Consider the following 115343-nt stretch of genomic DNA (forward strand, 5'->3'; position numbering starts at 1 on the left):
CCGGCGTGCATGCCCTGCAGGTCCTCCGCCTGAGTCACGGCGCGCTTGGTGAGGGCCCGATGAGGCGGGGGCTGCGCCCCCTGCGCCCCCGCTTCGGGGGCTCTGCCCCCGGACCCCCGGTCCTCAATCGCCGGACGGCTTGAATTTTTGGGCTCGCGTGACCTCGGACGTGGCGGGACACCGGACAGCTTGAATTTGGCTCGCGTTGGGCGGCTCAGAGTTCGTTGAGCTTGCCGTTCGCCACCTCGATGCGGCGCGTCGTGTGGACCGCGTCCAGCATTCTGCGGTCGTGGGTGACCAGGAGCAGTGTGCCCTCGTAGGAGGCCAACGCCGATTCCAGTTGTTCGATCGCCACCAGGTCCAGGTGGTTGGTCGGCTCGTCCAGGACCAGGAGGTTGACGCCTCTGCCCTGCAGGAGCGCCAGGGCCGCCCGGGTGCGTTCGCCGGGGGAGAGTGTCGTCGCCGGGCGCAGGACGTGCTCCGCCTTGAGGCCGAACTTGGCCAGCAGGGTGCGTACTTCGGCCGGCTCGGTGTCGGGGACCGCCGCGCAGAATGCCGCGAGGAGGGTTTCCGTACCGTAGAAGAGGCCTCGGGCCTGGTCCACCTCGCCCACCACCACGCCCGGGCCCAGCGCTGCGTTGCCCGTGTCCAGCGGGATGCGGCCCAGGAGTGCGCCGAGGAGCGTCGACTTGCCTGCTCCGTTGGCTCCGGTGATCGCCACCCGGTCCGCCCAGTCGATCTGGAGGTGGGCCGGGCCGAACGTGAAGTCGCCGCGCTGGACGGTCGCGTCGCGCAGGGTCGCCACGACCGCGCCCGAGCGGGGCGCCGCTGCGATCTCCATGCGCAGCTCCCACTCCTTGCGGGGTTCGTCGACCACGTCGAGGCGCTCGATCATGCGCTGTGTCTGGCGGGCCTTCGCCGCTTGCTTCTCGCTGGCCTCGCTGCGGAGTTTCCGGCCGATCTTGTCGTTGTCCGTCGCCTTGCGGCGGGCGTTGCGCACACCCTTGTCCATCCAGCCGCGCTGCATCTGGGCGCGGCCTTCCAGAGCGGACTTCTTGTCGGCGTACTCGTCGAACTCCTCGCGGGCGTGCCTGCGGGCCGTGTCGCGCTCTTCGAGGTAGGCCGCGTAGCCGCCTCCGTAGAGGGTGATCTGCTGCTGGGCGAGGTCGAGTTCGAGGACCTTCGTCACCGTGCGGGTGAGGAACTCGCGGTCGTGGCTGATGACCACCGTGCCGGCTCTCAGGCCCGTGACGAAGCTCTCCAGGCGCTCCAGGCCGTCCAGGTCCAGGTCGTTCGTCGGTTCGTCGAGGAGGAAGACGTCGTAACGGGAGAGCAGGAGGGAAGCCAGGCCCGCGCGGGCCGCCTGACCGCCGGAGAGTGCCGTCATCGGCTGGTCGAGACCCACGGTGAGGCCGAGTGTGGCCGCGACCTCGTCGGCGCGCTCGTCGAGGTCCGCGCCGCCCAGGTCGAGCCAGCGCTCCAGGGTGACGGAGTACTCGTCGTCGGCTCCGGGGGTGCCGTCGACCAGACCCTGGGTGGCTTCGTCCATGGCGGTCTGGGCCGCGGCGACGCCGGTGCGGCGGGCGAGGAAGGCGCGTACCGTCTCGCCCTCGCGGCGCTCCGGTTCCTGTGGGAGGTGGCCGACCGTGGCGGTGGGCGGGGAAAGCCTGAGCTCTCCCTCCTCGGGGGTGTCGAGGCCCGCGAGGAGGCGCAGCAGCGTGGACTTTCCGGCGCCGTTGACGCCGACGAGACCGATCACGTCCCCGGGTGCCACGACGAGGTCGAGTCCGGAGAAGAGCGAGCGGTCGCCGTGGCCTGCGGCGAGGTCTTTGGCGACGAGGGTTGCAGTCATCAGGGCACTGATCTTAATCGGGCCGGACTCAGAGAAGTCCCGCGAGCTTGTAGAGGGCCAGGGAGCCGGCGACGGCGACATTGAGGCTGGCTCCCGTTCCGATCATGGGGATCTCCACGCAGACGTCGAGGAGGTCCAGGGCTTCGGGAGGAATGCCCTGCTGTTCGTGGCCGAGGACCATGATCGTGCGTTCGCGGGCGGGCGGGAGGTCGGCCAGCCTGACCGCCTCGTCGGCGAGTTCCACGCCCACGATCCGGGCGCCTCGCTCACGCTGCTTCGCGAGCCAGGTGAGGGGATCGCCCGTCCAGTGGACGCAGAGCGGTTGGCGCAGGGTGTTGCCGCGGGCCAGGGCCTCGGGGACCCAGGGGAAGCGCGGCACGGTGAGGCAGGCGCCGACCGCGTCGCAGGTACGGGCGAGGGTGCCCAGGTTGGCGCCGTGCAGCGGCCACAGCGGGGCGGCGTAAAGGTGATCCCAGCAGGCGTGGGGCCGGGGGCGGCGGGATCGGCGGAGCTCCTCGCGGGTGCGGGCGCGGATGCCGGTCATCGGGGCGGGGAGGCGTACCTCGGGAGCACAGGAGCGGTCGGGCGGGTGGGACGCTTCATTGTCGGCGGCGATTCGCGGCTCGCCGGGGCCATCATCGGGTCGTGGCTGCCGTCAGGACGCTTCCTGTCGTGCGTGCCACCACGAAGGATTCACCCTTGACCGAGCGGGCGTCCAGTGGAATTCGGTGCGCGCCCGGGCCCAGTTCCGCGTCGTGGACCTCTTCGGTATGGACGCGGTTGAGCCGGTCGATGCGGTACGCCGTCAGCCGCAGCCGGCAGGTCGATGTCACCTCCACGCTCGCCTCGCCGGCCGCCACCAGCAGACCGGTCAGCCGGCGTTGCTCCAACGGGCTCCGGTCCAGGGCGTGTTCGATCTGGGCGACGAGGAGCGGGATGATCGGAGCCATTGTCTCGACGTAGGCGACGTCCGCTCCCGCCCGGCTGAAGGCCTCCTGAACGGCGATACGTTCCCGCTCCCCCACCCTCCGGCCGAAGGCCACCGCCCCATAGGTGCGCAGTTCCTCGGGCGGTACGTACGCCGTGTCCTCGGCGATCTCCGCGCCGATCCCGATCATGCGCAGGGCCGCCGCCAGTCTGGCGAGGACCGCCACCCGGGCGCCGATCAGGAGCACGCGGCGGCGCTCGGGCGGCCGCAGGCGTTCCAGCTGGGTGCGGTACTCCTGGGCGTCGAAGCGAAACGGGCCGATGCCGTGGTAGCCGTTGAGTTCGAGGTCTGCCGTCCCGGATGTCTGCCAGGCGAAGTCACGCCAGACGATGTCTCCTTCGTCCTCCTCGATGACCGCGGTCACCGCACCGCATTCGAGGCCTTCGCACTCGGGGCAGCCGTATATGACGTACCGGCCGTCGTCCAGCGGCGCTTCCGCTTCGAGGAGGAGGCGGCGTACGTGAGCGGTGAAGATGGCGGGCGGCACGTCGGAGGCCAGAGGCGACACCGCGTCCAGGTCGGACAGCCGGAAGAGCAGCGGTCTCCCGTCGACGATGAAGTCCAGGAAGTCGCGGTGCAGTTGGTAGGCGCCGTCGGCCAGGACTCCCCCGGACCGCATGGCCGGGGCCAGACCGAATGTCGCGTACTCGGCAGACATGGGGTGAGTATCCCCACCTGGAGGGCGATATGAGCGCGGGATGACACATTCGGCTACGGTCCGGTGGATGAGCGCTGAAGTGATCGTGGTGGGCGGCGGAGTCATAGGTCTGACGACGGGCATCGTGCTCGCGGAGAGCGGGCACCGGGTGCGGGTGTGGAGCCGCGATCCGGCGGGGGCCACGACCTCGGCGGTCGCGGGTGCCCTCTGGTGGCCGTACCGCATCGAGCCGGAGCGGCTGGTGGGCGAATGGGCGCTGGAATCCCTGCGTGTGTACGGGGAGTTGGCCGCCGATCCGGAAGCGACCGGGGTCCGGCTGGTGCGGGGGGTCCAGTACGGGGAACGGCTCGCCGGTCTGGGCGATTGGGCCGCGCACGTGGCGGGGCTGACGGAGGATGCGGAGGGTCTGTGGGCGCGTCTGCCGCTGATCGACATGCCGGTCCATCTCGGGTGGCTGCGGGCACGGTTCGAGGCGGCAGGCGGCACGGTCGAGGAGCGGACCGTGACCGATTTGGCCCAGGTGCCCGCCGACGTCGTGGTCAACTGCACCGGGCTCGGTGCGCGTGATCTCGTACCGGATCCCGAAGTGCGGCCCGTACGCGGGCAGTTGGTCGTGGTGGAGAACCCGGGCATCGAGGAGTGGTTCACCTCGGTCGATCACGAGGCGAGCGAGACCACCTATCTCTTTCCGCAGCCCGACCGGCTGATCCTGGGCGGCACCGCGCAGGAGGACGTATGGGATCTGACACCCGATCCGGCCGTGGCCGAGGCGATCGTGGCACGGTGTGCGCGGATCCGGCCCGAGGTCGCGGAGGCGAAGGTGCTCGATCACCGGGTGGGGCTGCGGCCCGTGCGGCCCAGCGTACGGATCGAAAGCGAGCCCATGGGGCGGTCGTTGCTGGTGCACAACTACGGGCACGGTGGTGCGGGTGTGACGGTGGCCTGGGGCAGCGCGGAGGCTGCGGCGCGCCTGGCCGCCGGACGGGATTGACGCATCCGTCCGGCGACCGGGGTCGCTTCCTCAGCTGCCGAACGGAGGCGTGGCGTTGTTGTCCGCGTCCTCGCACTGCTTGGCCTTGGCGCGGTACGCGGCGGCCAGCCTGCTCTGCTTCTTGGCCTCCTCCGTGAACCCTTCACGCTTCGCCACGGCCGCCTTGCGGTCGGCCTCCGCCGCCTGCTTGCGCAGTTGAGCGGGGTTGCAGGTGATGGGTCCGCTCGCCGCGGCGACCGACTGCGCACCGGTGGCGGTGGCCGCCTGGGCCGGCGCTCCGGCCAGCAGGAGGCCGCCGGCCAGCACGGCGGTGACGGCGAGTGTTGCCGTACGTCGCATCACAGATGTTCTCCAAATCCCGGTCCCGCAGGACCCGTCAGGGGGGTGGCTGATGATCAACCACCCACCCTAACGCGACAAGATCAACAGTCCGCGGCGACTTCCCCCTCCGTGAGGTGATACGCGGCACGTTCGTCGAGGAGGAGCGGGATCAGAGCGCGCTGCGACTGCCGCAGCGGTACGAGAATGCCGGCGCCCTGCGGCCTCGACGCGACGCCGTGCAGGGCGAGTTCATCGCCCACGTCGGCGTACTGGGCCGGGGTGAGCCGGTAGCCGCACGGCGGGTCGCGCAGGATCTGTTCGGCCTTCGCCGGGTCGTTGTCCGCGCCGCCGAGATAGACCGGGCCTCGATCCTTGAAACCGGCCGTGCGTGAGGCGTTCGTAGCGGCCTCTATGCTGCCGCGGCGGTCCCCGACGAAGCTGAACGCACCTTTGAGTGCGGCCAGTTGGGTGTTCACGCGACGCCGGTGGTTCAGCGAGGCATCGGCCTTCTCGGCCGCACTGAGCGCGTCGACCCGGGTCTCGACGAGCAGACCCGCCGCGTGCTTGATCCCGGCCATGTTGCGCAGGATGCGCTCCTGGCCGTCACCCGCGGTCTGTTTGATCGGGTCGCCGGTCACCGGGTCGGTCCAGATGCCGTAGATCCCGCTGCTGAAGCCCGCCTCGCCCGCCGTCGGCCTGACGTAACCCTCGGAGAGGGTGGCGGCCTCCGCGTGGACCCGGTCGGTGGTGTTGAGGTTGCGCGGCCACAGGGCCATCAGGTCCTTGTCGTAGTACGGCACGGTGGCGCCGTACTCGTGCAAGTCGTAGATGACATCGGGGTGTTGGTCGCGGATGACCGCGGCCATCGCCCGGCCCTCGGCCGTCTTCAGCGCGAGGTGGTCGCGGTTGATGTCCACCCCGTCGGAGTTGCCCCTGGTGTCGGCGGCGCGGCCGTCGGGGTTGGCGGTGGGCACGACTAGGACCGTGGTGCGCTCCAGGAAGCGCCGGGTCGCGGCGTCCTTGGCGTACGCGAGATCACGGATCGTCGTCAGACACGCCTCGCGGCCGGAGGGTTCGTCGCCGTGCTGCGAGCAGATGAGCAGCATGACATCGGCCGTGCGGTGTGCGCCGATCCGTACCAACTGGACCGGGCGGCCCTGCTTGGTGGTGCCGATGGTGCGGAGCGAGGTGCGCTCGCTCCCCCGGTCCACGGCGGTCAGGAACGTCTGTTCGTCGCTCTGGGTGGTCCAGTCGGCGCCGTTGCTTCTTTCGAAGCCGGTACGCGGCGGGGTGGACGTCGCCTGTGCGGGCGCTGTGATCAGGGGCATCGCCGCGGCTGCCGCGACGGCGCCGAGGGCGAGCGGACGGATGCGTGCGGGACGGGTCACCGGGCGGCCCCTCCCGGTACGGCGAACGGGCGGATCATGCCGGGGACGCCCACGCCGTCGAGGCGCGATGCGGCGGCCGGTCGGCCCGTACCGGACGTGGCCTGGGCGAAGGCCCTGGAGCCGCCGATGAGCGGGAGGTTCGCGGAGGTCCGGGCGAGGTCGACCTTGAGGGTCGGTGTGGTGCTCGGCGGGTCGATGAGGCCCGCGTCCGTACCCGCGACGATCAGTGCGAGGCGGTGTCCTGCCGGCACGATGTGGTCCGTGGCCGCCAGATCGATGGTGATCGTGTACGCCTTGCCCGGGGTGAGCGGGCGGCCCTTGAAGTCCGAGGCGTAATTGCCCAGGTCGGCCCAGCCGCGGCTGAAGACGGTGTAGTCGACGGCTGCGGTCTTCGCCTTGGTGTCCAGGAAGCAGGAGCTGTCGCCGGTGGTGCTCGCGCCCCAGCAGCTGCGGGTGGTGAGGTTGCTGACGCCTTCCTTGGCGTCGGCGTAGTCGCGGATGGTGTCGGGACCCAGGTCGACGAGGACGGCCGAGAGGTGGGCGGTGGCCGTGGTCGGGGTGGCCGTGACCGTCACCGTCGAGGAGCCGGAGAGGCGGAGGTCCTTGGTGAGCGGCTTGGTGGTGAATCCGGCTTTGGCGGGTGTCGACGTGTCGATCGCCGAGGCCCAGCCGGTCTCGTCCTGGGCGGGGTCGTCGGTGAAGGTCTCGGTCGCTCCGGGCTTGGCGGCCTTCAGGCCGAGGGCGCCCACGCCGGCCGAACTGCCCGACTGCGGACGGACCTTGGTGGTTTCGGTGGCGCGCGGCGGCCAGACCTTGTCCGTGGACCACTGGTCGGGGTGGCGCTCGATGTCGGCCATCGGCTCGTGGTCGATGCCGTTGTCGTAGCCGAGGAGGTAGTGGTCGAACCAGCGGTGCAGGGTGTCCACCCAGGCGCCGCGCCGGTAGTCGAAGGGGTCGACGTGGCCGGTCTGGGAGAACCAGATCTTGCGCTCGACACCGTTCTTGGCGAGGGCGTCCCACCACTGGCCGAGGTGCTTGGTGCGGACGTTGAGGTCCTGCATGCCGTGGACGGCGAAGACGCTGGCCTTGACCTTGTCGGCGTCGCGGACGTAGTCGCGCTCGCTCCAGAGGCTGGTCCAGTCACCGGTACGCGGGGCCTGGTCGACCAGCTTCTTCTGTACGGCGGCGCAGCGGGCCAGCTGCTCGGGGCTGTCGACGTACTCCGCGAGGGAGTCGGGGCCCGAGTCGTAGAGCGGTGCGCCCTGCTGGAAGTAGTAGTCGTACCAGGAGGAGATGCCGGCGATCGGGACGATCGTCTTGAGGCCCTCGACTCCGGTGGCCGCCACGCCGTTGGCGATGGTGGCGTCCCAGCTCTTGCCGATCATGCCGGTGTTGCCGGTGGTCCAGTCGGCCTTCGCCGCACGGCCGGATCCGGTACGGGTCGTATAGGCGCGGGCGCGGCCGTTGAGCCAGTCGACGGCGGCTTTGGCGGACTGGATGTCGGAGCGGCCGCCGATGTCGATGCAGCCGTCGGAGCGGTTGGTTCCGGCGAGGTCCACGGCGACGAAGGCGTAGCCGCGGGGCACGAAATAGTTGTCGTAGAAGAGCGGGAACTGGACGACGTTGCCGTTGGCGTCGTAAGTCTTCTTCTGGCTTTCGTTGCCGCGCCCGCAGCAGGAGTAGTACGGGCTGGCGTCCATGATCACGGGTATCTTCCGGCCCTGTTGGGCGGGTTCGCGCGGCCGGACGATGTCGACGGCGACCCGGTCGGTCTTCCCGTCCGCATCGCCGTCGAGTCCGGTGTCCACCCATACGGACTCGCGTATCGCGTTGTCGTACGAGTAGACGGGTCTGCTCTCGCGGGCCGGGGCGGCCTGTGCTCCTGACGGCGAGACGAGCACGGCCATCAGGGCGGCGACGGCCCCCACCACCAGTGTTCTGCGTATCAGCATGGCCCGGAAGGTACTCCGGTCAACTCCCGCGCAACAGAGGGCAGTAGACGCCTCAAAGCGGACCAAGGCGTTCAAGAGGCGACAGAGCGCATGGCGGCGGGATGGCAATTCTGTGACAGCAGCAACCATGTACATGACTGATGCACCGGTCACTGCATAGGCTCCAAGGGATCTTCTGTCCCTACCACTTGGAGCACTCGTGCACCGCAGACTGATCATCCCGAGCGCGCTCGCCGCCTCACTGCTGCTGGCGATCCCGGCATCCGCGGCAGACTTCACGCCCGGCGCACCCGGCATCGGCGACTCGTACTACCCCGCGTACGGCAATGGCGGATACGACGTCTCGCACTACGACCTCAGACTCAGGTACCAGCCGGACACCGACCGCCTGGACGGCACGGCGACGCTCCTCGCGAAGACCACCCAGAACCTGTCCCGCTTCAACCTGGACTTCCTCCTCGATGTGAGCGAGGTCCGGGTCAACGGCGCCAAGGCCTCCTTCGCCACCTCGGGCCAGCACGAGCTGGAGATCACCCCGGCCAAGCCCCTGCCGAAGGGCACCTCGGTGACGGTCGTCGTGCGCTACAGCGGCGTGCCGTCCACCAAGTCGGCGTACGGCTTCTCCACCTGGCACCGCACCCCCGACGGTGCGGTCGCGGCCGACGAGCCCGAGTCCGCCTGGTGGTGGTACCCGAGCAACGACCACCCCCTGGACAAGGCCACCTACGACGTGTCGGTCTCCGTGCCCGACGGCACCCAGGCGATCAGCAACGGCACGCTCCAGTCGCAGAGTTCGAAGCTCGGCAGGACCACCTTCAACTGGCGCTCGAACAAGCCTCAGGCCACCTACCTCACCACTCTGGCGGTCGGAAAGTTCGACATCACGACGGGAACGACCGACTCGGGCATCCCGATCGTCAACGCGTACAGCAAGGACCTGGGCGACAACGACGGCGCGGCGCGCGCGAGCGTCGAGCGGACCGGCGAGGTCGCGGACTGGCTGAGCGGGTACTTCGGCCCGTACCCCTTCAGTGCGCTCGGCGGCTACGTCCCGAACACGACGACCGGATACGCGCTGGAGACCCAGACCCGGCCCTTCTACAGCCAGAAGCAGTTCGCGAGCGGCTCGAACGTCTCGGTCGTCGTCCATGAGCTGGCCCACCAGTGGTACGGCGACGACGCCTCGCTCAAGGGCTGGAAGGACATCTGGATCAACGAGGGCTTCGCGCGGTACGCCCAGTGGCTCTGGTCGGACAGCGAGGGCGAGGGCACCACGCAAGAGCTCGCCGACTATGTGTACGCCTCGCACCCGGCCGACGACCCGTTCTGGACGATCGCTCCGGGCGACCCGGGCGCGGAGAACCAGTTCGAGCTCCCCGTCTACGACCGGGGTGCGCTCGCCATCCAGGCGCTGCGCAACGAGATCGGCGACGACGCCTTCTTCGCGATCCTCAAGGGCTGGCCGCAGGAGCACGCGTACGGCAACGCCTCGGTCGCGGACTTCGAGAAGTACGCCGAGAAGATCTCCGGCAAGCCGCTCGCCGAGTTCTTCGACACGTGGCTGTTCCAGCCGGTGAAGCCGGCGGCCGCGGCCAAGGCACAGGCGCGGATCGCGGCCGCCCCGGCCACGCCCGTGCAGCCGAAGTCCTGGAAGCAGATCGCCGCGACGAATACGGTCCACGACCACTGACGCGGAAGCAGCCACGTAACGGGCGGTGGATACGCTGCAGGTCCACCGCCCGTCACGTGCCGCCGAGGAGACCTTGTGCCCGACCGAATCCGGCCCACCCTTGAAGCCGTCGCGGCCCGCGCGGGGGTCTCCCGGGCGACGGCCTCGCGCGTCGTCAACGGCGGGGCGGGGGTGCGGGCACCACTGGTGGAGCGGGTGCGCGACGCGGTCGATGAGCTCGGTTACGTACCGAACCACGCGGCCAGGACCCTGGTGACCCGGCGCAACGGCGCGGTGGCCGTCATCATCGCCGAACCGGAGATACGGATCTTCTCCGACCCGTTCTTCTCCCTCCAACTGCGCGGGATAAGCCGCGAGTTGACGGCACACGACTCCCAGCTGGTGCTGCTCCTGGTGGAGGGCAGCGGGGACTACGACCGGATCGCCCGGTACCTCGCGGGCGGCCATGTCGACGGCGCGCTCGCCTTCTCCCTGCATACGCGGGACCAGCTCCCCGCCATCATCCACAAGGTCGGCATTCCGACCGTCTTCGGCGGGCGCCCCGTGCACAGCGGTGCCGGGGCGGAACTGGCCGTGCCGTACGTCGACTGCGACAACCGGGGAGGGGCGCGCGACGCCGTGCGGCACCTGGTCGGACTCGGCCGGCGGCACATCGCGCACATCGCGGGCCCGCAGGACCAGACGTCCGGCATCGACCGGTTCGACGGCTACCGGGACGTGCTGGCCGACGGCGACCCCGCGCTCGTCGCGCAGGGCGCGTTCACCGCGGACAGCGGGGCCCTGGCGATGGCCGAGCTCCTCGACCGGCGCCCGGACCTGGACGCCGTCTTCGCCGGGAACGACCTGATGGCCCAGGGAGCGATACGGGTGCTTCAGGAGCGGGGGCGGCGCATTCCGGCCGACGTCGCGGTGGTCGGCTTCGACGACATGGCCTCGGTCGCGGAGAGCACGGACCCGCCGCTCACCACGGTCCGCCAGGACATCGAGGAGATGGGGCGGCTGATGGTACGGCTGCTGGTCGGAGGCCTGGACCAGGGGGCCGAAGCCACCCCGGACTCGGTGATCATGGAGACGGAACTGGTGCGCCGGGCTTCCGCGTGAGGCCGTGGCGATGGCGATGGCGGGCGCGGGCTTCCCGGGCCAGTGGCAGATAGCGCAGCCGCTCGGGCAGTACGGGCACCACGGCGCGTACGACCCGGCCGAACCGGCGCAGCGCGCGCTCCTGGTCGTCCGTCCACTCCAGGCCGATGGCCTCGCGCGCCTCGGGCGGCATGAAGCCGATGGTGGCGAAGCGGCGGAAGCGGGCGATCGGGGGCAGCAGTACGGGCCACAGGGCGCGCAGCAGCAGGCGCAGCGGAAGGGGGCCCCGGTCGGGGGCGGCGACGGCCAGGTCGGTGGCGAGGAGCTCCTTGACGACCGGGGTCGCCTCGATCTCCTCCTCGAGCACCTTGTAGTAGTACGGCCAGAACTCCTCGATCGTCTGCGGCATGTCCCGGTCGTGGATGCCCAGGATCCGGCCGACCTGGAGCCACTCCGCGTAGAGCTGCCGCTCCTGGGCGTCGGTGTAGGGGCGTCCTATGTACTTCCGCGCGTGGTGGAAGACGGGGAAGCCGGTGGCGTGCACCCAGGCGTAGTGGGCCGGGGTGAGCGCGTGGTACCGGCGGCCCCGGGTATCGGTGCCCTGGATGGTCCGGTGCATGGCGCGCAGCCGCCGGCCCTCCTCGGCGGCTGCGTCCCCGCCGTACACCCAGAGCTGTACGGATCGCAGCGAGCGCTCACCCCGTCCCCAGGGGTCCGTCCGGAAGACGGAGTGCTCGTCGACCCCGGCACCGACGGCCGGGTGGGCGACCTGCATGATCAGGGCGGCGGGCAGGGTGAGCAGCATGCGGAGGTCGCCGGCCTCGCTCCACAGGACCCCGCCGGGTGGGGGTGGTGTGGGGTTCGGGGCACGGCGGTTCATCCATCCAGTATGCGTTTCGCCTGTTCGGAGCCGTGCCGGGGGTCCCGAGACGGGTCAGTCGACGCTGCGCTGCCGGACCGGCTCGCCCAGGATCCGCCCGGCCAGCTCCACCGCGAGCTCCTCCACGTGGGTGCGCAGCTCGGCCTCGGCGGCGGTCCGCTCGGCCTCGATCAGCACGGTCCCCTCGGCGACGATCCGCTCCCGCTCCCGTACGCCCTCGGCCCTGGCCTCGGCGATCGCGGCCGCCCCCTCCTCCTTGGCCTGCTGCCGGATGCGGGACGCGTCGTGCCGGGCACCGGCGAGCGCATCCTGGTACGCGGCGTGAACCTCCTCGGCCCGCGCGCGCAGCTCCTCGGCCCGCTCCTGCTGCCCGTGGATGGCATCGTCGCGGGCGGCGATCGTACGGGCGATGCGGGGCAGCAGGACTTTGGCCAGGACGAGATAGAGAAGGGCGAACAGCACAACGCCGAAGAGCAGCTCGTTGTTCTGCGGCTTGAGCGGTCCCAAATCCAGGGCGAGGTTCTCCATAGCTATCAACTATCAGCATTCCGCCCGCCGTTGACACCCATCGGACAACACCTTCTGCCGTGATGCGCACCTCATCCGTGGTCGTACACCGTGACCGGAATGCCGCGTGCCACCAGCCGCTCGGCTATGAGAGGTTCGACGCGCGACCATTTCCCGCCTGCCAACCCACAGCCGATGCGGGGCATATGGACGGAGGCCCCCAGTTCAGCAGCCCGGCCGGCCACCGCGCCAAGGGCGGTGCCGATCGCCTCGTACCGCACGGGCACACCTTTGCTGCCGGTGCGCATCCCGTGCTGGCCGACCATGTTCGCGACCCAGGTGTACGGACCCACCTCGACGTACTGCACGGCGCCCAGACCGAAGTCGTTGCCCGCGCGCTCGCGGTGCCAGCGCCGGTAGGCCGCCTCGGGCTCCGGCCAGCGGCGTGAGAGGGCAAGGACGAAGCCCTTCCCCCAGCCGCCCTGATCGTTGCAGACATGCGCGATCACCTTGATGCCCTTGCCAAGAGGCGCGGTGGCATCCCCCTGCGCGTACTCGATCCCCGTCATGCCCCCACCGTACGAGCCACCACTGACAATCCGGAGGGGAGCCGGGCAGGCGCTTTCGCAACTGTGGTGAGACAGCAATACTGTTCCACGGATCAACACCGTGCGGCAGGAAGCGAGGGCGCAGCCATGGCCACAGAGACCGGGCAGCCGACGCTCACGGTCGACGAACTGGCCGCGCACGCGGGGGTCACCGTGCGCACCATTCGCTTCTACAGCACCCGGGGGCTGCTGCCCCCGCCCGTCATCGGGCCCCGGCGCGTGGGGCATTACGGCTCCGAGCACCTCTCCCGGCTCGCGCTCGTCGAGGAACTGCAGCACCAGGGCATGACCCTGTCGGCCATCGAGCGGTACGTGGCACAGCTGCCGGCCGATCTCAGCGCCCACGATCTGGCCATCCACCGCGCCCTGGTCGCCTCCTGGGCGCCCGGCTCGGCCGAGAAGACGACCCGTGCCGAGCTTGAACGGCGGGCCGGGCAGGCGTTGTCCGAGAAGGACATCGAGCGGCTCGCCGCGATGAACGTGCTGGAGCGGGGCGACGCCCCGGACATCTTCCGGGTCGACCCCGGGCTGCTGCGGCTCGGCGTTCAGCTGCTGCAGGTGCCCATCTCCCTGGACACGCTGCTGGCCGCGCGCGACGTCGTACTGGAGCATTCGCGGCAGACCGCGAAGGAGCTGACGCGGCTCTTCCAGGACGAGGTGTGGGGACCGTACAGCGAGAGCGGGCACAGCCCGGAGGCCGTGGAGACGATGGTGTCGCTCTCCGCCCATATGCAGCCGATGGTGGTGCAGGCCCTGGTGACCGCTTTTCAGCGTTCCCTGAAGGAGGAGTTGCGCGCCCGGTACGCCAGCGAGTGAAGCGGCGTGCCGTGACCCGTCCGGCTCGGAATCCGCCCGGGGTATCGTCCTCATGATCGAGGAGGACCCCGAGGTCAGGGGCCGTGCGCGGGGAGGGCGTCATGAGCGGTACGGGATCAATAGGCACCACATGGAACCTGAGTGAAGAGGAGGGTGGAGTCCTCGCAGGACGCTGGTGGAAGTGGGCGATGTCCGCACCAAAGGACAAGAGTCCCGTCGAGGACACCACCGGGGAGTACGCGGCATGGAAACAGCCGGATGACCTCTGGTTCCTCGCCGGCACCTACGGGGGTCGGGTGGAGCGCCGCTGCACTGTCCCCGGGGACCGGCCGCTGTTCTTCCCTGTGATCAATATCCAGCACACCCGGTCCTACTCGAAGACCCCGCTGTCAATGGGCATCGCGGAAGCCTCGGCGTCGCTGAACGGGATCCCCCTGGAACTCCGTGAATTCGCCGGACAGTTCCGGGCGGGGCCGCGCCGCCGCTTCGCGTGGGGGATCTGGGGTGGCATCGCGCCGCTGGCCGCAGGCCAGTTCGTCCTGGAGATCAAGGGCGAGGCCACCAATGGGTTCTACGTCGACACCACGTATCACCTTGAAGTGAAGGAAACGCAGGTCTGACCCCGGCCGCTCGCCTGCCCGCCCGTCAGGCGGTGCTCCGGCCGGCGAGCGGCCGGGCGCACCGCCTTGGCGGGGCTCAGTTGAAGCGCTCGCCCTTCTCCGCCTTCTCCACCAGCAGTGCGGGCGGCGCGAAGCGCTCTCCGTAGCGCGCGGCCAGTTCGCGGGAGCGGGCCACGAAGCCGGGGAGGCCGCCCTCGTAGCCGTTGATGTACTGGATCACGCCGCCCGTCCAGCCGGGGAAGCCGATCCCGAAGATCGAGCCGATGTTCGCGTCGGGCACCGAGGTGAGCACGCCCTCCTCGAAGCAGCGGACCGTGTCGAGCGCCTCCGAGAAGAGCATCCGCTCCTGCATGTCGAGGAAGGGGATCGCTGTGCCCTCCGTCGCGAAGTGCTCGCGCAGGCCCGGCCAGAGGCCTGCGCGCTTGCCGTCCACGTAGTCGTAGAAGCCCGCCCCGCCGCTGCGCCCCGTGCGGCCGAACTCGTCGACCATCCGGTCGATCACCGCGTCCGAGGGGTGGCCGGCCCACGTGCCGCCCGCCTCCTCGACCGCGCGCCTGGCCTCGTTGCGGATCTTGCGCGGGAGAGTCAGCGTCAGTTCGTCCATCAGGGACAGGACCTTCGCCGGGTAGCCCGCCTGGGCCGCCGCCTGCTCGATGGACGCGGGGTCCGCACCCTCGCCGAGCATGGCGACGCCCTCGTTGATGAACTGGCCGATCACGCGTGAAGTGAAGAAGCCACGCGAGTCGTTGACGACGATCGGGGTCTTCTTGATCTGGCGTACGAGGTCGAAGGCGCGGGCCAGCGCCTCGTCGCCCGTCCGCTCACCCTTGATGATCTCGACCAGCGGCATCTTGTCGACGGGCGAGAAGAAGTGCAGGCCGATGAAGTCCGCGGGGCGCGAAACACCTTCCGAGAGGAGGGTGATGGGCAGCGTGGAGGTGTTGGAGCACAGGAGCGCGTCGGGGCCGACGACGTCCTGGATCTCCTCGAACACCTTGTGCTTGAGCGACACGTCCTCGAAGACCGCCTCGATCACCGCGTCGCAGCCCGCCAGGTCGGCGGCGTCGGCGGTCGGGGTGATGAGGGCGAGGAGCGCGTCCCGCTTGGCCTCGGTCGTGCGGCCCCGGGAGAGCGCCTTGGCGAGGATCTTCTCCGAGTACGCCTTGCCCTTGGCGGCAGCCTCCGCGGTGACGTCCTTGAGGACGACCTCGATGCCGGCCCGCGCGCAGGAGTACGCGATGCCCGCGCCCATCATCCCCGCGCCGAGCACGGCGACCTTGCGGACGGGGCGCGGCGCGATGCCCTGCGGGCGGCTCGCACCGGAGTTGACGGCCTGCAGGTCGAAGAAGAACGCCTGGATCATGTTCTTGGAGATCTGGCCGGTGACCAGCTCAGTGAAGTACCGCGCCTCGATGGTCTGCGCGGTCTCGAAGTCGACCTGCGAGCCCTCGACGGCCGCCGCGAGGATGTTGCGCGGCGCCGGGTAGGGCGCGCCGTTGATCTGCTTCTTCAGGTTGGCGGGGAAGGCGGGGAGGTTGGCGGCGAAGCGTGGGTTGGAGGGCGTGCCGCCGGGGATCTTGTAGCCCTTGATGTCCCAGGGCTGCTGCGAGGTGGGGTTGGCGTCGATGAAGGCGCGTGCCTTCGCGAGCATCTCCTCGGTGGAGGCCGCCACTTCGTGGACCAGGCCGTTGTCGAGGGCGCGCTGCGGGCTGTACTGCGTGCCCTGGAGGAGGACCTTCAGGAGGGCGTCGGCGATGCCCATCAGCCGTACCGTACGGGTCACGCCGCCGCCCGCGGGGAGCAGGCCGAGCGTGACCTCGGGGAGGCCGATCTTGGAGCCGGGTGCGTCAAGGGCGATGCGGTGGTGGCAGGCCAGGGCGATCTCGTAACCGCCGCCCAGCGCCGCCCCGTTGATCGCGGCGACGACCGGCTTGCCGAGGGTTTCGATACGGCGCAGGGCGCGCTTGATCGCCATGCCCGCGTCGAAGGCGTGCTGCGCCCGGTCCGGGCCGACCTGGATCATGTCCTTGAGGTCGCCGCCCGCGAAGAAGGTCTTCTTGGCGGAGGTGAAGACGATGCCCCGCACCGTGTCCTTCTCCGCTTCGAGACGGTCCGCGACGGCGGCGATCGAGTCCTTGAACGCCTGGTTCATGGTGTTGGCGGACTGGTTGGGGTCGTCCAGGACGAGGGTGACGACGCCGCTCTCGTCCTGTTCCCAGCGGATGGTGGTGTTCTCGCTCATGGTCTGGTGCTCCGGGAGGAAGGGAGGAATGAGGGCGGGGGTCAGAGACGCTCGATGACGGTGGCGACACCCATGCCGCCGCCGACGCAGAGCGTGACGAGCCCGTAGCGCAGGTCGCGGCGCTCCAGTTCGTCGATGAGCGTGCCGAGGATCATCGCGCCGGTGGCGCCCAGCGGGTGGCCGAGCGCGATGGCGCCGCCGTTGACGTTGATCTTCTCGATCGGTACGCCGACATCCTTGGCGAAGCGCAGCACGACACCCGCGAACGCCTCGTTCATCTCGAAGAGGTCGATGTCGTCGATGGTCAGGCCGGCCTTGGCAAGTGCCTTGAAGGTGGCGGGTGCGGGACCGGTGAGCATGATGGTCGGCTCGGATCCGGAGACCGCGGCCGAGACGATACGGGCGCGGGGCGCCATGCCGTACCGCTCGCCGACCTCGCGCGTACCGATCGCGACGAGGGACGCGCCGTCGACGATTCCCGAGGAGTTGCCCGCGTGGTGGACGTGGTCGATCTTCTCGACCCAGTGGTACTTCTGCAGCGCGACCGCGTCGAAGCCGCCCATCTCGCCGATCGCGGCGAAGGAGGGCTTGAGTCCGGCGAGGGACTCGGCGGTCGTGCCGGGGCGCATGTGCTCGTCGTGGTCGAGTACGACCAGGCCGTTGCGGTCCAGGACGGGGACGACGGAGCGCTGGAAGCGGCCGTCCTTCCAGGCCTCGGCGGCGCGCTCCTGGGAGAGCGCCGCGTAGGAGTCCACGTCATGGCGGGTGAAGCCCTCGATGGTGGCGATCAGGTCGGCGCCGACGCCCTGGGGCGCGAAGCCCGTGTCCCAGTTGGTCATCGGGTCCATGGCCCAGGCGCCGCCGTCGGAGGCCATGGGGACGCGGGACATCGACTCGACGCCGCCGGCCAGGACCAGGTCCTCCCAGCCCGAACGGACCTTGGCGGCGGCCAGGTTGACGGCCTCCAGGCCCGAGGCACAGAAGCGGTTCTCCTGCAGGCCCGCGACGGTGTCGGGCAGTCCTGCCGCGACGGCCGCGATACGGGCGATGTCGGAACCCTGGTCGCCGACCGGGCTGACGACGCCGAGCACGATGTCGTCGATCGCGGCCGGGTCGAGGTTCGGGAAGCGGCGCCGCATCTCGTGGATCAGGCCGACGACCAGGTCGATCGGCTTGGTGCCGTGCAGGGCGCCGTTGGCCTTGCCGCGCCCGCGCGGGGTGCGGATCGCGTCGTACACATACGCTTCGGTACTCAAGACAACTGCCTTTCAGGGGTGCGGGGTGGTGGGAGGGGTCAGCCGAGAAGGGAGCGGCCGATGATCTCCTTCATGATCTCGGTCGTACCGCCGTAGATCGTCTGGATGCGGCCGTCGGTGAAGGCTCTGGCGACCCGGTACTCACTCATGTAGCCGTATCCGCCGTGCAGTTGCAGGCACCGGTCGGCGACCCTCTTCTGGAGCTCGGTGGCCCACCATTTGGCCATCGAGGCGTGGACGGCGTCGAGCTCACCGTTCGAGTGATCGACGATGCACCGGTCGAGGAACGTACGGGTGACGGCGCACTCGGTGGCCATCTCCGCGATCTCGAAGCGGATGTGCTGGAGCTTGGAGAGCGGGCGCCCGAAGGCCTCGCGCTCCTTGACGTACGCCATGGTGATCTCGAGGAGATACTCGGCCGCGGCGATCCCGGCGACCGCGATGCCCATCCGCTCCTGCGCCAGATTGGTCATCAGGTGGATGAAGGCGCCGTCGAGCTCGCCGAGGAGGTTCTCCTTCGGGACGCGTACGTCGTGGAAGAACAACTCGGCCGTGTCCTGGGACTTCTGGCCGATCTTGTCGAGGTTGCGGCCGCGCTCGAATCCTTCCGCACCGCGCTCGACGACCAGCAGGGACAGGCCCTTCGCGCCTCCCTCGGGGGACGTCTTGGCGACGACGACGACCAGGTCAGCGAGGATCCCGTTGGAGATGAAGGTCTTGGAGCCGTTGAGGAGCCAGTGGTCGCCGCGGTCCTCGGCGGTCGTACGGATGCCCTGCAGGTCGCTGCCCGCGCCCGGTTCGGTCATCGCGATCGCGGTGATGGTCTCGCCGCTGCAGAAGCCGGGGAGCCAGCGCCGCTTCTGCTCATCGGTTCCGAGGCCGGTGAGGTACGGGCCGATGATGTCGTTGTGCAGGCCGAGCGCGAGCCCGGCGGCGCCGGCGCGGGTGAACTCCTCGGCCAGTACGGCGCTGTAGCGGAAGTCCGCGTTCCCGCCGCCGCCGTACTCCTCGGGGACGGCCAGGCCGAGCAGCCCCTGCTTACCGGCCGCCCGCCAGGCGTCGCGCGAGACGATGCCGTCCTTCTCCCACTGGTCGTAGTGCGGCAGGACCTCCTTGGCGAGGAAGGTGCGTACGATCTCGCGGAACGCCTCGTGCTCGGCGTCGAAAATCTGCCGCTTCAACGGTTCTCCTCCTTGGCGGGCTTGGCGAGGCCGGGCACGCCCCAGTCGGCGGCCACCTCGGCGGTGTCCGCGCCCGGCTGGGCCGGACCACGGTGTACGGATCCCGGCGTCGCCGAGAAGCGCGGCGCGGGGGCGGGCTGGGTGATGCCGCTGTGCTCCACGAACGTGGAGCGGGCCGCGAGATGCGGGTGGGAGGGGGCTTCGCGCAGGGAGAGCACGGGGGCGACGCAGGCGTCGGAGCCCTCGAAGACCTCGGTCCACTCCGCGCGGCTCTTCGCCTTGAAGCGGTCTGTGACGGCGGCGCGCAGTTCGTCCCAGCGGGCGAGATCCTTGCGCGCCGGAGCCTGGCCCTCCAGGCCGAGGAGCCGGATGAACTCGTCGTAGAACTGCTGCTCCAGGGGTCCCACGGCCATGTACGCGCCGTCGGCGGTCTCGTACGTGCCGTAGAAGGGGCAGCCGCCGTCGAGCAGATTCGCACCGCGCCGGTCCTGCCAGCCGCCCGCCGCCATCATCCCGTGGATCATCGTGGCGAGATGGGTGGCGCCGTCGACGATCGCGGCGTCGACGACCTGTCCGACGCCTTCCTCCGAGCGGGCGTGCTGGAGGGCTGCGAGCACGCCGACGACCAGATAGAGCGAGCCGCCCGCGTAGTCCCCGACCAGGTTGGCGGGGACGGTCGGCGGCTCGTCCGGCTTGCCGATCATGCCGAGCGTCCCGGTGATCGCGATGTACGCGATGTCGTGCCCGGCACGCTGGGCGAGGGGTCCTTCCTGGCCCCAGCCGGTCATCCGTCCGTACACCAGCCGCGGATTGCGGGCGAGACACACGTCGGGGCCCACGCCGAGCCGCTCGGCGACTCCGGGTCTGAACCCCTCGACGAGGATGTCGGCGCGCTCGACGAGGTCGAGGACGCGGTCCGGCCCTTCCGGCGCCTTGAGATCGACGAGCACCGAGCGTTTGTTGCGGTTGGTGAGGTCGTACGCCGGATTCACCGCGAGGCCGCCGCCGCCGGGCCGGTCGACCCGTACGACATCTGCCCCGAGGTCGGCGAGGAGCATCGCGGCGAACGGACCCGGCCCGATTCCTGCCAGTTCGACCACGCGTACCCCGGCGAGCGGGCCGGTCCCTGTCGCTGCCATCAAGCCCCCAGCTGTATGACACTTCTGATGTAACATCAGTGATGCTAAGAACGTGTTCCAGTCTGCACAAGCCCCTGAGCCAAGCAAGCGCTCACTTTATTGCCCCGGCGCAGAACTGATCTCCGCACTGTTCGGCGCGGCTCTTCGCACGCTAGCCTCGGCCACCGGCAACGACATGAAACGAACGGCGGAGGGCGCAGTGGAGGGCACAGTGGAGAGGCCGTACGACATCGTGCTCTTCGGGGCGACGGGCTTCGTGGGCACGCTGACCGCGGAGTATCTCGCCGCCCACGCCCCCGACACGTGCCGCTGGGCGCTCGCGGGACGCGACCTCGGCAAACTGGAGGCGCTGCGCGAACGCCTCGTCGCGATCGACCCCGAGTGCGCGACGCTTCCGCTGCTGCAGGCGGACTCCTCCGATCCCCACTCGCTGCGCGCGCTCGCCGAGTCCACGCGGGTGGTGGCGACCACGGTGGGCCCGTACATCTGGTACGGAGAAGGCCTGGTGGCCGCCTGCGCGGACGCGGGCACCGACTATCTGGATCTGACGGGCGAGCCGGAATTCGTCGACGCGATGTACGTGCGCCACGACGCGCGGGCCCGCGAGACCGGCGCGCGCCTGGTGCACGCGGCGGGCTTCGACTCCGTGCCGAACGACATCGGGGTGTACTTCACCGTGCAGCAGCTGCCGGAGGGGGTGCCGCTGCGGATCGACGGCTTCGTACGGACCAACGCGTCCTTCTCCGGTGGCACCTTCGCCTCCGCCCTCACCGCGATGAGCCGCGGCCCCCAGGTGATGCAGGCCGCGCAGGACCGCCGCAGGCACGAACCGCGGCTGGTGGGACGGCGGGCCCGCGGCCCCGTCGGGGCACCGCACTTCAGCCGGGAGACGGGGCTCTGGGCGCTGCCCCTGCCGCTCATCGACCCGCAGGTGGTGGCGCGTTCGGCGGCCGCTCTGCCCCGTTACGGGCCCGACTTCCGCTACCGGCACTTCGCCGGCGTCCAGCGCCTGCCGATCGCACTCGGCGCTCCGGTCGGGGCGGGAGCGGTGCTGGCGCTGGCCCAGATTCCGCCCGTACGGAACTGGTTGATGAGCCGGGTCGCTCCCGGCACCGGTCCGAGCGAGGAGCGCCGCAACCGGAGCTGGTTCGTGACGCGGTTCGTGGGCGAGGGCGGCGGGCGGCGCGTCTTCACCGAGGTGTCGGGCGGGGACCCCGGCTACGGCGAGACGGCGAAGATGTTCGCCGAGGGCGCGCTGAGTCTGGCCCTGGACGAACTCCCGCACACAGCCGGGCAGGTGACGACCGCGGTGGCGATGGGCGATGCGCTGCTGGCCCGGCTGCAGGCGGCCGGACTCAGGTTCCGGGTGGCGGACGCGCGCTGAACCCGCGCCTGCGACACGGTCAGGCCGAGCGGCTGGCCACGGCCACCACCAGCAGGACGGTGGCCGCCGCGCAGACGCCGTGGGCGACAACTCCCGTGACGGGGAAGTGCCGTTCAGGAGTCTTGTGGCCGCCCTGCGCGTGCCGCCCGGGGCTGGGCAGCCACCGGAAGAGCATCATCGCGCCGAACGAGGCGACGACCAGCACCACTCCGCAGGCCGCCCAGGCGGAAGCCCGCGCATGGGCGAACAGATAGAACGACCAGGCGAGGAGGCCCGCCACCGCAAGCCCCACATGGCCCATGATCAGCCATACCGGCAGGCGCGTGATTCCCGCGGACCGCTGCCGCAGACCACCGTGGCGCAGCCAGATGGTGAACAGGTACAGCCCCAGCGATGCTGTCAGCAGCCAGGCGCCCAGAACGACAAATGCCATGCCCCCGCCCCTCGTGAGGCCCCGTCCGGAGCCGCGCACTCATTACAGACCCGCCCCCGGCGCACGCCGGGACAAAGGTTCCGCGCGCTACCCGAAAGGATGAACGGGGGTGGCGATTAGGATCGATTGCATGACGCAGTCCGCTACCGCCCGCACCCTGACCACACTGGACGGGCTGCTCGCCCGCGGCGGGGAGCGACAGGGCGCGCTCTGGCGGCTGGCCGAGCCGGCACGCGGTCTCGACGCCAATGTCGTACGGCTGGGACCCGGGGCCGTCGTCGGCGAGCACAGCGACAACGTGCTCGATGTACTCCTGGTGGTACTGGACGGGGAGGGGCATCTCGTCACCCCCGAGGGCCGGCAGGAGCTCGTACGGCACGCCGTCGCCTGGCTGCCGCGAACCTCGCAACGGTCGCTGGAGGCCGGTGCTTCAGGTCTCGTCTATCTGACCGCCCATCGGCGCCGCCCCGGCATGACCATCGCGAGCGCGGCGGCCGATGCGGGCGGCGATGCGGCCTGTCTGCTCGACCGGGTCTGTCCGGAGTGCGGGCGCCTCTCGCCCGAGCGCGACGCGCGATTCTGCGGCCGCTGCGGGCAGGCCCTCAACCGCTGAGGACGAAGGACCCGACGGTCAGGACCATCAGGCCGACCCAGACCGCTGCCAGCAGCCCGGCGACGGCGAGCACGGCCAGCACGGTGCGCTCGGCGGTGGTGGTGCTGCTGTTCGTGCGCGTTCGCGATGTTGTCATGCCCTCACTCTGTCGATCTTGAGTTGGTGCCGGTATCCGCTCTCGTACTCAGATGTGGCCGCATTCCGAAACCCTCTATCGAAGCGCTTCGACATCGCGTAATTTGAATCGCGCATCCACCACTCAAGGAACCTCTATGAAGTTCACGAACGGCTTCTGGCTCATGCGCGAGGGCGTCCACGCCTCTTACGCGACGGAAGTACGAGACCTCCAGGTCGGCACAGGCCGGTTCACCGCATACACCTCCGTCGCCCGGGTCGCCTCCCGGGGCGACACCCTCAACTCGTCCCTGATCACCGTCGAATGCCACTCGCCCGCCGAAGGCGTCATCGGCGTACGGGCGACACATCACGCCGGAAAGTCCCGTCCCGGACCGGAGTTCGAGCTGCCGGGCGCCGACACGACGCCGGCCGCGGGTACCCGGCAGGAGGGCTCGGTCACCGAACTGGTCAGCGGACCTCTCACCTTGCGGCTCGACCGCGAGGGGCCGTGGGGGCTTCGCTTCCTCGACGAGGACGGCCGGCAGCTGACCGCCGTCGAGCCCAGGGGCACCGCCTTCGCCACCGCTCCCGACGGCAGCCACCACATGGTCGCGCAACTGGCGCTGGGCGTGGGCGAGTCGGTCTACGGACTCGGCGAGCGCTTCACCCCTTACGTCAAGAACGGCCAGACCGTCGACATCTGGCAGTCGGACGGCGGCACCAGCAGCGAGCAGGCGTACAAGAACATCCCCTTCTACATGTCCTCCCGGGGGTACGGCGTCTTCGTCAACCACCCCGGGAAGGTCTCCTTCGAGATCGGCTCGGAGTCGGTCGGCCAGGTGCAGTTCAGCGTCGAGGACCAGTCGCTGGAGTATTTCGTGGTGGCGGGTCCGACGCCCAAGGACGTGCTGCGGCGCTACACCGCGCTCACCGGCCGGCCCGCACTGCCGCCCGCTTGGTCGTTCGGGCTGTGGCTGACGACGTCCTTCTGTACGGAGTACGACGAGGAGACTGTCGCCTCCTTTGTCGACGGGATGGCCGAGCGGGACATTCCGCTGTCCGTCTTCCACTTCGACTGCTTCTGGATGCGCGAGTACCAGTGGTCGGACTTCGCCTGGGACCCGGAGGTCTTTCCGGACCCGGAGGGAATGCTGGCGCGGCTCAAGGCGCGCGGGCTGCGGATCAGCATGTGGATCAATCCGTACATCGCGCAGAAGTCCGCGCTCTTCGCGGAAGCCGCCGACCTGGGGCATCTCGTACGCCGGACCAATGGTGACATCTGGCAGTGGGATCTGTGGCAACCCGGCATGGCCCTGGTCGACTTCACCAGCCCGGCTGCCTGCGAGTGGTACGCGGGGAAGCTGCGGGTCCTGCTCGACCAGGGGGTCGACTGCTTCAAGACGGACTTCGGGGAGCGCATCCCGCTTGATGTGGTGTGGGCCGATGGATCCGATCCTGAGCGGATGCACAACTTCTATGCGCATCTGTACAACCGGACGGTTTTCGATCTGCTGGAGAAGGAACGCGGCCACGGTGAGGCGATCGTCTTCGCACGGTCGGCGACGGCGGGCGGCCAGCAGTTCCCCGTGCACTGGGGCGGCGACTGCTTCGCCTCCTTCAACGCCATGGCCGAGTCGCTGAGGGGCGGCCTGTCGCTTTCGCTGTCGGGCTTCGGATTCTGGAGCCATGACATCGGAGGCTTCGAGGGGACGCCCGACCCGGCGGTCTTCAAACGGTGGCTGGCTTTCGGGCTGTTGTCGTCGCACAGCAGGCTGCACGGCAATGTGTCGTACCGGGTGCCGTGGGAGTTCGGCGAGGAAGCGGTGGATGTGGCGCGGCAGTTCACGCTGCTCAAGCATCGGCTGATGCCGTATCTCTACGGGGTGGCGGAGGAGGCGCACCGCACGGGGGTGCCGATGATGCGGCCGATGCTGCTGGAGTTCCCGGGGGATCCGACTGCGCGCACGCTGGACCGGCAGTACATGCTCGGGCCCGATCTGCTGGTCGCGCCTGTTTTCGCGGCGGACGGCGAGGTCGAGTACTACGTACCCGAGGGTGTGTGGACGCATCTGTTGAGCGGGGAGACCGTGGTCGGGCCGGTGTGGCGCCGGGAGACGTACGGGTACGACAGCCTGCCGCTGTTCGTGCGGCCCGGGACTGTGCTGCCCTGGGGTGCCGATGACCAGCGGCCGGACGGGGACTGGCTGGAGGGGCTGAAGTTGCGGGTCTTCGAGCTGGGTGAGGGGGAGGACGAGGCGGTCGTGGTGACGGTGCCGGACCTTACGGGGGCTGTGGCGGCTACGTTCGCCGTGGTGCGGGAGGGGGAGCTCGTGCGGGTTTCCGGAGCGGGGGCGGAGGGGGTTGCGGTGCGGCTGGGGTGACCGGGGGGGCTCTCCCCTGACCCGCCCCTTCCCGAAACCGGGGCTGCGCCCCGGCGCCCCCTGTTTCGGGGGCTTCGCCCCCGGACCCCCAGTCCTCAATCGCCGGACGGCTTGATTTTGCCGGGCGTGGGCTTTGAATGTGCAGGTCCGAGCTTGATGCGTGCAGGGGCCCGGCACCGGTGGTACTCGGTGCCGGGCCCCTGTCGGCTTCTCCGGACCCTCAGCCGGAGAAGCCGATGTGCGCGAGCCTCACCGACCCGCGCAGTCTCAGGCGGAGTTCCTGGACTCCGGACGCCTCGAACTCGCTCTCCACCGTGGTGTAGTCGTACGGGCCTGCGGTCGGCGGGACGTCTGCGTGTGCTGTCGTCTCCGCCACCTCCGCCTCGACGCTTCCCTCGCCCGACACCGTGAACACGGCGCGCGTCACGCCCGCCCCGAAGTCGCAGGCGCGGAAGACCAGTTCGGCCTCGGCGCCCTCCGTCGCGGTCACCGCGTCGCCCGACACCTTCGTCAGGTCCACGATCTCCGTGCCGCGCTGGGTGTCGAAGTCAGCCGCCCTGACGCCCTGGGTGCGCGCAGGTCGCGGGCGCGCCTCGTCGGCGTCCACGGTCAGTGGCGCCGTGAGGCGGATGTCCGCGACGGAGGCGCCGGCCAGGAAGGTGTACGTACCCGACTCGACCGTCCAGCGGCCGTGTGCCACGTCCCAGTGGCCGAGGTCGGTGAGCGGGACGTCGAAGGTGAGGTGCTGCGACGCGCCGGCGGCCAGGTGCAGGCGCCGGTGGGCGAGCAGTGCGCGGGTGGGGCGCGGGACCGATGCGTCCTCGGCGCGCATGTAGAGCTGTGCCACCTCGTCGGCCGCGACCGCGCCGGTGTTGGTGACCGTGAACGTCACCCGGATCAGGTCGGCGTCGCGCTCGGCCGTCAGGCCCTCGTATGCGAAAGCGGAGTAGGAGAGACCGTGCCCGAAGGGGTAGAGCGGGGTGCCTTCGAAGTAGAGGTAGGTCTGGCGCGAGCCGATGATGTCGTAGTCCATCAGGCCGGGCAGGTCCGCGTCGGAGCCGTACCAGGTCTGCGGGAGGCGGCCGGCCGGTGAGACGTCGCCCGCAAGGACCCGGGCCAGTGCGGTGCCTGCCGCCTGGCCGCCGTGTGCCGTCCACAGCAGGGCGGGAAGTTCTTGCTGCGCTTCGGCCACCGCGTACGGATACGCCGAGGTCATCACCAGCGCCGTACGCGGGTTGGCGGCCTGCGCCGCACGCCAGAGCCGGTCCTGCTGGGGCGGCAGTTCCAGCGTCGTACGGTCCTCGGTCTCGCGACCGTTGATGTGCGGGTCGTTGCCCGCCACCACGATCACCACATCGGCGGTGGCCGCCGCCCGTGCCACCGCGTCTTCGCCGCGTTCGACCACCTCCACGGAAAAAACATCCCCGGAGTCGGCAACCTTTGCGCCTTCGGCGGCGACCGAGACGTAACGACCCGTCCCTGTGTGCCTGAGGAGGTGACCGCCGCCGTGCTCTTCCAGCGTGAACGTCTCCTGGACGATCCAGCCGCCGGGCTGGTCCGCGGAGGCGCGCACATGACCGTCATCGGCCACCGACAGATAGCGCCCGTCTGCCGCTCGCAGAGTCACCACCCCGCCGCCCCAGTCGATCAGGGCCAGTTCGGACGGGGTCTCACCGCACGTCAGCGGCGGCAGGTCGGTGCGGCCTGCGAGCAGCGCCGGGTCGAGCGCGCCCTCGGATGCGGGTGCTGCGCCCGCCGCGTCGGACTCCGGCACCTGGAGCCAGCCGGCCTCGGTGCGCAGCTTTACGCGGTCGGCGCCCTCGGTGAAGACGACCTTGTCCGCACCGAAGCGGGCGCGCAGGCCGTCGAGAGGGGTGGAGCGGTGCATGAGGGTGCCGCTGTACCAGTCGAGTTTGCACTCGTCCGCGAGCAGGCCGACCACCGCGATCCGCTGCCCCTCGGCGAGCGGCAGCAGTCCGTCGTTCTTCAGCAGGACGATCGCCTGTTCCGCCGCCTCCTGGGCGAGCGCACGGTGCGCGGGGGTGTCGAACTCCTCGGGGCCGGCGTAGGGGTCGCTTTCCGGGTCGAACTCGCCGAGGTCGAAGCGCACCGCCAGTTGTCTGCGTACCGCTGTGTCGACATCGTCCTCGGTGATCAGGCCCTGCTCCAGCGCCCCTCGGATCCGGCCGATCATGATCGTCGAGTCCGTGCCGTGGTCGGTGAAGCTGTCGACGCCGGCCTTGAGGGAGGCCGCGGTGGCCTCCTCGTGGGTGTCGAAGTAGTGCTCGGAATCGACCAGATTGGAGGGCGCGCCCGCATCCGAGCAGACCAGCAGCGGCTGGTCGGTCCAGGAGCGCAGGTGCTCTGCGAGGTACGGGGAGACGTGGTTGGGGCGGCCGTTGACCAGGTTGTACGCGGGCATCACCCCGGCCACGGCGCCCGCACGGACCGCGTCGCGGAACGCCCTCAGGTCGTACTCGTGCAGCACTCGCGGGCGCACGGAGGACGAGGAGGTGTCGCGCCTCGTCTCGTTGTTGTGCGCGAGCCAGTGCTTGAGCACGGGAGCCGTGCGCCAGAACCGCGGGTGGTCCCCGCGCAGGCCGCGGGTGTAGGCCACCGCGATGGCCGAGGTCAGGGCGGGGTCCTCGGAGTACCCCTCCTCGCCCCTCCCCCACAGCGGGTTTCTCAGCAGATTCACAGTCGGCGCCCATACGTTGAGGCCGACCCGGTCGTCCTGCGCGCGCATGGCGCGGACCTCGGTGCCCACCGCCTCGCCCACGCGGCGTACGAGGTCCTCGTTCCACGTGGCGCCGAGTCCCACGGCCTGCGGGAAGACCGTCGCCCTGCCCATCCAGGCCACTCCGTGCAGCGCCTCCTGGCCGGTACGGAACGCGGCGACGCCCAGCCTTTCGACGGCCGGCGCGAACTGGTGCAGCATCGCGATCCGTTCCTCGGCCGTGAGCCGCGCGAGGAGGTCATCGATGCGCTTGTCCTGCGCCAACTGCGGGTCGCGGAAGGGTGGTTGGAGGTTGGTCACGTGCTGATCCCCTTGCAGAGGTCGGAGGTTGATCGTTCGAAGCGCTTCGATGCTGGGCTCCGCCGGAGTCAAGTGTCAAGACATGAAGGGGTCACAACTGAGGCACCACGTACACCCCGTGGCGAAATGGATCAGAAACACGGCCGAGGTTTCTTGAAATCAAGTCTTGTGCGGCCAGACCCGTTCACTTAATGTCGCAGCAACATCGAAGCGCTTCGACAGACAGCGCTCCACCTCTGACACAGGAGCCGACCGGCGGGTCACCCGCCATGTGTCCTGGTGTGCCATGAAGGGTTAAGCAATGACGCCGAACACCCCCTCTGCCCCGAACCGGAGAACCTTCCTCTCCTCCACCGCGGTCGCCGCGATCGCCGTAGCAGGCGGTATGCCGCTGCTCACCGCCTGCGGCAGCAGCGACAAGGGCAGCAAGGAGGGCACCACCACCGGGAAGAACGCACAGAAGATCCTCCCGGCCTATGTGGCGCGGAACGTCGTCACTCCCGACATCGCCTCCAAGAACGGCTCGTCGACGGGCTTCACCCAGGCGATAGCCACCGCCCAGCTGAAGGCCTCGGTGGAGACCAAGCTCGGCAAGGGCAGCAAGATCACGATCATGGCGCCCTTCTGGGGGACGCCGCCGGCCCAGAACAACCCGTACTACGCGGCGATGAACGACGCGATCGGCGTCAAGACCACCTGGAAGAACCAGGACGGCAACACCTACGACCAGAAGCTGGGCGCGGTGCTCGCCTCCAGCGACGTCCCGGACCTGGTCGTCGTGCCCAGCTGGAACCTGGGCGGCAAGATCCCGACCGCCATCAACGCCAAGTTCGCGGACCTCGGCCCGTATCTCTCCGGCGACAAGGTCAAGGACTACCCGAACCTGGCGGCGATCCCCACCGATGCCTGGCAGCGCTCCATCTTCGGCGGCAAGCTGCGCGGCATCCCGATGCCTGCCTCGTACGTCACCAATATCGCGCCGTTCTACCGCAAGGACATCTTCGAGGCGAAGGGGTGGCAACTCCCCAAGAGTGCGGACGAATTCTTCTCCCTCGCCAAGGAGATCACCAGCGCCAAGTCCAAGGTATGGGCCTGCGACGACATGACGTGGACGGCGTGGAACATGTTCGGCGTCCTGAACGGCGGCGACAAGTCGCTGGGCTGGCAGTTGATCGACGGCAAGATGACCAACCGCATCGAGACCGCCGAATATCTCGAGGCACTGGAGTGGACCCGCAAGCTGTTCTCGGCGGGCCTCGTCCACCCCGACGCCAAGGCGCAGAACCAGGGCGACGCCAGCGTCCGGTTCACCGACGGCGAGGTCATGATCTACAACGGCGACCTGTCGGGGTGGTACGGCAAGACCGCCGAACAGCACACCAAGCACCCAAAGTTCGCGATGGGCGCGATGGACATCCCCGGCCACGCGGGCGGCGACCCGAAGCTGTGGGCGACCAACCCGGCCGGCATCTGGGCCTTCGTCAACAAGGGCGCGTCCGCGCAGGTCGTCAAGGACATCCTGGCGATCGCCAACTTCTGTGCGGCACCGTACGGCACCAAGGAGCAGATGCTCTCCCAGTACGGCGTCGAAGGCACCGACTACAAGTTCACCGGCGGTCTTCCGGTCAAGACCGATCAGGGCAACATCGAGGTCAACGGCGCCTGGGGCTATATCGGCGCCCCCGCCGTCTACGTCGCCCACCCGGATCTGCCCGACGTCACCAAGGGCATGGTCGAGTGGCAGCAGCGCATGGGCGCGTTCACCACCAAGTCCTCCTTCTACGGCCTGACGATCGTCGAGCCGAGCAAGTGGACGAACCTGATGAACGACTTCGAGCAGTTGGAGAAGGACATCGTCCGCGGCCGCAAGAAGGTCAGCGACATGCAGCAGGCCGTCTCGGAGTGGAAGTCCAAGGGCGGCGACCAGCTCCGCGACTGGTACAAGAAGCTGCTCGACGACAACGGCTCGTCCGCCGGCTGACCGACGCCCGACGACTCCCGGGGCCGGACGCGTGCGCAAGCCGTCCGGCCCCGGGGCCACGTACCAAGGAGTAGACCGTGGCGCACCACACGGCGGCGGACACCCCCAGTTTGTCGCCGCCCCGCACCGAAGTGACCGACGAGTCGCCCGCCCCATCGAGGACGCGCGCCAAGGCAGTGCCTTCCGCGAAGGTCCCGCTGCGGCGGCGCTTCAGACGCGACCGCACGCTGATCCTGATGACCGTGCCCGCGCTGCTCCTCGTCCTGGTCTTCAACTACATACCGATCCTGGGCAACATCACCGCGTTCCAGGACTACGACCCGTACGTCTCCACCAATGGCATCACGGCGATGGCCCACAGCCCGTGGGTGGGGTTCGAGCAGTTCCAACGCGTCTTCGAGGACCCGAAGTTTTGGGACGCGGTCCAGAACACCTTCGTGCTGTTCTTCCTGCAGCTCGTCCTCTTCTTTCCGCTGCCCATCGCACTCGCGCTGCTCATCAACAGCGTGATCAGGCCCCGGGTGCGGGCCTTCGCGCAGGCGGTTCTGTATCTGCCGCACTTCTTCTCCTGGATCCTGGTCGTCGCCGTCTTCCAGCAGCTCTTCGGCGGTGCCGGTGTCATCGCGCAGACGCTGCGCGAACACGGTCATGAGGGCTTCGACCTGATGACCGACCCGGGGATCTTCAAGTTCCTGGTGACCGCGGAAGGCATCTGGAAGGACGCGGGCTGGGGAATCATCGTCTTCCTCGCGGCGCTCGCGGCCGTCAACACCGATCTGTACGAGGCCGCGGCCATGGACGGCGCGAACCGCTGGCGCCGTATGTGGCACATCACGCTGCCCGCGCTGCGACCGGTGATCGCCCTGCTGCTCGTCCTCAGGGTCGGCGACGCGCTCACCGTCGGATTCGAGCAACTACTGCTCCAGCGGGACGCGGTGGGGCCCGGCGCGGCCGAGGTCCTGGACACCTTCGTGTGGTGGACCGGTATCCGTAACCAGGACTTCAGTTACGCCGCCGCAGCCGGCCTGATCAAGGGGGTCGTCGGCATCGTGCTCGTCCTCACCGCGAACAAGATCGCCCATCTCATGGGCGAGCAGGGGGTGTACAAGAAGTGACCGCCGTCATGGACAAGCCCCGGGCCTCGCGCTGGTCGGCGCCGCCCCGGCCCCCGTGGGAAGAGCCGCCCGGCAGGGCGGGGCTCACGCTGAAGGGCACCGCGCTCGGCTTCGCCTGCCTCGGCGTGCTGTTCCCGCTGTGGATCGTGCTCATCACGAGCGTCTCCTCGAAGGAGGCGATCTCCGATGCGGGCGGTCTCGTCATCGTCCCGAGAGACTTCACTCTCATCGCGTACAAGGAACTGCTCAGCGGCGGGCAGGTGACGCGTGCCGCGATCATCAGCGTCGGGGTGACGCTGGTCGGCACCCTGTTCTCGATGACCGTGTCGATCCTGTGCGCGTACGGTCTTTCGCGCCCCGGCACGCTCGGCCACCGGTTGATCCTGATGGTGCTCATGGCGACGATGTTCTTCGGCGCCGGCATGATCCCCACGTATCTGCTGGTGCAGACGCTGGGTCTCACCGACAGCTATCTCGCACTGATCCTGCCGAGCGCGATCAACATCTTCAACGTCCTGGTACTGCGCGGTTTCTTCATGGGCATCTCCTCGGAACTCATCGACAGCGCGCGCATCGACGGCGCGGGCGATGTCCGCATCCTCTGGCAGATCGTGATGCCGCTGTCCCGTGCGGTGATCGCGGTCATCACGCTCTTCTACGCGGTCGGGTACTGGAGCGCCTGGTTCAACGCCTCGATCTACCTCAGCGACCAGAACATGATGCCGCTGCAGAACGTGCTGATCCAGCTCGTGCAGAAGCAGGAGATCCCGCTCGGTCTCGGCCAGGTGGTCAAGGCCGGACCGGTGTCGCGGGTGGGCGTCCAGATGGCCGTCATGGTGCTGGCGCTGCTGCCCGTCGCAGTCCTCTCCCCCTTCGTCCAGAAGCACTTCAAGAAGGGCATGCTCACCGGCGCCGTGAAGGGCTGACCCTGCTCCACCTCCGCATACGTCCCCGCATGCGGCCCCCTCACTCCACCGTGCCCGGTCGCGTTCAAGCCTCCACCGGGCACGGTGGCCTGCCCCCCACCGGAAGGTGATCGCCATGTACGAACCTCTCCGCAGCCCCCGCCGCCGCACCGTCCTCGCCGGTGCCGGAGCCGTGGCAGCCGCCGCTGTGCTGCCCACGGCGTCAACCGCCGTGGCCGCGGAGGCGGTGGGGACCGCCTCGGTCCAGGCGCACCGCTGGCGCACCGCCTCCATCGGCGGGACCGGCTTTGTCACCGGTGTCCTCTTCCACCCCCGCGTCAAGGGGCTCGCCTATGCCAGGACCGACATCGGGGGTGCGTACCGCTGGGAGAGAAGAACCTCGCGGTGGGTGCCGCTCCTCGACCATATCGGCTGGGACGACTGGAATCTGACCGGCGTCGAGGCGATGGCCGTCGACCCGGCCCACCCCGACCGGCTCTTCCTCGCCCTGGGCACCTACTCCCAGCCCTGGGCGGGCACGGGGGCCGTGCTCCGCTCGGAGGACCGGGGCGCGACCTGGGCCCGCACCGATCTGAACGTCAGGCTCGGCGCCAACGAGGACGGGCGCGGCACCGGGGAGCGGCTGCTGGTGGACCCGCGGGACAGCGACACCCTGTGGCTCGGCACCCGGCACGACGGACTCCTCAAGTCCACCGACCGGGGCGCCACTTGGGCCCCCGCCGACTTCCCCGCCACCCCGTCCGCCTCCGGACAGGGCATCACCTTCCTCGCGTCCGCCGAGCGCGTGCTGTACGCCGGGTGGGGCGACGGCGGCGGGGCCAACCTGTACCAGTACACCGACGGCAGTTGGCAGGCCGTGCCGGGGCAGCCGTCGGGCGACGCGGCGAGGATTCCCATACGTATCGCCTACGACATCGGGGCCCGGGACCTGTATGTCACCTACGCCAACGCTCCCGGCCCCAGCGGCCAGACCACCGGCTCCGTCCACCGCCTGAACACCGTCACCGGCGCCTGGACCGAGGTGACCCCGGTGACTCCGGGCGGCACGACAGCGGACGGATCGGCGGACGCCTTCGGCTATGGCGGTGTGGCCGTGGACGCCCGCCGGCCCGGCACCGTCGTCGTCTCGACCAACAACCGCTGGGCGGACGTCGACACGCTCTTCCGCTCCACCGACCGGGGCCGCACCTGGGTCTCCCTGAAGGACACCGCGGTCCTCGACGTCACCGAGACGCCGTTTCTCAACTGGGGTGAGAAGGCGAAGTTCGGCTGGTGGATCCAGGCCGTCGGCATCGATCCCTACGATTCGCGGCACATCGTGTACGGCACGGGCGCGACCCTCTTCTCGACCTGCGACCTCGTCCACTGGGCGCCGCAGATCCGCGGCCTGGAGGAGAGCGCGGTCAACTTCCTTCTCTCCCCGCCCACCGGCAAGGCCCATCTCCTCAGCGGTCTCGGCGACATCGGCGTGATGTACCACGACTCGCTCACCTCCTCCCCCTCGCTGGGCATGGCCACCAACCCCGTCTTCGGCACCGCCACCGGGCTCGCCCAGGCCGCGCTGAAGCCCTCATACACCGTCCGCACCGGAGCGTCGTCCGGCCGCAACGGCGCTTCGTCCACCGACGGCGGCCGCACCTGGACCCCCTTCGCCGCGCAGCCCGAGATCGCGTCCGCCGCCCCGGGGCCGATCGCGGTCGGCGCCGACGGGGCCACCCTGCTCTGGTCGTTCGTCCACTGGGACGGCACCAAATACCCCGCCCACCGCTCCACCGACGGCGGCGCCACCTGGACCGAGGTCTCCTCCTTCCCCAAGGGCGCGGTCCCTGTCGCCGACCCCGCCGATCCCACCCGTTTCTATGTCTACGACACCGATACAGGAACGGTATCCGCCAGCACTGACAGTGGCGCCACCTTCACCGCAGGGGCCACCGGACTCCCCTCCGGCGACAGCCAGTTCCGTATCGCGGCGGCTCCCGGACGCTCCGGCGACCTCTGGCTCTCGGCGAAGTGGAACGGCCTCTACCGGTCGCAGGACGGCGGTGCCACCTTCACCAAGGTCACTTCCGCCTGGGCCTCGTACGCCCTCGGCTTCGGCAAGGCCGCCCCGGGCGCCCGCTACCCCGCGCTCTATCTCGTCGGCTCCACCGAGACCATCACCGCCGTGTACCGCTCCGACGACACGGGTGCGACCTGGACCCGTATCAACGACGACGCCCACCAGTGGGGCTGGACCGGGGCAGCCGTCACCGGCGACCCCCGCATCCACGGCCGCGTCTATCTGTCCACCAACGGCCGCGGCGTCCAGTACGCCGACCCTCAGTGAGAGCCACCATGACCAATCTTTCCGATGCGACCGTTCCCCAAGCTCTCAACTCCGTTCGAGCAGGGGAGGCCCCATTCACCATCCTCTTCGGCGGCGACTACAACCCCGAGCAGTGGCCCGAGGAGGTCTGGGCCGAGGACGTACGCCTCATGCAGGAGGCCGGCGTCAACTCCGTGACGCTCGGCGTCTTCTCCTGGGCGAAGCTCGAACCGCGCCCCGGCGCCCGCGAGTTCGGCTGGCTGGACCGTCTGATGGACCTCATGCACGCCCATTCCATCGGCGTCGTCCTCGCCACCCCGACCGCGTCGCCGCCGCCCTGGATGGGCCACCGCCATCCCGAGACGCTCCCGCGCGACGAGCACGACCAGACCGTCTGGTACGGCTCCCGCCAGCAGTTCTGCCCGTCCAGCCCGATCTACCGCCGGTACGCCGCCGCGCTCACCGAGGACCTTGCCGAGCGCTACGGCAGTCATCCGGCCCTGCGCATGTGGCACATCAACAACGAGTACTGCACGCACTGCTGGTGCGACGAGACGGCAGCCCACTTCCGCCGCTGGCTCACGTCGAAGTACGCCACACTCGACGCCCTCAACGAGGCCTGGGGCACGGCCTTCTGGAGTCAGCGCTACGACGACTGGGCCGAGATCATCCCGCCCCGCCGTGCCCAGTACATGAAGAACCCGGGGCAGGTCCTGGACTTCAAGCGCTTCACCTCCGACGCTCTCCTGGAGTGTTACGAGGCCGAGCGCGACATCGTCGCCCGGCACACGCCGCACATCCCGGTCACCACCAACTTCATGCCGTTCTGGACGGGCCAGGACGCCTGGAAGTGGTCGACGCGCGAGGATGTCGTCTCCGTCGACATCTATCCGGACCCCGCCGACCCGTGGGGCGGCCAGCACAACGCCATGATCGGCGACATGACGCGCTCGCAGGCCCACGGCCCGTGGATGCTGATGGAGCAGGCTGCGGGCCCGGTCAACTGGCGGGGCGTCAACCACCCCAAGCCGCGCGGCCTCAACCGCCTCTGGTCGCTGCAGTCCGTCGCACGCGGCGCCGACGCGATCTGCTACTTCCAGTGGCGCCAGTCCCGCCAGGGTGCGGAGAAATTCCACTCCGGGATGCTCAGCCACGCGGGCGAACAGGGCCGCACGTACCAGGAGATCAAGCAGCTCGGCGCCGAACTGACCGCGCTCTCCAAGGCCGCGGCCGGCACCGCGACACCGGCCTCCGTCGCGATTCTGCACGACTGGGAATCCTGGTGGGCCGATCAGCAGGACGGCCGGATCTCCTCCGAGGTCGACTACCCGGAGGTCGTACGGGCCTGGCACCGGGCGCTGTGGGAGGCGGGTCGCACCACCGATTTCGCCCACCCCTTGCACGATGTGAGTACGTACAAGATGGTCGTGATCCCGCACCTCTATCTCCTCACCGACGCGGCGATCGACAACCTCCTTTCCTACGTACGCGGTGGCGGCACCCTGGTCTGCGGTTTCCACACGGGCGCCGTCGACGAGGACGATCGGATCAGGCCTGGCGGCATGGACGCCCGGCTGCGCGAGCTCTTCGGCATCGCCACGCTCCAGGAGTGGTGGCCGCTGGACGCGGGCGGACACGTCGACTGCGACGGCTTCCGCGGCACGCTGTGGTCGGAGGAGCTGACCGCGTCCCCGCAGGCCGAGACCGTCTCCGCGTACAAGGGCGGTGAGCTCGACGGCCTCCCGGCGGTCCTGCGCAACGGCCGTGCCTGGTACGTCTCCACCCTCCCCGAGCCCGACGCGCTCCGCGCTCTCCTCGCACGGGTGGCAGACGGGGCCGGGGCAGCTCCCGTGCTCCCCGGGGCGCCCGCCGCGGTGGAGACCGTACGCCGCGGAGACCTGCTCTTCCTCCTGCACCACGGCCGCGACACAGTGACGGTGCCGGTGCCCGGCCGCCACCACGACCTGCTCACCGGAGCGGCCGTGGAAGGCTCCGTCGACCTGGGCCGGTTCGGGGTCGCCGTCCTCCGGGAGGTCGGCCCGTGATCCACGGGAACTGGGAGCCGGAGCCCGCCGCCCGCTGGGAGGACGCCTTCCTCAGCGGCAACGGGATCCACGGCGCGATGGTGTACGGCGACCCGGCCGACGACCGGGTGATCGTCAGCCACCACACGCTGGTACGCCCGAACGGCAGCGAGACGGTGCGACCACCCCGCCTCGCCGACCAACTGGCCCGTCTCCAGGACGCGTTGCTCGCCGGCGACACCACTGCGGCCGAGCAGTTCGGCGCCGATCACCCCTTCCACTGGGTGCAGCCCTTCCACCCGGCCTTCCAGACCCGGATCCGCCGCGAAGCCATGCTCGCGCCCGGCTACCGCCGCGAGGTCGACTTCACGACCGGTGTGGTGAGCGCGACCGGCGAGGGCCAACGCAGCCAGGTCTTCGTCTCGCGCGCCGACGACGTGATCGTCCAGTACGTCGCCGGGCCCGCCCTCACCGCCGACGTCGGCCTGGACCACCGCCTGCCAGGAGCCCCCGCCCGGCTGGGGGTCGGCCGCTCCGCCGCCCTCCTCCCCGGCGGCGCACAGCTGACCCTGCGGATCGGGTACCCGGGCAGCGATCGTGCGTACACCGGAGTGACGCTGGCCCTGGCGGACGGAGGGTCCACGGCTTTCGCGGGCGAGGGCATCCGCGTCGAGGGCGCCCGTGGTCTGCTCCTGCTGAGCCGGGTCCTGAGCCACACCGGCGACCTGGACGCCACGGTGGAGGCCGCCGCTCTGCGCGCGCTGCTGGCCGGCTCCGGCCGCGACAGCTTCGCCCGGCTGCTCGACCGGCACACCACCCTGCACAGGGCCGCCTACGGCCGCACCACCCTCTCCCTGGTGGCGGACAGTGCCGAACGAGCCCTGCCCGGCAGCGAGTTGCTTGGATGCCCCAAGAGCCCCGCCCTGCTCGAACGCCTCTTCGCGGCCGGCCGCTACCACCTCCTGTCGTCCAGCGGGATACTGCCGCCACGCCTGACCGGACTGTGGTCGGGCGACTGGGACACCGCCTGGTCCGGGGCGTTCACCACCAACGCCAATCTCAACCTCCAGACCGCGTCGGCGGCCTCCTGCGCCCTGCCCGAGGTCAGCGACGCCCAAGCAGCGCTGATCCACGGCCAGTTGGCGGGCTGGAAGGACAACGCCCAGGCGCTGTTCGGCGCGCGCGGAATCGTCGCGCCCTCCCACACCGACGGCACCTCCGGGCACACCCGCCACTTCATGCGCCCCTACCCGCTCCACCTCTGGACCGCGGGCGCCGACTGGCTGCTCCTGCCGCTGATCGAGCAGGCCGAGACGACCGGCGCCGTCGACCCCGGCCTGATCACCGCGCTCACCGAAGTCGCCCTGTTCTACGAGGACTTCCTCACCAGGACAGGCCCTGACGGCCGGATCGCGATCGTCCCCTCCTACTCCCCGGAGAACCGTCCCGCCAACGCGAGCTGGGGCACGCTCAACGCCACCATGGACATCGCGGCCGCCCACCACGCGCTGACCACGGCCGCCGCGTACGCCCCCGGCCACCCCTCCGCCGGCACCTGGCTCGCCCTGGCCGGCCGGCTCCCCCGCTATCCGGTCAATGAGGACGGGGCGCTCGCCGAGTGGTCCTGGCCGGGCCTGGCGGAGAACTACGACCACCGCCACCTCAGCCACCTCTACCCCGTCTGGCCGCTGACCGCGATCAATCCGTACGACACCCCCGAACTCGCCACCGCCGCCCACCGCGCCCTGGAACTGCGAGGATCGGAGAACGACTCGGCGCACGGCCACCTCCACCACGCCCTGATCGCCGCGCGCCTGCGCGACGGCGAGCGGGCCGCAGCCGCACTGGGCGCGGTCCTGGGCGGCGGCTACTTCCACGCCTCGCTGATGAGCTCCCACTACCCGGACCGCGACGTCTACAACGCGGACGCCGCCCACGCCCTGCCCGCCGCGCTCGTCGAGATGCTGGTGCAGTCCACACCGGAGCGCCTCGTGCTGCTGCCCGCGCTTCCGGCCGCGTACCCGAGCGGTGAACTCCGCGGCGCCCGCACCCGGTTCGGCGCATCGCTCGATCTGAGCTGGGCCGAAGGACGGGCCACAGCTGTACTGCATCCCACGCGCGACGCACACGTCGAACTGCGCCTGGGCGAGGGCCTGTCCCTCACCGAATCCTCCGCCGGCACCCCCCGACTGCTGCTGGAAGCCGGCGTGGACCACGTCCTCACCCTGGGGCCGCGGTAGCACTCCCCCCACCCACCATGGAAGGGACTCCCATGGCACGTCAGAAGCTCGTCAGGTTCCTGCTCGCCCCCACGGCCGCATTCGCCGCGCTGATCGGATTCGCCGCTTCCCCCGCCCAGGCAGCCGTCTGGTCCTCCTCCGACCAGTGGGGCACCTACACCACGTCGGACGGCTACACGATCTACAACAACATCTGGGGTTCGGGTGCCGGTTCACAGACCGTCTGGGCCAACTCCTCCAGCAACTGGGGCGTCTGGGCCGACCACCCCGCGACCGGCGGCATCAAGTCCTACCCGGACGCCAAGAAGGTGATCGGCAAGTCGATCACCTCGCTCTCCTCGCTGAAGAGCAGCTACAACGTCACCGTCCCGTCGTCCGGCGCGTACAACACCTCGTACGACATCTGGGACACCGGTTACGCCAACGAGATCATGCTCTGGGTCAACTACAACGGCGCCGTCGGCCCGATCGGCAGCTCGGTCGGCAGCGTCACGCTCGGATCCGACACCTGGAACGTGTACGTCGGCTCCAACGGTGCCAACAACGTCTACTCGTTCCTGCGCACGTCCGATTCCAGCTCGGGCACGGTGGACATCCTCAAAGTCCTGAAGTGGATGAAGGACACCAAGGGCTACATAGGCAACATGACGGTCGGCGACGTCCAGTTCGGCTACGAGATCACCTCGTCGGCGGGCGGCCTGAACTTCAACACCAACAGCTACAGCGTCTCCAGCAGCTGACCCGCGGGGCCGGTCCCACAGTGCGAGGGGGCCGGCCCTTCCGCGGTTGCGCCGCTGACGCCGCCGCTTCAGCCCGCGGCGGCGGGTGCGGGTGCGGTGCCCGAGCTGGCGCGGACCGTCAGTTCCGGCGTGAGCAGCTGGGTCTCCTCCGCACCCCGGCCGTCCAGTTTGGCGACGACCATCTCGACGGCCCTGCGGCCCATCTCCTGTGCGGGAATGGCGACCGAGGTGACCCTCACCGAGGCCTGGACGGCGACCTGTTCGGGGCAGACGGCGACGACCGAGATGTCCTCGGGAACGGCGCGGCCCTGCTGGCGGAGCAGATTGAGCAGGGGCTCCACCGCGGACTCGTTCTGTACGACGAAGCCGGTGGTGCCCGGGCGCTCGTCGAAGATCCGGGCGAGGGTGGCCGCCATCGCGGCGAACCCGCCCTCGCAGGGCCGGTGCAGCACGCGTACGCCCAGCTGCGCACCCCGGCTCCGTACGCCTTCCATGGTCCGCTCGGCGAATCCGGTGTGCCGTTCGTACACGGCCGCCGCCTCGCCGATCACGGCGACCTCCCGGTGTCCGAGCCCCGCCAGATGCTCCACGCACAGGGCCCCGGTGGCCACGAAGTCGAGGTCCACACAGGTGAATCCGGCCGGATCGGCGGGCAGCCCGATGAGGACGGCCGGGCTCTCGGACTCGCGCAGCAGCGGCAGTCGCTCGTCGTCCAGCTGTACGTCCATCAGGATCATGGCGTCGGCGAGCGCACTGCCCGCGATCCTGCGCACCGCCTCCGGGCCCTCCTCGCCGGTCAGCAGGAGGACGTCGTAACCGTGCGTGCGCGCGGTGGTGGCGACGGCGATGGCGATCTCCATCATCACCGGTACGTACATGTCGGTGCGCAGGGGCACCATCAGCGCGATGATGTTGGAGCGGCTGCTGGCCAGGGCGCGGGCGCCCGCGTTGGGGTGGTAGCCGAGCTCCTTGATGCTGAGTTCGACGCGCGCGCGAGTGGAGGCGGAGATGGTCCGCTTTCCGCTCAGGACGTAGCTCACCGTGCTCGCCGAGACTCCGGCGTGCTTGGCGACCTCCGCTAGGGTGACCATTCAGCTCTCCATAACGGTCCGTGTGAAGCGCTTCGACAGTGAGTTCCGCGCCTCCGACATGCATCGGAGACTTGACCCTAGTTGCAGGCCGCACCGGTGTCCAGAGAGATGTCGAAGCGCTTCGACTCGCGGGGCGATTAGGCTACGGACCATGTTCGCACTGGAGTTGACCTACACCGCGCCCGCCGAAGCCGTCGATGCTCTCCTCGACGCCCATGTCACCTGGCTGGACCTTCAGTACGCGGCGGGGACCTTCCTCGCGTCCGGGCGGAAGGTTCCGCGCGACGGCGGGGTGATCCTTGCCGTGGGCGGGGACCGCGAAGAGATCGAGAAGCTCACGGCGACCGATCCCTTCGTGGTGGCGGGCGTCTGCGCGTACCGGGTCACGGAGTTCCTCGCGACCAGGACCGCACCGGAACTGGCGCGTTTCCGGGAGGAGTTGCCTTCCTCCTGACGCACAGTCGGACGGACACCCCCTAGGGCTCCAGTCTGGCCACCCGCCCCTTCTCCCCCGACGCCCAGCAGCCGAAGTCGGCCGTGCAGTCGACCGTGTCGTACGAACCCGTGTCGACGGTGCGCCAGGTGCGGCCGCCGTCCACCGTGAGATCGGTGCCGGTCGGGCCCACGGCGAGCGCGGCGAGACGGCTGTGCGGCAGCCAGGCGACGCCCGAGCGGTAGGCGGGAGGCGGGGTCGTGGACTGCCGCCAACTCCTGCCTCCGTCGCCGGTCACCGCAGCGGCCTGCGGGGACGGCTGGTCCGCGCGGTAGTCGCCGCCGACCGCGAGCCCGTGGTGACGGTCGCGGAAGGCGAGCCCGAAGACACCGCGGGCCGGGTCGCCGGCCGGGACGGTCGACTCGGCGGCCGTCCAGTTGAGGCCCCGGTCCGAGGAGTGCAGGACGCGGCCGGTCGCACCGCCGCCGGTGGCCAGCCAGACGTCGTTGGCTCCCGAACTCACCAGGCACTGGCCGCTCGCGGCGAATCCCGCCTCGCCCGGCAGCGCTGCCGGCATGCCGGCGCTGGGCAGCACCCTCCACTTCCGGCCGCCGTCCGACGTCGACAGGATGCGGTACTTGCCGTCCACCGGGTCGCTCATCGCGAGACCGTGCCGGGCGTCGAAGAAGGTGATGCAGTCGTAGAAGGCCTTGGCGTCGGTGTTGCGGAAGGACTCGGTCCAGGTCGCCCCGCCGTCCTCCGTACGCAGGACCCGCGACGCCTCGCCCTCGCCGATCGCCAGGACCACCGCGCGCCGCCCGTCGAAGGCCTCGACGTCCCTGAACTCCAGCGCCTCAGCGGCCGCCCCCGGCGGCGAGACGTCCTTCCAGCTCCGGCCTCCGTCGGTGGTGCGCAGCACCGTGCCCTGGGATCCGGCGACCCACGCCGTGCTGCGGCTCACCGCCGACAGGCCGCGAAAGCGTGCGGCGGTCCCGGTGTCCTTGAGCTGCCAGCCGGGCAGGTGCCCTGCCGCTGTCCGCCCGGCTTCGGCAGGAGTGACCGCGTGCGCGGGCGCCGCCAGGGCCGCGACGAGCGCCGCTCCGCCCGCGCCCAGCGACATCATCCGTAGCGTCCGGCTCATTCGTCTCGTCTTCCCCATACCCCTCATGGCGCTGGAAGCTAGCCGACCTGCCGGTGCCCGTCCAGAGCGCCTCGGAGGGCGGAGAGTGACGCACCTCACCCCTCGTTCCGGTGCACGGATGGGGCCGTTCCGACGTCTTCCCCACTGCCGCCCCCGCGTAGCGAGCCATGAGGAGGGAACAGGACTGATGCCTGCGGACACCGTCGTCGAACAAGCGGTACGGGCCCGGATGATCGCATCCGCCCCCAAAATGGAGCTGGTTCCGGCCACGCTGCGCTACGAACGCAAAGACCCCTTCGCCGTACAGATGGCCTTTCCCGCGTCCGCCACCCTGGCGGGCGCCGCGGTCGCCTGGACCTTCTCGCGCGAGCTGCTCGAAGCGGGCATCGCGGCACCGGCCGGTCTCGGCGACGTACGGATACGCCCCTACGGCGACGACCGCACGGTGCTGGAGTTCCACGCCCGCGAGGGCATCGCGATGGTGCACCTGCGCACCAGCGAACTGCGCCGTTTCCTCGGCCGGACCGAGACACTGGTCCCCGGCGGATGCGAGCGTCAGCATCTCGACCTCGACCAGGACGTGTCGCAGCTCCTGGGCGACGCCTACTAGCTCTCTTCCGCGGTGATCGCGACGGTCATCGCGGTGCGCACCTCTCCGATCACCTTCTTCAGCTCGGGTGCGGTCGCACCGCTGCGTTCGGTGAGTTCATCGATCCGCGTTCTGTACTGACCGCGCTCCCGGCCCGAGGCGAAGGTGCGCAGTTCCCCCGCGGCGGCCAGCGCCACCAGCGCGGCGGCGCGGTCGGAGATGTCGTCGGCCGGCTCCGTGCCGAGCAGGAGGTACCGCGCTTCCTTGCGGAGCTCCTCGACGAGCTGCGGCTGCTGGAGTTCGTACGACGTGGACGGAAAGAGCCCCAGCCGCCTGCTGGTCACGGCGCGCAGATGGCCTGAGTCGACCAGCTGGGTGCGTACGGCATCCAGCGTGATCTTGCTGCGATGACCCACCCAGGTCTGCCAGCTGCGCGGCCGCGATTCGCCGATCAGCTCCAGAAGACCGTCGAGCGCCACGTCACCCGCGAGGGCGTCGTCGACGGGTTTGGCCGCCCCTTCGGCATCGACGAGCAGTCCGCGCTGGACGAGCTCGGTGAGTGCGCCCGCCCGGACCAGGCAGTCGGGACAGTCGGTGCCGGTGAGTTCTCGCTTGTCGGCGTCCCAGGCGAGGAGATAGAGCTGCGCTGCGAGGGAGAGCGGGTCCTCGGACACGGCAGACCTCCTCGGTCGTTCTTCACGGCTGTCGGCTCCCCCAGCATCGTGCCCAGGCAAAGCGGTTGCATCCCCCACGGGCCGGGGCGTACATTTTGTAATGCCCCTGTTGTCGTCGATCGGAGTGGACGTTGCGTTACTGAGGTCTTGAGACACCGTGTCGTGCAGTGATGAATCCTGCGCGCACCGCGTGTGACCTCGGTAGTCGAGCCGTCCTCCGGACCAGGGGCTTTGTGTTGCCCTGTCGGTGTCTCCCCCTGTTGCCCCCTGATCGCTTTCAGCAACCGGAGACCGTATGTCTTTCCCCACCACCCATGTCTCGTGCGCCGCGCTCTCCTTCTCCTGGCCGGACGGCTCCCCCGTCTTCGACGGCTTCCAGCTGGCCGTCGGCCCCGGTAGGACGGGCCTCATCGGCGTCAACGGCTCAGGGAAATCAACCCTGTTGAAGCTGATCGCCGGTGAACTCACACCCTCGTCGGGGAGCGTGAAGATCTCCGGGGAGATCGGCTACCTTCCGCAGAACCTGGTGCTCGACACCGCTCTGCGCGTGGACCAGGCGCTGGGCATCGACGCCACGCGTGCCGCACTGCATGCCATCGAGTCCGGTGATGTGCGCGAGGAGCACTTCACCGCGGTCGGCGACGACTGGGATGTCGAGGAGCGGGCACTCGCCGTCCTCGGCCAGCTCGGGCTCGGCTCCATCGGGCTCGACCGGACCATCGGCGAGGTGTCGGGCGGCGAGTCGGTGCTGCTGCGGCTGGCCGCGCTGCTGTTGCGCCGCCCCGAGGTGCTGCTCCTCGACGAGCCCACCAACAATCTCGACCTGCAGGCCAGGCAGCGGCTGTACGCGGCGGTCGAGTCCTGGTCCGGGGTGATGATCGTGGTCAGCCACGACCGTGAACTCCTGGAGCGCGTCGACCAGATCGCCGACCTGCGGGACGGCGAGGTCCGCTGGTTCGGCGGGACGTTCTCGCAGTACGAGGAGGCCGTCGCGATCGAGCAGGAGGCCGCCGAGCGCATGGTGCGGGCCGCCGAGTCCGACGTACGGCGACAGAAGCGCGAGGTGGCCGAATCGCAGACACGCCAGGCCAGGCGCGACCGTTCGGGGCGCAAGCTCGCGGCGAGCGGCAGCCATGGAAAGGCGCTGACCGACGCCATGCGCAGATCGGCCCAGGAGACGGCGGGCCGCATGAAGGGCCTGCACGAGGACCGGCTCGACGACGCCCGCAAACGGCTGGACGAGGCGGAGCTGGCCGTACGGGAGGACGACGAGATCCGCGTCGAACTGCCGCACACCAAGGTGCATCCGGGACGGAGCGTACTGACCCTGCGCGATCTCCGACTCCCTTACGGGAACGGCCTGGACGGCGAGCTCACCGTGCACGGCCCCGAGCGGATCGCGCTCGTCGGGCGCAACGGGTCGGGCAAGACGACCCTGCTGCGGACGATCGCGGGAGCCCTGGAGCCGGTGGCGGGCGAGGTGAAGGTCCACGTCCCGATGCGGTTCCTTCCGCAGCGGCTCGATGTGCTCGACGACAGCCTGAGCGTCGTGGACAACGTGGCGCTCAACGCACCGGGCGCACCGCACCAGTTGATCAGGTCGCGGCTCGCCCGCTTCCTCTTCAGGGGAGAACGGGCGCATCAGCCGGCCGGGACGCTCTCGGGCGGTGAGCGCTTCCGTGCCGCGCTGGCCGCGCTGCTTCTCGCGGACCCCGCACCGCAGTTGCTGATGCTCGACGAGCCGACCAACAACCTGGATCTGGCGAGTGTGCGCCAGCTGACGGCGGCGCTGCAGTCGTACGAAGGGGCGCTCATCGTGGCCAGCCACGACCTGCCGTTCCTTCAGTCCATCGGGATCACCCGGTGGATCGATCTGAGCAAGGAGACGACGGAGCTCTCCACGGTCTCAACGGTGGAGTAAGGCCCAGGACTTGGTGCCGCCGTCCGCGGTGAGCGAGGGGGTCAGCCCCCAGTCCCCGCCGTGCTCGTCGACCGCCGCGGCCAGCAGCCACATGCTGCGGCTGCGGCGGTCGCGGCATTTCTCGGCGTCCTGCGGGGTGGGGTGGGCGGGGTGCTGGTCGTAGAGCACGATCCGCAGGGCGTCGAAGTGCCAGCGGACGCGCAGCATCATCTCGCGGTCCGGGGTGAAGCGGTAGGCGCCCGCGACCAGTTCGGATGCGGCCAGGGCCGCGGTCTCGGCGAGTTCGGTGAGTCCGTGCTGGGTGAGCAGGGTGCGCATCGCACCGCGGGCCAGCCGCGCACAGTAGGCGCCGCCCGGGAGGGCTATGGAGTAGCTGAGGTTGTCCCTGGCCGGCGGGACAGGGGGACCAGCCGGGGTGACGGCCGGGAGACAACGCAGGACGCCCATGTTCGTGCGGCTCCAGCTTCTCGTGCGTGTGGGGGCTCTCACACCCGGGCAACGGTCGCCCCGTGTGAGACTTGCGCTACCGACCGTAGCGCACGACCGGAGCACAGTGCTACTACTTGTGTCATTCCGGCCATTCGACCGGCCACCCACCGGCCGAGAAGGGGGACGCAGTGCCGCCCCGGAGCACCCCGACCGCACGACAGCAGCGCCTCGGGAACGAACTGCGCAAGCTGCGCGAACAGTCGGGCATGTCGGCCCAGCAGGCCGCCGCCCTGCTGGGCGTCGACCGCACCCGTATCCCCAACATCGAGTCGGGCCGCTTCGGCATAAGCGCCGAACGCGTCCGCACGCTCGCCTTCAACTACGGCTGCCCCGACACCGCACTGGTCGACCTGCTCGCCGCGACGGCCCAGGAGCGGGACCGGGGCTGGTGGGAGGAGCACCGCGGACTGCTGCCGCCCGGGCTCCTCGACATCGCCGAACTCGAGCACCACGCGGCCGGGTTGCACACCGCGGTCACCACCCACATCCCCGGCCTCCTGCAGACCGTGGATCACGCCCGGGCCGTATTCGACACGGCGGATCCACCGCTGCCAGGACCCGACCTGGCCGCGCGCGTCGCACTGCGCCTGAGCCGCCAGGCGGTGCTGGACCGCGACGAGCCGCCGAGTTACGAAGCGGTGATCCACGAGGCGGCACTGCGCATGCAGTTCGGCGGCCCCAAAGTGGCGCGTGCGCAGCTGGAGTTCATCCTGGAACAGGCGCAACGGCCCACCATCACGGTGCGGGTGATCCCCTTCACCGCGGGCGGATTCCCCGGCGCGGGACAGTCGTTCACCTATGTCGCCGCGGCGGTGCCCCAGCTCGACACCGTACAACTCGACTCCTCGCACGGGTCGATGCTGCTCGACGCCGACATGCAACTGCGCCGCTACCGGGGCCTGTTGGAGCGGCTGCGCGGACTTTCGCTGCCCGAAGGCGCATCGCGCGACTTCATCTCCGCCATCGCCCAGGAACTGTGATCCATGCCATCCTCGGAGGGACTCACCATGACCGACATCAGCTGGGACGACGCCTTCTGCAGCGAGGGGGCGAACTGCTTCCGCTTCGGCGTCGACGGCGCGGGCAAGGCGTACATCGGCACGACGGAGAGCGGTGCGTACGTGGCCGACTCGGTGGAGGCACTGCGCGCCCTGATCGCCGCGGTGAAGGCGGGGGCCGCCGACCACCTGCTCTGAGCGGCGCCGAGATCGCCCGTAAAACCGGACAGAAGGTGTCCGGTATCCCCGTTAGCGTCGATCTCATGACAGCGAACATCGTGATCACGGGCGCCCGCGAGAACAATCTCCGGGATGTCTCCCTCACCCTCCCCAAAGGGCGGATCACCGTCTTCACCGGGGTGTCGGGCTCCGGGAAGTCCTCGGTGGTCTTCGACACGATCGCGGTCGAGTCGCAGCGCCAGCTCAACGAGACCTTCGGCTCGTACATCAGAAACAGGCTGCCGAAGTACGAGCGGCCGCACGTCGACGGGATCGACGACCTCTCGGTGGCGATCGTCGTCGACCAGAAGCCGATCGGCGGCAACGTGCGCTCGACGGTGGGCACGATGACGGACATCTGGTCCGTCATCCGGGTGCTCTTCTCCCGGTACGGCACCCCGGGCGCCGGGCCCGCGACCGCGTACTCCTTCAACGACCCGAGCGGGATGTGCCCGCGCTGCGACGGGGTCGGCAGGACCGTACAGCTCGACCTCTCCAGGGCGGTCGACTGGACGAAGTCGCTCAACGGGGGCGCGCTGCGGCTGCCCGGCCTCGCGGTCGGCAACTGGCAGTGGCGGCTGTACGCAAACTCCGGGCTCTTCGACAACGACAAGCCGCTCGGCGCGTACAGCCAGGAGGAGCGGCGGACACTGCTGTACGGCAGCGGCTTCAAGGTCGGCATCGAGATCAAGTCGCAGACTCTGCCGGTCTCGTTCGAGGGTCTGGTCGACCGCTTCTCCCGGCTGTATCTGAAGCGCGACGTCGGAGCGCTGTCCGAGCGGCGGCGGGCGGAGACGGAGCGGTTCACCGTCGAAGGCGTCTGCGGGAGCTGCCACGGCGCACGGCTCAACGAGGCCGCGCTGGCCACCCGGGTCGACGGCCTGTCGATCGCCGACTACGGGCGCATGGAGATCGCCGACCTGGTGGAGGTCCTCGATCGGATCGACGACCCGGTCGCGTCGCCGATCGCCGGTGCAGCGCGCGAACGCCTGGAGCGGCTGATCGGCATCGGGCTCGGCTATCTCTCGCTCGACCGGGAGACGACGACGCTCTCCGGGGGCGAGGGCCAGCGGCTCAAGATGGTGCGCCACCTGGGCAGTTCACTGACCGGGCTGACTTTCATCTTCGACGAACCGACGGTGGGACTGCACCCGCGCGACGTCGGCCGGCTCAACGATCTGCTGCTGAGGCTGCGCGACCGGGGCAACACGGTCCTCGTGGTCGAGCACGATCCGGATGTGATGGCGATCGCCGACCACATCGTCGACATGGGCCCGAAGGCGGGTGCCGAGGGCGGAAGCGTCGTGTACGAGGGTCCGGCCGGCGCGCTGCGTGACGCCGACACCCTGACCGGCCGCTGTCTGCGCCGCCGTACGCCGCCGAAGGAGACCTTCCGCGCCCCCACGGGGTGGCTGCCGGTGACCGGGGCCGACCTGCACAATCTCAAGGGCGTGGACGTACGGTTCCCGGCGGGCGTCCTGACCGCGGTCACCGGCGTCGCCGGATCGGGCAAGTCCACCCTGGTCTCCCAGGTGTTCACGGCCGCGTATCCGGAAGCGGTGGTGATCGACCAGGGCGCTATCGGCACGTCGTCGCGGTCCACCCCGGCGACGTACCTCGGCATCATGGACACCGTCCGCAAGCGCTTCGCCCAGGAGAACGGCGTCGATCCGGGTCTCTTCAGCTTCAACTCGCAGGGTGCGTGCGCCCTGTGCTCGGGGCGCGGGCAGATCTGCACCGATCTGGCGTTCATGGACCCGGTGACGACCACCTGCCAGGCGTGCGAGGGGCGGCGTTTCGACGACGCGGTGCTCGCTCATCGGGTCGCGGGCAGGTCCATCGTGGACGTACTGGACATGACGGCCGCCCAGGCGCTGGAGTTCTTCGCCGACGAGCCGTCGCTGCTGCGCAGACTGCGGACCCTGAACGAGGTCGGGCTCACGTATCTCACCCTGGGGCAGCCGCTCAGCTCGCTCTCCGGGGGCGAGCGGCAGCGCATCAAGCTGGCGACCCAGCTGCACCGGACGGGCAGCGTGTACGTCCTGGACGAGCCGACCACCGGGCTGCACATGGCGGACGTGGACACCCTGGTCGCACTGCTCGACCGGCTGGTCGACGCGGGCAACACGGTCATCTGCGTCGAGCACAACATGGATGTGGTCAAGCGGGCCGACTGGATCGTCGACCTCGGTCCCGACGGCGGCAAGAACGGCGGTGAGCTGGTCTTCGAGGGGACACCGGAGGAGCTCCTCGATCACCGGAAGTCGTTCACGGCGGAGTATCTGCGCCGGAATCTGGGCCGGGACTGACCGGGACCGGTGGGGCGCCTGGGGCAAAGGGGGTATTCCGCTGAGTGGGGGCGGCAGGTGATGATGGGCGCCCGCGCCCTGCGCCCCGCGCGCCCCAGTGACCTGGAGAACCCTCGGTGTCCAGCAGAAAAGCCCTGATCCGCCGCCCCAGCCCGCGCCTGACCGAGGGCCTGGTCACCCATATCGAGCGCACGCCCGTCGATTACGCGCTGGCTCTGGAGCAGTGGGGGCGGTACGCGGAAGCCCTGCGCACGCACGGCTGGGAGACGGTGGAGGCGGACCCGGCCGAGGACTGCCCGGACGGGGTCTTCGTCGAGGACACCGTGGTGATGTTCCGCAACGTCGCGCTGATCGCACGCTCGGGGGCGGAGTCCCGCCGCGAGGAGACGACCGCGGTCGAGCAGGCGCTCGGTGTGCTCGGCTGCTCGCTGAACTGGGTGTGGGAGCCGGGCACGCTGGACGGCGGCGACGTACTGAAAATCGGGGACACCCTCTACGTAGGACGCGGGGGCCGTACCAACGCCGCCGGGATCCATCAGCTGCGCGCGGTCTTCGAGCCGCTCGGCGCGCGGGTCGTGGCCGTACCGATCGCCAAGGTCCTGCACCTGAAGTCGGCGGTGACCGCGCTCCCCGACGGGACCGTCATCGGGTACGAACCGCTGGTGGACACCCCTTCGGTCTTCCCGCGCTTCCTGCCCGTGCCCGAAGAGGCCGGGGCGCATGTGGTGCTCCTCGGCGGGGGAAAGCTGTTGATGGCGGCGAGTGCGCCGAAGTCGGCCGAGCTCTTCGCCGATCTTGGGTATGAGACCGTTCCGGTGGACATCAGCGAGTACGAGAAGCTCGAGGGCTGCGTGACCTGCCTTTCCGTCCGGCTGCGCGAGCTGTACACATAACAGAACGTAGGCGGACATTTCAAAAGTGGGGGTTGGCTGGGGCTTACCGCCCCCTTAACCTACGGATACGTAACCTACGAACCCGTAGGTACTACTCCCGTCCCCCCAGGAGCCCCCGTGACGATCACCTCTCCCCACCTCGGCAGTTCGGAAGCGTGGAGCGACGCCCGGCTGCTGTTTGCGCTGGAGGAGGTGGTGGAGAAGGAACTCAACCGCCATCTCAAGGTCACCAAGGACTGGATGCCCCACCAGTACGTCCCGTGGGGCGACGGCCGCAACTTCCCCGGTTTCTTCGAGGACGGGGTCGCCTGGGAGCCCGAGCAGTCCAAGGTCAGCAGCGTCGGCAAGATCGCCCTCGTGGTGAACCTGCTCACCGAGGACAACCTCCCCAGTTACCACCACGAGATCGCCGCCCTCTTCGGCCGTGACGGCGCCTGGGGCACCTGGGTCCACCGCTGGACCGCCGAGGAGAACCGCCACGGCATCGTGATGCGCGACTACCTCCTGGCCTCGCGCGCCGTCGACCCGGACGAGCTCGAGCGCTTCCGTATGACCCACATGTGCGAGGGCTACGAGTCGTCCAACAACCACTCGATGCTGCACACGGTCGCCTACGTCTCCTTCCAGGAGCTGGCCACCCGCGTCTCGCACCGCAACACAGGCCACCACTCGGGCGACCCCGTCTGCGACCGCATGCTGGCGCGGATCGCGACCGACGAGAACCTGCACATGATCTTCTACCGCAACCTGATGGCCGCGGCCTTCGAGCTCGCGCCCGATCTGATGATGCAGGCCGTGCGGGACGTCGTACTCGACTTCCAGATGCCCGGCACCGGGATGCCCGGCTTCGAGCGGGCCGCCGCACAGATGGCCATCGGCGAGATCTACAACATGCGGATCCACCACGACGACGTCATCTCGCCGATCCTGCGCTACCTCAAGATCCTCTCGATCGACGGTCTCGGCCCCGAGGGCCTCAAGGCGCAGGAAGAGCTGGGCCTGTACATGAACGGCCTCGACGCCGAGGCGAGCAAGTTCGACGAGAAGCTCGCGGCCCGCAAGGCACGGATGGCCGCGCGCGCCGCTTCCTAGCCTTCCTAGCCTCCCCGGCCGCACTCACTCCCGCGCCGTCACCTGGGCCAGCGCCGCTTCGCGGACGTCGGCCACCGGGTGGCGGCGCAGGGCTCTGAGCTGCTCGCGCCAGGGAGCAGCCCAGTCGCTCCGCGATCCGCCCGCCGAAACGAGGGCGGCGGCCAGCAGTCCCCGTGCGTGGCTGCCGTGTCCGGCCAGCACGCGGGCGACCGCCGCCAGTGCGTCGGCGTCGCCCCGGTCTTCCCTGCGGTCGAGACGCAAGGCGAGCGAGCCGGCGGTCCGCGCGGCAAGAGCGGGACGGTCCTCCGTCGCCTCGGCGAGCCGGTCGAGAGAGCTCTGCAGGCTCTGCACGCCTCCGTCCAGGTCGCATCGGGCCACCAGGATTCCGACGCTCTGCGGTACGTACTCGTCGTACGTGGCCAGGACCCCCGCAGCCTCCAGGGCGGCGGGCGACGCCGTGTCGCCGCCCGTCCGGGACGGGGCCGCGAGCCGGTCGGCCAGGTAGTCGATGCGCTGTCGGGCCGGGCGGTCTCGCAGCTCCTCCGCATCCGCTCCCGGAGCCGATTCCGCCAGGACGGTCAGCGCCCGGCACAGTCCGCGGGCGCTCTCCGGAGTCGCTGCTGCGGCGACGACCAGGCCCAGGGCGGCCGCTGTCCAGGTGGCGCGGTTGTCCAGGTCCGTCGCGGCGGTCGCGAGGACGTCCGGTGCGTCGGGCGACCACGGAGCCCACTGCGCCAGAGCGCGGAAGGCGGCGGACGCGGTGGGCTCGTCGTCGGTGGCGCAGACATCGGCGACCAGCCGCGCGTAGCGCTCCCGGTGCGAGGCCGGAAGCTCCAGCGGCTCCACGCGCAGGACTGCGCTGCACAGGGCGGGCGGACCGCCTGCCGCGTCGCGCAGCATGGCCCGGACCCGGGCGTCGTCCAGCAGCCCACGCGCAAAAGCGACACAGGCGGCCCGCACATCACGGTGCGCGTCCGGCTGTGCGTACGCCTCCGTGATCAGGTCCGCGGCCCGGGCGACCGGAAGCCGTACCGCTGCCAGGCGGACGGCCTCCTTGCGGCTGGTCACCTTGGCGGACGTGGAGAGCAGCACCTCGTGCAACAGGCCGGCCAGCCGGTCCGGCGCCACCCGGCGGGACACGCGTGTCGCCGCGTACACGGCCGCACGCGCCCGGTCGGTGCCGGTGTGGGACAGCAACTCCGGCAGCGCGTCCCCGGGACGGTCGGTGCGCGCGAGCGCGGCGAGCGCGGCCTCCGCGAGGACCACGTCGGAGGATCCGGTCCAGCGGCGGACGAAGTCCGTGCCGACAGCGGGGAGCAGCGCGCCTTGACCGATTGCCGCGGTCCGCTGGTACAGGGGCAGCCCCGCGTCGGCGGCGGTCTTCGCCAACTGGCGTGCGGCGGCCTGCTGTTGACGGGGTGTCCAGAGCCGGACGTACGGGCCGACCGGCGCTGTCCAGACGGTGCCTTTGGTGAGGAAGCGGCCGTACGGCGCGGGGTCGGTCAGCACGCCGTCGAGCAGATCGGTGCGGTTCACCGTGAGCACCTCATAGACGCAGGGCAGCACTCCCGCCGAGGGCTCCAGCGCCAGCACTCGGGCCACCCGCTCGCCCCGGCTCGCGTGCGGTTCGAGCCAGAGTTCCAGCGCGGTGCGCGCGGTGGCGTCGTTGCCGTATCGAACGGCCTGCCAGAGGAGTTCCTGCAGTTCGGTCATGGCTGCGGCGCGTCGTCCGACGGCCCGGGTGAGCGCGAAAGCGAGGCTGTAGTCGGCCTTCTCTGCGCCGGCCTCGATCCAGGGGCGCAGCGCCTCGAACACCTGGTGTTCCTGGCCGCGCCGCAGCGTCCGGTCGAGCCGGCCGAGATCCGCGCCGCCCGTGTTCCCGGAGATCCGCACCAGGGTCCTCAGCGCCCAGTTGACCAACTCGCGCTGCCCGCCTGCCGCATGCTCGCGCAGTACGGACAGGGCGAGCCGACTCAGATGCTGCCGGGTCACGGAGGACGAGTCGCGTGCCTCGACGGCATCGACGGTGATCCGGTCGAGGTGGGGCTCGGCATCGGCGGTGAGGAGCGCCGGGCGGGTGGCGGTCAATGCGTCCAGAGCGGCGGAACGCACCGGGTCCTGCTCGTTGCGCAGGCGTGCCATCTCTTCGAGTACGGAGGTCACGGCCGTCGGGTCGCCCGAGCGCGCCGCATTGCGCACGAGCAGCGGCCAGGCCTGCGCACGGTCGTCGGCGGCCGATCGCCGGGTGGCCGCGACGAGGCGTTCGCGTACCTCGGCGACGGGCAGGAAGGACTCGGCGAGCAGCACCAAGTCCCAGTCCGCGCCGCGGTCCCGGGCGGCCTCGGCCATGCTCCGCGCCACCTCGGTGACAGCGCTGCGGGGCAGCGCCCGAAGGAGTGGTTCGTCCACGGCGCCGTGTCCTGCTCCGCGTCCGGCTGTGGCGGTCCGGTAGAAGGCGAGCCGCTCGGAGGGCGGCAGCGCGGACACCAGCTCGGCGAGCCCTCCGCTGCCGGCCGCCTCACGTCCGTACGCGACGACCTCGTCGGCCCCCGACCGAACGAGCCTGACCAGCACGGACCCTCCGACCGCAGCACCCCATCGCGTGAAGTACCCGGGTTTCGCCAGGAGCATCCGCAGCACCCGTCCCGGGTCCGCGGCGGCGAACGCGGCCAAGTGGCCTTGGAGTTGATACGGGAGCGCTTCGGGACCGCATCGTTCGATCAGGTCGAGGACACGCTCCGGCTCCGCCCGCACGCTTGCCGCAACAGCCCCCGCATAGCGCCGCCACCACGCGTCTCGCATCGCCACGGGAAGCGCGGCGACTTCCTGCTCCGCGACATCGAGCAGCACCTGCGGATGACGCTTGCCGATGGCCTTCCACCCTCGTACGGAATGAAAGAGCGAAGGCAGCAGCCGTGCGACGACCTCCGGCGAACACCCTGCGAGCAGCCGCGCGGCCTCCGCGTCGCCCCACTCGTCGCGCACCCGCACGACAAGTCGGTCGGCCAGAGCGGTGCGACGGCCGCTCGCGATCACCGCGAGCAGCAGCCTGCGCGTTTCCTCGGGCGCGTCGTCGAGCGCGGATTCGAAGGCCTCATCGGTCACTCCGAGGCTCTCCGCCACCCGCAGAGCAGTACCGCGCACCGCCGGGTCAGGGTCGGCGATGTGCTCCGCGATCCAGCCGATGTCCTGTCCCGCGGCCGCGGCGACGGCCGCGAGATGGCGCTCGTACGGACCGCGCCCATCCAGCACGGCGAGCAGGGGGCGCAGTTCCCGCACACCCAACTGCCGCACATATGCCACGAGTTCGCGCATCCGTCGCGGGTAGGGCAGAGGGTCGAGCGCGTGCAGCAATGCATCGGCCTGGGACTGCGGGGTGCCGGTCATGGTGTGATTCTGCCTGCCGGAGCGCGCTGTGCCCCAGCGAATTGCTGGCGGGCCCGCACGCGGCATCCGGCATCATGCCCGCATGCATCTCAACAGCATCACAGCAGCGGCGGCGATCGGCTTTCTGCTCGGTCTGGCCGAAGCCGACGACGCCGAGCGGGCGGAGCGGCGGATCGGGTATCAGGAGCCGTCGTCCGCACCCCTGTCCGCGCGCTGGGCACGGACCGGGATGTCATCCTCCGTGCTGCAGTGGGTCCTCGAAGAAGACGATCCGGAGCTCAACGCCCGCGTGTGGCACCATCCGTCGGTCGACGACGCCATGCGTCGGGCGATTCTGCGGGGCATGGCACACGGCCCCGGGCGGACCGGTTCCATACCGCTCTCGCCACGCCTGGCCGACGTCCAGGAGCCCCCTGTTCCGGCCGGAGTCGCCCACCTCGATCCCATCGGTGCGCTGCGCGGCGTCCGCTCCATGGGAGAGGGCAGGGCGGCCGCTTCGCTGGTCGTCGGGCGTGCCGCCTGGCAGGACGTCGTAGAGGCCGACCGGCAGGGACCGCTGCCCGGCTACGCACGATGGGCGCTTTCCATACGGCCGGACTGCCCCGGGACGCTGCGCGCCCAGTTCGGTTCGCATCCCAAGTTCGCGCACCGGCTGGCGCAGGCGGGCATCGCCGAGACTCCCGCGGAGTACGCGCTGGAATGGACGCCCGCAGCGCATGTGCTGGAGGTCCTCTACCTGGGCCGGAGTCTGTTCCCCCACCGCGCCGCGGAGGCGGCCGACGCGCTGCGGCCCCTCGTACGGGAACATCTCGGCGACCGCCCGGAGGCATGGGCCGTACTGGCCCAGCTGATCGAGACGTACCACGGGACCGCGCCGGAGCTGTTGGCGACCGCGAGCGCCGTCGCCTGAGGGGGCGGGGCGGCTGGATTCGAACCAGCGTGATCCGGATCTGGAGTCCGGTGCGACTTCCTCTGCGCTACGGCCCCGCCCTTGACGCCGATCGTATTCCCTTGGCCTGGTGTCAGCGGCGCCTGGTACCAATGTGATCCAGAGGAGCAACACGCACGGGGCGGGGGCGGGGAGCATGGCTTTCGGGGGGCGACGCGTACATCGTCCTGTGGTGGATCTTGCGGACCGCGTGGCAGTCGAGCGCCACCGTCCGGCGGATCCGGCCACGGTCGCGGAGGCACGTCGGCTCAAGGAGGCCGCTCTGCTCGACTTCGGGCTCACCGAATCCGCGGTGGCGTCCTGGCTGTTCGCCAAGTGCCACCACCAGATTCCCACCACAGCGGTGCCCACGGCGGCAGTGGTCGCATCCGGCGACGGCTCGTGCCTGCTGCTCTACAACCCCGACTTCTTCGTGGGGATCGGCCTGGACGGCGTGAAGTTCGTGCTCTTCCACGAGGCCCGCCATCTGGTGCACCGGCATCTCTTCGTGGAGCCCGAGCTGCTCGCGGACCCGGTCTTCGAACTCGCCGCGGAAGTTTCGATCAACCATGTGGCACTGGTACGGCTCGGTCGGGCCGGTCTGCCGCACCTGGACGGGCGGCCCACCGGGGTCGACCCTCGGGAGGTCCACGCGCACTACACCAGTGATCTGCTGGCGCACGGCCTGGAGCCGGTCGGCTATGACGAGTTCACGCTCACCGACCAGTCGGTGTACGGCGAGTTGAAACGCATGAGGCATCCTCCGGTCCCCGCGCCGCGTCTCTGTGTCCACCTCGTGCCCGGGTGGCTGCCCGCCGACCAGGACACCGTGGACTCGGTGGTGTCGTCAGTACTGCTCAACACCCTGCTGGCGGCGCGGCGCGGCCACGGTGGCGCCGAGGGGGAGCTGCTGGACCTGATGGGCCGCACCGAAGGTGCCTCGGCACAGTCCGCGAAAGTATGGGGACGGCTGGGCGCGGGGGTGCTGCGCGGTGAGACCGCTCGCACCGGCAGGGTCGACTGGTGGCAGCGCTGGCTGGTGGATGTGCTCGGCTCCAAACTGCGCGCGGGCGAACGACTGGTCTATCCGAAGAAGCGCGGAGCGCTGCTCGCCGCGCTCGGTCAGGACCCGATGCTGACGAGGAGCGGACCGGTGCGGGACAAGGTCCTGGTCATCGCGTACGACACCTCCGGTTCCATGCCGGAGCACGTCGTCCACTGGCTCACCGACCTCGTCGGGTCGATCGAAGGGGTGGAGGCCCACTGGCTCTCCTTCGACGGCGTGGTCATGCCGTTCGCGCCGGGCGAGCGTGTGTTCGGCGGCGGCGGAACGAGTTTCCAGGCGGTCGCCGACTATGTGGAAGGCCGCTCCGAAGTGAAGGGAAGCCGCTTCGAGGAACGTCCTGACGCGGTGGTGGTGCTGACCGACGGATACGCACCGCACATCACGCCCGCCGACCCCGACCGGTGGATCTGGCTGATCACCGAAGGCGGCGACGACTGGCCCGAAACCCATTCACCTGCGATGGACTGTCATCGCGTCACCACAGGATCACGATGACCACCACCACGGGCCGTACGCCCAACTGGAGCCCCAGCGCCACCTATCCGAGCCCGCCACCGGCCGTCCGGACGGATGCCCTCCATCTGGAGACGTTCATCGACGCCATGATCGAGATGGGTCAGACCGGCCAGATCTTCGGCGAGCACGGCATAGGCAAGACAGCGACGTTCTTCTCCCACGTGGCCAGGGCCCACCCGGACGCCACCCTCGTGTACGTGCCCGCCGCGAATCTCACCCCGGATGACCTGCTGGTCAACGCGCCGGTCCGCGATCCGCGCACGGGCGAACTGGTCCTGCGCCAACTGGTGATGAGCCAGCTCAGTCCCGGCACCCCCTTTGTTCTGCTGATCGACGACTCCTTGCAGGCCGGCGACACGATCCAGTCCCAGCTGATGCAGATCGCCTGCAACTGGACCCTGGGCGAGCACGACCTGCGCGCCCTGGGCTGTATCGGCGTCTTCCTCACCGACAACGAATCGCTCGCCGAGACGTCGGCGCGGCGTAGCGACCTCGCCCTGCTCGACCGCATGGTCACGCTCAGGGTCACCGCGAACGACACCGCCTGGCGGCTGCACCTCGCGGCCAAGTACCGGGACTGGGACCTCAGCGGTGTCTTCTCCCTCTGGGCGTCCCTGTCCCCCGCACTGCGCGCGCTCCTCTCGCCCCGCACCCTGGATCACATCCTCGCCAATGCGCGGGAATCCTTTCCGTTGCGGTGGGGGCTGCCCCTGGTCGGCGGCGAGCGGCTGCGATTGACGGAGGCGGGCGACGACGGCACCCCGGGAACGAACCGCACCGCGGAAATCCTTGGCCGCATTGCCGACGCGCTCGGGGTGTCGAACCCGGCGAGCATCCCCGACCCTGTGCGGAGACTGGTCGAGGCAGCTCTGCGCAACCGGTGGACCGTGCTGCTGCAGGGCCCGCCGGGGTGCGGCAAGACCGAGCTCGTCAAGGAGACGGTGCGCGCTCGGCTCGGGCGCGAGCCGCTCTATTTCTCCCTGCCGGTGACGAATGTCGAGGACCTGTGCGCCCCGGTGCCGACCGCCGACGGAACCCTGGAGAACCTGCTCGCGAAGGCGTTCACCGGTCCGGATCCCAAAGCAGTCGTCTGGGACGAGTACAACCGCCCCAAGGACAAGGCCGCGTTCGCCAAACTCATGGAGATCACGCAGGAGTGGTCGCTCGCCGGGCGGCGCATCGAGAACCTGCGGGCGCAGATCGCCATCCAGAACCCTCCGTACCATCTGGGCCGAAAGCTCCTGGTGACACGCAACAACATCGCCCAGGCAAGCCGGTTCACGGCTTCGCTGACCGTGGAGACCGAGGACATACCGGCCAATGAATGGCTGCTCGACCGGTACGGCCCCGACGCGGAGACCGTACTGGAGTGGTGGAAGCACGACATCGACGACGACGGCCGGGCATGGATCACCAAGCGCACCGTGGAACGCCTCATCAAACTGCACCGACGCGGGCTGCCGCTGGAAATGGCGACGGTCTATCTCGGTGACGGCGAATACGCGCCCGTGCCCCTGACGGCACTGATCGCCAGGTTCGCGGGGAAACCGGTGACCGGGCTGCGCGAACTGGCGCTCCGGATCGACCAGTGGGAGGCGCGGCTGCGCACGGCGGCGGAGATCTCGCCGGAGGGCGGCAATGACAGTGATCTGGTCCATCAGATCATCGCCAACGCCGAGTTGTCGCAGTTGAAGAAGCATCGCAAGGCGGTGGCACGGCTGGTGGCACTGCTTCCGCCGAAACTCCGCGCCACCTATCTGGTGGCGGCGTCCGAGCAGCAGCAGCGCTTCTGGACGGATGTCTTCACCGCCATGCGCCGCTGACTCAGTCGTCCTCGGCGGGAGCGGCGCGGTGGACGCTGCGTACGGCCGAGACGTCCGCCGGAACCGCGGGCGGCGGGATGTGCGCGCTGCACGCATGGAGCCGGCGTTTGATGCTCGCCGCGATGGACTGGCCGAGCACGAACCGCGTGGCGGTGCGTGCGAGCGGCGCCGTGTCGAGGAGCTTCTGTGCCTCACGGCTGCGCATGCCGGTGTGGGTCAGGACAAGGTGGTTCAGCCGGTGCTCGGCCGCCGCCAGGGCGGAGCCCATCTCCATGGCGGCTTCGGCGTCCACCTGGTTGTCGGCGGCGCGGAGCACACCTGCCGCGCGCACCCGGCCGAGGTCGAGGAGCTCCACTCCGCTGCTCACCGCCGACGCGACCAGCCGGGCGACGGCGCGCGGACCGATGCCGTTGCTGGCGACGGCGAGCCTGGTGAGGCGGCCGTACGGCGCGCGCCCCATCGCCTCGGCGAGCAGGAGAGCCCCGGCATCTCCCAACTGGGCTGCTGATACGTACAGTTCGCCCACCGCTCCGGCGGCCAGGAGCTCCGCCAGCGGCACCGCGCCGGTCGCGCCCAGCGGATTGCCGCCCAGGAACAGCCGGTCGATGCGCCGGCCGGTGTCGGCGGCCGCCAACAGCGCGTCGCAGAGCACCATCAGGCCGGAGGCGTCCAGCCCCGTCTGGACGAGGTCGAGCGTGCGGAGCGACTGCGCAGCCGCGATCAGTTGCGCGGCAGCCTGGCCTCCTCCGGTCCCAAGCGGATTGCGCTTGAGCCAGAGTCCGGTGACGACCTGGGGCGATGCGCGCAGTTGGTCGGCGATCCGGCACGCTCCGGCGGCCGTGACTCCGTTGCACCCGAGATAGAGCGTCTCCACCCCGGCCGCACCGCTCGCCGCGACCGCGCCCTCGTCACCCAGACCGTCCGTGCCCAGGAGCAGATGCCGTACGGGTGAAGGGCCTTGGGACAGCGCTTCCGCGATCACCGCGGCGCCCTCCGCGCCGAGTGACTGCTTGCACAGGTCGAGGCGCCCGTCGGGCAGCGCGGTCCCTGCGGTGAAGTCGAGCCGCCCGCCGGCCGGCCTCCCGCCGCGCAGCCAGTCGAGCAGCGGTGCAAGATCGGTCAGGGGGCGGGGCGACACCGGGGGAACCCCGGCGAAAGGGGCGTCGTTCACCACGCGGCCTCCTGATAGTCCTTGAGGAAGACCCCGGAGACGGGTGCGCCGGCTTCGCCCCGCACGATGGGGTCGTAGATCCGTGCGGCACCGTCGACGATGTCGAGCGGGGTACGGAATCCGGCCCCTGCCATCCGGCCCTTCTTCGGCGCCGGGTTCTCGTCCGTGATCCAGCCGGTGTCGACGGCGCACATATGGACACCCTGGCCGGCGAGCTCGGCGGCGCTCGTGCGGGTGAGCATGTTCAGGGCCGCCTTGGCCATGTTGGTGTGCGGGTGACCGGCCATCTTGTTGCGTACGGCGAACCGGCCCTCGACCGCCGTCACATTGACGATGTACTTCGCCGGCCGAGGGGACGCCAGGAGCAGCGGCAGCAGTCGGTCGCAGAGGAGGGCGGGGGCCAGCGCGTTCACGAGCTGGGTCTCCAGCACCTCCGCAGGATCGAGCTCGCCGAGCCGCGCCGACCAGGAGTTCACGGGGGCCAGGTCGGGAAGCAGGCCCGCCTCGTCGACCGTCTCGCTCAGTACGAGTTCGAGCGCGGACCGGCTCGTGCGCTCGCCCGGCTCGCCCACCGGCCGGAACCCCGGTGCCCGCCGGACCCCTTCGGGAAGCTGCGGACGCTCGCCCGCGGCCAGGAGCGCATAGGACTCGGGGGGTCGCCGTACCGTCTGCGCCGCGTTGTTCACCAGGATGTCGAGCGGCCGGCCTTCCTGCCGGAGTTCCTCGCACAGGCCAAGGACCTGCCGTGGGTCCCTCAGGTCGACGGCAAGCACCGTCAGCCGCTCCAGCCACTGCCCGCTCCCGGTCTCGGCGGCGAACCGCCGCACGGTGTCGTGCGGGAAGCGGGAGGTCACCAGGAGTTCGGCCCCGTCGCGCAGCATCATCAGCGCGAGCTGGAATCCGATCTTCACCCGGCCGCCGGTGAGCAGTGCCCGCCGCCCGGTGAGGTCGGTGCCGAGTGTGCGCCGGGTGCGGTTGTCCGCGGCGCAGTCGGGACAGAGCCGGTGGTAGAAGGCGTCGGCCTGGCGGTAGGTGCGCTTGCAGACGTAACAGGGCCGGGGTGTGCCGAAGACGCCTCCGGTCCCCGCCGCAAGCAGCGGGGTGTCCTCGCGGCGCTCCGAAGCACCGGTCGCGGTCGACGCCATGACGGCCGCGTCGGCCGCATGGCGGACGGTGCTTCGCGCCTTGCGGCGGCGCAGCCGGCCGTCACGGGCGAAGGACGCGGCCACCTGTTCTGCGCGCAGCCTGGTCGGATCGTCCACGGGCAGAGATCTCAGCCGGCCGACCATCCGGTCGAAGGCCGCCAGGTCCTCCCCCGTGAATCCCCCGCTGTCGTTCTCGCCCATCTCTTCCCGCCCCGTGCGTTCCCCAACTGTGGTCCCGGCCGGATTCGAACCGGCGTATCCGCCCTGAGAAGGCGGCGAGTCTGCCTCTGCTCTACAGGACCCGACAGGCGCGACACCCGAACGACCGGATTCGAACCGGCGTGATCCTCTTGGCCAGAGGGCGCGACTGCCTCTGCGCTACGTCCGGATGTGCCCCCGGATCCTAACCACCCGGCCCGGAGCCGTCATCACCCACCCACCTGACCGCGCGCCCCGGAGTTCATGGACCCCGGGGCGCGCGGCGTTTCAGGAGGCCGGGGTCGTCACTTCCGGCGCGAGGGAGTTGCCCGCGGGGATGCGGCCGCAGTCGGACGGGGCCTTCTTGCCGGCGAACCGGTCGTTGAGCCAGTCCAGGGCTACCGGGGCCCACGGCACGGCGGTGCCGACATGGCTGAGCAGGTCGTACTGCTGGTACTTGATCGACGTGTTGCCCTTGTCGCAGTACTGCCTGGCCAGCGCGCGCACATCCCCCGCGACCATGACCCCGTCTCCCCTGCCGACGCCCGGGAGGTTGCTGAGGGTCCCCTCGAAGACGCCCCCGCCGCCCTGCGCGATGTAGCCGGGGATGCTGGGGGTGGCGGCCGAGCCGAGGTTGAGCTTGTTCACGGCCTCGATGAAGGGCGGCACCGAGTTCGGGCTGGCGTACTGCGGCTTGACCATCTTCTTCCAGGTCAGGCCCGGGTACTGCCCCAGGGCGTTGACGATCGACCCGTACTGGAGCTTCTTGAAGACCTCGACGCCGTAGCTGTTCAGATAGGGCGTGAAGTCGATGTCGTACGCACGGGCGGCCCCGATGATCGCCATGGGTGCGACGCCCGCCCAGATGGAACTGCCGCTGATGTACTTGAGGTTGTGCGCCGGGTCGACGAGCAGCCCGCCCTCGGCGAAGCCGACCAGGCGCTTGTTGACGTCCGGCGCGTAGGTCGGGGCGAGCGCTGCCGCCCAGTGGGTGGCGATCGCGCCGCCGGAGTAGCCGGCCAGGCCGACTCTCGTCCCGGAGTTCAGACCGGTCTCCGGGGCCTGGCTCGCGGCCCGGATCGAGTCGAGGGTGTTCGTCCCGTACTCGGGCCCGGCCGCGAAGTCGGCGGTCTGTCCCTCGCTGTCCGGGACGACGACGTTGTAGCCGGAGAGGAGCAGCGGCACCAGGAGGAGCGACTCGCCGTTCGCGATCAGGCCGCCGAGGGAGACGTTGCCCGCGATGGCCCGGGACGGCGAGTCCTCGGCATTGAGGGAGTCGTAGAACGACTGGTACGAAACGGCCTTGCTGCCGTCGCCGTTGGGGCTGCGTACGACCGAGGTCACCCCGGCGGACGGCCGGCCCTGGGCGTCCGTGGTGCGATAGAGCAGCTGTATCGCCGTGACCGGTGTCGGGATGCCGAGGAGGTGGTACTGCAGCGTCCTCGTCTTGAGCACGTCGCCCGGTGCATACGAGGCCAGGGGCTTGCTGCCGTCGTAGGTGTAGAACGAATCTTTCGCCGCTGCTGCCGGCGAGGCGGAAGGGGCGGCCGCAGCCGTGGCCGCAGGAGCTGCGGTCACGGCCAGGGCGGTGACGACTGCGGCGGTGGCCAGCTTCCGAATGGCGATGCGGTGCATGGTTCCCTCGGATTCGTCTCATGGATCACGGGGATGACAGATGCCTGTTACCTACTGGTAACAGGGCCGCAAGTTACCAGTAGGTATGCCGAGTTGACCAGAGTTCAAACAAGAGCTTTTTGGCTCTGCGGATGCAGGCGGTGCCCCTGCGCTCAGCCGCCCACCCGACCGGCTACCCGGCGCACCACCTGCAGCAGGTACTCACTGCGGTTGAGCGGGTTGTGATCCGTGCGGGGGCGTGAAGGGGTGGCGCCCGTGACCGGCCGGTAGCGCTCGAAGGCGCTCTCCAGCAGGCCCTCGCCCCTGGTCAGGGACGGCAGCTGCTGTTCCAGGCTGTGCACCGAAGCTGCCGGGATCTCCCCTTCCAACACGGTGACCGCACCCTGGACGAGCGGTGCTCGCGGGACTGCGCGCAGCTTCGCCAGGACGAGGAGGAGGGCACCGAAGGTGTCGCTCGGGACCTCGATCCTGAAGTGGTGCATCGGTTCGTGCACCGTCGTGCCGGCCTGACGCAGCGCGTCCATCAGGATGAGCGGCGTCAGGTTGCGGAAGTCCCCCGCGGTGCTCGACATGCTCTTGTCGAAGGTGCCGTGGGAGTGGCTCTGGCGGGGCCAGTAGCCGGAATGCGTCATGACGACACGGCAGTCGGGAATCTGCCACCCGTGGATTCCCTGCTGGAGGGTTTCCCTCACGGTTTCCTCGACCGCTCTGAAGAACGCATAGGGCATGGAACCGAGCTCGATCTCCAGACTGAATTCCACGCCGGAATTCAGCGGTGCGGGTTCCACCCGCAGACCGACCGTCGCAAGAAATGGATTGGGGTCCTTGTCGATGAGGGCGAATTCCGCGCCGGTGCCGTCGAGACGTTCGATACAGATGGTGGTCGACTCACGGAAGGTCACCTCCAGGCCGTACTCGTCGGCGAGCGTCGCCCCGATGACCTCCTTTTGGACCTCGCCGTAGAGCGAGACCGAGATCTCCTGGCGCAGTTCGTCATGGCGCAGGTTGATCAGCGGGTCCTGCTCGGCGAGCTGGGTGAGAGCGCTGTGGAGTGCGGCCCGGTCCGTGGTGTGCGCGGGGACGACGACCGTCTCCAGGGTCGGCGGAGCGAAGTGGTGACGCTCGGCGGACGGCTGCGGGGTGTCGCCGATGTGGTCGCCGATACGGATGTCGCCCAGACCCCAGAGTTTGCCGATCCGGCCCGCCGGAACCGCGTCGCCGCGGACCGCGGCCCCCTGTTCGAAGACGGCCGCCGAGGTGACCTTGGCCTCGCTGTCGGGTCCGAAGCGCAGGACGTCGCGGATGCGGGCCGTGCCGGAACGCATCGTCACGTACGCGATCTTCTCGCCCGCGGGGCCGCGCTCGACCTTGAAGACGGTGCCCGACACCGGGCCCTGCGGATCGCCTTCGGGTGCGGGCAGCAGTTCCCGTACGCCTGCGGTCAGTTCGGGCAGGCCCGTGCCGGTGATCGCCGAGCCGAAGAAGACCGGGTGGACCTGGGCCCGGCGGGTCTGCACGGCAAGAGCCTCGCGGAGGCGGCCGTAGGAGACCGTCGCCTCGTCCTCGACGTACGCGGCGAGAAGCTCCTCGTCCCGCGTGGTGAGAAGGTCGGTCAGCGCCTCCGTGAAAGGGCGGTCGTGCGCGCCGTACGGAGTGACGGTGGGCGTGCGGGTGCCGAGACCACCGGTCGCGCTCATCGGGACCACTGTTGGGGACAGCTTCCCGGCCAGGGCGCGCAGGGTGCGCTCCGCGTCCGCGCCGGAGCGGTCGATCTTGTTGACGAAGATCAGCGTGGGGATGCGCAGCCGCTGCAGCGTCCGCATCAGTACGCGGGTCTGCGCCTGCACGCCTTCGACGGCGGAGACCACGAGCACCGCGCCGTCGAGCACGCTGAGGACCCGTTCCACCTCGGCGATGAAGTCCGGGTGTCCGGGTGTGTCGATCAGATTGACCGTGAGGTCGTCGACGGCGAAGGAGACGACGGCGGACTTGATGGTGATGCCGCGCTGCCGCTCCAGGGCCAGGGAGTCGGTCTGGGTGGAGCCGTCGTCGACGCTGCCGATCTCGTCGATGACACCGGCGGCGTGCAGGAGCCGCTCGGTCAGGCTGGTCTTACCGGCGTCGATGTGCGCCAGAATCCCCAAATTCAATGTACGCAAAGAACTTCGTGTCCTCGAGATAGGTGGGAATTACCTTCTTGATGAACATCGAAGATCCGCGCATGATCAGTACTCCTCGGTCGGGCGGACAGCGGTCCGCTGTCGACAGGAAGTACAGCGGACCGCTGTCCGGCGGGGCAACTGATTTATGGCGTACGGGTGTCCTCGCGGATCAGCTCGGCGGCCTTCTCCGCTATCGCGACGGTCGGGGCGTGCGTGTGACCGCGGGTGATCTCCGGCATCACCGACGCGTCGACCACGCGGAGCCCTTCCACTCCCCTGACCCGCAGCCGGGGATCCGTCACCGAGCCCGTGTCCACGCCCATGCGGCAGGTGCCGACCGGGTGGTACAGCGTCTCGGCGCCCGCGCGGATCGCCTCCGCCAGGTGCGCGTCGTCGACCTTTCCTGGGTAGGCGCCCATGGGACTTCCGGTGTACGGGGCGAGGGCGGGGTCGGCGAGGAGCTCCTCGGCTTTGCGTACACCTGCGATCAGGCGGCGCACATCGGCGCCCGCCTCCAGATAGCCGGGGTCGATCAGGGGCGTGGCGTGCTCGTCCGGGCCGGGGAGCGTGATGCGGCCCTCGCTCTCCGGCTGGAGCAGGACCACCCCGATGGTGATGCCGTGTTCCGTCGGCTCCTGGAGCCCGTGGTTGATGAACGGCGCCGGGGCGAAGATCAACTCAAGGTCGGGGGCGGCCAGTTCGGGCGTACTGCGGATGAAGGCCACCGCCTCGCCGATGTTCGATGTGAGGGGGCCACGGCCGCCGAGCAGGAAGCGGCCGACATTGGCGAGGGAGTCGGCCCCGGTGAGGGTGACCGGGGACGGGCAGTGCACCGTCGCGGCGAAGGACAGGTGGTCGCGCAGGTGGCGGCCCACGTCCGGGGAGTCCGCGCGCACCTCGATACCCGCCGTGCGCAGGTGCCCGGCATCGCCGATCCCGGCCAGCATCAGCAGCTGGGGTGAGCCGATCGCGCCCGCGCTGAGGATCACTTCGCGGCGTGCGACGAGCCGGCCAGGAGCTCCCTCGGCGACGATGCCGGTCGCCCGGTTACCGGTCTCGTCGAAGGTGATCCTGCGGACGGTGGCGTCCGTGAAGACGTCGAGGTTGGGGCGGCGCCTGGCCGGTTTGAGGTAGCCGTCCGCCGCGCTCCAGCGGCGTCCGGAGCGCTGGTTGAGCGGGGTGATCGCGCAGCCGCTGTGGTCGGGGCCGTTCAGCTCGGGCAGTTCGGGCAGGCCGCCGGCCGTGCAGGCCTCGATGAAGGCGGCGGTCACGGGGTTGGGCGCGCGGGGCGGCGAGATGACGAGAGGCCCGTCCGTGCCGTACACCGACTGCTCGCTGCGCGGTCCCGTCCAGTGCTCGGCGCGCCGGAAGTACGGGAGGAGCCGGTCGTACGACCATTCCTCACCGGCCGCGTCCCCCCACGCGTCGTAGTCGTCGCGGTGGCCGCGCACCCACATCATGGCGTTCATCGACGAGGAGCCGCCGAGCATGTGCCCGCGCGGCCAGTAGAGTTCGCGGCCGCCGAGCGCGGCCTGTTTGACGGTGGTGAAGTCCCAGTCGTAGCGGGTCTTGAAGAGTTTCGGGAAGGCTGCGGGGATCCGGATCTCCGGCTTGCGGTCCCGGCCTCCGGACTCGACGAGTGCCACCCGCAGCGAAGGGTCCTCGGAAAGGCGCGCGGCGAGGACGCAGCCCGCCGATCCCGCACCCACGATCACGTAGTCGTATTCGGTTCCCTCGGTGCTCAACTCTGCCTCCAGGGGCTCGATATGACGCGGCAACAGCATGGACGGACCCGGGCCCCGGTGCCAGTGTGTGGACGGGGGTGTATCCCATGGCAGAGACCCATGAGCGGATCTTCTACGAGGTCATGTGGCGCAGCTGGACGGCCAGGGAGGTCTCCCCCTCCCCCGTCCCGTGGTGGCTTCAGCAGGCATTCCACCGGTGGAGCGATTCCTTCGACGCCGGTTCGTTCGAGTCGAAGGAGGGCGCGCTCGCCTCGAACGCCCTCTACCGCTACTGGTCGATGGTCGGGGTCAAGGACCACCGGCAGGAGTCCCTGGTCGGGCAGGCCGGCGAGATCGAGCCGGTCTACGACAAGTACAGCGTGGCCTTCTTCCTGTACGAGCCCGCATCGGGCGCCCTGCGGCTGCCACAGCTGCCCGGCACCGGCGGCTCCGTCGAGCAGCGGATGCAGGCAGCCCATCTGCCGGTCGTCGACACGGTGTTCAGGACCGGGACGGGCTTCGAGGCCACCCAGCGGACGCTGGCCACCACCGTCGGCGTACGGCAGCGCGATCTCGTGCTGAACCGGCTCACGGTGACGGCCGCCCCGGGCGCCCCGCGCGACGGATGGCTGTGTGTGGCCGTGCTGCCCGCCGGGCCCAGCGGCTTCCAGCGGCACTATCGCGGCGCCGCACAGGACACCGACCGCAGGCTGACCCTGTTGCGCTATCTGCCGCAGGAGGCGCGGGTCGAGACGAACACCGGGTGGGGGCCGGTCTTCGACACACCTCCGGAGCAGTACGGGGTGTACGGCAACCCCGACTTCAGCCAGGACCCCGACTCCTACCTCGTCCGCAGCCCGTTCCGTGAACTCACCGTCAGCGGCAAGCTCAACGGCGCCGACGAGGCCACGGACCAGGTCGCGGGGATGTGCACCGGGGTGTTCGCCTGGCCCTTCCGGCTGGAGGAGGGCGAGACCTTCGCGATCGACGTACGGCTGCCTGTCGACACGTACAGCGGCGCGGACGATCTCGCGGAACTCCGGTCCGCCCCCGCCGATGAACTCGAAGCCGCCAACAGGGACTTCTGGGCACAGAAGCTGACCGTGGAAGGGGTGCAGCCACAGCTTCCGCCGCCCGTCGCGCATCTCACCGATCTCTTCCGGCAGACGCGCGGCCAACTGCTCGTCCTGTCCGACGCCGGTCAGATCCACCCGGGGCCGACGGTCTACGACTCCTTCTGGATCCGAGACTCCTCGGTCGAGGCCACCGCATGCTCCCTGGCCGGCGACACCGCCCTGGCCCGCGCCCAGCTGGGCACCCATCACCCAGGCGCTTTCAACTTCGGGCGGGGGCGGATCGGGCCCTGCGCGGAGTACGGCTTCTTCGGCCGCCAGCACGAGAAGGACGACAGGGAGTGGGACAGCAACGGGCAGGCGCTGTGGGCGATCGGCCGCTTCGACCGTACGCAGGGTCCCGGTGAAGGCTTCGGCGCCGGGCTCTACAACCCGTACATCCTGGACGGTGCCCGCTGGCTGCGCGACAACCGTGATCCCAACGGGCTGCTGCACAGCGGCTGGAGCGCCGAGCACCTCGGCGAGCGGGACAAGCCGCACTACTGGGACGACATCTGGGGGCTCGCCGGTCTGTACGAGGCGGCCCGGCTGGCGGAGCGGCTCGGGACCCCGGAGGTCGGTGAACTCTGGGGCGCGTTCGACGACTTCAAGCGCGCGACCGCCGCGTCCATGCGGTGGGTGCTCGACGAGCAGAGCCGCAGGGGCGAGTGGGAGACGTTCCTGCCGACCGGTCCCGGCGATGTGGGGCGGCTGGACTCGACGATGATCGGTGCGGCGGCGTACTTCCACCCCTGCCGCCTCTACATGGGCAGCAAGCTGGGCGACGACATCGACCGGGCGGCCCGCTGCACCCTGGACACCCTGTACGGGCACTTCGTCCGGGGCGGCTACCGCCATGAGGCCGCCTGGAATGCGTACGGGCCGTATCTCACCCTCCAGCTGGCGCACGCCTACCTGCTGGCGGGCGATCCGCAGCGGATGGACGAGCTGCTGGGCTGGACGGTCGGTGCGGGCACGCCGGTCGCGCAGGGTCAGCGGGCGGCGCTCGGCGCGTGGAACGAGCAGCACGCCTTCCCGATCGCCTCGGACTTCGCCGAACTCCCGGACCGCTTCTGGTACATGGGGGACATGCCGCACGGCTGGGCGGCGGCGGAGTATCTCCTGCTCCTGCGCGACATCCTGTTCTTCGAGGCGGACGAGGACCGCGACCCGCATCTCTACATCGCGCCGGGCGTACGGCCGCACTGGGTGCCGGACGGTGAGTCGGTGGGCGTGAGCGAAGCGCCCACGCTCTTCGGCGCGCCCTTCGGCTACCGGCTCACCCATGACGCGGCGGCCCGTACGGTGACGGTCGACATCGACCGCTCGCCCCCGCACGTGCGGTACGTCTACCCGTGCCGCTTCGGCGCGGTACGGTCCGCGACGGCCGACGGGGTGACGCTCGACGTGACGGGCGCCGCCGACGTCCATGTCCCGCCGGGGACACGGCGGTTCAGCGTGTCGTACGCCTGAGGCGCAGCCGCTCCTTCTCGGAGAGCCCGCCCCAGACGCCGAAACGCTCGTCGTTGGCCAGCGCGTACTCCAGGCACGCCACGCGTTCCTCGCAGACCCCGCAGAGCCGCTTGGCGTCGCGGGTGGAGGAGCCGGGGTCGGGGAAGAACAGCTCCGGCCCCGTCTGGGCGCACAATGCCTGCTCCTGCCAGCCCAGTTCGGGTCCGGTGACGGTGGTGTTGATCGACATGCGGGACAGGCTGCCCGCTGTCGTTCAACGTCCGATCAATGAACGATGAACGCCACCGCGACCCGCACCAGGACCGCCCTCAGCCCATGTTCGTGTCACTCTTGATCACCGCGAACCGCGCCCCGTGCGGGTCGCTGATCTTCGCGAACCGTCCCACGCCTTCCATCTCCATCGGCTCCATGTCGATGCTCCCGCCGAGCCGCCGCGCCGTGGCCACCGTCGCGTCGGTGTCGTCGACCTCGAAGTACAGCAGCCAGTACGGCCCGGATGCGGTGCCCGCGGGGTCGATGTCGAGCGGCAGCAGTCCGCAGAAACTCTCGGGCTCGCCGCCACCCGCAGGGCTCGCCATCGTGTACGTACCACCGGCGAAGGGCACCGCCGAGGTCTCCCAGCCGTAGACCGCGTGATAGAACGCGGCCGCCGCGGGCACGTCGGGGGTGTAGAGCTCGGTCCAGCAGAGGGTGCTCTTCTCGTTCACCGCGCCGATGACCTTGTCGCCGAAAGGCTGCCAGGTCGAGAAGCGGGCGCCTGCCGGATCCCTGAACTGCGCCATGCGCCCGAGGTCCCTGACGTCGTCGGGCCCGGACTCCTTGAGACCATGGGCGCCTTCCACCGCCTTCACCGTGGAGTCGGCGTCGGTGGTGTGGAAGTAGACCGACCAGAACGGCTTCACCTCGGTGATCCCGCCCATGGCACCCCCGATCAGGGTGCCGTCCCGCGTGATCGAGGCGTACCCGCCGAGCTCGCGGTCGCCGGGCTCGAAGGTCCAGCCGAACAGCCCGCCGTAGAAGGCGAGGGCCTCCTCGGTGGACGGCGTGGCCAGGTCGATCCAGTTGGGTGAACCAGTGACGAAACGGGTGCTGAGCATGGCGTGCTCCTCTGGTGTGGGGTCCCGTTCTCCTGCCTCACCGAGTCTTGCACCGGGTACTGACATTCCGCCCAGGGGTGAGCGGCACCCTACGTTCAAATGGGCGCTGTAAAGCCCTCCTTGTCGTACGCCTTCTGCGTACGACAAGGAGGAAGCGGCACGGTCAGATCGCGGTCATGACGTGCTTGATGCGCGTGTAGTCCTCGAAGCCGTACGCGGAGAGGTCCTTGCCGTAGCCCGACAGCTTGAAGCCGCCGTGCGGCATCTCCGCCGCGAGCGCGCCGTGCGTGTTGATCCACACGGCGCCGAAGTCCAGGCTCCTGGACATGCGCATGGCCCGGGCGTGGTCCTTCGTCCATACCGAGGACGCGAGGGCGAAGTCGACGCCGTTCGCGTAGGCGACCGCCTGCTCCTCGTCCGTGAAGGACTGGACGGTGATGACCGGGCCGAAGACCTCGTTCTGGATGATCTCGTCGTCCTGGTGGAGGCCGGAGACGACCGTCGGGGCGTAGAAGTAGCCCTTATCGCCGACCTGGTGGCCGCCCGCCTCGATCGTCGCGTGCGCGGGGAGCCGGTCGATGAAGCCGGCCACCTGGGCCAGCTGGGCCGCGTTGTTGAGCGGGCCGAACAGCGCGTCCTCGTCCAGGGGGTGGCCGGTCTTCGTGTCCTTCGCCGCCTTCGCGAGCTCCGTCACGAAGGCGTCGTGGACCGATTCGTGTACGAGTACGCGCGTGGCCGCCGTGCAGTCCTGGCCCGCGTTGAAGTATCCCGCGACCGCGATGTCCCCGGCCGCCTTCGCGAGGTCGGCGTCCTCGAAGACCACGACGGGGGCCTTGCCGCCCAGCTCCAGGTGGACGCGCTTGACGTCCTTGGCGGCGGACGCCGCGACCTGCATGCCCGCGCGTACCGAGCCGGTGATGGCGGCCATGGCCGGGGTCGGGTGCTCGACCATCAGGCGGCCCGTCTCGCGGTCGCCGCACACCACGTTGAAGACGCCGGCCGGGTGGCCCTGCTCCTTCAGTACGCCGCCGATGATCTCGCCCAGCAGCACCGTGGACGCGGGGGTCGTGTCGGACGGCTTGAGGACGACCGCGTTGCCGGCCGCCAGCGCGGGGGCGAACTTCCAGACCGCCATCATCAGCGGGTAGTTCCACGGCGCGACCTGCGCGACGACGCCCACCGGCTCGCGCCTGATGATCGAGGTCAGGCCCTCCAGGTACTCGCCGGCCGAGCGGCCCTCCAGCATCCGTGCCGCGCCCGCGAAGAAGCGGATCTGGTCGGCGCAGGGCGGCAGCTCGTCGTCCGTCATCTGCGCGATCGTCTTGCCCGTGTCGCGCGACTCGGCGGCGATCAGCTCTTCCGCGCGCTCCTCGAAGACGTCCGCGATCCGCAGCAGGACCTTCTGGCGGGCGGCCGGGGTCGCGTCCCGCCAGGCGGGGAACGCGGCCGCGGCGGCCTCCATCGCGGCGTCGACGTCCGCGGCCCCGGAGAGCGCGGAGGTCTCGTACACCTCGCCCGTGCAGGGGTCGGTCACGTCGAGGGTGCGGCCGTCCGCCGCTTCCCGGAATTCGCCATTGATGTAGTTACGCAGCATGGTCACCACACTCTCCGAAAGAACCGGCCGCGTGACCAGCCAATGTGGAGCAGTGGCGCCCACCGCCCTGTGCAGAGCGGCAGAGTGCAGGTCACATGTGGTGATGCGGCTCATAGCCGGGGATCGTTCCGTCGGGTTTGGCGACCAGGAAGAGGCCCGCCATGCCCATGTCGGAGTGGCTCTGGACATGGCAGTGGTACATCCAGGCACCCGCGCCGACGTGCTCACCCGCCAGGACCTGGAAGCCGAAGGAGTCGGCGGGTCCGACGATCTTGGTGTCGACGACCCGGCTGGGGTCGTCGGGGCCGGTCAGCATGCCCGTACGGTTCTCCGCCCAGCGATGACCGTGCATATGGAACGTGTGGTAGTACTCACCGTGCGTGATCATGACGATCTCGACGCGCTCGCCGACCGTCGCCTGGAAGTCCGGCCCCATGTGGCCGGCGACGTTGTTGATCGTCATGTCGTTGAAGACGATGGTGAAGGTCTTGTCGGGGAGCAGATCACCCTGGCGCCGTACGACGACCCCGCCGTAGAGCCCCTTGCGGATGCCGCCGGTGCCGTGATCCGTGCCGACGACATGGTCGTGGTAGTGCCAGTAGCCCGCACTGCCCGGCTGGTACGTCCCGTCCTTGCGCCGGCCGGGGGTGTGCGTGCGCCAGGTGTACGTGCGGGTTCCGCCGGGTTCGACCTGGCTCTTGTTGAGGCGGGTGCCGTCGCTCGCCACGTCGTAGTCCACGCCGTGGGTGTGCAGGCTGGCGTCGACGTCCAGGAGGTTCTCGAACTCGATGTGCAGGGTGTCGCCCTCGGTCAGCTCGATCAGCGGGCCGGGGATCGTGGCCTTGCCCTTCTCCAGGCCGTAGCCCAGCTGTCCGTCGGGCAGCTTCTCCGCGTACAGCTTCATATGGCGGACCACGCCGCCCGCCGGGGCCGTCCTCGCCGTGACCGCCGCCGCGCTGCCGTCCGCCGTGGCGAGCGACAACGATGTCACTCCGGCAGCCGTGACCGCACCGCCCGCGAGCAGCCGCCTGTTGAAGCTCCGTCTGTCCAGACTCATACCGAACTCCCCACCGCTGTACGGACATTGAGAGGTTGACGGGGCACACGAGAACCCCGGGACGCCGACACCGTAGCCGGGGAATCTTCGTTTATCCACACTCAGGACAAAGTTCGTGCCATTGCGGTCATACCCCTTGGCGAGTCAGGCAAAGGGGTCTAGCTTCATCCGCGTTTGCAGTGACCTCTGAGGGGTGGGTGAACGCATGCAACTCCAGCGCAGATCGAGACGTGCCATGGTCGCGGCCCTCGCGGCCGGCGCCCTCGGCGCCTCCTTACTCGCGGGCAACGCGGCTTCGGCCAGGCCGCACCCGGATCCCGAATCCATCAGCGCCTCTCTCAAGGCGTCGATCAGGACAACGTTGTCCCTGCCGTCGCCACCCGGCACGAGCAATGTGAAGGTGCTCGTCTTCCACGGTTCGGCGGGCGAGGAGTCCCCGACCGTCGACGCCGGGATCGCCGCCATCGAGAAGATCGGGCTGAGCGGTCCCGAGGGGCAGCGGTTCAAGACCGTGGCCACGGACGACGCCTCCGTCTTCACCGCCAAGCGGCTCGGTACGTTCAACGCGGTCGTCTTCCTGACCGGAGGCGGGGACATCCTCGACCCCGAGCAGGAGGCCGGACTCGAGACGTACATGGAGGCGGGCGGCGGCTTCCTCGGCATCGCGGACGCGGCGCGCACCGAACCGTACTCGGACTGGTTCACCGGACTGGTCGGGGCGCGTCCCGCCGCCACCAGCCCAACGACCGTGCAGCGGGCGACCGTCGAGGTCGGCGACCGGCAGAATCCGGCGACCAAGGACCTCCCGCTGGAGTGGAAGCGCCCCGACAAGTGGCTGAACTGGACGGCGAATCCGTCCGGTGATGTGCACACCGTGGCGCGCGTGCGTGAGATCACGTACAAGCCGGGTGCGAGCGCCAACGGCGCGGATCACCCCATCTCCTGGTGCCGCGACTACGACGGCGGCCGGTCCTTCTACACCGGCATGGGCTCCACCGCCGACTCCTTCAGCGAGGTCGACTTCCGCGACCACCTGCGGGGCGCACTGCTGTGGACGACCCGTCTCGTACGGGCCGACTGCAAGGCGACCATCAACGCCAACTACAAGGCCGAGCGCGTCACCCAGCCCAACCAGCCGGGCCAGAGCGACCAGATCGGCGAGCCGCACGGCGAAGTCATCGCCCCCGACGGGCGGGTGCTCTACATCGGACGCGGCGGCGCCGACTCCTCGCAGCCCGTGGTCACCGACTGGGCCGACCCCAACGTCGGCAAGGGCATCGGCCAGATCCACGTCTACGATCCGGCGACCAAGAAGGTCACCCTCGCGGGCGGCCTCACCGTCTTCGGCAACAAGGGCGGCGGGGACGAGCTCACCAAGGTCGAGGAGGGGCTGCTCGGCATCGAGCTCGACCCCGGGTTCGAACAGAACGGCTGGGTGTATCTGCACTACACACCGCACTCGCAGCTCGACCGCGACAAGCAGATGGCCGAGCGCCGCGTCTCGCGCTTCACCCTCGACCTGGCGACGAACAAGCTCGACCTCGCCTCGGAGAAGGTCCTCCTGAAGTGGCCGGTCCAGGTCCACAGCTGCTGTCACGCGGGCGGCGGCATGGCCTGGGACTCCAAGGGCAATCTCTACATCGCCACGGGCGACAACAACTCCTCGCAGTTCAGCGACGGTTACTCCGGCAACAACCCGCAGCCCAACTACAAGGGCGTCTCCTTCTCCGACGCCCGCCGCACCGCCGGCAACACCAACAACCTCAACGGCAAGATCCTGCGCATCCACCCCGAGCCCGACGGGACGTACACCCTCCCCACGGGCAATCTCTTCACGGGCAAGGAGCCGGACGAAGGCGGCGGCAAGACCCGCGGCGAGATCTATGTGATGGGCGTACGCAACCCGGCGCGCATCTCCGTCGACAAGAAGACCGACGTTCTCTACGCGGGCTGGGTCGGCCCCGACGCGGGCGAGCCCTCGACGACCTGGGGCCCGGCGAAGTACGACACCTTCTCGGCCATCATCAAGGCGGGGAACCACGGGTGGCCGTACTGCATGGGCAACAAGCAGCCCTACCGCGACCGCAATCTGCCCGACCCGAGCAAGCCGCTGGGCTGGTACAACTGCGACGCCCCGAAGAACGAGTCGCCGAACAACGACGGCCTGGTCAACCTGCCGCCGATCACCGGCAACACCATCTGGTACTCGCCGCAGGGCGGCGGCATCGACTACCCGCGCGACGCGAACGGCATCCCCAGCTACAAGAAGGAGGAAGGAAAGGAGCTCCTCCCGTGGCTCAAGGGCGGCGGGCAGGCGACCATGAACGGCCCGGTCTACCGTTACGACGCCGCATCGGCCAGCGCCGACAAGTGGCCCTCGTACTGGGACGGCAAGTGGTTCGTCGGTGACTTCTACGACGGCACCCAGCCGCGCAACGCGGTCCTCCTCGACCCGAAAACCGCGGGCAGGGGCGGGCTCCCGACGCACGCCGAGTCCCTGAAGAAGATCATTCCGGTGGGCGCGGACGGCATCCGCAACCTCATGGACTGGAAGTTCGCGCCGGACGGCTCGCTGTACGTCCTGGACTACGGCCGCGGCTTCTTCACCTCGGACTCCAAGTCGGCGCTCTGGCGCGTCACTTACAAGGGCGGCGAGGCGACTCCGGCCGCCGCCGATCTGGCCAGGAAGGCGGAGTAGACGATGAAGCGAAGAACTCCCCGCCCCCGGATGTGGGTGGTCCTGCTGTCCGCCCTGCTGATGGTCCTGGGGCTCACCTCAACGGCCGCCTACGGGCGTACGGACGACGGGCAGGCCGCCGCCGCGCAGGTGCTCAACTGGACCGCGGGCGACTCCATCACCGCGTACACCTCGGCGCCCGCCACCGCGGTCGCAGGCGCGACGACGATCGTCTTCGAGAACAGTGCGGCGACCGGCAACACCACGGGCATGCCGCACACGCTGACCTTCGACGTCTCGGACCCCGAGTACAACAACGACGTCCCGCTGAACATCCTCGCCAACCCGGGCGACGACCAGGGCGGCAAGCACACCGCCGAGGTCGTCCTGACCCCGGGCCGGTACCGCTACCACTGCACGATGCCGGGCCACGAGACGATGCAGGGCATCCTGGTCGTCACCGAGGGCGGCGGCGAGGACACCACGGCGCCGGACACCTCGGCCAAGGTGGAGGGCGAGAAGAACCAGGCAGGCGCGTACATCGGCTCGGCAAAGGTGACGCTGAGCGCGACCGACGCGGGCTCGGGAGTCGACACGATCGAGTACGCGGACGGGGCGGCCGGCGCCTGGACGCCGTACACCACGCCCGTCGTGGTCTCGACGGTCGGCGACCACACGATCCGCTACCGGGCTACCGACAAGGCGGGCAACGCGGCCGCCGAGAAGTCCGAGGCCTTCACGGTCGCCGCCCCGCCGACCGACGACACGACCCCGCCCGAGACCTCGGCGACGGTCAGCGGCGAGAAGGACGCGGACGGGAACTACCTGGGCATGGCGACGGTCACGGTGACCGCGTCCGACACCGGTTCGGGTGTCAACTCCATTGAGTACGCGGTCGGTTCGGGCGGCGCCTGGACCGCGTACACCGGTCCGGTGATGGTCCACGCGCTCGGCGCGCAGACCGTCCGCTACCGGGCCACCGACAAGGCGGGCAACGCGGCCGCCGAGAAGGCGGTCGACTTCACGGTCGTCGCCCCGCCCACCGAGGACAAGACCCCGCCCGAGACCACGGCGGCACTCGACGGCACGCTCAACTCCGACGGTGCGTACATCACCAGCACCAAGGTGACGGTGACGGCCACCGACGCCGACTCGGGCGTCGACAAGGTCGAGTACTCCCTCGACGGCGGCCCCTATCTCGCCTACACGGCGCCGGTCCTCGTCGACCGCGTGGGCCGGCACACCTTCGCCCACCGGGCGACCGACAAGGCGGGCAACACGTCGGCAGCCAGGCAGTCGGCGTTCACGATCGCGGAGGGCGGCGGCGTCCCGGCGCCCAACTGCCCCGAGTGGGACGAGCGGTTGACGGTCATCGTCGGCACGGTCGACACCGGTGTGCCGAACCGCATCACGCGCAGCCGGTGCACGATCAACGAGCTGATCGAGGACGAGAAGGAGTGGACCTCGCAGGCCCTCTTCCTCAAGCACGTCGAGAAGGTCCTCAGCAAGCTCCAGACCGACGGTGTGATCGACCTGCGCGAACACAGGAAGATCACCAAGGCGGCCAAGCAGTCCGGCATCGGCACGCCGGGCCAGACCACCGGCTACCGCGACATCTTCGACGGCACGCAGTCGTCGTTCGACAAGTGGCAGCAGGTGGGCGGCGGCAAGTTCGGCCTCAACGCCGACGGTTCGATCACCAGCTCCACGACCGTCGACGGCATGGGCATGCTCTGGTATCCGCAGCGCAAGTACGCGGACTTCTCACTGAAGCTCCAGTGGCGCGACGACGCCCCGGGCACCGGCAACGCCAACGGCGGTGTCTTCGTGCGCTTCCCGTGGGTGCACGACAACCCGGAGGAGCCGAACCCCGAGTGGGTCGCCATCAAATACGGGCACGAGGTCCAGATCCTCGACAAGCCCGACGGCGACATGTACAAGACCGGCTCGCTCTACGGCTTCGACCGTGTCGGTCTGGGCGGCGCGGGCGTCACCCCCAAGGGCACCTGGAACGACTACGAGATCCGGGTGGTGGACCAGCACTACTCGATCCTCCGCAACGGTGTCCTGATCAATGAGTTCGACAACGTGGGAGGCCAGGACTTCTACCCGGCCCGCTCGGACGACCCGGGGACCGACGGCCGGCGGTTCGCCGACGGCTATGTCGGTCTCCAGGTCCACTCCACCACGGATGTCATCTCGTACCGCAACATCCGGATCAAGGAGCTGTAGCAGCCCCTTCGGTCGCGGCCGGCGTACCCCCCTCACCTGACGGGAGGGGGGTACAGCCGTCCCCGCCGGGTGTCGCGCTCGGGTCGGGGCTCGGTGAGGCCGTGTCCGACGGCGAAGGGCAGGCCGGCGGCGTGGAGGCGGAGTCGCTCGGGTCGGGACTCGGGCTCTCGCTGGCGGTCGGCGAAGGCGATCCCGTGTCACCGTCGCTCGGGCCGGGATCGGGGCTCGCGCTGTCGCTGCCGGTCGGCGACGGACTGGCGCCGGGGCTGGGGCTGTGCGAGGGCTTGGCCGTACCGGACGGCTTGCCGCTCGGCTGCGGGCCGATGACGATGCCGCCGCCGCCCGGCTTGTCGCCAGCCGGTGGCTTGGGGTCGCCGTGCGCACTGCCCGCACCGGGACTCTGCGGCAACACTCCCTGCCCGTCCGGGACTTGGTGCACTCCTTCGCGGTAGAAGGACAGCCACGACAGGACCAGCGCCAGATAGGCGTCCGAGTGGTTGTAGCTGAGGATCGACCGGTCCAGATCCGCCTTTACGGCAAGATCCCGGCTTCCCGCGCAGAGGTAGCGCCCCGCCGCGAGCGCCGCGTCGAAGATGTTGTTCGGGTCCTTCTTCCCGTCGCCGTTCCCGTCCTGCCCCCAGCTCGCCCAGGTCGAGGGGATGAACTGCATCGGTCCCACGGCCCGGTCGTAGCGGGCGTCTCCGTCGTACGCCCCGCCGTCGGTGTCGGCGATGTGCGCGAAGCCGGAGCCGTTCAGTACGGGGCCCAGGATCGGGGAGAGCGTGGTGCCCTGCGCGTCGACGGCGCCGCCGCGCGCCTGACCCGACTCGACCTTGCCGATCGCCGCCAGCAGCTGCCACGGCAGCCGGCAGCTCTTGTCGCTGCGCGCGAGATCGCTCTCCGCCTTGCGGTACGCGGCGAGCACGGTGGCCGGGATCCCCTGGTTGTCCCAGGCGGGCCCCGAACCGCCCAGCGTGATGGCGGTCTTGGGGGCGGCCGGGGTGACGAGGGGCGGAATCTCGGTGTGGTACGAGTCGTCCGTCGGGCCCTCGACGTGTGCGGTGCTCGGCCCGGTCGCGGAGTCCCCCTTGGGCGCGGCCGACCGGTGTGCCACGAGCCCAGGCGCCTGTGACGCCGTCAGCGCGGCCATGGCCACCGCGGCCACCGCCGTACCGCCGAGGCCTCGTCTCATCCGTCGCGCGTGCCTCATCGCTCACTCCCTGATCGGCTCTTATCGGGTGAAGGTGTCGATGTTCGCTATCCGCCAGCTGCCGCCGGTGCGCACCGCGTCCACCGCGAACATCGCGGCGGCGTACGTGGTCCTGTCGTCCTTCGCGGCGGTGTTGGTGTTGCTCTGGTCCGCGTACACCAGGACCCGTGCACGGTTCCCGTCGATGAGTTCCACTCCGCTCTCGGTGACCGTGGTGGTGAGCACCAGCTTCTGTTTGGCCGCCTGGGCGCGTACCGCGGCGAGCATGTCCTTGTGCTGCTGCACCGCCTTTCCGGTGAGCAGGGTCCGTGCGGCACGGTCCGCCTTGCCGGTGTCCGCGTAGTTGTACGAGAAGAGAGAGTTGACGGCGTTGGTGACCTGGCCCTTGACCTCGGTCGTACGGGCGACATCCGAGAGGGCGACATTGCGCGCCGCGGAGTCGTCGCGCAGTGCGGAGGCATGGGTGCCCGCGTAGGCGGCGAACCCGCCGAGCAGCACGGTCAGCAGCCCGAGCACGACGGGCAGCGGGGCGCGCAGCGGAGTCCGTTTCCCGGCCGCCTGCACATCGTCCGTGCCCGCTTTCGTGTCCGCGTCGAGGACCCGCCCGGCCACCGCGGGCGGCGCATCGGGCTCCGGTTCCTCCGCCACCGGCGCCTTCAGCCGTACAGGCGTCACAGGTGTCGCAGCCGCCAACCGCCGCTGCCGATTGATGAGATGACGGGTCGTCGACATAACGTCCTCAGTTCCTGTCCTGTCCGGATGTCAGCCGGCGGTGTTGCCGACGGGGGCCTGGGCGAGGTTGCTGAGCTTCCAGCCCGCAGAGGTGCGCGTGAGCTCCCCGAGCAGCCGGCTTTCCTTCGCGGCGGGCTTGCCCTTGGGCGCGGTGACCGTGATGCGCAGTGCGACCATCACGCTCGCCTTCCCCGTCCGCTCGTCGAGTTCGGTGACCGCCCCCGAGAGCACCTTCGCCGTGGAGACCGTCTTCGCCTGCTGGATCTGCTTCTCGAACTGCGTGCGCCCGTCGGTCAGTTGCTTGTGGAGGTCGCCGGTCGTGGACGCCTCCCAGGAGTCGAGCCCGCGCGCCAGCTGCTTGTAGTCGAGGGTGTTCATGTTCTGTACGGCCTGCTCCCCCGCCTGCAGTGCGTCGTCCCTGGCCTGCGCATAGCCGGCCGAGTCGTCGTGCGCCGCCGCGTACCAGCTCCAGCCGCCCCAGCCGGCCGCCCCGGCCGCCAGGAGCGCCAGCGCGAGCGCCACGACCGTCAGCGGATTGCGCACCGTCCTCAGACTGAGCATGTACCTCGTCCCCTCCACCTCAACGGGCCTTGATGTCGGTGATCAGCCAGCTGCCGTGGCGCAGTTCGGCGGTGACGGACAGCTGTGCGGCCACCGCTGTGGCTGCTTTCCCCTTGCGCTGGGCGGTCTGGTCGAGGAAGACCAGCAGGTGCGCCTCGCCGCCGCTGAGCCGGACGACTCCCGCCCGTACCGCCTGGGTGGTGAGCGTCAGCTTCTGCTGCACCGCACGCGTCCCGACCTGCCCGAACAGTTCGGTGTACTGCTGGGCCGCCTTGCCCGCGAGCGGTTCGCGGGCCTCCTTCGCGGTGACGCTGGTGTCCTGGGGCGTGTACGAGAAGATCTTGCCGAGGGCGTTGCTGACGTCACCGGCCACCTGGGTGGTGGTCTCGGTGTCGGTCAGCGCGTGGTTGTGGGCGGCCGGGACGTCCCTCAACTGGTGGGCGCGCAGCAGGAATCCGCAACCGCCGAGCACCAGCAGCAGGACGGCCAGGACGCCCGCGAGGAGCCCGCGGTGGCGGCGCCACGGCGCGACCCGTACCGCCTCCTCCGTCTCGGCGTCCGGTGTCTCCGTATCCTCTTCGACCTCTTCGGTGACGCTCACGCCGTCCCCTTCCCCACCGGCACCGCGTTGAGCGCGGTGACCTTCCAGCCGTCCGAGGTGCGGGCGAGCGTGGCCTCGAAGCGTTTACGGTCGCTGGTGGCCGTGCCGCCCTTCGGGGTGATGTCGACGGTGACCGTCGCGATCATCGACGCCGTTCCCGCCCGCTCGTCGAGTGCGGTGAGCGCCGCGTCGGTGACGGTCCCGCGCGCCGAAGTCCCGGCCCTGGCCAGGGTGGTGCGATCGGTGGCCCGTGTCGATTCGAGCTTGTCGTGGAGTGCGCCCGTCGAGGCGTCGAGCCACACCTTCAGGCCGTCGTCCGTGTGGCTCACGTCGAGGGTGTTGAGCTCGGCGACGCGCTCGCGCCCGGCGCTCAGTGCGGCGTCGCGCGAGGCGGAGAACGTCAGCGCGTCGTCGTCGCGCGTCTCCCAGTACACCCATCCGGAGAACCCGCAGAAGAGCAGAGCCGCCACGGCGACCACCCAACCGACCACTCTGGTACGACCGTTCACCGCGCGCCTCCCAGTCCGAGCAGCTCGCTCATGTTCCTCGGGGCGGCCGCGGGCGCCGCCGCCTGTCCCAGTACTCCCGGGAGCGGACCTCCCGCATCGGCTCCCAGGAGCAGGGACCCCGGTTTCGCGGGGGTCGGGACCGCGTGCGTACCCGGCGCGTGCGCCGATCCGCGCACTTCCTTGCCGCTGCTCGCCGGAGCGGTGCAGCGGGCGTCGGTGTTGAGCTCCGAAGTCGGGGTGGTGACATTGCCGTTGCGGTAGTGCGTGCCCTCGTATCCGGTGGTGCAGGGCAGCGGGTCGAAGAAGGTGACCGCCATGCCGAAGCGGGCGCCCTTGTCGTTGACCGCGGTGGATCCGGCGGCTGCGACGGCGGGCAGCTTCACCAGCAGCTCCTCGATGCCGCGCTGCCGGGTGACGGCGATCTCCGAGGTGGTGAGGAGATTGGCGAGCACCACGCTCAGGTTCGGGTTCAGGTCCCTGAGCAGGCCGCTGACCTGGGTGGAGGCCTCGGGGGCTGCGGCGATCAGGTCCCGCAGGTCGGTGTCGGAGGCGACGAGTTGCCCGGCTAGCCCCTTGGCGCCCTTGGCGAAGGACTTGAGAGCGTCGCCCTCCTCCGACTGGGTGCGCAGCACGGTCTCGCCGTCGATCATCAGCTTCGTATTGGTGGGCAGTGCCTTGTCGGCTGCCTGGATGAAGTCGCTGCCGCTGTCCATCAGGACCTGGAGGTCCTCCCCGCGCCCGTTGAGCGCGGTGCCGAATTCATCGACGACCGTGCGCAGGGACTCCAGGTCGACGGCGGAGGAGAAGTCGTTGACGCTGGTCAGGACGTTGGTGACGGGCGCAGGGATGCTGGCGTTCGCCTGGACGATCGTCGAGCCGTCATGCAGGTAGGGGCTGCTGTCGCTCGCCGGCCGCAGGTCGATGTACTGCTCCCCCACCGCCGACAGGTTCGCGACGACGGCCTTGAGGTCGGCGGGGATTCCGGGGGCCGAGTTGTCGATACGGAGCTCGGCCTCCACCCCGTCCTTGGTCAGCCGGATCGGCCCGACGCGTCCCACCGACACACCCCGGTAGGTGACGTTGGAGTGAGTGAACAGCCCACCCGTCTCGGGGAGTTGCACCTTCACCACGTAATAGCCGCGCATTCCGACCAGATGTCCGAGGTCGGCGTAGTGCACCCCGAGATAGCCGAGGACGAGGACGGCGATCAGCAGGAAGGCCAGGTTCTTCAGCCGGATGGCCATGGTGATCATCAGTGGCCGCCTTTCGTGGACGGCGCGGTGATCGAGGGCAGCGGAAGCGGTGCGCTCTGGGCCGTCGCGGAGGGCGTCGGCGAGGGCGTATCGCCGTTGTACGGCGGGATGACGGTGGTGCCGGGCACAGCTGTCACGTTGAGATAGACGTTGAGGTAGTCGCCCTTCACACCCCGGAGCACCTCGTCGGTGAAGGGGTACGTGAAGAGCACCTGCAGCGAGTCGGGCAGGTCCTGTCCCGAGTCCGCCAGCGCCTTGAGCGTCGGGGCGAGCGCCTTCAGGTCGGCGACCATGTCGTCCTTGCTCTTGTCGATGGTGTCGACGGCGACCCCGGAGAGCGTGTCGAGCGCCTTGAGCATGGTGAGCAGCGACCCGCGCTGCTCCTCCAGGACCTTCATGCCGGGACTCAGCCCGGTCAGCACCTTCCCGACCTCCGTCTTCCGCGTGGCAAGGGTCGAGGAGAGCCGGTTGACTCCGTCCAGGGCGTTGGTGATGTCTCCCTTGTGTCCGTCGAGGCTGGTCACCAGGGTGTTGACGCGCTGGAGCATGGAGCGGATCTCCGGCTCGCGGCCGCCGAGTGTCTTGTTGAGCTCGTGACTGATGGTCTTCAGCTGCTGGATGCCGCCGCCGTTGAGCAGCATGGACAGTGCGCCGAAGACCTCTTCGACCTCCGGATTGCGGTTGGTCCGGGTGAGCGGGATGGTCTGCCCGGTCTTCAGCGATGCGGTGGAGGCGCCCTGCGCGGGAGCGGCGAGTTGGATGAACTTCTCACCGAGAAGGCTGGACTGCTCCAGGTGCGCATAGGCGTTCTCGGGCAGCTTCACCTTCCCGTTGATCTTCATGGTGACCTGTGCGGACCAGTTGTCCGGCGAGAGCGTGATCTTCGTGACCCGTCCGACGGGGACGTCGTTGACCTTGACCGCCGACTGGGGCATCAGGTTGAGAACGTCGTTGAAGTCGGCGGTGATCTCGTACGGATGCGAGCCGAGGTCCGCGCCACCGGGCAGCGGCAGACTCTCGATCCCGTTGAAGGAGGGCGCCGAGCACCCGCCGACGATCACGGAGAAGCCGACGACCACAGCCAGGGCTGCCGCAACTCCCGTACCGGTGGCGAGGGTTCGCTTCACTGTCCGGCCCCCTTGCTCTTCGACGGGGAGCCATACACATCGCCGACGACCGGCAGCGGAAGCATGGGCAGCCCGCTCTGCTGCGAGGGCTGGACGGGCACCAGGCCGGCGAGGCCGGCTCCCGCACTGCTGCTCGCGGTGCCCGAACCGTTCAGGGCTTTGTTCATGCTGAGCTCGTTGAGATTGCCGCGCCCGTCGATGGTGCGCTGCACGGGGTCGTAGGAATCGAGCAGGTTCCCGGCGGCCAGCGGCACGGTGTCGAGCATCTCGGCGAGCGAGGCGCGCTGCTTGACGAGGGTGTCGGTGATCGGCCGCAGCTGGTCGACGTTCTTCTTCAGCGCCCCGCGGTTCTTCTCGATGAACGCCTTCACCTGGCCGAGCGCGGAGCCCAGCTCCTTCAGCGCGGCGCCCAGGTTCTCCTTGTCGTCGTCGAGGAATCCGGTGACGGTGGAGAGCTGGTTCTGCGCGTCCCGTACGTTGCCGTCGTTGTTCTTGAGCATCGTCGTGAAGGACTGCAGGTAGGCCAGGGTGTCGAAGAGGTTCGCGCTGCTCTTGTCGAGGGTCTTGCTCGCCTTTCCGAACTGCGCGATCGAGTCGCCGATCGCCTTGCCGTTCCCGTTGAGGTTGGCGGCCCCGGTCTTGAGCAGATCGGCAAGCGCCCCTTGGGAGTTGGCGCCCTTGGGGCCGAGCGCGGTGGCGAGCTTGGTGATGCTCGCGTACAGCTGGTCGACCTCCACGGGCGTGGCGTTGCGGTCGGCGGCGAGTGTGGCGTGGTTCTGGAGTTCGGGCCCCCCGGTGTACGCGGGCGAGAGCTGGACGTACCGGTCGGCGACGACGCTCGGAGCGACGACCACCGCGTGCACATCCGCCGGCGCCTTCACGCCTTTGTCGAGGACGAGCACCACCTTCACCTCCTTGCCCTGCGGTCTGACCGAGTCGACCTTCCCGACCTTCACGCCGAGGATCCGCAGGTCGGACCCGGCGTAGATACCGGTCGCCTGGTCGAAGTAGGCGGTGATCCTGGTCCCGCCCGAGTCGTCGAGGGCGATGACCCCCGAGGTCGCCACGGCGGCCACGGCCGCAAGGGACACGGTGATGGTCACGGCACGTCTGGTGGTGCGCTTCATCGGCTGCCGCCTGACTTCAGCGGGGGCGACATACATCCCTCGTCCGGTGGGGTGCCCGGAGGCAGATAGTTCTTGGGTACGAGGCCGCAGATGTAACTGTCGAACCAGCGGCCATTGCCCAGCGTGTTGCCGACGAGCCGGTAGTAGGGGCCGGCGAGCGACAGCGCCTTGTCGAGGCTCTTGCGGTTCTTCAGCAGTACCGCCGTCACCTTGCTGAGCGCGGTCAGCGTCGGCTGGAGTTGCTTGTCGTTGTCCGCGACGAGCCCCGACAGCTGGGTGCCCAGATCCTTGGTGCCGGTGAGCAGGAGGTGGATGGAGTCCCTGCGGCTCTTGATCTCGCCGAGCAGGGTGTTGCCGTCCTTGAGCAGCGTCTCGAAGGCACTGTTCTTGCCGGACAGCGTCTGGGTCAGCTGCTTGCTGCCCTTGAGCAGCTTGGCCAGCTCGGCATCACGCTCGGAGACGGTCTTCGACAGCGCGGAGAGCCCGTCGGCCGCCGTCTTCACATCGGGCGGCGAGTCCTTGAAGGTCGCCGAGATCGTCTCGAAGCTCTTCGCGAGCTGCGCCGTGTCGATCTCCCCGATGGTGTCGCTCAGCCCGCTGAATGCCTCGGTGACGTCGTACGGCGAGGTGGTGCGGTTCAGCGGGATCCGACTGCCCGGGTCCTGCTTGCCGGTGCCGATCGGGTCGAGCGCCAGGTACTTGTCCCCGAGCAGCGTCTTGATGGCGATGGCGACGGTGCTGGAGTTCCCGACCCAGGCGTCCTTGACCTTGAAGGTCACCTTCACCTTGGCGCCGTCGAGCCCGACGCCCGTCACCTTGCCGACCTTCACTCCGGCGATCCGGACCTCGTCGCCGTCCTTGAGTCCGGCGGACTCGGTGAAGTTCGCGGTGTAGGCCGTCCCCCCGCCGATGATGGGCAGCGAGTCGGCCCGGTAGGCGGCCAGCCCGATCAGGGCGAGGACCAGCAGTCCGACGAGGCTGATGGCGACCGGGTTCATTTCCCGTACGGGCTTCAACCTCATCCCGTGCACCTCGGATCCGTGATCGTGATGCCGGTGGGCGGCTTGCTGCCGTCCGAGGTCTGCACGCCCGTCACCTTCGCTTCGCAGAGATAGAAGTTGAACCACGACCCGTAGGAGGAGAGCCGGGTGATGGCCTGCATCTTCTCTGGGGTCGTCTGCAGGAATCTCTCCAGCTGCGGTGTACTGTCACCCAACTCCTTTGACACGCGCCCGAGTTCGGCGATGTCCTTCTTCAGCGGCGCCCGCCCGTCCTCCAGCAGTCCGGCCGTGGTGGTGGTCAGCCCGCCCATCGCGGTGATCGCGTCGCCGAGCGGCTTGCGGTCTCCGGAGAATCCGGTGACCAGCTGCTGCAGGGTCACGACGAGGTCGTTGAAGTTCGCCTCACGGTCGTTGACGGTGGTCAGGACGGTGTTGAGGTTCTTGATGACCTCACCGATGACCTTGTCCTTGCCGGCCACGGTGGTGGTGAGCGACCCCACGTGCTGGAGCAGGCTGTCGACAGTGCCGCCCTCACCCTGGAGGACCTGCACGATCGATCCGGCGAGCTGATTCATCTCAGTCGGCGCCAGCCCCTGGAAGAGCGGCTGGAATCCGTTGAAGAGCTGGGTCAGGTCGAGTGCCGGGGTGGTGCGCGCCAGCGGGATCGTCGCCCCGACCGCGAAGTGCTGCCCGACGGGCCCGCTCCCCTGGTCGAGGTCGACGTACCGCTGCCCGACCATGTTGAGGTACTTGATCGACGCGGTCACCGAGGCGGGCAGCTCCCGCCCCTTCTTCACCGCGAACTTCACTTCGGCGACCCGCCGGTCGGCGACCTTGATGGACTCGACCTGTCCGACCTTCACTCCGGCGATCCGCACGCTGTCCCCGGCGAGCAGCCCGGTCGCGTCCGTGAAGCGCGCCTTGTAGGAGACGGTGTCGCTCACATCGGAGTTGGCAATGGACAGTCCCAGTACGGCAGTTGCCACCGAGGTGACGACGACGAAGATGGAGGACTTGACGATCGGTCCCGTAAGACTGCGGCGCTTCATTTGAGCTTCACCTCCGCACCGCGGAAGACCGGTCCTGCCAGCAGGCTGCTCCAGTCGGGGAGAGCCTTCGGCTGCACCTTGGCACCGGGCGCCAGCAGTTCGTTGACGAGCTGGTTCTCCTGCGGCGAGTTCGGCAGACCGAGGCTGTCGCTCTTGCTGGTGGCGGTCGCGGCCGTCGGCACGGACTTGCCGATGTACGGGACCGAGTAGCAGTGCGGGCCGCCGCTCGCCGTGTAGGAGGGGGTGTCATTGCCGGGTACGTACTTGCCGAGCGAGGGCACCGACACGACCTCGATGTGCAGCCCCGGCTTGTCGGTCCCCTTGCCGAGGGCCTTGTCCATGGCGGGCACGAAGCCCGCGAGGGTGCGCAGGGTGCAGGGGAACTCGGGCGAGTACTCGGCCAGCACTTCCAGGGTCGGGCGGCTGACGGACGCGAGCCGGATCATGTTGTCCTGGTTCTGGCGCAGGAACGCGGTGATGTCCTGGGCGGTCTTGGTGGTGGACCCGTAGAGCCCGGCGAGTTCGGCCTGCTTCTGTACGAGGGTCGCGCTGGTGGTGGTGAAGTCGTTGAGCGCGGTGAGGATGTCGGGCGAGGCGTCCGCGTACACCTGCGTGACCTTGACCAGTTGCGCGATGTCACGGTTGAGGGTGGGCAGTTGGGGGTTCAGCCTCTTCAGGTGCGCGTCGAGCGTCTCGAAGGTGTCACCGAGCTTCTGGCCGCGCCCGTTGAGTGCGGTGGAGACCGCCGAGAGAGTGGCGGAGAGTTTCTCCGGCTTCACGGCGGTGAGCAGCGGGAGCACATTGTCGAGTACCTGCTCCAGCTCGATGGCGTTGCTGGAGCGGTCCTGCGCGATGGTGTCCCCGACCTGGAGCGGCTCGCTCGATGCGTGGGCGGGCGGCACGAGGGCGACGTACCGCTCCCCGAAGAGGGTCGTCGGCAGCATCTGCGCCGTGACGTCGGAGGGGACCGAGGCGAGCTTGTCGGGCTGGATGGCGAGGGTGAGCTTGGCCCCGGTGCCGTCGGCGCTGATGGACTTGACCTGCCCGATCACCACGCCGCGCAGCTTCACGTCGGCGTTGGGGTGCATCTCGTTGCCGACGGTGTCGGTGTCGACGGTGATGGCGGAGGAGTCGGTGAAGTCCTTCTGGTAGATGGACACCGAAAGCCACACGAGCACGGCGGGAACGACGACGAACACCACTCCGGCGGTACGGCGCCGGACCGTCTGCGCGCTCATCCCGCCACCTTCACGGTCGTCGTGGCACCCCAGATGGCGAGCGAGAGGAAGAAGTCGGTGACGCTGATGAGGACGATGGCGTTACGGACCGACCGGCCGACGGCGACGCCGACGCCGGCGGGGCCGCCGGTGGCGCGGAAGCCGTAGTAGCAGTGGGCGAGGATCACCATCACGCTGAAGATCAGCACTTTGAGCACCGACAGGATCACGTCGTCCGGGGAGAGGAAGAGGTTGAAGTAGTGGTCGTAGGTGCCCGCGGACTGCCCGTTGAACATGACGGTGACCAGGCGCGAGGCGACGTACGAGCTGAGCAGCCCGATGGCGTACAGCGGGATGATCGCGACGACGCCGGCGATGATGCGGGTGGTGACGAGGTACGGCATCGACCGCACGCCCATCCCTTCGAGCGCGTCGATCTCCTCGTTGATGCGCATCGCGCCGAGCTGGGCGGTGAAGCCCGCGCCGACGGTGGCGGAGAGAGCAAGTCCGGCGACGAGGGGGGCGATCTCGCGGGTGTTGAAGTACGCGGAGATGAAACCGGTGAAGGCGGCGGTGCCGATCTGATTGAGGGCGGCGTATCCCTGGAGGCCGACGACGGTGCCGGTGAAGAGGGTCATGCCGATCATCACGCCGATGGTGCCGCCGATGACGCCGAGGCCGCCGGAGCCGAAGGCCACTTCGGCGAGGAGCCGCTGGACCTCTTTGAGGTAGCGGCGCAGGGTGCGCGGGATCCAGATCAAGGCCCGTACGTAGAAGGTGAGTTGGTCGCCTGAGCGATCCAGCCAGCCGAGCATGGACATCGGTCAGCTCCCCTTCGCGGGGACGATCTGGAGATAGACCGCCGTGAGGACCATGTTCACGAAGAAGAGCATCATGAAGGTGATGACGACGGACTGATTGACCGCGTCGCCGACACCCTTGGGGCCGCCGCGGGGGTTGAGCCCGCGGTAGGCGGCGACGATCCCCGCGAGGAAGCCGAAGATCAGCGCCTTGATCTCGCTGATGTACAGGTCGGGGAGCTGGGCGAGCGAGGAGAAGCTGGAGAGGTACGCGCCCGGGGTGCCGCCCTGGAGGATGACGTTGAAGAAGTAGCCCCCGAGCGTACCGACGACGGAGACCAGCCCATTGAGCAGGAGAGCCACGAACATGGTGGCCAACACCCTTGGCACGACAAGCCGTTGGATGGGCGAGACGCCCATGACCTCCATGGCGTCGAGCTCTTCGCGAATCTTTCGCGAGGCGAGGTCGGCGCAGATGGCGGAGCCGCCGGCTCCGGCGATCAGCAGCGCCACGATGAGCGGGCTGGCCTGCTGGATGACGGCGAGGACGCTGGCGCCACCGGTGAAGGACTGGGCGCCGAGCTGCTGGGTGAGCGAGCCGACCTGGAGCGCGATGACGGCCCCGAAGGGGATCGACACGAGCGCGGCGGGGAGGATGGTCACGCTGGCGATGAACCAGAACTGCTCGATGAACTCCCGCATCTGGAACGGCCGCCGGAAGATGTCCCGGCTGACCGCGACGCCGAGCGCGAAGAGCTTCCCGGTCTCACGCAGGGGTGCGAGGACGCGCAGCGGGGGTCTGACGCCCGCATGTCTGGACTCCCCGGAGGGGGCCTCAGGCACCTCCGGCGGCTCGGAGGGCCGAACCGGCAACTGTGCGGTCACTACACGACACCCCCGCCGGCCGGGGCGGCGTAGCTCTTCATGATGACCGCGCGCGCGGGCTCGGGGAGCTGGGCCATCATCCCGAGGACGCGCTCCCTGCGCCGCATGACGGCTCGGCGCTCAGGGAGGCCCGGGGACGGCTCCAACTGCGGCTGAATGGCGCGGGGTTCGTCGAGATAGGCGGCGCTGCCATTCAGCTGCTCGGCGGCCAGGGTCGCCGCGTCCTTCTCCTCGGACATCGCGATGGGGCCTTCGCGCCGTCCGGCCAGGAACTGGGCGACGGCGGGCTCCTGGCTGGTCAGCAGAACCTCGCGCGGCCCGAAGGTCACCAGATTCCGGCAGTACAGCATCCCCATGTTGTCGGGGACGGTGGCGGCGATGTCGAGATTGTGGGTGACAATGAGCATGGTCGCGTCGATCTGCGCGTTGAGATCGATGAGCGTCTGCGACAGGTAGGCGGTGCGTACGGGGTCGAGCCCGGAGTCCGGCTCGTCGCAGAGGATGATCTGCGGGTCGAGGACCAACGCCCGTGCGAGACCGGCCCGTTTGCGCATACCGCCGGATATCTCACCGGGCAGCTTGCCCTCGGCGCCCAGCAGTCCGACGACATCCATCCGCTCCATCACGATGCGACGGATTTCGGACTCTTTCTTCTTCGTGTGTTCGCGCAGCGGGAAGGCGATGTTGTCGAAGAGCGTCATCGACCCGAAGAGCGCGCCGTCCTGGAACATCAGGCCGAAGAGCTTGCGGGTCTCATTGATGTCGCGCTCACGGCCGTTGACCATGTCGACGCCATTGATGAGGACGCGCCCGCGTTCCGGTTTGAGCAGCCCGATGAGCGACTTCAGGAAAACGGTCTTGCCCGTACCCGAGGGGCCGAGCATGACGCTGACTTCCCCGGCGGGGAGCGTGAGTGTCACGTCCTGCCAGATGTTCTGCTTGCCAAAGGACTTGGTAAGACCTTCGACGACTACTTCGATTCCCATCTCACCTCCTGCATGCACTCACGTTGTGACAGAAGTGCACCGAGAGGCGCACGGTAGGTTCACATTCACCGCCAGGACAAGCCCTTGAGCAGGGAATTCGCCAAGATCCGCATTCCTTGTCACTCGATGACAAGTCCACTCGGAAATCTTGTCGAAAAGTGCGCACCCAGGGCCTGTTGTGCAGGTGGGGCCCCATGACTCAGGGGGCCGGAGCCACAAGGCCCCACCTCGAAAGCTGCACCCGGCGGGAGGGATCGGCCGGTGAGCTCTCCGGTATGGAATCCCGCACGAAGGGGGCGTGACGGGACTCCATGTCTGACATGTGAGCAACCCCCTACTCAGTCGTACGAGTTGCCCGCGAGAGCGACGTTACGACCGAGTAACCTGCCCCGCAATACCAGTTCTCGAAGTTTCCGCACGGCTCTGACCAGCCACGTTTTTCTTGGCGCCGACTGAGCAGGCGGGCGCGAAAACTTATCGGCCGGTGACAAATGAGGATGCCGTTCCGTGCACGGTGCAGGGGAGACTCCAAACCGCTTTGTCGATAAGCGATGACGTTTGCGGCTCAGACGTCCAGCTCCGCCCAGACCGACTTCCCGACGGAAAGGCTGTCCACGTCCCAACGGGCGGCGAGCGTACGGACGATGAGCAGCCCGCGCCCGAACTGCGCATCGGCATCCGCCGTACGCGGTTCGGGCCGGCGCTCTCCTTTGGGGTCGGTCACGGCCATGCGGAGGACGGCCCCGGCGAGGAAGAGCTCCACCCGGAAGAGCCGGTCGCGCAGGCAGCCGTGGAGCAGGGCGTTGGTGGCGAGTTCGCTCACGATGACGGCGGCGTCTCCGGCGACCCCGGGGTGCCCCCACTCCGCGACGAGCCGCGCGGTCCGGCGCCGGGCGAGCGGGATGTTCTGCGGGAACGGGGTGTAACTGACGACGTCGTATCGGATGACGGGGTCGTTCACTGACACGCACCTCCTTGTGCGGTCGGGCGCCACAGGGGCCAACTGGGGCCACCCTGTGAGCAGTTCGTCACCGAAGGTAGTGCCGCCAACACGAACCGCGCAAGCACTCTCGGAGATATATATCCCCGAGAGTGGCTTGTCTGCCCTAGGGATCAACTGCACACTGGGCAACGTGAATCAGGACAAGCTGGGGAACCGGGTGTCGACCGTCCTCGCCCGCAAGCTGGGGGGTGAGCTGCTACGCCTGCGCGATGCCGCCGGCCTCACTCAGCCGCAAGCGGCAGAGGCGCTCACCGCGACCGCGGCGAAGGTAGCCAAGATGGAGCGCGGCTGGGTTCCGTTCCGCGATCCGGACATCATCGCCCTGTGCAAGCGGTACGGAGTCGAGGACGACCGGACCGTCGACGGGCTGCTGCGCCTCGCCAAGCTCGACCGCGATCGACGCAAGGCCAAGGGCTGGTGGCAGAACACTCCCCACGCCGGAGGACTGGCCGAGTACATCGCGATGGAGGACGCGGCGTCCTCGATCCGCGCATGGCAACTGTCGTTGATCCCCGGCTTGTTCCAGACATCTGCCTATGTGCGGACGCTGGCCGTCAGCGACGGCATGTGGGAGAACCCTGACGACATCGAGCGGGTCGTCGAGGTGCGTCTGCGACGCCAGGCCCGGCTCGCAGGCGAGTCACCGCTGCGCGTGCACGCGGTGATCTGGGAGGCCGCTCTCCGCCAGGAGATCGGTGGCCCCGAGGTGATGCGCGAACAACTCGCCCACCTCCTTGAGGTGAGCGAGCAGCCGAACGTCCACGTGCAGGTGCTGCCGTTCCGCGCAGGCGGACACCCCTGTGTCGGCGGGGCGTTCAACATCCTGTCGTTCGCCGATGCTGACGCCATAGACGTGGTCCACGTCGACACCATGGCTTCTACAGTGTGGATCGAGAACGCCCCGGAGAGCACGAGCTACAGCACGTTCTTCGACCGTACGGCGAGACTGAGCCTGTCGCCGCACGACTCCGCTCGACTCATCGACAGCATCAGCAAGGGAATGTGACCCGTGACCCGCTACGAGTTCGTGAAGTCCACGCACAGCACGTCGACAGGCGAGTGCGTCGAGGTCGCGCGCAACATCCCCGGCACAGTCGCCGTACGGGACTCCAAGACCCCGACGGGTCCCATACTCCGCCTGGCGCCCGCCACTTGGAGCGCCTTCCGGCAGCACATCGTCTGCGCTCCCTGAGCCCAACACGTACGCCCGGCCCCTCGTGAGGGCCGGGCGAGTCATGGACCATGTCGCGCGCGGCGACTACTGCGCGGCGGTGTGCCAGTACTGGGAGAGCAGCGCGCCGTCGTTGGGTGCGACGGCTGCGGGGCCGTTGACGCCGCCCAGGTAGGTCGACGCGCTGTTCAGCACCACGTTGTTGTTCCCGGCGGCTGATGGCAGGCTGGTCTTGAGGTTGACCGCCCAGTCGAGCAGGCCCAGACCGCAGCCGCTGGCCCCCGGAACCGCGTAGGTGGAGTCACTCTGGTCCGCGCCGATGAGGGCGAGACGGGTCGCGACGCCGGCCGTGTTGGGTGTGCCGTCGGCGTCGAAGCGCTGGGTTGCGATCGTGGGCTTGGTCAGGTTCTGCGGGCGCAGCACGATGGGGTTCGAGGTCGATCCGATGTAGCAGTTGCTGCCCAGGAACGTGTTCTCCAGGTGGATACGTACGGGCAGCGCGATGATCTGCTGTCCCGTCGTGGTCCCTGCGATGAGCTTGAAGTCGCTGGGGCTGTTCACCGACTCGATGGTCGCAGTGACCCTGTTCAGGCTCACGTTCGTGATCTGCTTGCAGATGCTGCTGACCACGGGGATGTCACTGGGGCACATCAGTCCCAGGAGTCCCCCCGGAAGCTGGGCGGAGTCGGCTATCAGCGCACCGCCGGGCGGCGAGATCAGCGTCGATGTACCGCCAGGGTGCGTGACGACGCCGAGTTGGAGGTCACTGGCCCCGGTGGGCACCACCGAGCTGCCGAGTTTGATGGAGCCGGCGGCCGAGTGCGAGGAGAGGCACAGCGCGGTGTCGATCTTCCCGTCGGCGGCCAGCATGGCGGGGGCGTCCACCGGACAGCGAGTGAACGGCGCCCAGTTGCCGCTCAGTTCAGTGGCGGCGGAGGCCGTGCCCATGGAGACGAGTGCGGTGAGCGCGGTGAGAGCGGCGAGCAGGCCCAGGCGCACTCGGGTCGGTGAGGGTCTCATTTCTTCCTCTCGTGATGGGGGCTATTTTCCGGGGAGCGGGGGGATCACCGGGGGGCAATTGTTCTTGGAGGGGTTTGAATACTGCGGCTGGCATGCAACGCCCTGGTTCATGTCAATCTGATTGCCGTTCCCACTGATTGCCGCCGTGAAGATCGGACTCAGGTCTTCTTCGGAAGTTCCACAGCCGGAGAAGCGTGGAATGTTGACCTTTCCGGTGAGCGGCCCCCCGAGGACGACATTTTTGTAGATCCTGAAATCGCCGTCGAACCTCACCTTGAAAGGCTTTTCGGTCCTGCAGCTGTTTCCTACATCCAAGGGGACGCCATTCACCTTGACGTCGAACACGCGCAGTGTCTGCATGAACGAGATGACGGCGAAGTCCGTCTTGTTCGGCGGGGATCCGATACTCCCCGTGAAGATGGACATGGGTCCTGTTTCGAACGCCACCTTCGCGGTGACCGGCATGAATCCGAACGTCAGGAAAGTGGACTCGGCATCAGGGAGATCGATCGACGCAATGGAGTCGAACCGCTGGTAGTACCCGTCCTTGGCCCCACGCGTCACGGAGTACATGTTCGCCAACGCGCTGATCAGCGCGGGCTTTTTGCTCGGATCGTTGATGATCATGGACCCGTTGAGCTTCGTCACCGTGGCGTAGCCAACAGCGTAGGCACACACACCGGTCGCGGTGGCAATGCGTCGGCGAACTGGCTCTACCGGGCCGGGAGTCCACGGCGGAGCGTCGCTGACATCGGGCTCTCCGGTAGGAGTGGGCGGGCATACGAAGGTCGGATCCGCGGGCGCGGCCTGGGGACCGACCGCAAGGCCGTCACGGCGTTCCCCGCCCGGCTCCCCGGGCTGCCGGGTCTCCGACGCTCCCGGGGTGTCGCCGCCGGACCCCCCGGACACCGGAACCGTGGCCAGGAGCCCTTTCTGGCCGCCTCCCAGTTCGCAGGTCACCGACACCGCCGCCGGGGCGGGTCCCCCTTCGTCGGGGGCGGCAGGCTGCAGCTCCAGCCTCAGCCGACCTGCGGTGACGGTGACATCTCCCGGAGAGCCCACCGTCACGGTCGGAACCTCTCCCGAGTGAACGAGAAGAAGGTCTCCCTCCGCAGGCACGGAGATGTTCGGAGCTGTGAGACCGGTCCACTGCGCGGTCGCCGTATCACTGTTCTGCGCCACTCTGACATCGAGCGTCGCGGAGCTGACCACCGCTGAAGTACCGGCGGGGAGCAGGGTTTGCAGGTCGGCGTGTGCCAGCGCCGTGGTGACCTCGACCCTCCCTGGCTGGATGGGCTGCCCCACCGTGCCTGACACCGGGGAGGAGACCGCGATCCCGACGGTGACCTGCCGGCTCCCCGAAGGCAGTCGGCAGTCGTACGAGGGCGACGCGGCAATCTTCTGCTCGTCCGCGGCCGACCCCGCTCCCGACAACAGCCCGCCCAGAATGACGACGGCCGCCATGGAAGCCAGCCGCGCAGAGCGCCTGTTGCCGATCGCAGCACTCTTCACCTTCATATCCGCCCTGCCTTATCCCCTGAAGTCCCCGTACACCGTGCGACGTGCCGGGGTGGTAACAGGGCTGCCCCCTGTTACCACCCCGGACCGAACCGTGAGCAGAGGTGAACTGCTACGCGGGCGTGATGGTCATCCCCGGCGACACCGCAAAGCTGGCGTTGAACTGGGCAACGTCATCGTCACTGATGAGTCCGAGGCAGTCGGCATTGGACGCCACCAGATCGACACCCGTTCCGTCGATGACGAGTGCGTGGGTGTCGTTCTCGTAGTGGCCGTACACGGTGCCGGCGAAGTCGGCCGTGCAGAGCGGGCCTTCGATGTGCGCGCTGATCCCGGACACCCTGCCGTCGACCCAGTTCGCGTTTCCGGAATTCACTCCGGTGACGCTGAGGTTCCAGGGAGTGGCCGTCATCGTGACGTCGAAGTCGAGGCCACCCACACTGCAGGTGTTGAAGGCAATGTTGCCGATGGAGCCGATGTTGATCCCGTCGGCGTCGCTGGTCGCGATGCTCCCAGTGGCGTCGGCGGAGTCACATATGAGCTGCGCCGACGGCACATCCAGGGTCGGGTTGACCGCGTGTGCGGTGAAGCTTCCGCCGGGGCTGACTGTCCAGGCGCCTTGGGTTGTTGCCGATGCCGAGGCGACGGTGAGGCCCAGGGCCGCGCCCATAGCTGCTGTGGTGACTGCGACTCTAAGTGCCATCTTCCGCATGGTTCGTGTTCCCTTCATCGAGTGTCTACGAACTCGGAGCGCGCCGTCTCCCGGAGAGGCGGCGGTCTTCCAGATGTGCACACATCAGGGGATCGGCGTCATCTCCCGCAATTCCGCCTGTTCCCACCGTGCGGCGATGACGCTACGAGCGAGTAACCTTCTCGGCAATAGGTTGCGCCGAAGAAAGTCGGAACTGCCTTTCACCGGCAGATTTTCTGTCTCCGAGTGAGTAATCGCCCTGGATTTCTTGTCACGAAGTGAGCAACCGCGCTCCACCACATGTGTCACACCGGCCACTGGCAGGGAGAACGTCCCGTGGTCCACGGGACGGCCGCGGGCCCGTCCACGCGGCCGTCCGGCAGCGCCCCGGCCAGCGGCTGAGCTGCGACTTCCGAGGGCGACGTAGGGGATCGGTCCGCGCGAGCCCCAGCTCACGGCCGTCACAAGGCACGCCACGAATCGCCGATCTCTGTCCGGGAGTTCGCTCCGGGATTCACCGCGAAATCCGCCTTGACACACGCACATCACAGGAGTCGACTATTGCTCACAAAGGATGTGAAGCGCAGCGGATCACAGGGCTTGCGAAGTGACAATTCAGCAGACGGAGAAGGGAATTCTTGTCACTCGGCAACAAGTCACGAACCGGCCGGCGGCAGGATCGCTATCGAGCCACACACGCCGTGGCCGGATATGTGCCCCATGCATCGCGTCCTGTCACAACTGTGTCCAGGGGCCTCAGGTTGCACTATCTTCAGCAGCTCAAGTCGGTACGCACCTGACGGCCTGATGGGAGCGCTCCTCCCCCTGGCCACCCCCCACCGGGCGCTGAAGAGCAAGGGGTTTGAGTCATGCCGGGAGTTGCGCAACCCTCGGACATCGATGAGCCGCTGGGACCGCTGCCGCAGGAGTTCGCCGCGGTGATGCGACCCGAACTGCCCAGCCTGATCAAGGAGATCGGACTGGAGGTCACCCGCGCATACCCCGAGTACGCACGCCTTCTCCAAGGCCCGTACGGACAGGGCATACGCGTCGGAGTGGAGCAGAGCATCTCCGTCTTCGTCGACCAGGTCGCCGAGCCCACCGCCCCCTCCTCCCTCCGGGACGAGATGTGCCGCCGCTTCGGCCGGTTCGAGGCGTACGAGGGCCGGGACCTGGAGCAGCTCCACGGCGCGTACCGGCTGGGCGCGCGCATCGCCCTGCGCAGGGCGAAGAAGGTGGGCCGGCGCTACAACCTCTCCCCCACCCTGATGCTGACCTTCGCCGACGCCCTGCTGACCTACGTCGACGAGCTCGAATCCCTGTCCCGCGAGGGGTACTTGGAGGTGAAGACCGCCGACGGGGACCACACCGACACCCTGCGCCGACGGCTGCTCCACCTGATCCTCGCCGGCGCGCCCGTACCCCGTACCGCCATCGCCGAACTCTCCGACCAGACCGGATGGGAACTGCCCCGGCGCGCGACGCTGGTCGCCCTGCGCACACCCGCCGGGGTCCCCCAGGTCAATCTGGACAACGATGTCCTGGCCGACCTCGCCGAGCCCATCCCCCACCTGCTCTTTCCCGGCCCCTTCGACGAGCGAAGACGGACGATGCTGGAGGCATCCTTCCCCGGCGTCCACAAAGCGGTCGGCCTCACCGTGCCGCTCGCCAACGCATCGGACTCGCTCCGCTGGGCACGACAGGTCCTGGACCTCATCGAGACCGGGATCATCGACGACGCACCGACGGCCCTCTGCGACGACCACATGGTCACCATGTGGCTGCTGTCGGACCTCCCCCTCCTCAACCAGCTCGCCGAGCGCGAACTGGCCCCGGTCGCCGACCTCACCGACAACCGCCGCGACCGCCTCGTCGAGACGCTCCACGCCTGGCTCGCGACGCGCGGAACCGCCGCCCAGATCGGCACGCACCTGAACGTCCACGCGCAGACGGTCCGCTATCGGATGCGCGCCCTGGAAGACATCTTCGGTGAGCAACTCAGCGATCCTGAACGGCGGTTCACCACCGAGATCGTGTTGCGCGCGATGGAACTCGAGAAGCGGCGCCGCTGAGTGGGCAACGCTCCGGTCGGGGTCGGCAGGGTCGTCTCGCCGGTGCTGGTGGGCCGGGACGCCGAGTTGCGTCGGTTGATCACGGCGGTCGCGCAGTCACCGTCGGTGGCCGTGGTCGAGGGTGAAGCGGGCATCGGCAAGTCCCGCCTCGTCGCCGAGCTGGCGGAGCGGCAGGCGGTGAACGGCCGTCAGGTGCTGACGGGAAGCTGCGACAGGCTGCGCGAGCCGTTTCCGCTCGGCCCTCTCGTCGAGGCGCTGCGCAGCAGTGCGACGCACCTGGCCGGCGCAGTACTGTCGCCGGTCGCCGGGGCGCTCCGGGGCCTGCTGCCCGAGCTGTCCGACGTCCTGCCCGCGGCACCGGAGGCGCTCGGGGACCGCGCCGTCGAACGGCACCGGCTCTTCCGCGGCCTGGTCGAGGTGGTGGGGGCGCTGGGCCCTTTGGTGCTGGTGATCGAGGACCTGCACTGGGCGGATGCGCAGACCGTCGAGTTCCTGACCTACCTTTTGTCGAACCCGCCGGGCGACCTTTCGCTGGTGCTCACCTACCGGGCCGAGGAGACCGAAGCCCAGGTGCGCGCGGTGACGGCCCGGCCCGCTGATTCCGTCACCCGTGAACACATCGTGCTGAAGCCCCTGGACGCGGAGCGCACCCGCGAACTGGCCGCAGTGATCCTGGAGTTGGACGACGTGTCCACCGCCTTCGCCACCCACCTCTGCGAGCGCGCGTCGGGTCTGCCCCTTGCCGTACAGGAACTCCTGGCGCTGCTGCGCGCACGGGGCGGCATCATCCGCTGGGAGGGCGGCTGGGCGCGCCGCACCCTGGATTCCCTCGATGTGCCGACCAGCGTGCGCGATTCGGTGCAGGAGCGCGTCGGTGGGCTGCCGGACGCAGCACGTGCCGTGGCGGAGGCAGCGGCGGTGCTGCAGCACATGCTGCCGATCGACACGCTGGCGGACGTGTCGGGCCTGCCACGGCCGGAGGCTCTCGACGCGGTGGACGAGGTCCTGGTATCAGGGCTGTTCGCCGAGCGCGACGGGCTCGTGGGGTTCCGGCACGTCCTGGCCTCCCAGGCTGTTTTCGACGGTCTGCCTCCGGCCCGCCGCCGGCTCCTGCACACCCGTGCAGCAGCCGCGGTGCAGCATCTGGCCCCGGTCCCGCTGGGGCATCTGGCACACCATCTCCGCCACGCGGGCCGCCCGCAGGAATGGGTGGTGGCGGCAGAGCGCGCTGCGGCTCAGGCCACGGCGCTGGGCGACGACGCCGAGGCCGTACGCCTCCTGGAGGACGTGCTGCGCCATGCCGCACTGGAGCCCGACCGGCGCGCGCAGCTGACGGCCGCGCTCAGTCGGGCGGCTGTACGCGTACTGCGCATGCCCGACATCTCCGACCTCTTCCTCCGTGCCCTTGAAGCCCGTCCCTCGCCTCCGGCCCGTGGCCGGCTCCACTTCGAACTGGGTTCCTACCTCGGCGTCACCGGCGCCGATCCCGCACGCGTACGGAGGGAACTGGCCAAGGCTGTCGAAACCCTGCTGGACGAACCCGAGTTGACCGCAACGGCCATGCTCAACCTCGGCCTGCCGACGGGAGCGGGCATCGGGCTGCCGGAGCACATCGCCTGGCTGGAGCGCGCACTGGACATGCTCCCCGAGGTGGCCGACCAGGACTTCCAGGTCTTCGCACTCGGCAGAGCCGCGCAGGTGTTCGCCGCGGTGGGAGACAGTCGGTGGAGCGCGCTGGCGGCAAGGTTCCGAACCGTCACAGCGGAGCAGCCCCGAAGTCGCCGCGCGGTCAACTCCTTCTATGCCGTGGGCCTGCAGGCCACCAACTCCGGTCATCACACGGCAGGCAGACAGCTGCTCCGCGCGGCCGTCGCGGGCGCTGCGGGATCCGACGCGGTGGGCGAGGACATGGAGCTCCGCTGCAGGGCCGGAATCGTCCTGGCGGACTACTGCGACGGCTCCTGGGCCGGTCTCGACACGGAGATCGCGCTGTTGGAGGACGCGCTCAGGGACCGCGTCAACGACCGGCTGTTCGTGGCGATGGCCCGTGCCTGCCTGCTCCTGCAGAGCGGAGATCTCGACGGTTCCGCGGCCCTCCTGCGCGAGGTCCTGCGCCGCGCGCAGGAGACCGACGCCGTCGACTGCCTGGCCATCCCCGCAACAGCGTTGATCCGGCTGACCGTTGCCCGAGGCGATGCGACGAGCGCGCTGGAGGAGTCGGCGGGCCGGGTCGCCGCCTGGGAGTCCAAGGGGCTGTGGCCGATCGGTGTCCGGGCCGTGCCCGCCCTGGTCGAAGCGCTCCTCGCCGCCGGCAGGGCGACGGACGCCGCCGTACTCGTACGCGGATACGAGGAACGGCTCCGCGGCCTCGACGCCCCTCTGGCCGGGCCCTGCCTGCGTCATGCGCGCGGGCTGCTGGCCGCCGCGCAGGAGCGGTGGGCGCAGGCCGTGGAACACTTCACCGGGGCGGCGAACGGATTCCGGCAGCTGCCCGCGGTCTACGAAACCGCCCAGGCCGAAGAGCAGTTGGCCGTGTGTCTGCTCGCCTCCGGGAAGAGCGGACCGGCCGAGGATGTGCTGTACCGGGCCATTTCCACTTACGGCACGCTGGGTGCCGGCTGGGACCGCGACCGCGCCACCCGGCTCGCCCGCCGGGCCGGTCTGCGCCCGGCTCCCGCGCAGCGGCCGCAGCGGCCTCGGGCCGGCCGCGACCCCGATGCCGTACTGACGAACCGTCAGCAGGAAGTCGCCCGGATGGCAGCGGCGGGGCTGACCAATCGCGAGATCGCCCGCGAGCTCTTCCTCTCTCCCCGTACGGTCGACAAACATCTCAGCGTCGCCCTGCGCAAGTTCGGCGTGCGCTCACGCGTCGAGCTCAGCGGCAAGTTGGCCGACCCCACGGGCGGTTGACGCGAAAGCTGGGTGATCTCACCCATGCCCGCCCCATACCGGTCCGTGCCGTGCGTGATCGACCCTGTGGGCATGCCCGACGACACCACCGCCGCAACGGGCGATCCGCCCGCTTCCCACCCGAACGCCATACCGGATCCCGCCCCGGAGCCGGACGAATCCCCCGTACCGCCAGAGGGGTTCGAGCCGGTCTGACCAAACTCGCTCCCCCGCTCCTGCCACTGGTTTCTTCTCATCCGGCCCGACGAAGGAGAGAACCCCCATGCGGTTACGCAGATCACCCCTCAGACCCCCGCCGGGCTCCGGCACCCCCTCGCGCGGCATCGGCCACCCGGTCTTCGGCCGCTGGGCCGTGGTCGTAGGCTCGGTCGTCCTGACCGGCTCTCTGGCCGCCCCGCCCTCTCAGGCCTCCGACTCCGCACAGCACTCCGCAGCACGCACCGCGCCCGCCACCGCGCGGGCTGCCGAGCCGATCGCCATGAGCGGCCTGGGCTCAGGCCCGCATACGGTCACCCTGGTGACGGGCGACAAGGTGAAGCTCACCGCGGCGGGCGCGGGGAAGTTCACCGTCGAGCCCGATCCGGGCATCCGCTCCGACGGGCACATCCCCTCCCTGCTCACCGAGATCACCCCCCACGGCGTCTACGCGATCCCCGATGATGCCCGCCCTGCGGTAGCTGCCGGGCGGCTGGACCGGGAGCTGTTCAACGTCAAGTACCTTGCGGAGAACGGCTATGCGGACGACGCGGCCAAGCAGCTCCCCGTCATCGTGCAGTACCCGGCGGACCGTACCGCCGCGTCGCTGAAGGCCGCCGCGCAGGCTCTCCCGGCCAGCGAACCCGCAGGAACCTTGAAGAGCATTCATGCCTCCGCGGTGAAGGTGTCCAAAGCCGATGCGGACGTGTTCTGGTCGGCGATCCGCGCCACCCCGAAGAACGCGAAGGATCCGTCCGCATTGGCCATGGGCGAAGTCGCCGGAACGCTGCGCGGCGGAGTCGCCAAAGTGTGGCTGGACCGCAAGGTGAAGGCCACGCTCGATGTCAGTGTGCCGATGATCGGCGCCCCGCAGGCCTGGGCGGGCGGGCACGACGGTACGGGGGTCAAGGTCGCGATCCTGGACACGGGCATCGACGGCACCCACCCGGACCTGACCGGGAAGGTCGTCGCCTCGAAGTCCTTCATCGAAGGCGAGGACACCGTGGACGGCGCCGGACACGGCACCCACGTCGCATCGACCATCACCGGCAGCGGCGCCGGATCCGCCGGAAGGTACAAGGGCGTTGCCCCCGGCGCGAAGCTGATGATCGGCAAGGTGCTGAGCAACTCCGGCTCGGGCGCCGAGTCCGGCGTCATCGAGGGCATGGAGTGGGCCACCGCCAACGGCGCGGACATCGTCAGCATGAGCCTCGGCTCAGGGCCCTCCGACGGAACCGACCCCGTCAGCCAGACGGTCAACGACCTCAGCGCCTCCACCGGCACCCTCTTCGTCATCTCCGCAGGCAACTCCGGAGGCACGGAGACAGTCGAATCCCCCGGCGCCGCCACGTCCGCCCTGACGGTTGCCGCCGTGGACAAGAGCGACCGGCTCGCGGGCTTCTCCAGCCGTGGCCCCCGCCTCGGTGACTACGGCCTGAAGCCCGACATCGCCGCCCCCGGTGTCGACATCGTCGCCGCCCACGCGGCCGGTACCTCCATGGGCACCCCGGTCGACGACCTCTACTCCTCCATGAGCGGTACGTCGATGGCCGCACCGCACGTGGCCGGAGCGGCCGCCATCATCGCCCAGCACCACCCGGACTGGGACGGGCAGCGCATCAAGGCGGCTCTGATGTCCACCACGAAGGACGACGGCTACACCGTCTACGAGCAGGGGGCGGGACGCGTCGACGTGGCCCGCGCGGACAGCCAGCAGGTGTTCGCCACCACCGCGAACCTCGACTTCGCCTCCGTGACCGCAGGCTCGCCGCCTTCGGAGCAGAAGGTGACGTACGCCAACCTCGGTGACCAGCCGGTGACGCTGACCCTGACACCGTCTCTGCGCACCACCACCGGCACCACGGTCGAGGGCAAGCTGCGCCCCGCCGTCACCACGCTCACTGTTCCGGCGTCCGGCACCGCCACCACCACCGTCTCCTTCGATCCCGCAGGGCTGGGATACGGCCGGTACACCGGTGCGCTGGCCGCCAGCGGCGACGGTGTGCGGTTGACGACTCCGGTCGGTGCGGTGAGCGAGCCCCCGACCGTCAAACTGACGGTGCACACCATCGGCCGCGACGGCAGACCGCAGACACCTTCGGGCCAGTCGATCCTCGACATCGGCGGCGAAAAAGGGGACCTCCCCGCTGCCCCCACCGTCGTCGAGGAGGGCACCCTCGTCACCCGCGTGCCGGTGGGCACGCTCAGCGTGACCCAGCTGATGGCCTGGCGGGACGACGACGACCGGAGCAACTCCGCCTGGTTGATCAACCCCGAGGTGACCGTCACCGGCGACACCGAGATCACCCTGGACGCCCGTAAGGCCGGCCAGGTCCGCTTCTCCACACCGCGCCCCGCACAGCCCCTCAACAACAACTATCAGGTCGTCGTCCAGCGGCAGGCCGCCAACGGCGCCATGTACGGGTACCAGGGCGGCGCCCTCGAACCGGTCGGCGCATGGGAGAAGTTGTGGGCCCTGCCGACCGCGCCGGTGTCCAAGGGCACGTTCCGCTTCACCTCCCAGTGGACACTCGGCCAGTCCGAGACCGCCATGAGCGTCCGCACACCGGGCAGGAGCACCGCCCTGAACGTCGTGTCGTCCCTGCACGACGGGACCACGCAGGACGGTCACCCGGACTGGCGCGCCTTCTCCGGCACCAGGGACCTGCGGGTCGTGGACGTGGGCCTCGGCCGGGACGAGGACCTTGCGGGTCTCGACCTGAAGGGCAGACTCGTCCTGATGGAGGCGGATCTCGCAGCAGGAGTGTTCGGCCCGGCCTGCGGAGTCCGGATCGAGCGGATCGGCGCCGTCCGTGACGCCGGGGCCGCGGGCCTGGTGGTCTTCCCGTCGGCGGACTCCAACTGCACCGTTCCGATGCCCGTCGCACAGGAGCCCTTCACGGGCGAACTGAAGCCCCTGGGGCTGCCGAACGTCTTTCTCTCGCATCGTGAGGGACTGCAACTGCGCGCGAGGACCGGTCACGCCCCGGTCACCGTCAGGGTCGCCGCGACGCCGGAGACCCCGTACGACTACGTCCTCAAGCAGTACGCGGAGAAGCGCATCCCCAGCTCGCTGCACTCCACGTACACCGACAGGCAACTCGCCCGGATCGACCAGGACTTCCACTCCTCGGACCCGCGCGTGTTCGACGACTACCGGTACGTCTGGAAGACGGACGACATCATCCCGACGGTGACCTCGCTCGCCTACGGCTCGTCCGCCGCCTTCACCGGACCACGCAGCCGTACGGAGTGGGTCGCCCTCGATCCCGCAGTCCTGCAGGAGCACTTCGTCCACCGGCGGAACGCGGACGGCTCGGGTTCCTTCCAGGGCCAGCACTACCGCACCGAGCTCTACGACAAGCCCGTCCGCACCCGGCAGCAGTGGTTCGCCGAACCCAGCACCCCCGGCGCCGAAACCGCCGCGGAGAAGGTCTACAAGCTCCCTCACCCCGGGGCGATCAGATACGACCAGCCAGGCCCGTACTGTGCGCTCTGCATCCAGGGCAACCAGCTGACGGCCGTCTTCTCCGAAGTCAGCGGCCCCGGGAGCGACCGCGAAGGCGGTGGCGGCTTCTGGCGGAGCGGTGCGGTCTACACCTCCAGGTACGACCTCCATCTCTACCGGGACGGAAAGGAAATCCCCCGCAGAGTCAACCCGGAGCCGCTGCTCGCCTCCTTCCCCTCCTACGACCTGCCCGACGGACCGGCCACCTACCGGCTCACCGCGAAGGACGAACGGAACGACACCGCCTGGACCTTCGCCGCACCGCCGGGAACGGAACACGTACAGCCTGGGTTCCAATGCGCGTCCTGGGTCGCCCAAGGCGTCGGCGAGCGATGCCGACCCGCCCCCGCGGTGTTCGTGAGTTACGACCTCGGCGCCGGCCTGTCCATGCACAACACCGTCGCCGCGGGCCGCACTCACCGCTTCACCGTGGACGCTTACCATTCCCCGTCGGCCGCCGCGATGCCCGCGATCGCCGGGCTGAAGCTGTGGGCCAGCACCGACGACGGCAAGACCTTCAGGTCCGTGCCGGTCAAGCGCAACCACGACGGCACCTACACCGCGGCCACCACCTATCCCGCCTACCGTGACACCACAGGAGCTGTGACCCTCAAGGCCCAGGCATGGGACAGGGACGGCAACTCCGTTGTCCAGACCACGACCCGTGCGTTCGCACTGCGCCGATAGCTCTCCACGGCACAGGCTGTCCCCGCCCACCCCGGCAGCTGCCGGGGTGGGCGGAGTGGCTCTTGCCCGTACCCGCGTCCACCCATAATCTGACTCCAGAGTAAGATTACTCCAGAGTAAGGAAGCAGCTGTGGCAGACCACTCCATCGACGACCTGGCCGCCCTGGACTTCTCCTCGGTGTCCCCGCAGGAGTTCGCGAAGATCGTCAAGGGCCTTTCGGCGCAGCAGATCAAGGAGATCGCCCACGGCGAGCTGCGTACGCGCGTCCTGTCGGAGATCTTCGGCCGGATGGAGCGTCAGTTCCGACCGGAGGCCGCCGGGTCACTGAACGCCGTGATCCGCTGGAAGATCACGGGCGAGACGGACGCGGTCTACGAGACGTCGATCGCGGACGGCACCTGCACGGTCACGGAGGGCCGCTCGGAGACGGAGCCGCGCGTGACGCTGGTGATGGCCGACGCGGACTTCCTCAAGCTGGTCTCGGGCAACGGCAACCCCGTGACGATGTTCATGCTGCGCAAGCTCAAGATCGTCGGCGATGTGGGCCTGGCATCGGGCCTCACCCGCTACTTCGACATCCCCAAGGCCTGAGGACGGACACCAGAGATGAGCGGCTTCTCCCTCGAACTCACCGAGGAACAGCGGGACTTGAAGGACTGGGTCCACGGCTTCGCGGCCGACGTGGTGCGCCCGGCGGCGGCCGAGTGGGACGAACGCGAGGAAACACCCTGGCCCGTCATCCAGGAAGCGGCCAAGATCGGCCTGTACGGATTCGAGTCCCTCGCCGACATGTACGGCGACCCGAGCGGACTCTCCCTGCAGATCGCCAACGAGGAGCTCTTCTGGGGCGACGCGGGCATCGGCATGGCCCTCTTCGGCACCTCCCTCGCGGTCGCCGGGATCTTCTCCTCGGGCACACCCGACCAGCTGGCGGAGTGGGTCCCCCAGTGCTTCGGCGACGAGAGCGACCCGAAACTGGCGGCCTTCTGCGTCTCCGAACCCCAGGCGGGCTCGGACGTCTCGTCCCTGCGTACGCGCGCACGCTACGACGAGGCGAAGGACGAGTGGGTGATCAACGGCCAGAAGGCCTGGATCACCAACGGAGGCATAGCCAACATCCATGTGGTCGTCGCCTCGGTCGACCCCGGACTGGGCGCGCGCGGCCAGGCGGCCTTCATCGTCCCGCCGGGCACCCCGGGCCTGGCCGGCAACCGCAAGATCAAAAAGCTCGGCCTGCGCGCCTCGCACACGGCGGACGTGTTCCTGGACGAGGTCCGGGTCCCCGGCCACTGCCTGCTGGGCGGAAAGGAGAAGCTGGACCGCCGCCTGGCCAGGGCACGTGAGGGTGGCCGTGCGAAGGGCCAGGCCGCGATGTCCACGTTCGAGGTCAGCCGTCCGACGGTGGGTGCGCAGGCGCTGGGCATCGCGAGGGCCGCGTACGAATACGCCCTGGACTACGCGGGCGAGCGCGAGGCCTTCGGCCGCCCCATCATCGAGAACCAGTCGATCGCCTTCGCCCTGGCGGACATCCGTACGGAGATCGAGTCGGTACGGCTGCTGATCTGGCAGGCGGCCTGGATGGCCCGTAACGACAAGACCTTCGACGCGGGGCAGGGCTCCATGTCCAAGCTCCGCGCGGGCGAACTGGCGGTCTCCGCAACGGAGAAGGCGATCCAGATCCTGGGCGGCGCGGGCTACAGCCGGGAACACCCGGTGGAGCGGATGTACCGCGACGCGAAGATCTACACGATCTTCGAGGGCACCAGCGAGATCCAGCGCCTGGTCATCGCGCGGGCGATCTCGGGCCGCCATATCCGCTGAGCAGTACGGTGCGCAGGAGCCTCGCGGTGCCGCCGAGGTGGACCACTGGACCCATGCTGCCGGGACGCGCGGTCGCGGTGATGGTGGCGGGGCTGCCGAGCGAGTCACCCATGTCCACGGCGATACGCGTCCTGCCCCGCCCGGCCAGATGGGCGGCGAGGCAGGCCGTGCTGTTGGCGTTGGCGATGTCCTCGGGGACTCCGATCGAGGGGGCGAACATCCGGGCGGCGGCACGACCGCTGGAATCCGGGACGGAGTGGACGTAGCAGCCGAGGAGCCCGAGCCGGTCACAGGCCGCACGGAGGAGTCCGAAGTCCGGGGTGAGAGAGGCCAGTTCGTGCCTGGTGGCGAGGGGAACGAGCAGACGCGGGCGCCCCACGGACGCGATGGCGAGGCCGGGTTGCGGGCGGCGCCCGGCGACACCCAAGGCGGCCAGGACATCCGCGCACTCGGTCTCCGTGGGCGTGCGCACGCCCACGGGACCAGGCGCGAAGGCGGCGTTCGCCTCTTCCCCGTCCCACGAGGACCAGCCCTCGAAGACGCGCCCCGCGGCGTGCAGCGCGGTCCGGAACTCCTCGCCACCGGCCCGTGCGGCGAGGAAGGCCAGGGCGGCGACGGTCCCGTGGCCACAGGCCGGCAGTTCGCCCTCGGACGTGAAGAAGCGCAGGGAGCCGGACGGGGAGACGTAGACCGCGTGCGATGTCCCCGCCAGAACCGGCACGGCGCGCCGCTGTTCGTCACTGAGCGGCGTCTCGTCCAGCACCGCCGTCGGGCTCCCACCACCGCCGTCCCGCAGGCAGGCGCCCACGATCGTTGCGGGAAGTCCCGGTGCCGGTGCGCTCATACATGGCCAACCGTTCACGCGACGGGCAGGTCCAGGGTGTCGCCGGGGGCGAGCACCCGGGTGGGCACGCCCAGTTTGTCGCACGCGGTGGTGAAGGTGCCCGCCGGGTCGTCGACCTGTTCGTACACCCCTATCGCGTGCAAGGTGTCGTAGTGGATGGGCACCGCGAGCCGCGCGCCCAGGAGTTGTGCGGCAGCGGCCGCTTGTGCGGGGTCCAGGTCCACGGGGTACGGGCTCGCCGGGCGCAGGTACGGGAGGGTGCACACCGCGCCGTTGACCGGGAGGAACACCGCGTCGAACGGGCCCAGGCGCTGGGCGATCTGCCACCAGTGACCGTGGAAGAGCGTGTCGCCGCAGTGCAGGATCCGGCGGCCCTCCGCCTCGACGACCCAGGACACCTGTGGGGCCCCGAGACCATCGACGGCGGGGACGGCGGTCGCGGTGAAGGGACCCGCGCCGACGCTCTGCCACGGCTCCACGATCCGTGTGGGCACCTTGTGTTCGGCCAGTCCCGCCTCGGCCGCGGCGGTGTCGATCGTCTCGCGCGCCGTGCCCTGCGCGGGGGCCGGGCGCAGCAGCAGCGCGTCCGGGGCGAGGGCCGCGACGACGGTGGCCGCGTCGGTGTGGTCCTCGTGCAGGTGGGTCACCAGGGCCAGGTCGACCGCGCCCGACGGAGGGAGCAGTTCGGTGCGCAACGGGCCCATGAACGTGGTCAGTTGAGGCATCTCGGTGACGGCGTCGATGACGGCGCGCTTCCCCGCCGCCTCGATCTCGATTCCCGCCCAGCCCAGCCTTCGTATCCGCATGACGTCGTCTCCCACGTGTCCCGTCGGTCGGTGCCCGGTCCGGCACAGCGGCGAATTTAGCGTACGACCGTACGGAAGTCACTAGCGCACGGTCGTTTGCTAAAATCCGGGGATGCCGAGACGCTCCGCCGCAGAAGCCCGTGAAACCCGGGCGAGGATCCTCCGCCGCGCCGTGGAGCTCGCCGCACTCGACGGCCTGGAAGGCGTCACCATCGGACGCCTCGCCGATGACCTGAGCATGAGCAAGGCAGGCGTGTACGGGCACTTCGGTTCCAAGGAGGCCCTGCAACTGGCCACGTTCGCCCTCGCGATCGAGCAGTTCCAGGAGCTGGTGACTTCAAAGGCCGACGGGACGACGGCGGGCGTCGAGCGACTGCGCCGGCTGTGCGACGCCTGGGTCGACTACCTCGCGGCAGGGGGGATCGCCGAAGGCGGGTGCTTCCTCACCGCCGCGGCCACGGAGTTCGACAACCGCCCGGGACCGGTGCGCGACGCCGTCGCACAGGCCGGCGAACGCTGGCTCTCCTACCTCGGGCATCTCGCCGCAGCCGCGGTCGAGGCCGGGGAGCTCCCGTCCGACACCGATCCGGCTCAGATCGCCTTCGAGCTCAACGGCATCGCCATGTCCGCCAACCAGGCCATCCAGCTCCAGCGCGACACGTCCGCACCCCGGCGCGCCCGCCGCGCCATGCACCGCACGGTCGGCGGGTCATGACGCAGGCGCCGTACCGCAGTTGGACGCTCACGAGGGCGACAACCCGTCGCGGGCCAGCCGCTTCTCCTCGCGTCGCTGGGCCCTGCGGCGCAGGAAGCGGCGGATCTGCCGTATCAGGAAGAACACCATGATCAGGCCGAGGACGAGCAGCACCGCCGCGATGGTCGCGGCCGCCTTCGGATAGAACATCGCGAACGTCACGATGCCGGCGACCCCGAGGTCCTCGGCGGTGCTCATCACGACGTTCGAGAACGGCTCGGGCGACGTGTTGATCGCCATCCGGGTCCCGGCCTTGACGGCGTGGCTGGCCAACGCCGTGGAACCACCGACCGCACCCGCCGCCAGATCGGACAGCGATCCGCTCTGCCCGGCGAGCAGCGCCCCGACAACCGCCCCCGACACCGGCCGGATCACGGTGTGCACCGTGTCCCAGACCGAGTCCACGTACGGGATCTTGTCGGCGACGGCCTCGCACATGAAGAGCACGGCGGCCACGATCAGGACGTCGGGGCGCTCCAGCGACGCGGGGACCTCGTCGGTCACGCCGGTCGCGCCGAAGATGCCGAGCAGCAGGACCACCGCGTAGGCGTTGATCCCGCTCGCCCAGCCGCTGGTGAAGACCAGAGGGAGTACGGACACGGGCAGGATCGTACCTTCGGAGCGCGGAGGCGAGCGTGCCGCGACCCGCCAGTTCGAGCATGTGTTCTATTTATTCGCTAGGGTGGAGCCATGCTCCAGGGATCCCTCTTCGACCAGACCGAGGAGACCGCGCTCGGCGGTCTCGCCGGGGTGACGCGGACCGCGCTCGGCGCCGGGGCCTGGATCGACGTACTGCCGGGCTGGCTGCGCGGGGCCGACGCGCTGTTCGAGCAGCTGGCCGGGGATGTTCCCTGGCAGGCCGAGCGGCGGCAGATGTACGAGCGCGTCGTCGACGTACCCCGGCTGCTGAAGTACTACGGGGAGGGCGAGCCACTGCCGCACCCCGTGCTCGACGCGGCCCGCGACGCCCTGTCCGCGCACTACGCCGACGAGCTCGGGGAGCCGTTCGCCACGGCAGGACTCTGCTTCTACCGGGACGGGCGCGACAGCGTCGCCTGGCACGGGGACCGGATCGGGCGCGGGGCGCGCGAGGACACCATGGTCGCCATCGTGTCGGTCGGGGCGCCCCGCGATCTGGTGCTGCGGCCCGTAGGCGGTGGACCGACCCTGCGCCGCGGACTCGGGCACGGCGATCTCATCGTGATGGGCGGTTCCTGCCAGCGGACCTGGGAGCACGCCATCCCCAAGTCCGCGCGGGCGACCGGGCCGCGGATCAGCATCCAGTTCCGGCCTCACGGGGTGCGCTGAGTCACGGCAGTCGATCTGTGACCACCGCAGGTGCACCACCGTGGCGGCGGTGCATCTGCGGCTCCACGGCTAGCTCAGATGCCGGGTGAAGAACTGGTCCGCGACGTCACCCGCGAACTGCGGGACCCCGGTGTGTCCGCCCATGTTGGCGTGCAGGGACTTCTCCTTGGAGCCGAAGGCGTCGAACAGGCCCAGGGCCGCCTGCCGGTCGTTCCCTTCGTCGTCCCACTGCAGCAGGACGTGCAGCGGAATGGCGACCTGGCGGGCCTCATCGAACATCACGCGGGGCACGAAGCTCCCCGCGAACAGCACAGCGGCCGCGATGCGCGGCTCGACCCTCGCCAGCCGGACTCCGATGGAGATGACTCCCCCCGAATATCCGACCGGGCCACCGATCTCGGGCAGCGCGAGCAGGGCGTCGAGAGTCGCCTGCCATTCCGGGACCGCCTTGTCGACCAGCGGGAGGACGAGGGCGTCGACGATCTCGTCGCCGACCGGCTCGCCTGCCTCCAGCGCTCGGCGCAGGTCGGCGCGGGCCTGGTCGACGACGGGCATACGGGGCCGGTCACCGCTTCCGGGGAGCTCGATGGTGGCCGAGGCGTATCCCGACGCCGCGGCGTGCCGGGCTCGGTCCGCCAGCCGGGGGTGCATCCTGCGCAATCCGAGGGGAGGAAGGCCGAGGAGGATCAGCGGCACCGGTGCGGAGGCGGATGCGGACGCGGGCATCCACAGGATGCCGGGGATCTCGCCGAGGGCGAATTCGCGCTCGACGACGCCGTCGTCGAGACGTTGTTCAGAAGTGAAATGCATGGTCGTGCCTTTCGGGAGGGCTCGGAAACGGCGCTCCCGGACGACCTATCGCCCGACCATGACCCCAGAGGAGAGCACCCACGTGAATACGTTCACGGGTACCACCTCCTCGTTCTCTCGCACGGCCACCGGCAGGCTAGCAGACCGGCTCTCAGGGCTCGAAGGTCAGCGTCTCCCAGTCCTCCTGGGTGAGCATCACCTGGAGATGGGTCGCGGTCAGGATCGTGATGGGCTGCTCCCTGATCACGTCGAACGACGCACCCGGCCTGATGCCGTAGGTCTCGAACCTCTGATGCCTGTTCGGGTCGTCGGTGGACACCGCTCCGACGGTGTAGCGGCCCTCGACGGGAGGTGTGCCGCGCGTCATGCCGCCTCGTACCGGTGCGCCCGCCCGCCGCGCCACTCCACCCATGCCCGGTCGTCCAGGACCATCTCGGCGTCCTCGATGCCGGCCCGCCGCAGAAACTCGGTGACGTCCCGGTCGGAGTGGGCGAGACCGAGGATCTGCCCCTGGGCAGTGATCCGGCGGCCGCCGGACGGGCTGGGCGGGTGAACGACTATCGGCGCACTCATAACTCCAGACTGCGACGCCCCGCCGGGTCCCGCACGCCGCGCACAGCCATTACCGTTGCCGCCCATGAACGCAGCGATCGCCTCCACCGTGGGGCTGGCCCTGGTCGGCTATCTCTTCACGTACCTGAGCAGCCGTCGGCTCGCTCAGCGGCAGGAGCGGCTCACCCGGGTCAATCGGCAGCTCGCGGAGTTCTACGGTCCGCTGCTCGCGCTCACCGAGATCAACAGCCGCGTCTACCACGCCTTCACCGAGCGCCACCCCCGGCCCGACGGCCGCTCGCCCCTCCTCCACGGTCCGGATGAAATGCCGCCCACCGAGGAGGAGTCGGCCGAGTGGCGGCAGTGGATGACCACGGTGTTCCTGCCCAACCACCGCGCCATGCGCGACCTGCTGCTCACCAAGGCGGACCTGCCCGGTCAGGGGCGGTAGACCTTGCCCGGCTCCAGCTTCGCGGGGGCGATCAGTTCGGAGACCGTGACGATCGTGTAGCCGCGCTTGCGGAGCTCCGCGATGATCCCCGGGACGGCAGGGATCGTGCCCTTGTAGCGGTCGTGCAGCAGGATGATGCCGTCACGCTTGGTCTGGTCGAGGGTCCGCTTGGTGATGAGCGCGCTGTCGTTCGTCTCGAAGTCCTTGGCCGTGGTGCTCCACAGGATCTGCGCGAGGCCCATCTCGCGCATGATCTTCGATACGTCGTCGCTGGTGCGGCCCTGCGGCGGGCGCATCAGCGTGGGCTTCTTGCCCGTCAGCTTCTCGATCGGGTCCTGGACCTTGCCGAGCTCCTGGCGCACCTGATCCGCCTTGATGTCCGTGAGGACCGCGTGCGTCCAGGTGTGGTTGGCGACCTCGTTGCCCTCGGCGGCCATGCGGCGGACCGTGTCGGGATACGTGTCGATGTGCCCCTTGCCCTGAAGGAAGAAGGTGGCGTGCAGCTTCTCCTTCTTCAGGATGTCGAGCAGCTTGGGGGTGGGCGCGCTCGGTCCGCCGTCGAAGGTGAGCGCGACGCACTTCGCCTTGCGGCAGTCGACCTCGCCTGCCGCGACCTTCGCGTCCTTCGGGGCGTCCTCCCGCGCGCTGCGCGGCGAGGTGACCCCGTGCAGCGAACTGCAGCCGGCCAGCGCCGTGGCCAGGAAGGCGGCCGTCAACAGCCCCGCCAGAGATTTCAGTCGGGACGTGGACAGGTGGTGCGGCACAGCGGTTCCCCCTGGTCGGTCTTACGTGATCGAAGCCGACTATACATTCAGCGTACAGTCGCGATCCGGCCGAGGGCCCTTACTGCGTGCATGACACAACGAGCCGCTAGGACAGCAGATTGATCTCGGTACCGAGACCCGACTCGCGCGCCCGCCGATAGGCGAGCCACGACAGCGCGAGGTCCTGCCAGGGCAGGCCGACGGGGGCATGGACCGAGCGCACCTCCGCGCTGGTCCGACCCGGGTGCTCCGCGCGCAGGATCTCGCCGAGGGTGGCGTCCGCGGCCGTGGCGGGGAGACCCGCGGCAGCCAACGCACCCATGGAGGCGGCCAGTTCGCGGTCGTCGACCACCAGGAGGGACGAGGCGAGGAGGTCCGCGGAGAGCTCCTGCTTACCGGGCTCGTCGGCCCCGATGGTGGTGAAGTGCTGGCCCGGCCGGGTGTCCGCGAGGGTGAGGAGCGGAGTCCGGGACCAGGTGGCGAGCAGCACGATGTCGGATGCCGCCGCGACGTCGCGCGGGGAGGCCAGGACCCGGCCGCCGTGGGCGGAGGCGAAGGAAGCGGCGCGGTCCTGATCGGTGTCGTACACGACGAGACCGGCCACGGGCCGCAGACCGCGCAGCCCCCGCACCATCAGTTCGGCCTGAGCTCCCGCACCGACCACCCCGACGACGGCGTCGTCCGACGGAGCCGCGAGAAGATGGGTGCCGAGGGCCGCGGCCAGCCCGGTGCGCCAGGCGGTGACGGTGGCCGAGTCGAGGAGGGCGAGGAGTTCGCCGTCGTGGCCGCTGTGCAGGCAGATCACGCCGCGCAGGGCGGGGCGTGCGCCGGGAAACTTGGCGTTGACCTTGACCGTGTACGCATCGATCCCCGGCAACAGCCCGGGGAGCAGCGCCGTCGCCGTACCGGGAAAGGCGGAGGGGAGGTCCGTACGGATGCGCAGACCCGCGACGGAAACGGAGTCGGCCCCGAGGAAGCCCTCCCGCAGGGCGGCGGCACAGGACACCGGGTCGAGCACGGCCAGGAGGTCGCTGCGGGTCAGGATGCGGGTCATGCACCCATGATCACAGCTCCGCCCGTGGACGATA

General features: G+C 69.5%; 95 protein-coding genes, 3 tRNA genes and 1 pseudogene. 40 read left to right on the forward strand and 59 right to left on the reverse strand.

Features of this window, described 5'->3' with window-relative positions; genetic code table 11:
- Positions 1-214: 214 nt before the first annotated feature.
- The 3 genes from AB0H78_RS04330 to AB0H78_RS04340 form a co-directional block, all read right to left on the reverse strand.
- On the reverse strand, positions 215-1852 hold the full coding sequence (locus AB0H78_RS04330; protein ID WP_363232715.1) for an ABC-F family ATP-binding cassette domain-containing protein: 1638 nt from the start codon (positions 1850-1852) through the stop codon (positions 215-217).
- Positions 1853-1880: 28 nt separating this feature from the next.
- Positions 1881-2396, reverse strand: a complete 516-nt coding sequence (locus AB0H78_RS04335) for a TrmH family RNA methyltransferase (protein WP_363232716.1) — start codon at positions 2394-2396, stop codon at positions 1881-1883.
- Positions 2397-2487: 91 nt separating this feature from the next.
- A complete protein-coding gene (locus AB0H78_RS04340) occupies positions 2488-3498 on the reverse strand; it encodes an oxidoreductase (protein ID WP_363232717.1) in 1011 nt (336 codons plus the stop codon).
- Between the two features lie 67 nt (positions 3499-3565).
- Here AB0H78_RS04340 and AB0H78_RS04345 point away from each other — a divergent pair, with 67 nt between their 5' ends.
- Positions 3566-4489 carry an FAD-dependent oxidoreductase gene (locus AB0H78_RS04345; RefSeq protein ID WP_363232718.1) on the forward strand — a complete coding sequence of 308 codons (924 nt, stop codon included), beginning with the start codon at positions 3566-3568 and terminating at the stop codon, positions 4487-4489.
- Between the two features lie 30 nt (positions 4490-4519).
- Here the strand turns inward: AB0H78_RS04345 and AB0H78_RS04350 are convergent, their stop codons facing one another.
- From AB0H78_RS04350 to AB0H78_RS04360, 3 genes are all read right to left on the reverse strand, one after another.
- The gene (locus AB0H78_RS04350; RefSeq protein ID WP_363232719.1) at positions 4520-4828 is read right to left on the reverse strand and encodes a hypothetical protein; all 309 of its coding nucleotides are present in this window, start codon (positions 4826-4828) and stop codon (positions 4520-4522) included.
- A gap of 83 nt (positions 4829-4911) precedes the next feature.
- On the reverse strand, positions 4912-6138 hold the full coding sequence (locus tag AB0H78_RS04355; RefSeq protein ID WP_363233419.1) for a M14 family metallocarboxypeptidase: 1227 nt from the start codon (positions 6136-6138) through the stop codon (positions 4912-4914).
- Positions 6139-6194: 56 nt separating this feature from the next.
- Positions 6195-8150 carry a Xaa-Pro dipeptidyl-peptidase gene (locus AB0H78_RS04360; protein ID WP_363232720.1) on the reverse strand — a complete coding sequence of 652 codons (1956 nt, stop codon included), beginning with the start codon at positions 8148-8150 and terminating at the stop codon, positions 6195-6197.
- Between the two features lie 199 nt (positions 8151-8349).
- On the opposite strand from AB0H78_RS04360, the gene AB0H78_RS04365 reads away from it, so the two are divergent.
- The gene (locus AB0H78_RS04365; RefSeq protein ID WP_363232721.1) at positions 8350-9840 is read left to right on the forward strand and encodes a M1 family metallopeptidase; all 1491 of its coding nucleotides are present in this window, start codon (positions 8350-8352) and stop codon (positions 9838-9840) included.
- A 75-nt stretch (positions 9841-9915) separates the two neighbouring features.
- Positions 9916-10941 carry a LacI family DNA-binding transcriptional regulator gene (locus AB0H78_RS04370; RefSeq protein WP_363232722.1) on the forward strand — a complete coding sequence of 342 codons (1026 nt, stop codon included), beginning with the start codon at positions 9916-9918 and terminating at the stop codon, positions 10939-10941.
- Here the strand turns inward: AB0H78_RS04370 and AB0H78_RS04375 are convergent.
- The 3 genes from AB0H78_RS04375 to AB0H78_RS04385 form a co-directional block, all read right to left on the reverse strand.
- Entirely contained in the window at positions 10904-11800 is an 897-nt protein-coding gene (locus AB0H78_RS04375) for an oxygenase MpaB family protein (protein WP_363232723.1), read from the reverse strand. The genes AB0H78_RS04370 and AB0H78_RS04375 overlap by 38 nt on opposite strands.
- Positions 11801-11854: 54 nt before the next feature.
- A complete protein-coding gene (gene atpF / locus AB0H78_RS04380; RefSeq protein WP_363232724.1) occupies positions 11855-12328 on the reverse strand; it encodes a F0F1 ATP synthase subunit B in 474 nt (157 codons plus the stop codon).
- Between the two features lie 71 nt (positions 12329-12399).
- Entirely contained in the window at positions 12400-12876 is a 477-nt protein-coding gene (locus AB0H78_RS04385; protein WP_363232725.1) for a macro domain-containing protein, read from the reverse strand.
- A gap of 126 nt (positions 12877-13002) precedes the next feature.
- Between AB0H78_RS04385 and AB0H78_RS04390 the strand changes: the two genes are divergently transcribed.
- Positions 13003-13731: a MerR family transcriptional regulator gene (locus tag AB0H78_RS04390; RefSeq protein ID WP_363232726.1), complete on the forward strand. Its 729-nt coding sequence runs from the start codon at positions 13003-13005 to the stop codon at positions 13729-13731.
- Positions 13732-13919: 188 nt separating this feature from the next.
- Positions 13920-14351, forward strand: a complete 432-nt coding sequence (locus tag AB0H78_RS04395; RefSeq protein ID WP_363232727.1) for a hypothetical protein — start codon at positions 13920-13922, stop codon at positions 14349-14351.
- 76 nt (positions 14352-14427) lie between these two features.
- Here the strand turns inward: AB0H78_RS04395 and AB0H78_RS04400 are convergent, their stop codons facing one another.
- Genes AB0H78_RS04400 through AB0H78_RS04415 form a run of 4 tightly spaced genes read right to left on the reverse strand, consistent with a single transcriptional unit; the run spans position 14428 to position 20169 of the window.
- Positions 14428-16593 (reverse strand): 3-hydroxyacyl-CoA dehydrogenase NAD-binding domain-containing protein, encoded by a 2166-nt coding sequence (locus tag AB0H78_RS04400; RefSeq protein WP_363232728.1) that lies wholly within the window; start codon positions 16591-16593, stop codon positions 14428-14430.
- Positions 16594-16634: 41 nt separating this feature from the next.
- Complete coding sequence (locus AB0H78_RS04405; RefSeq protein ID WP_363232729.1) at positions 16635-17849, reverse strand: acetyl-CoA C-acetyltransferase; 1215 nt, start codon at positions 17847-17849, stop codon at positions 16635-16637.
- A 38-nt stretch (positions 17850-17887) separates the two neighbouring features.
- On the reverse strand, positions 17888-19030 hold the full coding sequence (locus tag AB0H78_RS04410; protein WP_363232730.1) for an acyl-CoA dehydrogenase family protein: 1143 nt from the start codon (positions 19028-19030) through the stop codon (positions 17888-17890).
- Positions 19027-20169, reverse strand: coding sequence for a CaiB/BaiF CoA-transferase family protein (locus AB0H78_RS04415; RefSeq protein WP_363232731.1), 1143 nt, complete (start codon positions 20167-20169; stop codon positions 19027-19029). The genes AB0H78_RS04410 and AB0H78_RS04415 overlap by 4 nt, the downstream gene beginning before the upstream one ends.
- Before the next feature lie 175 nt (positions 20170-20344).
- Here AB0H78_RS04415 and AB0H78_RS04420 point away from each other — a divergent pair, with 175 nt between their 5' ends.
- Positions 20345-21553: a saccharopine dehydrogenase NADP-binding domain-containing protein gene (locus AB0H78_RS04420; protein ID WP_363232732.1), complete on the forward strand. Its 1209-nt coding sequence runs from the start codon at positions 20345-20347 to the stop codon at positions 21551-21553.
- 19 nt (positions 21554-21572) lie between these two features.
- Here the strand turns inward: AB0H78_RS04420 and AB0H78_RS04425 are convergent, their stop codons facing one another.
- Positions 21573-21986, reverse strand: coding sequence for a hypothetical protein (locus AB0H78_RS04425; RefSeq protein ID WP_363232733.1), 414 nt, complete (start codon positions 21984-21986; stop codon positions 21573-21575).
- A 130-nt stretch (positions 21987-22116) separates the two neighbouring features.
- Here AB0H78_RS04425 and AB0H78_RS04430 point away from each other — a divergent pair, with 130 nt between their 5' ends.
- Entirely contained in the window at positions 22117-22599 is a 483-nt protein-coding gene (locus AB0H78_RS04430) for a zinc ribbon domain-containing protein (protein ID WP_363232734.1), read from the forward strand.
- Here AB0H78_RS04430 and AB0H78_RS04435 read toward each other — a convergent pair.
- Entirely contained in the window at positions 22589-22735 is a 147-nt protein-coding gene (locus AB0H78_RS04435; protein WP_363232735.1) for a hypothetical protein, read from the reverse strand. The genes AB0H78_RS04430 and AB0H78_RS04435 overlap by 11 nt on opposite strands.
- A gap of 136 nt (positions 22736-22871) precedes the next feature.
- Between AB0H78_RS04435 and yicI the strand changes: the two genes are divergently transcribed.
- Complete coding sequence (gene yicI / locus AB0H78_RS04440; protein ID WP_363232736.1) at positions 22872-25097, forward strand: alpha-xylosidase; 2226 nt, start codon at positions 22872-22874, stop codon at positions 25095-25097.
- Positions 25098-25317: 220 nt separating this feature from the next.
- Here yicI and AB0H78_RS04445 read toward each other — a convergent pair whose 3' ends face one another.
- Positions 25318-28134 (reverse strand): glycoside hydrolase family 3 C-terminal domain-containing protein, encoded by a 2817-nt coding sequence (locus AB0H78_RS04445; RefSeq protein WP_363232737.1) that lies wholly within the window; start codon positions 28132-28134, stop codon positions 25318-25320.
- A gap of 301 nt (positions 28135-28435) precedes the next feature.
- Between AB0H78_RS04445 and AB0H78_RS04450 the strand changes: the two genes are divergently transcribed.
- The 7 genes from AB0H78_RS04450 (at position 28436) to AB0H78_RS04480 (ending at position 39465) form a co-directional block, all read left to right on the forward strand.
- Positions 28436-30115, forward strand: a complete 1680-nt coding sequence (locus AB0H78_RS04450) for a Tat pathway signal sequence domain protein (RefSeq protein WP_363232738.1) — start codon at positions 28436-28438, stop codon at positions 30113-30115.
- Between the two features lie 131 nt (positions 30116-30246).
- Positions 30247-31230 carry an ABC transporter permease subunit gene (locus AB0H78_RS04455; protein WP_363233420.1) on the forward strand — a complete coding sequence of 328 codons (984 nt, stop codon included), beginning with the start codon at positions 30247-30249 and terminating at the stop codon, positions 31228-31230.
- 8 nt (positions 31231-31238) lie between these two features.
- The gene (locus tag AB0H78_RS04460) at positions 31239-32156 is read left to right on the forward strand and encodes a carbohydrate ABC transporter permease (protein WP_363232739.1); all 918 of its coding nucleotides are present in this window, start codon (positions 31239-31241) and stop codon (positions 32154-32156) included.
- Positions 32157-32271: 115 nt separating this feature from the next.
- Positions 32272-34482 carry a 1,4-beta-glucanase gene (locus tag AB0H78_RS04465; RefSeq protein ID WP_363232740.1) on the forward strand — a complete coding sequence of 737 codons (2211 nt, stop codon included), beginning with the start codon at positions 32272-32274 and terminating at the stop codon, positions 34480-34482.
- Positions 34483-34490: 8 nt separating this feature from the next.
- Positions 34491-36506 carry a beta-galactosidase gene (locus AB0H78_RS04470; RefSeq protein ID WP_363232741.1) on the forward strand — a complete coding sequence of 672 codons (2016 nt, stop codon included), beginning with the start codon at positions 34491-34493 and terminating at the stop codon, positions 36504-36506.
- On the forward strand, positions 36503-38725 hold the full coding sequence (locus AB0H78_RS04475) for a glycoside hydrolase N-terminal domain-containing protein (RefSeq protein ID WP_363232742.1): 2223 nt from the start codon (positions 36503-36505) through the stop codon (positions 38723-38725). Before AB0H78_RS04470 ends, AB0H78_RS04475 begins: the two co-directional genes overlap by 4 nt.
- A 32-nt stretch (positions 38726-38757) precedes the next feature.
- Positions 38758-39465 (forward strand): hypothetical protein, encoded by a 708-nt coding sequence (locus tag AB0H78_RS04480; protein ID WP_363232743.1) that lies wholly within the window; start codon positions 38758-38760, stop codon positions 39463-39465.
- Positions 39466-39533: 68 nt separating this feature from the next.
- On the opposite strand, the gene AB0H78_RS04485 is transcribed toward AB0H78_RS04480, so the two are convergent.
- The gene (locus AB0H78_RS04485; protein WP_363232744.1) at positions 39534-40556 is read right to left on the reverse strand and encodes a LacI family DNA-binding transcriptional regulator; all 1023 of its coding nucleotides are present in this window, start codon (positions 40554-40556) and stop codon (positions 39534-39536) included.
- A 151-nt stretch (positions 40557-40707) separates the two neighbouring features.
- Between AB0H78_RS04485 and AB0H78_RS04490 the strand changes: the two genes are divergently transcribed.
- A complete protein-coding gene (locus tag AB0H78_RS04490; RefSeq protein WP_363232745.1) occupies positions 40708-41010 on the forward strand; it encodes a YciI family protein in 303 nt (100 codons plus the stop codon).
- A 22-nt stretch (positions 41011-41032) separates the two neighbouring features.
- Here AB0H78_RS04490 and AB0H78_RS04495 read toward each other — a convergent pair whose 3' ends face one another.
- Positions 41033-42109, reverse strand: a complete 1077-nt coding sequence (locus AB0H78_RS04495; protein ID WP_363233421.1) for an oxidoreductase — start codon at positions 42107-42109, stop codon at positions 41033-41035.
- A gap of 208 nt (positions 42110-42317) precedes the next feature.
- Here AB0H78_RS04495 and AB0H78_RS04500 point away from each other — a divergent pair, with 208 nt between their 5' ends.
- Positions 42318-42740 carry an SsgA family sporulation/cell division regulator gene (locus AB0H78_RS04500; RefSeq protein ID WP_363232746.1) on the forward strand — a complete coding sequence of 141 codons (423 nt, stop codon included), beginning with the start codon at positions 42318-42320 and terminating at the stop codon, positions 42738-42740.
- Here AB0H78_RS04500 and AB0H78_RS04505 read toward each other — a convergent pair.
- Entirely contained in the window at positions 42737-43393 is a 657-nt protein-coding gene (locus AB0H78_RS04505; RefSeq protein WP_363232747.1) for a GPP34 family phosphoprotein, read from the reverse strand. The two genes, AB0H78_RS04500 and AB0H78_RS04505, sit on opposite strands and share 4 nt — an antisense overlap.
- A 295-nt stretch (positions 43394-43688) precedes the next feature.
- On the opposite strand from AB0H78_RS04505, the gene AB0H78_RS04510 reads away from it, so the two are divergent.
- Positions 43689-45314 carry an ABC-F family ATP-binding cassette domain-containing protein gene (locus AB0H78_RS04510; RefSeq protein WP_363232748.1) on the forward strand — a complete coding sequence of 542 codons (1626 nt, stop codon included), beginning with the start codon at positions 43689-43691 and terminating at the stop codon, positions 45312-45314.
- On the opposite strand, the gene AB0H78_RS04515 is transcribed toward AB0H78_RS04510, so the two are convergent.
- The gene (locus tag AB0H78_RS04515; protein ID WP_363232749.1) at positions 45300-45761 is read right to left on the reverse strand and encodes an ATP-binding protein; all 462 of its coding nucleotides are present in this window, start codon (positions 45759-45761) and stop codon (positions 45300-45302) included. The genes AB0H78_RS04510 and AB0H78_RS04515 overlap by 15 nt on opposite strands.
- A gap of 170 nt (positions 45762-45931) precedes the next feature.
- Here AB0H78_RS04515 and AB0H78_RS04520 point away from each other — a divergent pair, with 170 nt between their 5' ends.
- The 5 genes from AB0H78_RS04520 to AB0H78_RS04540 all read left to right on the forward strand — a co-directional run bounded on the left by AB0H78_RS04520 (position 45932) and on the right by AB0H78_RS04540 (position 51314).
- Entirely contained in the window at positions 45932-46783 is an 852-nt protein-coding gene (locus tag AB0H78_RS04520; RefSeq protein ID WP_363232750.1) for a helix-turn-helix transcriptional regulator, read from the forward strand.
- 27 nt (positions 46784-46810) lie between these two features.
- On the forward strand, positions 46811-46999 hold the full coding sequence (locus AB0H78_RS04525; RefSeq protein ID WP_363232751.1) for a hypothetical protein: 189 nt from the start codon (positions 46811-46813) through the stop codon (positions 46997-46999).
- Positions 47000-47064: 65 nt separating this feature from the next.
- Positions 47065-49329, forward strand: coding sequence for an excinuclease ABC subunit UvrA (locus AB0H78_RS04530; RefSeq protein ID WP_363232752.1), 2265 nt, complete (start codon positions 47065-47067; stop codon positions 49327-49329).
- Between the two features lie 116 nt (positions 49330-49445).
- Positions 49446-50222: a dimethylargininase gene (gene ddaH / locus AB0H78_RS04535; protein WP_363232753.1), complete on the forward strand. Its 777-nt coding sequence runs from the start codon at positions 49446-49448 to the stop codon at positions 50220-50222.
- A 117-nt stretch (positions 50223-50339) separates the two neighbouring features.
- Positions 50340-51314, forward strand: coding sequence for an acyl-ACP desaturase (locus AB0H78_RS04540; protein ID WP_363232754.1), 975 nt, complete (start codon positions 50340-50342; stop codon positions 51312-51314).
- 24 nt (positions 51315-51338) lie between these two features.
- On the opposite strand, the gene AB0H78_RS04545 is transcribed toward AB0H78_RS04540, so the two are convergent.
- Complete coding sequence (locus tag AB0H78_RS04545; protein ID WP_363232755.1) at positions 51339-54701, reverse strand: hypothetical protein; 3363 nt, start codon at positions 54699-54701, stop codon at positions 51339-51341.
- A gap of 82 nt (positions 54702-54783) precedes the next feature.
- On the opposite strand from AB0H78_RS04545, the gene AB0H78_RS04550 reads away from it, so the two are divergent.
- A complete protein-coding gene (locus AB0H78_RS04550) occupies positions 54784-55611 on the forward strand; it encodes a hypothetical protein (RefSeq protein WP_363232756.1) in 828 nt (275 codons plus the stop codon).
- A gap of 3 nt (positions 55612-55614) precedes the next feature.
- Here AB0H78_RS04550 and AB0H78_RS04555 read toward each other — a convergent pair.
- Positions 55615-55690: transfer RNA gene (locus AB0H78_RS04555), tRNA-Trp, on the reverse strand.
- 96 nt (positions 55691-55786) lie between these two features.
- Between AB0H78_RS04555 and AB0H78_RS04560 the strand changes: the two genes are divergently transcribed.
- Together AB0H78_RS04560 and AB0H78_RS04565 are read left to right on the forward strand one after the other, a co-directional pair.
- Positions 55787-57190 (forward strand): hypothetical protein, encoded by a 1404-nt coding sequence (locus AB0H78_RS04560; protein ID WP_363232757.1) that lies wholly within the window; start codon positions 55787-55789, stop codon positions 57188-57190.
- On the forward strand, positions 57187-59034 hold the full coding sequence (locus AB0H78_RS04565; RefSeq protein ID WP_363232758.1) for an ATP-binding protein: 1848 nt from the start codon (positions 57187-57189) through the stop codon (positions 59032-59034). Before AB0H78_RS04560 ends, AB0H78_RS04565 begins: the two co-directional genes overlap by 4 nt.
- A gap of 1 nt (position 59035) precedes the next feature.
- On the opposite strand, the gene AB0H78_RS04570 is transcribed toward AB0H78_RS04565, so the two are convergent.
- The 7 genes from AB0H78_RS04570 to AB0H78_RS04600 all read right to left on the reverse strand — a co-directional run bounded on the left by AB0H78_RS04570 (position 59036) and on the right by AB0H78_RS04600 (position 67090).
- Positions 59036-60205: a ribonuclease inhibitor gene (locus AB0H78_RS04570; RefSeq protein WP_363232759.1), complete on the reverse strand. Its 1170-nt coding sequence runs from the start codon at positions 60203-60205 to the stop codon at positions 59036-59038.
- Entirely contained in the window at positions 60202-61551 is a 1350-nt protein-coding gene (locus AB0H78_RS04575; RefSeq protein WP_363232760.1) for an SDR family oxidoreductase, read from the reverse strand. The genes AB0H78_RS04570 and AB0H78_RS04575 overlap by 4 nt, the downstream gene beginning before the upstream one ends.
- Positions 61552-61580: 29 nt before the next feature.
- Positions 61581-61652 (reverse strand) — tRNA-Glu (locus AB0H78_RS04580).
- Positions 61653-61666: 14 nt separating this feature from the next.
- Positions 61667-61738: transfer RNA gene (locus AB0H78_RS04585), tRNA-Gly, on the reverse strand.
- 98 nt (positions 61739-61836) lie between these two features.
- Positions 61837-63183, reverse strand: a complete 1347-nt coding sequence (locus tag AB0H78_RS04590) for a lipase family protein (RefSeq protein WP_363232761.1) — start codon at positions 63181-63183, stop codon at positions 61837-61839.
- Between the two features lie 152 nt (positions 63184-63335).
- Positions 63336-65342 carry a translation factor GTPase family protein gene (locus tag AB0H78_RS04595; RefSeq protein WP_363232762.1) on the reverse strand — a complete coding sequence of 669 codons (2007 nt, stop codon included), beginning with the start codon at positions 65340-65342 and terminating at the stop codon, positions 63336-63338.
- 146 nt (positions 65343-65488) lie between these two features.
- Positions 65489-67090 carry a GMC family oxidoreductase N-terminal domain-containing protein gene (locus AB0H78_RS04600; protein ID WP_363232763.1) on the reverse strand — a complete coding sequence of 534 codons (1602 nt, stop codon included), beginning with the start codon at positions 67088-67090 and terminating at the stop codon, positions 65489-65491.
- Between the two features lie 86 nt (positions 67091-67176).
- Between AB0H78_RS04600 and AB0H78_RS04605 the strand changes: the two genes are divergently transcribed.
- Positions 67177-69654 carry a hypothetical protein gene (locus AB0H78_RS04605; protein ID WP_363232764.1) on the forward strand — a complete coding sequence of 826 codons (2478 nt, stop codon included), beginning with the start codon at positions 67177-67179 and terminating at the stop codon, positions 69652-69654.
- On the opposite strand, the gene AB0H78_RS04610 is transcribed toward AB0H78_RS04605, so the two are convergent.
- The 4 genes from AB0H78_RS04610 to AB0H78_RS04625 form a co-directional block, all read right to left on the reverse strand.
- Complete coding sequence (locus AB0H78_RS04610) at positions 69635-69883, reverse strand: WhiB family transcriptional regulator (RefSeq protein ID WP_363232765.1); 249 nt, start codon at positions 69881-69883, stop codon at positions 69635-69637. The two genes, AB0H78_RS04605 and AB0H78_RS04610, sit on opposite strands and share 20 nt — an antisense overlap.
- 79 nt (positions 69884-69962) lie before the next feature.
- The gene (locus tag AB0H78_RS04615) at positions 69963-70751 is read right to left on the reverse strand and encodes a VOC family protein (protein ID WP_363232766.1); all 789 of its coding nucleotides are present in this window, start codon (positions 70749-70751) and stop codon (positions 69963-69965) included.
- Between the two features lie 163 nt (positions 70752-70914).
- A complete protein-coding gene (locus AB0H78_RS04620) occupies positions 70915-72345 on the reverse strand; it encodes a gamma-aminobutyraldehyde dehydrogenase (protein WP_363232767.1) in 1431 nt (476 codons plus the stop codon).
- 91 nt (positions 72346-72436) lie between these two features.
- Positions 72437-73396 (reverse strand): multicopper oxidase domain-containing protein, encoded by a 960-nt coding sequence (locus AB0H78_RS04625; RefSeq protein ID WP_363233422.1) that lies wholly within the window; start codon positions 73394-73396, stop codon positions 72437-72439.
- Between the two features lie 211 nt (positions 73397-73607).
- Between AB0H78_RS04625 and AB0H78_RS04630 the strand changes: the two genes are divergently transcribed.
- Complete coding sequence (locus AB0H78_RS04630; protein ID WP_363232768.1) at positions 73608-76100, forward strand: ThuA domain-containing protein; 2493 nt, start codon at positions 73608-73610, stop codon at positions 76098-76100.
- 3 nt (positions 76101-76103) lie between these two features.
- Entirely contained in the window at positions 76104-78311 is a 2208-nt protein-coding gene (locus AB0H78_RS04635; protein ID WP_363232769.1) for a family 16 glycoside hydrolase, read from the forward strand.
- Here the strand turns inward: AB0H78_RS04635 and AB0H78_RS04640 are convergent.
- From AB0H78_RS04640 to AB0H78_RS04710, 15 genes are all read right to left on the reverse strand, one after another.
- Entirely contained in the window at positions 78298-79521 is a 1224-nt protein-coding gene (locus AB0H78_RS04640; RefSeq protein WP_363232770.1) for a lytic murein transglycosylase, read from the reverse strand. The genes AB0H78_RS04635 and AB0H78_RS04640 overlap by 14 nt on opposite strands.
- A 21-nt stretch (positions 79522-79542) precedes the next feature.
- Entirely contained in the window at positions 79543-80253 is a 711-nt protein-coding gene (locus tag AB0H78_RS04645; protein ID WP_363232771.1) for a hypothetical protein, read from the reverse strand.
- Positions 80254-80283: 30 nt separating this feature from the next.
- On the reverse strand, positions 80284-80814 hold the full coding sequence (locus AB0H78_RS04650) for a hypothetical protein (protein ID WP_363232772.1): 531 nt from the start codon (positions 80812-80814) through the stop codon (positions 80284-80286).
- 19 nt (positions 80815-80833) lie between these two features.
- Positions 80834-81415, reverse strand: a complete 582-nt coding sequence (locus AB0H78_RS04655; RefSeq protein ID WP_363232773.1) for a hypothetical protein — start codon at positions 81413-81415, stop codon at positions 80834-80836.
- A complete protein-coding gene (locus AB0H78_RS04660) occupies positions 81412-81924 on the reverse strand; it encodes a hypothetical protein (protein WP_363232774.1) in 513 nt (170 codons plus the stop codon). The genes AB0H78_RS04655 and AB0H78_RS04660 overlap by 4 nt, the downstream gene beginning before the upstream one ends.
- Positions 81921-83177: an MlaD family protein gene (locus tag AB0H78_RS04665; RefSeq protein WP_363232775.1), complete on the reverse strand. Its 1257-nt coding sequence runs from the start codon at positions 83175-83177 to the stop codon at positions 81921-81923. The genes AB0H78_RS04660 and AB0H78_RS04665 overlap by 4 nt, the downstream gene beginning before the upstream one ends.
- On the reverse strand, positions 83177-84262 hold the full coding sequence (locus AB0H78_RS04670) for an MCE family protein (protein WP_363233423.1): 1086 nt from the start codon (positions 84260-84262) through the stop codon (positions 83177-83179). The genes AB0H78_RS04665 and AB0H78_RS04670 overlap by 1 nt, the downstream gene beginning before the upstream one ends.
- Before the next feature lie 38 nt (positions 84263-84300).
- Positions 84301-85431 (reverse strand): MCE family protein, encoded by a 1131-nt coding sequence (locus AB0H78_RS04675; protein ID WP_363232776.1) that lies wholly within the window; start codon positions 85429-85431, stop codon positions 84301-84303.
- Positions 85428-86453 carry an MCE family protein gene (locus tag AB0H78_RS04680; RefSeq protein WP_363232777.1) on the reverse strand — a complete coding sequence of 342 codons (1026 nt, stop codon included), beginning with the start codon at positions 86451-86453 and terminating at the stop codon, positions 85428-85430. The genes AB0H78_RS04675 and AB0H78_RS04680 overlap by 4 nt, the downstream gene beginning before the upstream one ends.
- Positions 86450-87481: an MCE family protein gene (locus tag AB0H78_RS04685; protein WP_363232778.1), complete on the reverse strand. Its 1032-nt coding sequence runs from the start codon at positions 87479-87481 to the stop codon at positions 86450-86452. Before AB0H78_RS04685 ends, AB0H78_RS04680 begins: the two co-directional genes overlap by 4 nt.
- Positions 87478-88719, reverse strand: coding sequence for an MCE family protein (locus AB0H78_RS04690; protein ID WP_363232779.1), 1242 nt, complete (start codon positions 88717-88719; stop codon positions 87478-87480). The genes AB0H78_RS04685 and AB0H78_RS04690 overlap by 4 nt, the downstream gene beginning before the upstream one ends.
- Positions 88716-89519 carry an ABC transporter permease gene (locus tag AB0H78_RS04695; protein WP_363232780.1) on the reverse strand — a complete coding sequence of 268 codons (804 nt, stop codon included), beginning with the start codon at positions 89517-89519 and terminating at the stop codon, positions 88716-88718. Before AB0H78_RS04695 ends, AB0H78_RS04690 begins: the two co-directional genes overlap by 4 nt.
- 3 nt (positions 89520-89522) lie before the next feature.
- Positions 89523-90383: an ABC transporter permease gene (locus AB0H78_RS04700; RefSeq protein ID WP_363232781.1), complete on the reverse strand. Its 861-nt coding sequence runs from the start codon at positions 90381-90383 to the stop codon at positions 89523-89525.
- Complete coding sequence (locus AB0H78_RS04705; RefSeq protein ID WP_363232782.1) at positions 90383-91369, reverse strand: ATP-binding cassette domain-containing protein; 987 nt, start codon at positions 91367-91369, stop codon at positions 90383-90385. The genes AB0H78_RS04700 and AB0H78_RS04705 overlap by 1 nt, the downstream gene beginning before the upstream one ends.
- Before the next feature lie 565 nt (positions 91370-91934).
- Complete coding sequence (locus tag AB0H78_RS04710; protein WP_363232783.1) at positions 91935-92330, reverse strand: ATP-binding protein; 396 nt, start codon at positions 92328-92330, stop codon at positions 91935-91937.
- A 172-nt stretch (positions 92331-92502) separates the two neighbouring features.
- Between AB0H78_RS04710 and AB0H78_RS04715 the strand changes: the two genes are divergently transcribed.
- Complete coding sequence (locus AB0H78_RS04715) at positions 92503-93378, forward strand: helix-turn-helix transcriptional regulator (protein WP_363232784.1); 876 nt, start codon at positions 92503-92505, stop codon at positions 93376-93378.
- Between the two features lie 3 nt (positions 93379-93381).
- Positions 93382-93564, forward strand: coding sequence for a DUF397 domain-containing protein (locus tag AB0H78_RS04720; protein WP_363232785.1), 183 nt, complete (start codon positions 93382-93384; stop codon positions 93562-93564).
- 66 nt (positions 93565-93630) lie between these two features.
- Here AB0H78_RS04720 and AB0H78_RS04725 read toward each other — a convergent pair whose 3' ends face one another.
- The 3 genes from AB0H78_RS04725 to AB0H78_RS04735 all read right to left on the reverse strand — a co-directional run bounded on the left by AB0H78_RS04725 (position 93631) and on the right by AB0H78_RS04735 (position 96793).
- Positions 93631-94563, reverse strand: a complete 933-nt coding sequence (locus AB0H78_RS04725; RefSeq protein ID WP_363232786.1) for a hypothetical protein — start codon at positions 94561-94563, stop codon at positions 93631-93633.
- A gap of 21 nt (positions 94564-94584) precedes the next feature.
- Entirely contained in the window at positions 94585-96081 is a 1497-nt protein-coding gene (locus tag AB0H78_RS04730; protein ID WP_363232787.1) for a DUF6801 domain-containing protein, read from the reverse strand.
- A gap of 112 nt (positions 96082-96193) precedes the next feature.
- Positions 96194-96793 carry a hypothetical protein gene (locus AB0H78_RS04735; RefSeq protein ID WP_363232788.1) on the reverse strand — a complete coding sequence of 200 codons (600 nt, stop codon included), beginning with the start codon at positions 96791-96793 and terminating at the stop codon, positions 96194-96196.
- Between the two features lie 848 nt (positions 96794-97641).
- Here AB0H78_RS04735 and AB0H78_RS04740 point away from each other — a divergent pair.
- The 6 genes from AB0H78_RS04740 to AB0H78_RS04765 all read left to right on the forward strand — a co-directional run bounded on the left by AB0H78_RS04740 (position 97642) and on the right by AB0H78_RS04765 (position 107966).
- Positions 97642-98844: a helix-turn-helix domain-containing protein gene (locus AB0H78_RS04740; protein WP_363232789.1), complete on the forward strand. Its 1203-nt coding sequence runs from the start codon at positions 97642-97644 to the stop codon at positions 98842-98844.
- Positions 98845-101754 (forward strand): AAA family ATPase, encoded by a 2910-nt coding sequence (locus AB0H78_RS04745; RefSeq protein WP_363232790.1) that lies wholly within the window; start codon positions 98845-98847, stop codon positions 101752-101754.
- A gap of 72 nt (positions 101755-101826) precedes the next feature.
- Positions 101827-101949 carry a hypothetical protein gene (locus AB0H78_RS04750; RefSeq protein WP_363232791.1) on the forward strand — a complete coding sequence of 41 codons (123 nt, stop codon included), beginning with the start codon at positions 101827-101829 and terminating at the stop codon, positions 101947-101949.
- A gap of 67 nt (positions 101950-102016) precedes the next feature.
- Entirely contained in the window at positions 102017-106144 is a 4128-nt protein-coding gene (locus AB0H78_RS04755; protein WP_363232792.1) for a S8 family serine peptidase, read from the forward strand.
- Positions 106145-106274: 130 nt separating this feature from the next.
- Positions 106275-106736, forward strand: a complete 462-nt coding sequence (locus AB0H78_RS04760; protein ID WP_363232793.1) for an SCP2 sterol-binding domain-containing protein — start codon at positions 106275-106277, stop codon at positions 106734-106736.
- Positions 106737-106751: 15 nt separating this feature from the next.
- Positions 106752-107966: an acyl-CoA dehydrogenase family protein gene (locus tag AB0H78_RS04765; protein WP_363232794.1), complete on the forward strand. Its 1215-nt coding sequence runs from the start codon at positions 106752-106754 to the stop codon at positions 107964-107966.
- Here the strand turns inward: AB0H78_RS04765 and AB0H78_RS04770 are convergent.
- Positions 107929-108810 carry a PhzF family phenazine biosynthesis protein gene (locus tag AB0H78_RS04770; RefSeq protein ID WP_363232795.1) on the reverse strand — a complete coding sequence of 294 codons (882 nt, stop codon included), beginning with the start codon at positions 108808-108810 and terminating at the stop codon, positions 107929-107931. The two genes, AB0H78_RS04765 and AB0H78_RS04770, sit on opposite strands and share 38 nt — an antisense overlap.
- Positions 108811-108824: 14 nt before the next feature.
- Complete coding sequence (locus AB0H78_RS04775) at positions 108825-109616, reverse strand: MBL fold metallo-hydrolase (RefSeq protein WP_363232796.1); 792 nt, start codon at positions 109614-109616, stop codon at positions 108825-108827.
- 112 nt (positions 109617-109728) lie between these two features.
- On the opposite strand from AB0H78_RS04775, the gene AB0H78_RS04780 reads away from it, so the two are divergent.
- A complete protein-coding gene (locus AB0H78_RS04780) occupies positions 109729-110331 on the forward strand; it encodes a TetR/AcrR family transcriptional regulator (RefSeq protein WP_363232797.1) in 603 nt (200 codons plus the stop codon).
- A 27-nt stretch (positions 110332-110358) separates the two neighbouring features.
- On the opposite strand, the gene AB0H78_RS04785 is transcribed toward AB0H78_RS04780, so the two are convergent.
- Entirely contained in the window at positions 110359-110970 is a 612-nt protein-coding gene (locus AB0H78_RS04785) for a DUF4126 domain-containing protein (protein WP_363232798.1), read from the reverse strand.
- A gap of 90 nt (positions 110971-111060) precedes the next feature.
- On the opposite strand from AB0H78_RS04785, the gene AB0H78_RS04790 reads away from it, so the two are divergent.
- Complete coding sequence (locus AB0H78_RS04790; RefSeq protein ID WP_363232799.1) at positions 111061-111678, forward strand: alpha-ketoglutarate-dependent dioxygenase AlkB; 618 nt, start codon at positions 111061-111063, stop codon at positions 111676-111678.
- Positions 111679-111747: 69 nt separating this feature from the next.
- Here the strand turns inward: AB0H78_RS04790 and AB0H78_RS04795 are convergent, their stop codons facing one another.
- The 3 genes from AB0H78_RS04795 to AB0H78_RS04805 all read right to left on the reverse strand — a co-directional run bounded on the left by AB0H78_RS04795 (position 111748) and on the right by AB0H78_RS04805 (position 113061).
- On the reverse strand, positions 111748-112488 hold the full coding sequence (locus AB0H78_RS04795; RefSeq protein ID WP_363232800.1) for an alpha/beta hydrolase: 741 nt from the start codon (positions 112486-112488) through the stop codon (positions 111748-111750).
- 151 nt (positions 112489-112639) lie between these two features.
- The gene (locus AB0H78_RS04800; RefSeq protein WP_363232801.1) at positions 112640-112855 is read right to left on the reverse strand and encodes a ferrous iron transport protein A; all 216 of its coding nucleotides are present in this window, start codon (positions 112853-112855) and stop codon (positions 112640-112642) included.
- Positions 112852-113061 (reverse strand): hypothetical protein, encoded by a 210-nt coding sequence (locus AB0H78_RS04805; protein ID WP_363232802.1) that lies wholly within the window; start codon positions 113059-113061, stop codon positions 112852-112854. Before AB0H78_RS04805 ends, AB0H78_RS04800 begins: the two co-directional genes overlap by 4 nt.
- Before the next feature lie 64 nt (positions 113062-113125).
- Here AB0H78_RS04805 and AB0H78_RS04810 point away from each other — a divergent pair.
- Positions 113126-113473: pseudogene (locus tag AB0H78_RS04810) on the forward strand (hypothetical protein); the annotation flags it as partial.
- Positions 113474-113478: 5 nt separating this feature from the next.
- Here the strand turns inward: AB0H78_RS04810 and AB0H78_RS04815 are convergent.
- The gene (locus tag AB0H78_RS04815) at positions 113479-114255 is read right to left on the reverse strand and encodes a polysaccharide deacetylase family protein (protein WP_363232803.1); all 777 of its coding nucleotides are present in this window, start codon (positions 114253-114255) and stop codon (positions 113479-113481) included.
- A 106-nt stretch (positions 114256-114361) separates the two neighbouring features.
- Positions 114362-115309, reverse strand: a complete 948-nt coding sequence (locus AB0H78_RS04820; RefSeq protein ID WP_363232804.1) for an ornithine cyclodeaminase family protein — start codon at positions 115307-115309, stop codon at positions 114362-114364.
- Between the last annotated feature and the right edge of the window lie 34 nt (positions 115310-115343).

The organism is Streptomyces sp. NPDC050738 (genome assembly GCF_040654175.1).
In the GTDB taxonomy this organism is placed as follows: Bacteria; Actinomycetota; Actinomycetes; order Streptomycetales; family Streptomycetaceae; genus Streptomyces.

Bases quoted from the DNA above. Each gene is read 5' to 3' on its own strand.
- AB0H78_RS04740 (WP_363232789.1), top strand. From the start codon at position 97,642: ATGCCGGGAGTTGCGCAACCCTCGGACATCGATGAGCCGCTGGGACCG.
- AB0H78_RS04615 (WP_363232766.1), bottom strand. From the start codon at position 70,751: ATGCTCAGCACCCGTTTCGTCACTGGTTCACCCAACTGGATCGACCTG.
- AB0H78_RS04395 (WP_363232727.1), top strand. From the start codon at position 13,920: ATGTCCGCACCAAAGGACAAGAGTCCCGTCGAGGACACCACCGGGGAG.
- AB0H78_RS04550 (WP_363232756.1), top strand. From the start codon at position 54,784: ATGCATCTCAACAGCATCACAGCAGCGGCGGCGATCGGCTTTCTGCTC.
- AB0H78_RS04635 (WP_363232769.1), top strand. From the start codon at position 76,104: ATGAAGCGAAGAACTCCCCGCCCCCGGATGTGGGTGGTCCTGCTGTCC.
- AB0H78_RS04805 (WP_363232802.1), bottom strand. From the start codon at position 113,061: ATGAGTGCGCCGATAGTCGTTCACCCGCCCAGCCCGTCCGGCGGCCGC.
- AB0H78_RS04730 (WP_363232787.1), bottom strand. From the start codon at position 96,081: ATGAAGGTGAAGAGTGCTGCGATCGGCAACAGGCGCTCTGCGCGGCTG.
- AB0H78_RS04680 (WP_363232777.1), bottom strand. From the start codon at position 86,453: ATGAGGTTGAAGCCCGTACGGGAAATGAACCCGGTCGCCATCAGCCTC.
- AB0H78_RS04340 (WP_363232717.1), bottom strand. From the start codon at position 3,498: ATGTCTGCCGAGTACGCGACATTCGGTCTGGCCCCGGCCATGCGGTCC.
- AB0H78_RS04650 (WP_363232772.1), bottom strand. From the start codon at position 80,814: ATGCTCAGTCTGAGGACGGTGCGCAATCCGCTGACGGTCGTGGCGCTC.
- AB0H78_RS04665 (WP_363232775.1), bottom strand. From the start codon at position 83,177: ATGATCACCATGGCCATCCGGCTGAAGAACCTGGCCTTCCTGCTGATC.
- AB0H78_RS04775 (WP_363232796.1), bottom strand. From the start codon at position 109,616: ATGCGGATACGAAGGCTGGGCTGGGCGGGAATCGAGATCGAGGCGGCG.
- AB0H78_RS04820 (WP_363232804.1), bottom strand. From the start codon at position 115,309: ATGACCCGCATCCTGACCCGCAGCGACCTCCTGGCCGTGCTCGACCCG.
- AB0H78_RS04640 (WP_363232770.1), bottom strand. From the start codon at position 79,521: ATGAGGCACGCGCGACGGATGAGACGAGGCCTCGGCGGTACGGCGGTG.
- AB0H78_RS04375 (WP_363232723.1), bottom strand. From the start codon at position 11,800: ATGAACCGCCGTGCCCCGAACCCCACACCACCCCCACCCGGCGGGGTC.
- AB0H78_RS04705 (WP_363232782.1), bottom strand. From the start codon at position 91,369: ATGGGAATCGAAGTAGTCGTCGAAGGTCTTACCAAGTCCTTTGGCAAG.
- AB0H78_RS04360 (WP_363232720.1), bottom strand. From the start codon at position 8,150: ATGCTGATACGCAGAACACTGGTGGTGGGGGCCGTCGCCGCCCTGATG.
- AB0H78_RS04630 (WP_363232768.1), top strand. From the start codon at position 73,608: ATGCAACTCCAGCGCAGATCGAGACGTGCCATGGTCGCGGCCCTCGCG.
- AB0H78_RS04770 (WP_363232795.1), bottom strand. From the start codon at position 108,810: ATGAGCGCACCGGCACCGGGACTTCCCGCAACGATCGTGGGCGCCTGC.
- yicI (WP_363232736.1), top strand. From the start codon at position 22,872: ATGAAGTTCACGAACGGCTTCTGGCTCATGCGCGAGGGCGTCCACGCC.
- AB0H78_RS04545 (WP_363232755.1), bottom strand. From the start codon at position 54,701: ATGACCGGCACCCCGCAGTCCCAGGCCGATGCATTGCTGCACGCGCTC.
- AB0H78_RS04765 (WP_363232794.1), top strand. From the start codon at position 106,752: ATGAGCGGCTTCTCCCTCGAACTCACCGAGGAACAGCGGGACTTGAAG.
- AB0H78_RS04525 (WP_363232751.1), top strand. From the start codon at position 46,811: ATGACCGACATCAGCTGGGACGACGCCTTCTGCAGCGAGGGGGCGAAC.
- AB0H78_RS04485 (WP_363232744.1), bottom strand. From the start codon at position 40,556: ATGGTCACCCTAGCGGAGGTCGCCAAGCACGCCGGAGTCTCGGCGAGC.
- AB0H78_RS04695 (WP_363232780.1), bottom strand. From the start codon at position 89,519: ATGTCCATGCTCGGCTGGCTGGATCGCTCAGGCGACCAACTCACCTTC.
- AB0H78_RS04385 (WP_363232725.1), bottom strand. From the start codon at position 12,876: ATGACGGGGATCGAGTACGCGCAGGGGGATGCCACCGCGCCTCTTGGC.
- AB0H78_RS04755 (WP_363232792.1), top strand. From the start codon at position 102,017: ATGCGGTTACGCAGATCACCCCTCAGACCCCCGCCGGGCTCCGGCACC.
- AB0H78_RS04675 (WP_363232776.1), bottom strand. From the start codon at position 85,431: ATGAAGCGCACCACCAGACGTGCCGTGACCATCACCGTGTCCCTTGCG.
- AB0H78_RS04430 (WP_363232734.1), top strand. From the start codon at position 22,117: ATGACGCAGTCCGCTACCGCCCGCACCCTGACCACACTGGACGGGCTG.
- AB0H78_RS04350 (WP_363232719.1), bottom strand. From the start codon at position 4,828: ATGCGACGTACGGCAACACTCGCCGTCACCGCCGTGCTGGCCGGCGGC.
- AB0H78_RS04465 (WP_363232740.1), top strand. From the start codon at position 32,272: ATGTACGAACCTCTCCGCAGCCCCCGCCGCCGCACCGTCCTCGCCGGT.
- AB0H78_RS04735 (WP_363232788.1), bottom strand. From the start codon at position 96,793: ATGCGGAAGATGGCACTTAGAGTCGCAGTCACCACAGCAGCTATGGGC.
- AB0H78_RS04790 (WP_363232799.1), top strand. From the start codon at position 111,061: ATGCTCCAGGGATCCCTCTTCGACCAGACCGAGGAGACCGCGCTCGGC.
- AB0H78_RS04690 (WP_363232779.1), bottom strand. From the start codon at position 88,719: ATGAGCGCGCAGACGGTCCGGCGCCGTACCGCCGGAGTGGTGTTCGTC.
- AB0H78_RS04620 (WP_363232767.1), bottom strand. From the start codon at position 72,345: ATGCTGCGTAACTACATCAATGGCGAATTCCGGGAAGCGGCGGACGGC.
- AB0H78_RS04800 (WP_363232801.1), bottom strand. From the start codon at position 112,855: ATGACGCGCGGCACACCTCCCGTCGAGGGCCGCTACACCGTCGGAGCG.
- AB0H78_RS04345 (WP_363232718.1), top strand. From the start codon at position 3,566: ATGAGCGCTGAAGTGATCGTGGTGGGCGGCGGAGTCATAGGTCTGACG.
- AB0H78_RS04565 (WP_363232758.1), top strand. From the start codon at position 57,187: ATGACCACCACCACGGGCCGTACGCCCAACTGGAGCCCCAGCGCCACC.
- AB0H78_RS04490 (WP_363232745.1), top strand. From the start codon at position 40,708: ATGTTCGCACTGGAGTTGACCTACACCGCGCCCGCCGAAGCCGTCGAT.
- AB0H78_RS04515 (WP_363232749.1), bottom strand. From the start codon at position 45,761: ATGGGCGTCCTGCGTTGTCTCCCGGCCGTCACCCCGGCTGGTCCCCCT.
- atpF (WP_363232724.1), bottom strand. From the start codon at position 12,328: ATGGAGAACCTCGCCCTGGATTTGGGACCGCTCAAGCCGCAGAACAAC.
- AB0H78_RS04330 (WP_363232715.1), bottom strand. From the start codon at position 1,852: ATGACTGCAACCCTCGTCGCCAAAGACCTCGCCGCAGGCCACGGCGAC.
- AB0H78_RS04460 (WP_363232739.1), top strand. From the start codon at position 31,239: ATGGACAAGCCCCGGGCCTCGCGCTGGTCGGCGCCGCCCCGGCCCCCG.
- AB0H78_RS04400 (WP_363232728.1), bottom strand. From the start codon at position 16,593: ATGAGCGAGAACACCACCATCCGCTGGGAACAGGACGAGAGCGGCGTC.
- AB0H78_RS04560 (WP_363232757.1), top strand. From the start codon at position 55,787: ATGGCTTTCGGGGGGCGACGCGTACATCGTCCTGTGGTGGATCTTGCG.
- AB0H78_RS04335 (WP_363232716.1), bottom strand. From the start codon at position 2,396: ATGACCGGCATCCGCGCCCGCACCCGCGAGGAGCTCCGCCGATCCCGC.
- AB0H78_RS04355 (WP_363233419.1), bottom strand. From the start codon at position 6,138: ATGCCCCTGATCACAGCGCCCGCACAGGCGACGTCCACCCCGCCGCGT.
- AB0H78_RS04685 (WP_363232778.1), bottom strand. From the start codon at position 87,481: ATGAAGCGCCGCAGTCTTACGGGACCGATCGTCAAGTCCTCCATCTTC.
- AB0H78_RS04480 (WP_363232743.1), top strand. From the start codon at position 38,758: ATGGCACGTCAGAAGCTCGTCAGGTTCCTGCTCGCCCCCACGGCCGCA.
- AB0H78_RS04530 (WP_363232752.1), top strand. From the start codon at position 47,065: ATGACAGCGAACATCGTGATCACGGGCGCCCGCGAGAACAATCTCCGG.
- AB0H78_RS04415 (WP_363232731.1), bottom strand. From the start codon at position 20,169: ATGGCAGCGACAGGGACCGGCCCGCTCGCCGGGGTACGCGTGGTCGAA.
- AB0H78_RS04605 (WP_363232764.1), top strand. From the start codon at position 67,177: ATGGCAGAGACCCATGAGCGGATCTTCTACGAGGTCATGTGGCGCAGC.
- AB0H78_RS04435 (WP_363232735.1), bottom strand. From the start codon at position 22,735: ATGACAACATCGCGAACGCGCACGAACAGCAGCACCACCACCGCCGAG.
- AB0H78_RS04780 (WP_363232797.1), top strand. From the start codon at position 109,729: ATGCCGAGACGCTCCGCCGCAGAAGCCCGTGAAACCCGGGCGAGGATC.
- AB0H78_RS04645 (WP_363232771.1), bottom strand. From the start codon at position 80,253: ATGTCGACGACCCGTCATCTCATCAATCGGCAGCGGCGGTTGGCGGCT.
- AB0H78_RS04575 (WP_363232760.1), bottom strand. From the start codon at position 61,551: ATGGGCGAGAACGACAGCGGGGGATTCACGGGGGAGGACCTGGCGGCC.
- AB0H78_RS04795 (WP_363232800.1), bottom strand. From the start codon at position 112,488: ATGCATTTCACTTCTGAACAACGTCTCGACGACGGCGTCGTCGAGCGC.
- AB0H78_RS04750 (WP_363232791.1), top strand. From the start codon at position 101,827: ATGCCCGACGACACCACCGCCGCAACGGGCGATCCGCCCGCTTCCCAC.
- AB0H78_RS04610 (WP_363232765.1), bottom strand. From the start codon at position 69,883: ATGTCGATCAACACCACCGTCACCGGACCCGAACTGGGCTGGCAGGAG.
- AB0H78_RS04450 (WP_363232738.1), top strand. From the start codon at position 28,436: ATGACGCCGAACACCCCCTCTGCCCCGAACCGGAGAACCTTCCTCTCC.
- AB0H78_RS04390 (WP_363232726.1), top strand. From the start codon at position 13,003: ATGGCCACAGAGACCGGGCAGCCGACGCTCACGGTCGACGAACTGGCC.
- AB0H78_RS04420 (WP_363232732.1), top strand. From the start codon at position 20,345: ATGAAACGAACGGCGGAGGGCGCAGTGGAGGGCACAGTGGAGAGGCCG.
- AB0H78_RS04470 (WP_363232741.1), top strand. From the start codon at position 34,491: ATGACCAATCTTTCCGATGCGACCGTTCCCCAAGCTCTCAACTCCGTT.
- AB0H78_RS04495 (WP_363233421.1), bottom strand. From the start codon at position 42,109: ATGTCGCTGGGCGCGGGCGGAGCGGCGCTCGTCGCGGCCCTGGCGGCG.
- AB0H78_RS04725 (WP_363232786.1), bottom strand. From the start codon at position 94,563: ATGAGACCCTCACCGACCCGAGTGCGCCTGGGCCTGCTCGCCGCTCTC.
- AB0H78_RS04500 (WP_363232746.1), top strand. From the start codon at position 42,318: ATGCCTGCGGACACCGTCGTCGAACAAGCGGTACGGGCCCGGATGATC.
- AB0H78_RS04510 (WP_363232748.1), top strand. From the start codon at position 43,689: ATGTCTTTCCCCACCACCCATGTCTCGTGCGCCGCGCTCTCCTTCTCC.
- AB0H78_RS04590 (WP_363232761.1), bottom strand. From the start codon at position 63,183: ATGCACCGCATCGCCATTCGGAAGCTGGCCACCGCCGCAGTCGTCACC.
- AB0H78_RS04425 (WP_363232733.1), bottom strand. From the start codon at position 21,986: ATGGCATTTGTCGTTCTGGGCGCCTGGCTGCTGACAGCATCGCTGGGG.